Origin of the sequence: Salmonella sp. SJTUF15581 (assembly GCF_043356775.1) — a bacterium.
Lineage (GTDB): Bacteria > Pseudomonadota > Gammaproteobacteria > Enterobacterales > Enterobacteriaceae > Salmonella > Salmonella enterica.
Window position 1 is genome coordinate 1 of sequence record NZ_JBEUJY010000010.1, and the last position, 115,343, is coordinate 115,343.

Annotated in this window: 97 protein-coding genes and 1 pseudogene (1 of these 98 running past the window's edge); 37 read left to right on the plus strand and 61 right to left on the minus strand. The window is 54.2% G+C overall.

Annotated elements, in window-relative coordinates:
* The 9 genes from tuf to fkpA form a co-directional block, all read right to left on the minus strand.
* Positions 1-1,154: elongation factor Tu (tuf, locus tag ABVN36_RS16775; RefSeq protein WP_108629465.1), on the minus strand; the 1,154-nt coding region annotated here is incomplete at its 3' end.
* A gap of 71 nt (positions 1,155-1,225) precedes the next feature.
* Positions 1,226-3,340, minus strand: coding sequence for an elongation factor G (gene fusA / locus ABVN36_RS16780; RefSeq protein ID WP_000124693.1), 2,115 nt, complete (start codon positions 3,338-3,340; stop codon positions 1,226-1,228).
* A 96-nt stretch (positions 3,341-3,436) separates the two neighbouring features.
* Positions 3,437-3,907, minus strand: a complete 471-nt coding sequence (rpsG, locus tag ABVN36_RS16785) for a 30S ribosomal protein S7 (RefSeq protein WP_001138043.1) — start codon at positions 3,905-3,907, stop codon at positions 3,437-3,439.
* 95 nt (positions 3,908-4,002) lie between these two features.
* A complete protein-coding gene (rpsL, locus tag ABVN36_RS16790; protein WP_000246815.1) occupies positions 4,003-4,377 on the minus strand; it encodes a 30S ribosomal protein S12 in 375 nt (124 codons plus the stop codon).
* A 125-nt stretch (positions 4,378-4,502) separates the two neighbouring features.
* On the minus strand, positions 4,503-4,790 hold the full coding sequence (gene tusB, locus ABVN36_RS16795; protein WP_000903400.1) for a sulfurtransferase complex subunit TusB: 288 nt from the start codon (positions 4,788-4,790) through the stop codon (positions 4,503-4,505).
* Positions 4,791-4,797: 7 nt separating this feature from the next.
* Positions 4,798-5,154: a sulfurtransferase complex subunit TusC gene (tusC, locus tag ABVN36_RS16800; RefSeq protein WP_000820705.1), complete on the minus strand. Its 357-nt coding sequence runs from the start codon at positions 5,152-5,154 to the stop codon at positions 4,798-4,800.
* On the minus strand, positions 5,154-5,540 hold the full coding sequence (gene tusD / locus ABVN36_RS16805) for a sulfurtransferase complex subunit TusD (RefSeq protein WP_023138257.1): 387 nt from the start codon (positions 5,538-5,540) through the stop codon (positions 5,154-5,156). The genes tusC and tusD overlap by 1 nt, the downstream gene beginning before the upstream one ends.
* Positions 5,540-6,262 (minus strand): transcriptional regulator, encoded by a 723-nt coding sequence (locus ABVN36_RS16810; protein ID WP_000091471.1) that lies wholly within the window; start codon positions 6,260-6,262, stop codon positions 5,540-5,542. Before ABVN36_RS16810 ends, tusD begins: the two co-directional genes overlap by 1 nt.
* Before the next feature lie 275 nt (positions 6,263-6,537).
* Entirely contained in the window at positions 6,538-7,356 is an 819-nt protein-coding gene (gene fkpA / locus ABVN36_RS16815) for an FKBP-type peptidyl-prolyl cis-trans isomerase (protein ID WP_000838225.1), read from the minus strand.
* A 219-nt stretch (positions 7,357-7,575) separates the two neighbouring features.
* Here fkpA and ABVN36_RS16820 point away from each other — a divergent pair, with 219 nt between their 5' ends.
* The gene (locus tag ABVN36_RS16820) at positions 7,576-7,794 is read left to right on the plus strand and encodes a protein SlyX (protein ID WP_001152701.1); all 219 of its coding nucleotides are present in this window, start codon (positions 7,576-7,578) and stop codon (positions 7,792-7,794) included.
* 188 nt (positions 7,795-7,982) lie between these two features.
* Here the strand turns inward: ABVN36_RS16820 and slyD are convergent, their stop codons facing one another.
* From slyD to kefG, 4 genes are all read right to left on the minus strand, one after another.
* Entirely contained in the window at positions 7,983-8,573 is a 591-nt protein-coding gene (gene slyD / locus ABVN36_RS16825) for a peptidylprolyl isomerase (RefSeq protein ID WP_000861341.1), read from the minus strand.
* Positions 8,574-8,667: 94 nt separating this feature from the next.
* Entirely contained in the window at positions 8,668-8,868 is a 201-nt protein-coding gene (locus ABVN36_RS16830) for a YheV family putative zinc ribbon protein (protein ID WP_001007735.1), read from the minus strand.
* Positions 8,869-8,878: 10 nt separating this feature from the next.
* The gene (gene kefB, locus ABVN36_RS16835; RefSeq protein WP_023138256.1) at positions 8,879-10,684 is read right to left on the minus strand and encodes a glutathione-regulated potassium-efflux system protein KefB; all 1,806 of its coding nucleotides are present in this window, start codon (positions 10,682-10,684) and stop codon (positions 8,879-8,881) included.
* Positions 10,684-11,235 carry a glutathione-regulated potassium-efflux system ancillary protein KefG gene (gene kefG / locus ABVN36_RS16840; RefSeq protein WP_000081820.1) on the minus strand — a complete coding sequence of 184 codons (552 nt, stop codon included), beginning with the start codon at positions 11,233-11,235 and terminating at the stop codon, positions 10,684-10,686. The genes kefB and kefG overlap by 1 nt, the downstream gene beginning before the upstream one ends.
* 265 nt (positions 11,236-11,500) lie before the next feature.
* Between kefG and ABVN36_RS16845 the strand changes: the two genes are divergently transcribed.
* Positions 11,501-13,408, plus strand: coding sequence for an ABC transporter ATP-binding protein (locus ABVN36_RS16845; protein ID WP_000634756.1), 1,908 nt, complete (start codon positions 11,501-11,503; stop codon positions 13,406-13,408).
* Between the two features lie 162 nt (positions 13,409-13,570).
* On the plus strand, positions 13,571-13,792 hold the full coding sequence (locus ABVN36_RS16850; RefSeq protein WP_023138255.1) for a LysR family transcriptional regulator: 222 nt from the start codon (positions 13,571-13,573) through the stop codon (positions 13,790-13,792).
* 1 nt (position 13,793) lies between these two features.
* On the opposite strand, the gene ABVN36_RS16855 is transcribed toward ABVN36_RS16850, so the two are convergent.
* The gene (locus ABVN36_RS16855) at positions 13,794-14,105 is read right to left on the minus strand and encodes a monooxygenase (protein WP_000047690.1); all 312 of its coding nucleotides are present in this window, start codon (positions 14,103-14,105) and stop codon (positions 13,794-13,796) included.
* A gap of 197 nt (positions 14,106-14,302) precedes the next feature.
* Here ABVN36_RS16855 and ABVN36_RS16860 point away from each other — a divergent pair, with 197 nt between their 5' ends.
* Genes ABVN36_RS16860 through ABVN36_RS16870 form a run of 3 tightly spaced genes read left to right on the plus strand, consistent with a single transcriptional unit; the run spans position 14,303 to position 16,506 of the window.
* Entirely contained in the window at positions 14,303-15,370 is a 1,068-nt protein-coding gene (locus ABVN36_RS16860) for a hydrolase (RefSeq protein ID WP_077908605.1), read from the plus strand.
* Positions 15,367-15,585, plus strand: a complete 219-nt coding sequence (locus ABVN36_RS16865; RefSeq protein WP_000586568.1) for a YheU family protein — start codon at positions 15,367-15,369, stop codon at positions 15,583-15,585. Before ABVN36_RS16860 ends, ABVN36_RS16865 begins: the two co-directional genes overlap by 4 nt.
* Positions 15,586-15,636: 51 nt before the next feature.
* Positions 15,637-16,506 carry a phosphoribulokinase gene (locus ABVN36_RS16870; protein WP_001274690.1) on the plus strand — a complete coding sequence of 290 codons (870 nt, stop codon included), beginning with the start codon at positions 15,637-15,639 and terminating at the stop codon, positions 16,504-16,506.
* Between the two features lie 95 nt (positions 16,507-16,601).
* On the opposite strand, the gene ABVN36_RS16875 is transcribed toward ABVN36_RS16870, so the two are convergent.
* A complete protein-coding gene (locus tag ABVN36_RS16875; protein ID WP_001148919.1) occupies positions 16,602-17,006 on the minus strand; it encodes an OsmC family protein in 405 nt (134 codons plus the stop codon).
* Between the two features lie 307 nt (positions 17,007-17,313).
* Between ABVN36_RS16875 and crp the strand changes: the two genes are divergently transcribed.
* Positions 17,314-17,946, plus strand: a complete 633-nt coding sequence (gene crp / locus ABVN36_RS16880; protein ID WP_000242758.1) for a cAMP-activated global transcriptional regulator CRP — start codon at positions 17,314-17,316, stop codon at positions 17,944-17,946.
* Between the two features lie 48 nt (positions 17,947-17,994).
* Positions 17,995-20,082: a YccS/YhfK family putative transporter gene (locus ABVN36_RS16885; protein ID WP_000269312.1), complete on the plus strand. Its 2,088-nt coding sequence runs from the start codon at positions 17,995-17,997 to the stop codon at positions 20,080-20,082.
* 42 nt (positions 20,083-20,124) lie between these two features.
* Here the strand turns inward: ABVN36_RS16885 and ABVN36_RS16890 are convergent, their stop codons facing one another.
* The 5 genes from ABVN36_RS16890 to ppiA form a co-directional block, all read right to left on the minus strand.
* Positions 20,125-21,342, minus strand: coding sequence for an aspartate aminotransferase family protein (locus ABVN36_RS16890; protein WP_023138253.1), 1,218 nt, complete (start codon positions 21,340-21,342; stop codon positions 20,125-20,127).
* Positions 21,343-21,427: 85 nt separating this feature from the next.
* Positions 21,428-21,991, minus strand: a complete 564-nt coding sequence (pabA, locus tag ABVN36_RS16895) for an aminodeoxychorismate synthase component 2 (RefSeq protein ID WP_000601879.1) — start codon at positions 21,989-21,991, stop codon at positions 21,428-21,430.
* Between the two features lie 31 nt (positions 21,992-22,022).
* Positions 22,023-22,625 carry a putative adenosine monophosphate-protein transferase Fic gene (locus ABVN36_RS16900; protein WP_001280665.1) on the minus strand — a complete coding sequence of 201 codons (603 nt, stop codon included), beginning with the start codon at positions 22,623-22,625 and terminating at the stop codon, positions 22,023-22,025.
* Entirely contained in the window at positions 22,615-22,782 is a 168-nt protein-coding gene (locus ABVN36_RS16905) for a YhfG family protein (RefSeq protein WP_001519136.1), read from the minus strand. The genes ABVN36_RS16900 and ABVN36_RS16905 overlap by 11 nt, the downstream gene beginning before the upstream one ends.
* A gap of 108 nt (positions 22,783-22,890) precedes the next feature.
* Complete coding sequence (gene ppiA, locus ABVN36_RS16910; RefSeq protein ID WP_000920478.1) at positions 22,891-23,463, minus strand: peptidylprolyl isomerase A; 573 nt, start codon at positions 23,461-23,463, stop codon at positions 22,891-22,893.
* 276 nt (positions 23,464-23,739) lie between these two features.
* Between ppiA and tsgA the strand changes: the two genes are divergently transcribed.
* From tsgA to ABVN36_RS16945, 7 genes are all read left to right on the plus strand, one after another.
* On the plus strand, positions 23,740-24,921 hold the full coding sequence (gene tsgA, locus ABVN36_RS16915) for an MFS transporter TsgA (protein WP_000185267.1): 1,182 nt from the start codon (positions 23,740-23,742) through the stop codon (positions 24,919-24,921).
* Positions 24,922-25,181: 260 nt separating this feature from the next.
* The gene (gene nirB / locus ABVN36_RS16920; RefSeq protein WP_000049247.1) at positions 25,182-27,725 is read left to right on the plus strand and encodes an NADPH-nitrite reductase large subunit; all 2,544 of its coding nucleotides are present in this window, start codon (positions 25,182-25,184) and stop codon (positions 27,723-27,725) included.
* The gene (gene nirD, locus ABVN36_RS16925) at positions 27,722-28,048 is read left to right on the plus strand and encodes a nitrite reductase small subunit NirD (protein WP_000084817.1); all 327 of its coding nucleotides are present in this window, start codon (positions 27,722-27,724) and stop codon (positions 28,046-28,048) included. The genes nirB and nirD overlap by 4 nt, the downstream gene beginning before the upstream one ends.
* 182 nt (positions 28,049-28,230) lie before the next feature.
* On the plus strand, positions 28,231-29,040 hold the full coding sequence (nirC, locus tag ABVN36_RS16930; protein ID WP_000493576.1) for a nitrite transporter NirC: 810 nt from the start codon (positions 28,231-28,233) through the stop codon (positions 29,038-29,040).
* Between the two features lie 11 nt (positions 29,041-29,051).
* Complete coding sequence (cysG, locus tag ABVN36_RS16935; RefSeq protein ID WP_000349889.1) at positions 29,052-30,425, plus strand: siroheme synthase CysG; 1,374 nt, start codon at positions 29,052-29,054, stop codon at positions 30,423-30,425.
* Positions 30,426-30,753: 328 nt separating this feature from the next.
* Positions 30,754-36,633, plus strand: coding sequence for an autotransporter adhesin BigA (locus ABVN36_RS16940; RefSeq protein WP_164528039.1), 5,880 nt, complete (start codon positions 30,754-30,756; stop codon positions 36,631-36,633).
* Between the two features lie 192 nt (positions 36,634-36,825).
* A complete protein-coding gene (locus tag ABVN36_RS16945; RefSeq protein ID WP_000472323.1) occupies positions 36,826-36,996 on the plus strand; it encodes a YhfL family protein in 171 nt (56 codons plus the stop codon).
* Between the two features lie 144 nt (positions 36,997-37,140).
* Here ABVN36_RS16945 and trpS read toward each other — a convergent pair whose 3' ends face one another.
* The 12 genes from trpS to ABVN36_RS17005 all read right to left on the minus strand — a co-directional run bounded on the left by trpS (position 37,141) and on the right by ABVN36_RS17005 (position 47,426).
* Positions 37,141-38,145 (minus strand): tryptophan--tRNA ligase, encoded by a 1,005-nt coding sequence (gene trpS, locus ABVN36_RS16950; protein ID WP_000165562.1) that lies wholly within the window; start codon positions 38,143-38,145, stop codon positions 37,141-37,143.
* The gene (gene gph, locus ABVN36_RS16955) at positions 38,138-38,896 is read right to left on the minus strand and encodes a phosphoglycolate phosphatase (protein WP_001727859.1); all 759 of its coding nucleotides are present in this window, start codon (positions 38,894-38,896) and stop codon (positions 38,138-38,140) included. Before gph ends, trpS begins: the two co-directional genes overlap by 8 nt.
* Entirely contained in the window at positions 38,889-39,566 is a 678-nt protein-coding gene (gene rpe, locus ABVN36_RS16960; RefSeq protein WP_000816286.1) for a ribulose-phosphate 3-epimerase, read from the minus strand. Before rpe ends, gph begins: the two co-directional genes overlap by 8 nt.
* Before the next feature lie 17 nt (positions 39,567-39,583).
* Positions 39,584-40,420 carry an adenine-specific DNA-methyltransferase gene (gene dam / locus ABVN36_RS16965; protein WP_112324595.1) on the minus strand — a complete coding sequence of 279 codons (837 nt, stop codon included), beginning with the start codon at positions 40,418-40,420 and terminating at the stop codon, positions 39,584-39,586.
* A 180-nt stretch (positions 40,421-40,600) separates the two neighbouring features.
* A complete protein-coding gene (damX, locus tag ABVN36_RS16970) occupies positions 40,601-41,878 on the minus strand; it encodes a cell division protein DamX (RefSeq protein WP_023138119.1) in 1,278 nt (425 codons plus the stop codon).
* A 97-nt stretch (positions 41,879-41,975) separates the two neighbouring features.
* Positions 41,976-43,064, minus strand: coding sequence for a 3-dehydroquinate synthase (gene aroB / locus ABVN36_RS16975; protein ID WP_000439824.1), 1,089 nt, complete (start codon positions 43,062-43,064; stop codon positions 41,976-41,978).
* 56 nt (positions 43,065-43,120) lie between these two features.
* Entirely contained in the window at positions 43,121-43,642 is a 522-nt protein-coding gene (gene aroK / locus ABVN36_RS16980) for a shikimate kinase AroK (protein ID WP_000818621.1), read from the minus strand.
* Positions 43,643-44,106: 464 nt separating this feature from the next.
* Positions 44,107-45,345, minus strand: coding sequence for a DNA uptake porin HofQ (hofQ, locus tag ABVN36_RS16985; protein WP_023138120.1), 1,239 nt, complete (start codon positions 45,343-45,345; stop codon positions 44,107-44,109).
* Positions 45,260-45,661: a DUF2531 family protein gene (locus tag ABVN36_RS16990; protein ID WP_023138121.1), complete on the minus strand. Its 402-nt coding sequence runs from the start codon at positions 45,659-45,661 to the stop codon at positions 45,260-45,262. The genes hofQ and ABVN36_RS16990 overlap by 86 nt, the downstream gene beginning before the upstream one ends.
* The gene (locus ABVN36_RS16995; protein ID WP_023138122.1) at positions 45,651-46,124 is read right to left on the minus strand and encodes a hypothetical protein; all 474 of its coding nucleotides are present in this window, start codon (positions 46,122-46,124) and stop codon (positions 45,651-45,653) included. Before ABVN36_RS16995 ends, ABVN36_RS16990 begins: the two co-directional genes overlap by 11 nt.
* Positions 46,108-46,647 carry a PilN domain-containing protein gene (locus ABVN36_RS17000; RefSeq protein ID WP_000951386.1) on the minus strand — a complete coding sequence of 180 codons (540 nt, stop codon included), beginning with the start codon at positions 46,645-46,647 and terminating at the stop codon, positions 46,108-46,110. The genes ABVN36_RS16995 and ABVN36_RS17000 overlap by 17 nt, the downstream gene beginning before the upstream one ends.
* Positions 46,647-47,426 (minus strand): hypothetical protein, encoded by a 780-nt coding sequence (locus ABVN36_RS17005; RefSeq protein WP_000874739.1) that lies wholly within the window; start codon positions 47,424-47,426, stop codon positions 46,647-46,649. The genes ABVN36_RS17000 and ABVN36_RS17005 overlap by 1 nt, the downstream gene beginning before the upstream one ends.
* 120 nt (positions 47,427-47,546) lie before the next feature.
* Between ABVN36_RS17005 and mrcA the strand changes: the two genes are divergently transcribed.
* Positions 47,547-50,099 carry a peptidoglycan glycosyltransferase/peptidoglycan DD-transpeptidase MrcA gene (gene mrcA / locus ABVN36_RS17010; protein WP_023138609.1) on the plus strand — a complete coding sequence of 851 codons (2,553 nt, stop codon included), beginning with the start codon at positions 47,547-47,549 and terminating at the stop codon, positions 50,097-50,099.
* A gap of 95 nt (positions 50,100-50,194) precedes the next feature.
* On the opposite strand, the gene nudE is transcribed toward mrcA, so the two are convergent.
* Positions 50,195-50,758, minus strand: coding sequence for an ADP compounds hydrolase NudE (nudE, locus tag ABVN36_RS17015; protein ID WP_000045727.1), 564 nt, complete (start codon positions 50,756-50,758; stop codon positions 50,195-50,197).
* Positions 50,759-51,080: 322 nt separating this feature from the next.
* On the opposite strand from nudE, the gene igaA reads away from it, so the two are divergent.
* The 4 genes from igaA (at position 51,081) to hslO (ending at position 55,261) form a co-directional block, all read left to right on the plus strand.
* On the plus strand, positions 51,081-53,213 hold the full coding sequence (gene igaA, locus ABVN36_RS17020; protein ID WP_023138608.1) for an intracellular growth attenuator protein IgaA: 2,133 nt from the start codon (positions 51,081-51,083) through the stop codon (positions 53,211-53,213).
* Positions 53,214-53,277: 64 nt separating this feature from the next.
* Positions 53,278-53,946, plus strand: a complete 669-nt coding sequence (gene yrfG / locus ABVN36_RS17025) for a GMP/IMP nucleotidase (protein WP_001520508.1) — start codon at positions 53,278-53,280, stop codon at positions 53,944-53,946.
* A gap of 10 nt (positions 53,947-53,956) precedes the next feature.
* The gene (hslR, locus tag ABVN36_RS17030) at positions 53,957-54,358 is read left to right on the plus strand and encodes a ribosome-associated heat shock protein Hsp15 (protein ID WP_000660723.1); all 402 of its coding nucleotides are present in this window, start codon (positions 53,957-53,959) and stop codon (positions 54,356-54,358) included.
* A 24-nt stretch (positions 54,359-54,382) separates the two neighbouring features.
* Positions 54,383-55,261: an Hsp33 family molecular chaperone HslO gene (gene hslO, locus ABVN36_RS17035; RefSeq protein ID WP_001135571.1), complete on the plus strand. Its 879-nt coding sequence runs from the start codon at positions 54,383-54,385 to the stop codon at positions 55,259-55,261.
* 110 nt (positions 55,262-55,371) lie between these two features.
* On the opposite strand, the gene ABVN36_RS17040 is transcribed toward hslO, so the two are convergent.
* The gene (locus ABVN36_RS17040) at positions 55,372-57,081 is read right to left on the minus strand and encodes a DUF4153 domain-containing protein (RefSeq protein WP_023138607.1); all 1,710 of its coding nucleotides are present in this window, start codon (positions 57,079-57,081) and stop codon (positions 55,372-55,374) included.
* A gap of 379 nt (positions 57,082-57,460) precedes the next feature.
* Here ABVN36_RS17040 and pckA point away from each other — a divergent pair, with 379 nt between their 5' ends.
* Positions 57,461-59,080: a phosphoenolpyruvate carboxykinase (ATP) gene (gene pckA / locus ABVN36_RS17045; RefSeq protein ID WP_001265689.1), complete on the plus strand. Its 1,620-nt coding sequence runs from the start codon at positions 57,461-57,463 to the stop codon at positions 59,078-59,080.
* 74 nt (positions 59,081-59,154) lie between these two features.
* On the opposite strand, the gene envZ is transcribed toward pckA, so the two are convergent.
* Together envZ and ompR are read right to left on the minus strand one after the other, a co-directional pair.
* Entirely contained in the window at positions 59,155-60,507 is a 1,353-nt protein-coding gene (envZ, locus tag ABVN36_RS17050) for a two-component system sensor histidine kinase EnvZ (RefSeq protein WP_001253818.1), read from the minus strand.
* Complete coding sequence (ompR, locus tag ABVN36_RS17055) at positions 60,504-61,223, minus strand: two-component system response regulator OmpR (protein WP_001157751.1); 720 nt, start codon at positions 61,221-61,223, stop codon at positions 60,504-60,506. The genes envZ and ompR overlap by 4 nt, the downstream gene beginning before the upstream one ends.
* A 225-nt stretch (positions 61,224-61,448) precedes the next feature.
* On the opposite strand from ompR, the gene greB reads away from it, so the two are divergent.
* The 6 genes from greB (at position 61,449) to ABVN36_RS17085 (ending at position 68,762) form a co-directional block, all read left to right on the plus strand.
* A complete protein-coding gene (gene greB / locus ABVN36_RS17060; RefSeq protein WP_000856695.1) occupies positions 61,449-61,922 on the plus strand; it encodes a transcription elongation factor GreB in 474 nt (157 codons plus the stop codon).
* 98 nt (positions 61,923-62,020) lie between these two features.
* On the plus strand, positions 62,021-64,351 hold the full coding sequence (locus ABVN36_RS17065; protein ID WP_023138606.1) for a Tex family protein: 2,331 nt from the start codon (positions 62,021-62,023) through the stop codon (positions 64,349-64,351).
* A gap of 436 nt (positions 64,352-64,787) precedes the next feature.
* Positions 64,788-65,015: a ferrous iron transporter A gene (gene feoA, locus ABVN36_RS17070; RefSeq protein ID WP_001160955.1), complete on the plus strand. Its 228-nt coding sequence runs from the start codon at positions 64,788-64,790 to the stop codon at positions 65,013-65,015.
* 18 nt (positions 65,016-65,033) lie between these two features.
* A complete protein-coding gene (feoB, locus tag ABVN36_RS17075) occupies positions 65,034-67,352 on the plus strand; it encodes a Fe(2+) transporter permease subunit FeoB (protein WP_000736983.1) in 2,319 nt (772 codons plus the stop codon).
* A 12-nt stretch (positions 67,353-67,364) separates the two neighbouring features.
* Positions 67,365-67,601 (plus strand): [Fe-S]-dependent transcriptional repressor FeoC, encoded by a 237-nt coding sequence (gene feoC / locus ABVN36_RS17080; RefSeq protein WP_000157587.1) that lies wholly within the window; start codon positions 67,365-67,367, stop codon positions 67,599-67,601.
* Between the two features lie 234 nt (positions 67,602-67,835).
* Positions 67,836-68,762, plus strand: coding sequence for an Rpn family recombination-promoting nuclease/putative transposase (locus ABVN36_RS17085; RefSeq protein ID WP_000235954.1), 927 nt, complete (start codon positions 67,836-67,838; stop codon positions 68,760-68,762).
* 35 nt (positions 68,763-68,797) lie between these two features.
* Here ABVN36_RS17085 and bioH read toward each other — a convergent pair whose 3' ends face one another.
* Positions 68,798-69,568, minus strand: coding sequence for a pimeloyl-ACP methyl ester esterase BioH (gene bioH, locus ABVN36_RS17090; protein ID WP_023138605.1), 771 nt, complete (start codon positions 69,566-69,568; stop codon positions 68,798-68,800).
* A 37-nt stretch (positions 69,569-69,605) separates the two neighbouring features.
* Between bioH and gntX the strand changes: the two genes are divergently transcribed.
* The 3 genes from gntX to gntT all read left to right on the plus strand — a co-directional run bounded on the left by gntX (position 69,606) and on the right by gntT (position 72,616).
* Positions 69,606-70,289 carry a DNA utilization protein GntX gene (gene gntX, locus ABVN36_RS17095; protein WP_000958733.1) on the plus strand — a complete coding sequence of 228 codons (684 nt, stop codon included), beginning with the start codon at positions 69,606-69,608 and terminating at the stop codon, positions 70,287-70,289.
* A 58-nt stretch (positions 70,290-70,347) separates the two neighbouring features.
* A complete protein-coding gene (gene nfuA, locus ABVN36_RS17100; RefSeq protein ID WP_000619387.1) occupies positions 70,348-70,923 on the plus strand; it encodes a Fe-S biogenesis protein NfuA in 576 nt (191 codons plus the stop codon).
* A 376-nt stretch (positions 70,924-71,299) separates the two neighbouring features.
* A complete protein-coding gene (gene gntT, locus ABVN36_RS17105) occupies positions 71,300-72,616 on the plus strand; it encodes a gluconate transporter (RefSeq protein WP_001131741.1) in 1,317 nt (438 codons plus the stop codon).
* Positions 72,617-72,734: 118 nt separating this feature from the next.
* Here the strand turns inward: gntT and malQ are convergent, their stop codons facing one another.
* Together malQ and malP are read right to left on the minus strand one after the other, a co-directional pair.
* Positions 72,735-74,813: a 4-alpha-glucanotransferase gene (malQ, locus tag ABVN36_RS17110; protein ID WP_023138604.1), complete on the minus strand. Its 2,079-nt coding sequence runs from the start codon at positions 74,811-74,813 to the stop codon at positions 72,735-72,737.
* A 9-nt stretch (positions 74,814-74,822) separates the two neighbouring features.
* A complete protein-coding gene (malP, locus tag ABVN36_RS17115; RefSeq protein ID WP_023138603.1) occupies positions 74,823-77,216 on the minus strand; it encodes a maltodextrin phosphorylase in 2,394 nt (797 codons plus the stop codon).
* Positions 77,217-77,810: 594 nt separating this feature from the next.
* Here malP and malT point away from each other — a divergent pair.
* Entirely contained in the window at positions 77,811-80,516 is a 2,706-nt protein-coding gene (malT, locus tag ABVN36_RS17120) for an HTH-type transcriptional regulator MalT (RefSeq protein ID WP_000907030.1), read from the plus strand.
* Between the two features lie 133 nt (positions 80,517-80,649).
* On the opposite strand, the gene ABVN36_RS17125 is transcribed toward malT, so the two are convergent.
* The 4 genes from ABVN36_RS17125 to ABVN36_RS17140 all read right to left on the minus strand — a co-directional run bounded on the left by ABVN36_RS17125 (position 80,650) and on the right by ABVN36_RS17140 (position 85,359).
* Positions 80,650-81,210: a hypothetical protein gene (locus ABVN36_RS17125; RefSeq protein ID WP_000220922.1), complete on the minus strand. Its 561-nt coding sequence runs from the start codon at positions 81,208-81,210 to the stop codon at positions 80,650-80,652.
* Positions 81,207-82,241 carry an RNA 3'-terminal phosphate cyclase gene (gene rtcA / locus ABVN36_RS17130; RefSeq protein WP_023138602.1) on the minus strand — a complete coding sequence of 345 codons (1,035 nt, stop codon included), beginning with the start codon at positions 82,239-82,241 and terminating at the stop codon, positions 81,207-81,209. The genes ABVN36_RS17125 and rtcA overlap by 4 nt, the downstream gene beginning before the upstream one ends.
* A 3-nt stretch (positions 82,242-82,244) precedes the next feature.
* A complete protein-coding gene (rtcB, locus tag ABVN36_RS17135; protein WP_001105525.1) occupies positions 82,245-83,459 on the minus strand; it encodes an RNA-splicing ligase RtcB in 1,215 nt (404 codons plus the stop codon).
* Positions 83,460-83,805: 346 nt separating this feature from the next.
* Positions 83,806-85,359: a TROVE domain-containing protein gene (locus ABVN36_RS17140; RefSeq protein WP_023138601.1), complete on the minus strand. Its 1,554-nt coding sequence runs from the start codon at positions 85,357-85,359 to the stop codon at positions 83,806-83,808.
* A 189-nt stretch (positions 85,360-85,548) separates the two neighbouring features.
* Between ABVN36_RS17140 and rtcR the strand changes: the two genes are divergently transcribed.
* On the plus strand, positions 85,549-87,132 hold the full coding sequence (gene rtcR / locus ABVN36_RS17145; protein ID WP_001232871.1) for an RNA repair transcriptional activator RtcR: 1,584 nt from the start codon (positions 85,549-85,551) through the stop codon (positions 87,130-87,132).
* Here rtcR and ABVN36_RS17150 read toward each other — a convergent pair.
* From ABVN36_RS17150 to glpE, 3 genes are all read right to left on the minus strand, one after another.
* Positions 87,129-87,887 (minus strand): DeoR/GlpR family transcriptional regulator, encoded by a 759-nt coding sequence (locus ABVN36_RS17150; protein ID WP_000815085.1) that lies wholly within the window; start codon positions 87,885-87,887, stop codon positions 87,129-87,131. The genes rtcR and ABVN36_RS17150 overlap by 4 nt on opposite strands.
* A gap of 93 nt (positions 87,888-87,980) precedes the next feature.
* A complete protein-coding gene (gene glpG, locus ABVN36_RS17155) occupies positions 87,981-88,811 on the minus strand; it encodes a rhomboid family intramembrane serine protease GlpG (protein ID WP_000928702.1) in 831 nt (276 codons plus the stop codon).
* A 75-nt stretch (positions 88,812-88,886) separates the two neighbouring features.
* Positions 88,887-89,213, minus strand: coding sequence for a thiosulfate sulfurtransferase GlpE (gene glpE, locus ABVN36_RS17160; protein WP_000434524.1), 327 nt, complete (start codon positions 89,211-89,213; stop codon positions 88,887-88,889).
* 198 nt (positions 89,214-89,411) lie between these two features.
* Between glpE and glpD the strand changes: the two genes are divergently transcribed.
* On the plus strand, positions 89,412-90,920 hold the full coding sequence (gene glpD, locus ABVN36_RS17165) for a glycerol-3-phosphate dehydrogenase (protein ID WP_000448180.1): 1,509 nt from the start codon (positions 89,412-89,414) through the stop codon (positions 90,918-90,920).
* A gap of 46 nt (positions 90,921-90,966) precedes the next feature.
* Here the strand turns inward: glpD and ABVN36_RS17170 are convergent, their stop codons facing one another.
* The 3 genes from ABVN36_RS17170 to ABVN36_RS17180 form a co-directional block, all read right to left on the minus strand.
* A complete protein-coding gene (locus ABVN36_RS17170) occupies positions 90,967-91,512 on the minus strand; it encodes a hypothetical protein (protein WP_023138600.1) in 546 nt (181 codons plus the stop codon).
* A gap of 9 nt (positions 91,513-91,521) precedes the next feature.
* A complete protein-coding gene (locus tag ABVN36_RS17175; protein ID WP_023138599.1) occupies positions 91,522-93,018 on the minus strand; it encodes a PstS family phosphate ABC transporter substrate-binding protein in 1,497 nt (498 codons plus the stop codon).
* A 157-nt stretch (positions 93,019-93,175) separates the two neighbouring features.
* The gene (locus ABVN36_RS17180) at positions 93,176-94,285 is read right to left on the minus strand and encodes a glycerol dehydrogenase (RefSeq protein WP_000258842.1); all 1,110 of its coding nucleotides are present in this window, start codon (positions 94,283-94,285) and stop codon (positions 93,176-93,178) included.
* Between the two features lie 337 nt (positions 94,286-94,622).
* Between ABVN36_RS17180 and ABVN36_RS17185 the strand changes: the two genes are divergently transcribed.
* The 3 genes from ABVN36_RS17185 to ABVN36_RS17195 are packed head-to-tail and all read left to right on the plus strand — an operon-like array spanning position 94,623 to position 98,618.
* Positions 94,623-95,957 carry an MFS transporter gene (locus ABVN36_RS17185; protein ID WP_023138598.1) on the plus strand — a complete coding sequence of 445 codons (1,335 nt, stop codon included), beginning with the start codon at positions 94,623-94,625 and terminating at the stop codon, positions 95,955-95,957.
* Positions 95,954-97,669, plus strand: a complete 1,716-nt coding sequence (ilvD, locus tag ABVN36_RS17190) for a dihydroxy-acid dehydratase (protein WP_000078493.1) — start codon at positions 95,954-95,956, stop codon at positions 97,667-97,669. Before ABVN36_RS17185 ends, ilvD begins: the two co-directional genes overlap by 4 nt.
* 43 nt (positions 97,670-97,712) lie before the next feature.
* Positions 97,713-98,618 (plus strand): dihydrodipicolinate synthase family protein, encoded by a 906-nt coding sequence (locus ABVN36_RS17195; protein ID WP_000192193.1) that lies wholly within the window; start codon positions 97,713-97,715, stop codon positions 98,616-98,618.
* 43 nt (positions 98,619-98,661) lie between these two features.
* Here ABVN36_RS17195 and ABVN36_RS17200 read toward each other — a convergent pair whose 3' ends face one another.
* From ABVN36_RS17200 to asd, 7 genes are all read right to left on the minus strand, one after another.
* A complete protein-coding gene (locus ABVN36_RS17200) occupies positions 98,662-99,417 on the minus strand; it encodes an IclR family transcriptional regulator (protein ID WP_000724553.1) in 756 nt (251 codons plus the stop codon).
* Between the two features lie 177 nt (positions 99,418-99,594).
* Positions 99,595-102,042 (minus strand): glycogen phosphorylase, encoded by a 2,448-nt coding sequence (gene glgP / locus ABVN36_RS17205; RefSeq protein WP_020899335.1) that lies wholly within the window; start codon positions 102,040-102,042, stop codon positions 99,595-99,597.
* A gap of 19 nt (positions 102,043-102,061) precedes the next feature.
* Entirely contained in the window at positions 102,062-103,495 is a 1,434-nt protein-coding gene (glgA, locus tag ABVN36_RS17210) for a glycogen synthase GlgA (protein WP_001197669.1), read from the minus strand.
* Positions 103,495-104,790 carry a glucose-1-phosphate adenylyltransferase gene (gene glgC, locus ABVN36_RS17215; RefSeq protein WP_000253994.1) on the minus strand — a complete coding sequence of 432 codons (1,296 nt, stop codon included), beginning with the start codon at positions 104,788-104,790 and terminating at the stop codon, positions 103,495-103,497. The genes glgA and glgC overlap by 1 nt, the downstream gene beginning before the upstream one ends.
* A 14-nt stretch (positions 104,791-104,804) precedes the next feature.
* Positions 104,805-106,781, minus strand: a complete 1,977-nt coding sequence (gene glgX, locus ABVN36_RS17220; RefSeq protein WP_023138597.1) for a glycogen debranching protein GlgX — start codon at positions 106,779-106,781, stop codon at positions 104,805-104,807.
* Complete coding sequence (gene glgB, locus ABVN36_RS17225; protein WP_000098553.1) at positions 106,778-108,964, minus strand: 1,4-alpha-glucan branching enzyme; 2,187 nt, start codon at positions 108,962-108,964, stop codon at positions 106,778-106,780. The genes glgX and glgB overlap by 4 nt, the downstream gene beginning before the upstream one ends.
* 347 nt (positions 108,965-109,311) lie before the next feature.
* Positions 109,312-110,418 carry an aspartate-semialdehyde dehydrogenase gene (gene asd / locus ABVN36_RS17230; RefSeq protein WP_000799940.1) on the minus strand — a complete coding sequence of 369 codons (1,107 nt, stop codon included), beginning with the start codon at positions 110,416-110,418 and terminating at the stop codon, positions 109,312-109,314.
* A 126-nt stretch (positions 110,419-110,544) separates the two neighbouring features.
* Here asd and ABVN36_RS17235 point away from each other — a divergent pair.
* A pseudogene (locus tag ABVN36_RS17235) lies at positions 110,545-110,919 on the plus strand (MarC family protein); the annotation flags it as partial.
* On the opposite strand, the gene gntU reads toward ABVN36_RS17235, so the two are convergent.
* The 5 genes from gntU to ABVN36_RS17260 all read right to left on the minus strand — a co-directional run.
* Complete coding sequence (gntU, locus tag ABVN36_RS17240; protein ID WP_000105950.1) at positions 110,842-112,182, minus strand: gluconate transporter; 1,341 nt, start codon at positions 112,180-112,182, stop codon at positions 110,842-110,844. The pseudogene ABVN36_RS17235 and the gene gntU sit on opposite strands and share 78 nt — an antisense overlap.
* A complete protein-coding gene (gene gntK, locus ABVN36_RS17245) occupies positions 112,179-112,712 on the minus strand; it encodes a gluconokinase (RefSeq protein WP_033903628.1) in 534 nt (177 codons plus the stop codon). Before gntK ends, gntU begins: the two co-directional genes overlap by 4 nt.
* A 138-nt stretch (positions 112,713-112,850) precedes the next feature.
* Positions 112,851-113,846, minus strand: a complete 996-nt coding sequence (gene gntR, locus ABVN36_RS17250) for a gluconate operon transcriptional repressor GntR (RefSeq protein ID WP_000730239.1) — start codon at positions 113,844-113,846, stop codon at positions 112,851-112,853.
* A 129-nt stretch (positions 113,847-113,975) separates the two neighbouring features.
* On the minus strand, positions 113,976-114,671 hold the full coding sequence (locus ABVN36_RS17255; RefSeq protein WP_000639789.1) for a pirin family protein: 696 nt from the start codon (positions 114,669-114,671) through the stop codon (positions 113,976-113,978).
* 123 nt (positions 114,672-114,794) lie between these two features.
* Positions 114,795-115,343, minus strand: partial view of an oxidoreductase gene (locus ABVN36_RS17260; RefSeq protein WP_020899337.1) — the 3' portion only. The gene runs 489 nt beyond the window's last position; the window shows 549 of its 1,038 coding nt (coding positions 490-1,038); its start codon lies beyond the right edge, outside the window — the gene reads right to left on this strand; it ends in the stop codon at positions 114,795-114,797.

Genomic DNA, 115,343 nt, shown 5'->3' on the forward strand with positions numbered 1-115,343 from the left:
CCAACGGTACGGCCGCCTTCACGGATTGCGAAACGCAGACCGTCGTCCATCGCGATCGGGTGGATCAGGGTAACAACCATTTTGATGTTGTCGCCCGGCATTACCATCTCTACGCCTTCCGGCAGTTCGATGGTACCAGTCACGTCAGTAGTACGGAAGTAGAACTGCGGACGGTAGCCTTTGAAGAACGGAGTATGACGACCGCCTTCATCTTTGGACAGAATGTACACTTCAGATTCGAACTTGGTGTGCGGCTTGATGGTGCCCGGCTTAGCCAGTACCTGACCACGTTCGATTTCTTCACGTTTGATACCACGCAGCAGAACACCTACGTTCTCACCGGCACGGCCTTCGTCCAGCAGTTTGCGGAACATTTCAACGCCAGTACAGGTAGACTTCTGAGTCTCTTTGATACCAACGATTTCAACTTCTTCGCCCACTTTGATGATACCGCGTTCTACACGACCGGTAACAACGGTACCACGACCGGAGATGGAGAATACGTCTTCGATCGGCAGCAGGAACGGCTTGTCAATCGCACGCTCTGGTTCCGGGATGTAAGAATCCAGGAAGCCAGCCAGTTCGATGATTTTCGCTTCCCACTCTGCGTCGCCTTCCAGCGCTTTCAGAGCAGAACCACGAACGATCGGAGTGTCGTCGCCCGGGAAGTCGTACTGAGACAGAAGTTCACGAACTTCCATTTCAACCAGTTCCAGCAGCTCTTCGTCATCAACCATGTCGCATTTGTTCAGGAACACGATGATGTACGGAACGCCTACCTGACGACCCAGCAGGATGTGCTCACGGGTCTGCGGCATCGGGCCGTCAGTCGCAGCAACAACCAGGATCGCGCCGTCCATCTGAGCAGCACCAGTGATCATGTTTTTAACATAGTCGGCGTGCCCCGGGCAGTCTACGTGTGCGTAGTGGCGGGTCGGGGTATCGTATTCAACGTGAGAAGTGTTGATGGTGATACCACGCGCTTTTTCTTCCGGCGCGTTATCGATCTGGTCGAATGCACGAGCAGCACCGCCGTAGGTTTTAGCCAGTACGGTAGTGATTGCAGCGGTCAGGGTAGTTTTACCGTGGTCAACGTGGCCGATGGTGCCGACGTTAACGTGCGGTTTTGTACGTTCAAATTTTTCTTTAGACACGGCTATATTCCTTACTATAGCGCTCTCCCCTTCAGGAGAGAGCACGGGATTTTGGTTTTTAACCCTGCGGCTTATTTACCACGGGCTTCGATTACGGCCTGAGCAACGTTGTTCGGCGCATCATCATACTTCAGGAATTCCATAGTGTACGATGCGCGACCTTTGGTCAGAGAACGCAGCTGAGTTGCATATCCGAACATTTCAGACAGCGGTACTTCAGCGTGGATCTTAACGCCTGTAACTTCAGATTCCTGACCTTTGAGCATACCACGACGGCGGCTAAGGTCGCCGATAACGTCACCGGTATTCTCTTCAGGTGTTTCTACTTCAACCTTCATGATCGGCTCAAGCAGAACTGGTTTTGCTTTCTTAAAGCCTTCTTTAAAGGCGATAGACGCAGCCAGTTTAAACGCCAGCTCAGAGGAGTCAACGTCATGGTAAGAACCGAAGTGCAGACGCACACCGAGATCAACTACCGGATAACCCGCCAGCGGGCCAGATTTCAGCTGCTCCTGGATGCCTTTATCAACGGCCGGGATGTATTCGCCAGGAATTACACCACCTTTGATGTCGTTGATGAACTCGTAACCTTTCGGGTTAGAGCCCGGCTCCAGCGGGTACATGTCGATAACAACATGACCATACTGACCGCGACCACCAGACTGTTTCGCGTGTTTACCTTCGATGTCGGTAACTTTCGCGCGAATCGCTTCGCGGTAAGCAACCTGAGGTTTACCCACGTTAGCTTCAACGTTGAATTCACGCTTCATACGGTCAACGATGATATCCAGGTGAAGTTCACCCATACCAGCGATGATGGTCTGGTTAGATTCTTCATCAGTCCATACGCGGAATGACGGGTCTTCTTTCGCCAGACGGCCCAGAGCCAGACCCATTTTTTCCTGGTCAGCTTTGGTTTTCGGTTCTACCGCGATGGAGATTACCGGCTCAGGGAATTCCATACGTTCCAGAATGATCGGGTTTTCCGGATCACACAGGGTGTCACCGGTAGTCACGTCTTTCAGGCCGATAGCAGCCGCGATGTCGCCCGCGCGAACTTCTTTGATCTCTTCACGTTTGTTGGCGTGCATCTGAACGATACGACCGAAACGCTCACGTGCGGTTTTCACGGAGTTCAGTACGGTATCACCAGAGTTAACCACACCGGAGTACACACGGAAGAAGGTCAGGTTACCCACAAACGGGTCGGTAGCGATTTTGAACGCCAGCGCAGAGAACGGCTCGTCGTCGCTTGCGTGACGCTCAGCCGGAGTATCTTTACCGTCGTCCAGAATACCGTTGATCGCAGGTACGTCTACCGGGGATGGCAGGTAATCAATTACCGCATCCAGCATCGCCTGAACACCTTTGTTCTTGAATGCAGAACCACAGGTTACCAGGATGATTTCGTTGTTCAGAACGCGCTGACGCAGAGCTTGTTTGATCTCTTCTTCAGTCAGTTCTTCACCACCCAGGTATTTTTCCATCAGCTCTTCAGAAGCTTCTGCGGCGGACTCGATCAGGTTCTGGTGCCATTCGTTAGCCAGGTCCTGCATGTCAGCCGGGATATCTTCGTATTCGAAGGTAACGCCCTGGTCGGCATCGTTCCAGTTGATGGCTTTCATTTTCACCAGGTCAACAACGCCGGTGAAACCTTCTTCAGCACCAATTGCCAGCTGCAGCGGAACCGGGTTCGCGCCCAGACGGGTTTTGATCTGACCAACAACTTTCAGGAAGTTCGCGCCCATGCGGTCCATTTTGTTAACGAACGCAATGCGCGGAACTTTGTATTTGTTTGCCTGACGCCATACGGTTTCAGACTGCGGCTGAACACCACCAACTGCGCAGTAAACCATTACCGCACCATCGAGAACACGCATGGAACGTTCTACTTCGATAGTGAAGTCAACGTGCCCCGGGGTGTCGATGATGTTGATGCGATGCGGTTCATACTGCTTAGCCATACCAGACCAGAATGCAGTAGTCGCTGCGGAGGTGATAGTAATACCACGCTCCTGCTCCTGCTCCATCCAGTCCATGGTAGCTGCGCCGTCATGAACTTCACCGATTTTGTGGTTTACACCGGTGTAGAACAGAATACGTTCGGTAGTAGTGGTTTTACCGGCGTCGATGTGCGCACTGATACCGATATTACGGTAGCGTGCGATGGGTGTTGTACGAGCCATTTGATTCCTCGTTGATATCTTTAGGCGTTCAGTTAAGTTATCCAAAACGGGCGACTTACCTGAAGCGCCCGCCTGGTGACTATGACTCCGAAGGGATTACCAACGGTAGTGTGCGAACGCCTTGTTGGCTTCTGCCATACGGTGAACGTCTTCACGTTTCTTAACTGCAGTACCTTTGTTTTCTGCAGCGTCAGAAAGTTCGTTCGCCAGGCGCAGAGCCATGGATTTATCACCGCGTTTACGAGCAGCTTCTACGATCCAACGCATTGCCAGAGCATTACGACGGACCGGACGGACTTCAACTGGTACCTGATAAGTAGAACCACCTACACGGCGGGATTTAACTTCTACAGTCGGGCGAACGTTTTCGAGAGCGACTTCGAAAGCTTCCAGTTCAGATTTACCAGAACGCTGAGCCAGGGTCTCCAGCGCGCTGTATACGATTGATTCCGCAGTAGATTTTTTACCATCTACCATCAGGATATTGACAAATTTAGCCAGCAGTTCTGATCCGAACTTCGGATCCGGCAGAATTTTACGCTGACCAATGACGCGACGACGTGGCATGGAAATACTCCGTTGTTAATTCAGGATTGTCCAAAACTCTACGAGTTTAGTTTGACATTAATTTAAAACGTTTGGCCTTACTTAACGGAGAACCATTAAGCCTTAGGACGCTTCACGCCGTACTTAGAACGAGCTTGCTTACGGTCTTTAACGCCGGAGCAGTCAAGCGCGCCACGAACGGTGTGGTAACGAACACCCGGGAGGTCTTTAACACGACCGCCACGGATCAGGATCACGGAGTGCTCCTGCAGGTTGTGACCTTCACCACCGATGTAGGAAGTCACTTCAAAACCGTTAGTCAGACGAACACGGCAAACTTTACGCAGTGCGGAGTTCGGTTTTTTAGGAGTGGTAGTATATACACGAGTACATACGCCACGTTTTTGCGGGCATGCTTCCAGCGCAGGCACGTTGCTTTTCGCAACTTTGCGAGCACGTGGTTTGCGTACCAGCTGGTTAACTGTTGCCATTAAATAGCTCCTGGTTTTAGCTTTTGCTTCGTAAACACGTAATAAAACGCCCTCACACAATATGAGGACGCCGAATTTTAGGGCGGTGTCGAAAAGGTGTCAAGAAATATACAACGATCCCGCCATCACCAGGCCATCTGGTTGGCATACTTAACCGTGAGTCTGACAAACTCAGTATAGTCAACCCTGACGACACTGTCTGAAATTTGACCACCCAGGCCACGGGCGTCAATATCTTCTTTCAAGGCATAGACCGTTATGGGGGCATCGCGCAGACTTTCAAGGAAGCGGTTACCTTCAATCGCGACGGTAACGCCATCCTGGAGCAACAAAAGCGCATCGCCCTCTTTTAGCAGGCGCAGCAAAGCGGGAAAATCAACGCTCGAAGCGCAATGAGGTAAGGTATGCAGCATAAACGCCTCAGAATCTCAGGATGACATCATAGTTGCCAAGCTCGCGGCGTAACGCCACGGGTTCCAGCGGCGTGGCGTCTACCACAAAATTAACGTTTTCCAGACCACGCTCGCGCAGCGATGCCGCGCAGATCCAGCATTGATCAATATCGTACAAATCAAAGAGCTTGAAAGTAGCAATATAGTCACGCGCCAGCACAGCGTCTGGTTTTTGTCCCGGTAATAACTGAAAGACGCCGTCGCTGATAAAAAAGACGCCCAGCGCTTCCGTTAGCGCTGACGTCGCCAGCAGCGCATCCAGTCCTTCACGGCCTGAGGCGCTGCCGTGCGGCGCGGTGGAAAAGACAAATGCAATACGTTTCATTAAAACTGCACCACCCGATCGCAGGTGAGAGATGCCTCCGCCAGCGCGCCCAGGCCGCTTAGCGTAAAGCCCGGCTGAAGATTGGCGGACGGCAACGACAGTCTGCCGGCTTCAGTTTCATCAATAATACCGCGACGAAGCGCCGCCGCGACACAGATGTTCAGCGCTACGCCATGCTGCGTATTCAATTTCTGCCAGGCGCGTACCAGATCATATTCATCGCTCGCCGGCGAGGTCAGGAGATTGGCGTTATAGACCCCTTCCCGATAGAAAAAGACGCTGGCTAACTCATGCCCCTCATTGAGCAGCGCGTGGGCGAACTGCAATGCGCTGCTGGCCTGCTGGGTGCCATATGCCGGCCCGGTGACCATAATGGCATAACGCATTATTTATCCTGCCCCTGAAAATCGCCGCTTTTGAACTGGCGAATATAGAGGTAAACCGTGTGTTTTGAGATATTCAGACGATCGGCTACCTGGTTAATGGCGTCTTTAATATCGAAAATGCCTTTTTCGTACAAGTTAAGGACGATCTGACGATTTTTCGCATTGTTAGAGACATTACGATCGGCATTCACTTCTTCGATCGTGAACTCCAGCGTCTGGGTGACTAAATCTTCGACTGAGGAGGCAAAATTAACCGCTGAGCCGACTTCCGGCGTTTCCGGCGGAATAAAGGTATTCATAATCTGTGAAAATGGCACATCAAGATTCATGTTGATGCACAGTAGACCAATGACGCGCTGCTCGCGGTTGCGAATGGCAATCGTCAACGACTTCATCAAGACACCGCTTTTCGCGCGCGTGAAATAGCATTTCGACACGCTACTGTCCGCCCCTGTCATGTCGTGCAACATACGCAACGCCAGGTCGGTAATCGGCGAGCCAATTTTACGGCCCGTATGTTCGCCATTGGCAATACGAATGGCAGAACATTTTAGATCCTGCAAAGAGTGCAATACGATTTCACAATGGGAACCTATAAGCATCGCTAACCCGTCCACTACCGCTTCGTAGGATTTCAGAATATCGAAGTCGGTTTGCTCGAAGGGACGCTGATCCAGCAAATCAAGTTCACTGGTTTCGTTGGTTAAAAGCGACCTGGACATGAAAAAAAACACTCCTTTTCAGGAGCCTGTCGTTATGTTTTCAGGGCAGGCTCATTATTTACGCGGATGATTAAATTAATACAGTGAGGGTTCATCTTTCCAGTACTAATTTGCTCGTCTATTTCAGACTACGTGTGCGTTGGCGGTCATTCAGCCTACGGTCTCGCCCTTAACGACCAGCGCAAGCGCCGTTATCCGCAAATCAAATTATGGTGAGTAATATATCCAGCCTGAATAAAAAAACCGCCGCTATTACAAGCGGCGGCTCTCAGTTTTTATTTTTTAGCAGCATCTGCGGCTTTAGCGTCAGCCGCATCGGCAGGTTTAGCATCCGCTTTCGGCGCTGGTTTGATATCCAGCAGCTCTACGTCGAATACCAGGGTGGAGTTCGCCGGGATACCCGGAACGCCCGTTTTACCGTAGGCCAGCGCCGGTGGGATAACCAGCTTGATCTTGCCGCCTTTCTTAATATTTTTCAGGCCTTCAGTCCAGCCAGGGATAACGCCGTCCAGACGGAAGGAGAGCGGTTCGCCGCGCGTGTAAGAGTTATCAAACTCTTTACCGTCGATCAGCGTACCTTTGTAGTTCACCACAACGGTATCGCTATCTTTCGGCGCTTCGCCTGTGCCTTCTTTCTCTACTTTGTAAAGCAGACCGGTAGAGGAGGTTTTCACGCCTTTCTCTTTAGCAAAAGCGTCGCGGAACGTTTTACCTTTTGCTTCGTTATCGGCAGCGTCTTTTTCCATCTTCGCCTGAGCAGCGCTCTTCACACGTGCTTCAAACGTCTGCAGCGTTTGCTCAATTTCCTGATCGGACAGTTTGCTCTTATCGGCAAAGGCATCCTGAACGCCGGCAATCAACTGATCTTTATCCAGTTTGATGCCCAACTTTTCCTGCTCTTTAAGCGAATTTTCCATGTAACGACCCAGCGAGGCGCCCAGCGCATAAGCCGCTTTTTGATCGTCGTTTTTAAATGCTGCTTTGCTATCAGCGGTAGCTGCCGGTTTCGCCGCATCAGCAGCAAAAGTGATCGGTGCGTGCATAGCAACGGCCATCGTAGTTGCCAGCAGCGTGGCTTTAAACAGTGATTTCATCCATATCTCCAGGGCCGGGGCATCTCGCCCCATGTTAACTTACGTAAGAAGCGTACTATAAATCGTTGCAGAACAAATCAACATACGAACACGCCCTATTATCACTTCTTTTCAGACTCTTTTTGTTTAAATTAGTTTCGTAGGGCGCGTAATGGTTGCTGTGAAAGCCGGTAAAGTTAAGTAGAATCCGCCGACGGAGACAACATAAAGAGGTACATCATGCAGGATATCACGATGGAAGCTCGTCTGGCTGAACTGGAAAGCCGTCTGGCGTTCCAGGAGATTACCATAGAAGAACTAAACCTGACGGTAACCGCACATGAAATGGAGATGGCGAAGCTGCGCGATCATCTGCGTTTGCTCACGGAAAAGTTAAAAGCCAGTCAGCCGTCAAATATCGCCTCTCAGGCAGAAGAAACGCCGCCGCCGCATTATTGAGACGAAAAAAAAGCGGGGATAACCCGCTTTTTTTGTGCCCGATGATTTATCGAACCAATGATAATACCCTAAGGATTTCGAGTCACAGCAAGGCGGCAAGCTTGAAAATTCCCCGGGAGCATAGATAACTATGTGACCGGGGTTTGAAAGCGTAGCCAACACCGCGGTGGCTTGAAAGACGACGGGGATTAATGGCAACCGCAGCCGCCTTTACCACCACCGCCGCAGCAGCCTTCGCCGCCGTGCTCGTGACCATGGTCATGACCATGACCGCCACAGCAGCCATCTTCACCGTGATCGTGGTGGTGATCGTGCGCGCCGTGAACATGACCGTGAGCCAGTTCTTCTTCAGTCGCTTCACGAATCGCAACAACTTCTACGTTAAATTTCAGATTCTGGCCCGCCAGCATGTGGTTACCATCAACCACAACGTGATCGTCTTCCACTTCGGTAATCTCTACCGGTACCGGGCCCTGGTCGGTTTCCGCCAGGAAACGCATCCCTACCTGCAGTTCATCAACGCCCATAAAGACGTCTTTAGGCACACGCTGCACCAGATTTTCGTCATACTGACCGTAAGCGTCGTTCGCGCCAACAGCGACATCAAATTTGTCGCCAACTTCATGGCCTTCCAGCGCGGTTTCCAGACCAGAGATCAGGGAGCCGTGACCGTGCAGGTAATCCAGCGGCGCACTCACCGGAGACTCATCAACCAACACACCGTCTTCTGTACGTACCTGATAGGCCAGGCTGACCACCAGGTCTTTTGCTACTTTCATGATATCTCCTGAGCATGGGAAGAATAGTGGCGCAGATTGTAGCGGAATTCTGCAGCCGTGTACCCCTTAGCTTAAAAAAACCTGCGGCATATCGCTAGTCCGGATGAAAAATCCCGATCACTTGCTCTTCTTTGCGAACATGCTCGCGGACGTCTTTATCCGCTTCCCGCATTTGATGCCCGCACTTAACGCATTCAACAATATCGACATTATTTTCACGCCACATCGCCATTGTATCCTGCGCCTGACAGGCCGGACATTTCGCGCCTGCAATAAAACGTTTACGGATTGCCATTGTTTTACCCCTACTCAAATTCATCCCAGCCATCCAACTGGCGCCGTTCCTGTTGCATTTCGCGCTGAAAAATCTCCTCCAGTTCGCGTCGGGCCTCTCTGGCGCGCGAAATCTGTACCATGTCGCTATGCTCCGGGATCAGCTCCCGCAACATTCGCATATCCAGCCGGCGAAAATGCAACTGCGCGCGTTGCGCCTGATGCGGATGCATACCTAACGACACCAGAGTTTTACGTCCCAATTCCAGCGCGCTGGAAAACGTTTCACGGGAAAACTGCGTGACGCCAGCCTGTAATAACTCATGGGCCTCCACACGTCCACGCGCTCGCGCAAGAATATGCAGATGAGGAAAATGCTGCTGACACAGCGCCACCAGCTTCATCGTGTCTTCCGGTTCATTACACGTGATGACTATCGACTCCGCCGCTTCCGCGCCCGCAGAACGCAGCAGCTCGACTTGTGTAGCGTCGCCGTAATACACTTTATAACCATATTTGCGCATCAGATTAACGGCGCCGATATCGCGTTCCAGCACGGTGATACGCATCTTATTCGCCATCAATAAGCGAGCGATCACCTGACCAAAACGGCCAAAGCCGACGACAATTACCTGGGGCTTATCATCCTCAACCCACGGCTTTTCATCATTCTCTTCCGGGCCATTAAGGCGGCGCGATAACCACTTATCAATCCCTTTCATCAGTAGCGGCGTGGTCATCATTGATAACGTGACAGTCACCAATAATAACGCCATCTGATCGCCCTGAAACAGGCGCTGAGAAGAGGCGGTAGAAAAGAGCACAAAAGCGAACTCGCCCCCCTGGCTCAGCACGCTGGCAAACTGCATCCGTTCAGAACTTCTTATTCCATATAACCGCGCCAGCAGATACAGCGTCAGCATTTTTATGACGACCAGAATAACAACGCTCGCCGCCACCCACAGTAAATGGGTATAAAGTACGCCGAGATTTAGCGACATACCGACGGAGATAAAGAACAGCCCAAGCAGTAAACCTTTAAAGGGATCGATAGCGTTTTCCAGCTCATGCCGGTATTCGCTCTCTGCCAGTAAAACGCCGGCAATGAAGGTTCCCAGGGCCATCGACAGTCCCAGCGCATCCATAAATAAGGCGGCGCTCAACACCAGCAACAGCGTCGCGGCAGTGAAGACCTCCCGCACGCCGGACGCAGCAATAAAACGAAATACCGGGCGCAACAGGTAGCGGCCGCCAATCAACATTACCGCGAAGGCCAATACCTTCATTGCCACTTTAAACCAGTCGAAATGCTCGTCGGCCGATCCCGCCAGTAAAGGCACCAACGCCAGCGCGGGGATCACCGCTAAATCCTGAAACAGCAAGACGGAAAACCCTAACTGCCCGGACTCGCTACGGTTCATGCCTTTCTCGCGCATCAGTTGTAGCGCCATCGCCGTCGAAGACATCGCCAGGCCAATCCCGCCGACGACCGACGCCTGCCATAAGAAATCAGCAAGCATCAATAATCCCGCCAGCACCGCCGCGCTTAACAGCACCTGAGCAGCGCCGACGCCGAAGATAGAGCGCCGCAGTTGCCAAAGCCGGGACGGATTGAGTTCGAGACCAATGATAAACATCAGAAACACGACGCCCAGTTCGGAAAAGTGCAGGATCTCGTCAACGTCGCTGATAAATCCCAGCCCCCACGGACCAATCGCGATTCCCGCCAGCAAATACCCTAGCACCGCGCCGATGCCCAGCCTGGCGGCTAACGGCACCGCCGCCACCGCCGCGAAGAGGAACAACACTCCCGCGGTCAATAAATCAGCACCTTCCATCAATAGCCTCCCGCGCTCACAGGATTCGCCAGCCACTCGCCATAGGCTTTCGCATGACTGGCCAGCGTCTGCGGCGACTGGCGGCGCGCCCAGTACACAATAATGGGCGGCATCCAGTGCATCCGGCACATGGCCGCGGTCAGTTCAAAAGGGCGGAGTACATCGCTCATTGGATAGCGGTTTAGCGCGTCATACCGGTAAGCGCTCTCCGGCTCGCCGGTCGTAATCACGCTACGCCAGTACTTTCCCACCAGTTGGTTTCCCCCTGGTCCGCTGGCGAACCCCCGACTCAAAACGCGATCAAGCCATTCTTTCAGTAAAGCCGGACAGCTATAGGTGTAAAGGGGATGCTGAAAAACAATGACGTCGTGCTCACGTAACAGGGCTTGTTCATAGGGCGTGTCGATAAAAAAATCAGGATAGCGCGCATAAAGATCGTGCACGGTTACGTTATTGTGCTGTATGGCCGGTTTAAGCAGTACCCGGTTAGCAACCGAGTCCTGAGATTCCGGATGGGCATACAACAGCAAGACTTTCGCTGGCTGAGACATCAATCCCCCTCCCGGTTGTTTTGGGTCGATACATGCCATTCTTCAGGCCGCTTCTACGTTGATAGCGTTTGTTCAACTCAGAAACGTACTCTATGTCCGCCGCTGGGGATTAATGAGAGATATTCTTGTCCCTCACCAAAGGCGGCCTGAATGATTTTGTGTATCGTTGTTGTTTTGAGCTACCATTGCGCTCCAGCGCGGCGGTACGCCCGAATATTACATTATCATAATGATAAATTAACATAGTCTGAACATACGGCGCCTTATGATTGTTTTCTCCTCGTTACAAATTCGTCGCGGCGTGCGCGTCCTACTGGACAATGCCTCGGCTACCATTAATCCAGGCCAGAAAGTCGGCCTGGTGGGTAAAAACGGCTGCGGTAAATCTACCCTGCTGGCATTGCTAAAAAATGAAATCAGCGCCGATGCCGGGAGTTTTACCCTGCCCGGAACCTGGCAATTAGCGTGGGTGAATCAGGAAACACCTGCGTTGCCTCAGCCAGCGATTGAGTATGTCATTGACGGCGACCGTGAATACCGGCATCTGGAGGCGCAGCTTAACGACGCCAACGAACGTAACGACGGACATGCTATCGCCTCCATACATGGCAAGCTGGACGCCATCGACGCATGGACCGTTCGTTCGCGCGCCGCCAGCCTGCTACACGGTCTCGGCTTCTCTAACGATCAGCTGGAACGTCCGGTCAGCGACTTTTCCGGCGGCTGGCGGATGCGCCTTAACCTGGCCCAGGCGCTGATTTGCCGTTCCGATTTACTGCTGCTCGACGAACCGACCAACCACCTCGATCTGGATGCCGTTATCTGGCTGGAAAAATGGCTGAAGAGCTATCCAGGCACCCTGATTCTGATCTCCCACGATCGCGATTTTCTTGACCCGATAGTGGATAAAATTATCCATATCGAACAGCAGACTCTGTTCGAGTACACCGGTAACTACAGCGCGTTTGAAGTTCAGCGCGCCACGCGCCTGGCGCAGCAGCAGGCGATGTATGAGAGTCAGCAGGAGCGTGTGGCGCATCTGCAAAGCTACATCGACCGTTTCCGCGCCAAGGCCACCAAGGCCAAGCAGGCGCAAAGCCGTATCAAGATGCTGGAGCGTATGGAGCTGATTGCGCCGGCTCATGTCGACAACCCGTTCCATTTCAGCTTCCGCGCGCCGGAAAGCCTGCCGAACCCGCTGCTGAAAATGGAAAAAGTCAGCGCAGGTTATGGCGATCGCATCATTCTGGAATCCATCAAGCTGAACCTGGTGCCCGGCTCGCGTATCGGCCTGCTGGGCCGCAACGGCGCGGGGAAATCGACGCTGATCAAGCTGCTGGCGGGCGAACTGGAACCGTTGCACGGTGAAATCGGCCTCGCCAAAGGCATTAAGCTCGGCTACTTCGCCCAGCACCAGTTGGAGTTCCTGCGCGCCGATGAATCCCCGTTGCAGCATATGGCGCGTCTGGCGCCGCAGGAACTGGAGCAGAAGCTGCGCGACTATCTCGGCGGCTTCGGTTTCCAGGGCGACAAAGTAACGGAAGAGACGCAACGTTTCTCCGGCGGCGAGAAAGCGCGCCTGGTGCTGGCGCTGATTGTCTGGCAGCGTCCAAATCTGCTGTTGCTCGATGAACCGACCAACCACCTGGATCTCGACATGCGCCAGGCGCTCACCGAAGCGCTGATTGATTTCGAAGGCGCATTGGTCGTCGTGTCGCACGACCGCCACCTGATTCGCTCCACCACTGACGACCTCTATCTGGTTCACGACAAAAAGGTCGAACCGTTCGACGGAGACCTGGAAGATTATCAGCAGTGGCTGAGTGACGTGCAGAAGCAGGAAAACCAGGCCGACGACGCGCCGAAGGAAAACAACGCCAACAGCGCCCAGTCACGCAAAGATCAGAAGCGTCGCGAAGCCGAGCTACGCACTCTGACGCAGCCGCTGCGTAAAGAGATTACCCGTCTGGAAAAAGAGATGGAAAAGCTCAACGCCCAGTTAGCGCAGGCGGAAGAGAAGCTCGGCGACAGCAGCCTGTATGACCCCAGCCGTAAAGCGGAGATGACCGAGTGTCTGCAACTGCAGGCCAGCGCCAAATCCGGGCTGGAAGAATGTGAAATGGCATGGCTTGAGGCGCAGGAGCAGCTTGAGCAGATGATGCAGAACGACTAAGAGCCTATCCCATTAGGCTATTTTATTCGCCATTTTAGGGCCGGGCAGTGCTCGAAATCCTCACGTACTATGTGTACGCTCCGGTTTCTGCGCGCTGTCCTGCCCCAAACTGGCTTCAACAATTACGCCTACTGGGATAGGCTCTAACGCGCGGGGCGGGCGATGAACCTGTCAATCACCGATGACATTACCTTCCGCAAGCTCACCATCTTCATGATGTTTGTGGAGAAGGGTAACATCGCCCGCACCGCCGAGGCGCTGCACACGCTGGAAGAGAACGTTCGTGGTCCGCTGTTCGTCCATAAAGGCCTCTTCGGTACTCGCCCCGGTATAAAGATTACCGTTGCGGCCGGCAGCACCGGAACAGAAGCCTGCGTTATGTGATTTAGCGGCAAAGGTTGCCGTGATTTATTTTCGTCAGCGCGTCGTTCACGCCAAATAATGTAAACGTCACCTCATCAACGCCAAGATTTTTCAGACGCGCAGTGTGTTTTTTAATATAAGCCTGCGCCGTTTCTTCGGATTCAAACAAGTAAATGCCGCCAGCTTGCTGGTTTTTCTCGCTTTCTGTCCAGATTTTCCAGATGAAGCCCGGCTCCTCATTGATAGACTCCGCCAGCCCGACCAGTTGCTGAGTCATCTCCTCGCCAAAAGGGCCGCTAAAGTTAAAATGGATCTGTAAAAGTGTTTTCGACATGCCTTCTCCTTGAGTCGCATAACTATCGTGTTGCCACACTACCACGATTAATTCGGCTGATGCAGAGGTTCACGCGATTTCTGTGGGGTATTGCGCGCGCCTTGCATACCGCCCCCTCTGGTGAAATGAGGCGCAATTTTATTTCGCCAGACGACCAATTGAACGTAAAATCACATATTGACTAATCTGTGAACCTTATGCGCGGTATAGTATTGTTTCCAATTATCAATTGTTCTGGTGCTATGGTTGAGATCACGTCCACAGAAATGACCCCGCCTGTCAATGACTCGCATGAATTTATTCCCATGCGTGGCATTCGTAATCGCCATTTACAAACTATGCTGCCGCGCTTAATCCGCCGCAAAGTGAAGTTCAACGCCCACTGGCAGCGGCTGGAGCTACCGGACGGCGATTTTGTCGATCTGGCATGGAGCGAAGAACCGCAACAGGCAAAGCATAAACCGCGGCTGGTGGTCTTTCACGGTCTGGAAGGCAGCCTGAACAGCCCCTATGCCCACGGGCTGATTGAGGCGGCGCAAAAGCGCGGCTGGCTGGGCGTGGTGATGCACTTTCGCGGCTGTAGCGGCGAACCCAACCGTCTGAATCGTATTTACCACTCCGGTGAAACGGAGGACGGAGCCTGGTTTTTACGCTGGCTACAGCGGGAGTTCGGCGCCGTTCCGACAGCCGCCGTGGGCTATTCGCTCGGCGGTAATATGCTGGCGTGCCTGCTGGCGAAAGAAGGCCGCGATATTCCCATCGAGGCGGCGGTGATTGTTTCTGCGCCCTTTGTTCTCGAAGCCTGTAGCTACCACATGGACAAAGGGTTTTCCCGCATCTATCAGCGTTATTTGCTTAATCTGTTAAAAGCGAATGCGTCACGCAAGCTGGCGGCGTATCCCGGGTCGCTGCCGGTGAATCTGACGCAACTGAAATCAATGCGCCGAATTCGTGAGTTTGACGACCTGATCACCGCGAAAATTCACGGCTTTGCCGACGCCATCGACTACTATCGTCAGTGTAGCGCCATGCCGTTGCTTAACCAGATTGCTAAACCGACGCTGATTATTCACGCTAAAGACGATCCGTTTATGGATCATCATGTGATCCCTAAAGCGGAAGATCTGCCCCCGCAGGTGGAGTATCAGCTAACTGAGCATGGCGGACACGTAGGATTTATCGGCGGTACGCCGCTGCGCCCTGAAATGTGGCTGGAACGCCGAATTCCTGACTGGCTGACAACGTACCTGGAGGCGTCATCATGATCATTCCCTGGCAGGGGCTCGCCCCCGACACGCTGGACAACCTGATCGAAAGCTTTGTGTTGCGCGAAGGCACCGATTATGGTGAACATGAACGTTCGCTTGAACAAAAAGTCGCTGACGTAAAACGCCAACTGCAATCCGGCGAGGCTGTGCTGGTATGGTCTGAATTACATGAAACGGTCAATATTATGCCGAAAAAGCAGTTTCGCGAATAAAACGCCTTTGCCGACAATACATTATTACTAAAGCTCAATCATGGAGTTGCCATGTCAGCCAAACATCCGGTGATAGCAGTAACAGGGTCAAGCGGCGCGGGGACCACCACCACCAGCCTCGCGTTTCGTAAAATTTTCGCGCAGTTAAATCTGCACGCCGCCGAGGTGGAAGGCGACAGTTTTCATCGTTACACCCGCCCGGAAATGGACATGGCGATCCGCAAAGCGCGTGACGCCGGGCGGCATATCAGCTATTTCGGGCCTGAAGCCAATGACTTCAGCCTACTGGAACATACCTTTATTGAGTACGGGCAGACGGGTAAAGGCCAGTCGCGTAAATATCTGCATACCTATGATGAAGCCGTACCGTGGAATCAGGTTCCCGGCACGTTTACGCCCTGGCAGCCGCTTCCCGAACCGACCGATGTGCTGTTTTATGAAGGACTGCACGGCGGCGTCGTCACCCCGCAACATGATGTCGCGCGTCATGTTGATCTGTTGGTTGGCGTGGTGCCTATCGTCAACCTCGAGTGGATTCAGAAACTGATTCGCGACACCAGCGAGCGCGGACACTCCCGTGAAGCGGTGATGGATTCCGTGGTGCGTTCCATGGACGACTACATCAATTACATTACGCCGCAGTTCTCGCGTACCCATATCAACTTCCAGCGCGTACCGACCGTCGACACGTCCAATCCGTTCGCCGCAAAGGGTATTCCCTCGCTGGATGAGAGTTTTGTGGTGATCCATTTCCGCAATCTGGAAGGGATCGATTTTCCCTGGCTCCTGGCGATGCTCCAGGGCTCGTTTATTTCTCACATTAATACATTAGTGGTGCCGGGCGGCAAAATGGGGCTGGCGATGGAGCTGATTATGTTGCCGCTGGTGCAACGATTAATGGAAGGCAAAAAAATCGAATAACCGCGTTGAAATGCCCGATGGCGCTACGCTTATCGGGCCTACGAGATAAAAACGGGTAGGCCGGATAAAGCCACGCCGCCATCCGGCATCACGTGTTACGCCGCAATCACTTCATACGAATGGGTAATATTGACCGCTTTTTCCAGCATTAGCGCCACCGAGCAATATTTTTCCGCGGAGAGATCGACAGCGCGCGCGACGGCAGCCTCTTTCAGATCGCTGCCGGTAACGATAAAATGCAGATTAATGTGCGTAAACAGGCGCGGCGCGTCTTCCCGGCGCTCGGATGTCAGCTTCACTTCGCAGTTGGTGACATTCTGACGGCCCTTTTGCAGGATTGATACCACATCAATAGCGCTACATCCGCCAGCCGCCATTAATACCATCTCCATCGGACTCGGCGCTTTGTCACCGGAGTTGCCATCCATTAAAATCTGGTGGCCGGAGGAGGACTCTCCGAGGAACGTGAGCCCTTCAACCCACTTTACACGCGCTTGCATATTTCGTAACTCCAATGTTTCAATTTTCCTGAAAGATTACGCGCATACAACAAAAGTCGCAATGGAAGGCGACCTGGGTCATGCTGAAGCGAGACACCAGGAGACACACGGCGAAAGCTATGCTAAAACAGACAAGATGCTACAGTAATACATTGACGTACTGCATGTATGCAGAGGACATCACATTACAGGCTACAATCTATTTTCGTAGCCCCCTTCCCAGGTAGCGGGAAGTATATTTTTGCAACCCCAGAGACAGTGCCGTTTTCTGGCTCTGGAGACAGCTTATAACAGAGGATAACCGCGCATGGTGCTTGGCAAACCGCAAACAGACCCGACTCTTGAATGGTTCTTGTCTCATTGCCACATTCATAAGTACCCGTCAAAGAGCACGCTGATTCACCAGGGTGAAAAAGCAGAAACGCTGTACTACATCGTTAAAGGCTCCGTGGCAGTGCTGATCAAAGATGAAGAAGGGAAAGAAATGATCCTTTCTTATCTGAATCAGGGTGATTTTATTGGTGAACTGGGCCTGTTTGAAGAAGGCCAGGAACGCAGCGCCTGGGTACGTGCGAAAACCGCATGTGAGGTCGCTGAAATTTCCTACAAAAAATTTCGCCAATTAATCCAGGTCAACCCGGATATTCTGATGCGCCTCTCTTCCCAGATGGCTCGTCGCTTACAAGTCACCTCTGAAAAAGTAGGTAACCTCGCCTTCCTTGACGTCACCGGGCGTATCGCTCAGACGCTGCTGAATCTGGCGAAACAGCCCGATGCCATGACGCACCCGGATGGGATGCAGATCAAAATCACCCGTCAGGAAATCGGCCAAATCGTCGGCTGCTCCCGCGAAACCGTTGGTCGTATTTTGAAAATGCTGGAAGATCAAAACCTGATCTCCGCGCATGGCAAGACCATCGTCGTCTACGGCACCCGTTAATTCCGTCAGAATGGCGCGTTTTATCATGCGCCATTTTTGTTTGCATCGATGTGGCGAAGACTGATTTATCACCCAGAGATTAATTACGCACTACGGCAAACGCTGGTGCTGTGCCTGCCTGTGGCTGTTGGTTTATTGATAGGCCAGCTACACCTGGGCTTGCTTTTCTCTCTCGTTCCCGCCTGCTGCAACATTGCAGGTCTGGATACCCCGCACAAACGCTTTTTTAAACGCCTGATCATCGGCGCGTCGCTGTTCGCCGGATGCAGTCTGGTAACGCAACTTCTGCTGGCGGAATCCATCCCCCTGCCGTTGATCCTGACCGGGCTCACGCTGGTGCTTGGCGTGACGGCGGAAATTAGCCCGCTTCACGCGCGGTTACTGCCAGCGTCGCTGATTGCCGCCATCTTTACCCTGAGCCTTGCGGGATACATGCCCGTCTGGGAGCCGCTGCTCATTTATGCGCTGGGCACGCTATGGTACGGCGTGTTTAACTGGTTTTGGTTCTGGCTATGGCGCGAACAGCCGCTGCGCGAGTCATTGAGTTTGTTATACCGTGAACTGGCCGATTATTGCGAAGCGAAATACAGCCTGCTCACCCAACATATCGATCCGGAAAAAGCGCTGCCTCCCCTGCTGATACGCCAGCAAAAAGCGGTCGATCTCATTACCCAGTGTTACCAACAGATGCATATGCTTTCGGCGCACAACAATAATGATTACAAGCGTCTACTGCGGGCTTTTCAGGAAGCGATGGATTTGCAGGAGCACATCTCCGTCAGCTTGCATCAGCCGGAAGAGGTACAGAAACTGGTAGAACGCAGCCATGCGGAAGAGGTGATTCGCTGGAATGCGCAAACGGTCGCCGCCCGTCTGCGCGTGCTGGCGGATGACATTCTTTATCATCGTCTGCCGACGCGCTTCTCCATGGAAAAACAGATTGGCGCTCTGGAGAAGATCGCTAATCAGCATCCTGAAAATCCGGTAGGCCAGTTCTGCTATTGGCACTTCAGTCGAATCGCCCGTGTGCTGCGTACTCAGCGGCCGCTGTATGCCCGCGACCTGATGGCCGATAAACAGCGTCGTCTGCCGCTACTTCCGGCGCTGAAAAATTATATGTCTCTTAAATCACCGGCGCTACGCAACGCCGGACGCATCAGCGTGATGATGAGCATCGCCAGTCTGATGGGCAGCGCGTTGCACCTGCCTAAACCGTACTGGATACTCATGACAGTGCTGTTTGTCACCCAAAACGGCTATGGCGCGACGCGCGTACGTATTCTGCACCGTTCGGTCGGAACGCTGGTCGGCCTGGTGATTGCCGGCGTCACGCTGCACTTACATATTCCCGAAAGCATTACGCTGGCGGTCATGCTGGTACTAACGCTGGCAAGTTATCTGATTATTCGTAAAAACTACGGCTGGGCGACGGTCGGCTTTACGGTGACGGCGGTATACACCATCCAGTTACTGACGTTAAACGGAGAGCAGTTTATTGTGCCGAGGCTGATCGATACGCTGATTGGCTGTTTAATTGCCTTTGGCGGCATGGTCTGGCTGTGGCCGCAATGGCAAAGCGGGCTATTACGTAAAAACGCCCATGATGCGCTGGAAGCCGATCAAGAAGCTATCCGACTGATCCTCAGTAACGATCCGCAGGCCACCCCGCTCGCTTATCAAAGAATGCGGGTCAACCAGGCGCATAACACGTTATTCAACTCGTTAAATCAGGCAATGCAGGAACCGGGATTCAATACCCACTATCTGTCGGATATGAAACTGTGGGTCACGCACAGCCAGTTTATTGTCGAGCATATCAACGCTATGACGACGCTGGCGCGGGAACACACCATGCTGACGCCTGATCTGGCGCAGCGCTATCTGGAATCTTGCGAGATTGCGATTCAGCGCTGCCAGCAGCGCCTGGAGTACGACAGGCCAGGCGGCTCCGGCGATGTCAATATTCTGGAGTCGCCGGACATGCCGTCACATGGCTTATTGAGCACTCTGGAACAACATTTACAGCGCATCATTGGCCATCTGAACACCATGCACACCATTTCGTCGATGGCCTGGCGTCAGCGTCCGCATCACGGTATCTGGCTGAGTAAGCGGCTACGGGATACAAAAAGTTAAGACCGACTGCCGGATGCGCTACGCTTATCCGGCAATCCGCCATCAGGCCACCACCTTCCCTACCGCCTGCGCAAAGCGCTGCATTCCTTCATTGATATCCGCCTCTTCCACCACCAGCGACGGGGCAAAACGCATCACGTCGGCTCCGGCATTGAGCACCATCACGCCGGCCTCCGCGCCTGCGTACAGAAAATCGCGCGCCCGACCTTTGTACTTCGGCTTCAGTTCCGCGCCAATCAGCAGCCCCATGCCGCGAATATCGCTGAAAATGTCAAATTGCTCGTCAATCGCCTGCAAATGTTGCACAAACTGTTGCCGCTTAGTGTGAATGCCTTGTAGTACCTCTGGCGTATTAATAATATCGAATGCCGCGCCAGCCACCGCACAGGCCAGCGGATTACCGCCATAGGTTGAACCATGCGAACCGACATGGAAGGCCGAGGCGATCTCCTGCGTGGTCAGCATGGCGCTCACTGGAAAACCGCCGCCTAACGCTTTGGCGCTGGTGAGGATATCCGGCGTGACGCCGTAGTGCATATAGGCAAACAGGTCTCCGGTGCGCCCCATCCCACACTGCACTTCATCAAACACCAGCAACGCCTGATGCTCGTCACACAGGTCGCGTAACCCTTTGAGGAATTCCGGTGTAGCCGCCTGCACGCCGCCTTCACCCTGAATCGGCTCGATCACCACCGCGCAGGTGTGGTCATCCATCACCGCTTTCACCGCATGAAGATCGTTGAAGGGAACGTGAATAATATCGGCGGGTTTCGGCCCAAAGCCGTCGGAATATTTCGGCTGCCCGCCTACAGAGACGGTAAACAAGGAACGGCCATGAAAGGCGTTATGGAAGGCAATGATTTTCGTTTTGAACGGGCTATGGCGCACGCAGGCATAATGACGCGCCAGTTTAAAAGCGGTTTCGTTCGCTTCGGTGCCGGAATTCATAAACAGCACGCGCTCGGCAAACGTGGCGTCGATCAGTTTACGTCCCAGACGTAACGCCGGTTCATTGGTAAAAACGTTACTGGTATGCCACAAGGTTTCCCCCTGGGATTTCAGCGCCTCGACCAGTGCCGGATGGCAATGGCCCAGCGCAGTCACTGCAATCCCGCCGGCGAAATCGATATACTCTTTGCCCTGCTGATCCCATACGCGGCTGCCTTTACCTTTGACCGGAATAAAGTCCGCCGGTGCATAAACAGGCAGAATTACCTCATCAAAAGTTGCGCGCGTAATAGCCGTTTGTTCAGTTGCCATATCATTACCACCCGGTTAAGTAGAAATGCCATTGAAATTATAATCACAAAATATGAATAAAAAATCACTCAATAGCAACCACAAATCAACGCCGGAGGAAATTTTCCAGCAGAGCGTGTCCTTGTTCGCTGAGAATACTTTCCGGGTGGAACTGCACGCCTTCCAGATCCCACTCGCGGTGGCGAATGCCCATAATCTCCTGCGTTTCGCTCCAGGCGGTGATCTCAAAACACTCAGGCAACGTGGCAGGGTCGACAATCAGCGAGTGGTAACGTGTCACGGTTAACGGGCTGGGCAATCCCCGAAACACGCCCTGTCCATTATGCGTAACAGGTGACGTTTTACCGTGCATCACTTTCGCTGCCCGCACCACCGACGCGCCAAAGGCCTGCGCCATCGCCTGATGACCCAGGCAAACGCCCAGCATCGGAATACGTCCGGCATAATGGCGGATGACCGCCAGTGAAATGCCAGCGTCATTCGGCGTACAGGGGCCAGGAGAGATAACGATTTTTTGCGGGTTCAAAGCGTCAATGTGCGCCAGCGTCAGCGCATCATTGCGCCGGACCTGCACTTCCGCGCCCAGTTCACAAAAATACTGGTAGAGGTTCCAGGTAAAGGAATCATAGTTATCGATAAGCAGGATCATGGCGGCTCCGGGTGAGTAGAACCGCACTATTTTACTCAGTTTCGCGAGCTTCGCTTATCGCTTTCTGAAAAATCGCCTGCAAAGCGGAGAGATCGCCCATCGCGCCGCTCTGGTTCGCCTGCTTCCATGTTTCAACCGCAATACCTTGCCAACTCAGCGCATAGCCTGCATGTAACGCCAGTTGTTCAAAGAAGATGCGCTGCGCCAGCCCGCTCCCCAAACGAAACGGATGAAGCACGTTAATTTCGCAGTAGTAATGCGCCAGCCGCTCGACAAACTTCTCGTGCGCCAGACCGACCAGATAGCCCTCTTCTTCCAAATCCTGCATCAGAGCGTTGCCCTCTTTTTCGATATAGGCAAAGTGGCAGAAACGGGTATCGCCCTGGTAAATATCGACCTCCCGCAGTTGCCCTGCCCAGTCGAAAATATCCTGATAGAGCTGGCGATGAATCGCGCACAGATGAGGCAAGCCGCGTATCAGCGGCCCCAGTTCAATCGTGGCGGCACGGAGCGCGGTCATTTCATATGCCGCTTGCGCCAGTCGCTGGGCCTGATGAATCCCCAGCCGATTACGCATCACATTCAGCCCCGGATAGAGGTACGGATCGCGCCCTTCGCCAAATTTATCGCTCATAGTGCCTCCGAAGCTCGTCAAGACGTGCCAGCGCTTCATCGGCGGTCAGAGTTACTAAGGGGATCTCAATACCTTCGAGACGGCGGCTTTGCTGGAAGTTAACGTTGCGCCGCTGTTCCCAAAAGCGTGACTTTTGTTTATCGGTAAGTTTCTTCACCGGGCCTCCCTGAATATGTCTGTGCTTGACCACAAGTATAAGCAGCAATTTCAGGTTACGCTGAGACAGGGAGAAAACGCGGGCGGCTCGCGCCCGCGCAGGCATGTTTTATGGCAGGACTTTCGCGGAAAGGATAACGACTGGTTTTGTCGGCACATTCTGATAAGGCCCGACATCGTGCGTCGGTACCTGTGAGATTTTATCGGCGACATCCATACCTTTTACCACTTTACCAAATACCGCATAGCCAAAGTCGCGCTGGCCGTGGTCGAGAAAAGCGTTATCCGCGACGTTAATAAAGAACTGGCTGGTGGCGCTATCTTTATCTGCGGTGCGCGCCATCGCGATCGTGCCGCGAGTATTACGCAGGCCGTTGTCGGCTTCATTCTTAATCGGCGGATTCGGTTTCTTCTGCTGCATCTGCTCGTTAAAACCACCGCCCTGAATCATGAAGCCAGGAATAACGCGGTGAAACGTAGTGTTGTTATAGAAACCACTGTTGACGTAATCGACAAAGTTTTTCACAGAAACCGGCGCTTTCTGGCTGTTCAGCTCCAGCTCAATATTCCCGGCGGAGGTGGTTAACAGCACATGAGGATCGCCTTTTGCTGCCAACGCTGCGGGAGAAAGAGCAGAAAGAGCGAAAACAGCTGCGACAGCCGCCAGAGTCGATTTGAGCATGAGATTTCCTTAAAGAGAGCAGAAATAAAGCAAGTGGAATGATTTTAAAGAGCCTTCCTGGGCCAGGCCAGCCCTTTACCTAATTTTACGTATATGAAACAAATGTAACGTTACGACGCAACGCCGTATTCTTGCAATATGATGTGACAAACATCACATTAAAAAATGCAATGAACATTACTATCACTAATAATTATTTAAATGCATCACAAAAGCGCCTAAAATCTGCCCGCTTAACGCGCCCTCCACGCGCTTCACTTCTCTTCAAGGCCAGACATGACTAACAGCAACCGCATCAAGCTCACATGGATCAGCTTTCTTTCCTACGCCCTGACCGGGGCGCTGGTGATTGTCACCGGGATGGTGATGGGAAATATCGCAGACTATTTTCAGCTGCCCGTTTCCAGCATGAGTAACACCTTTACTTTCCTGAACGCCGGGATTTTGATCTCGATCTTCCTCAATGCGTGGTTGATGGAAATCATCCCGCTGAAAACACAGCTACGCTTTGGTTTTATCCTGATGGTGCTGGCGGTGGCCGGGCTGATGTTCAGCCACAGCCTGGCGTTGTTCTCAGCGGCGATGTTTGTGCTGGGGCTGGTCAGCGGGATCACCATGTCGATTGGCACCTTCCTGATTACGCAACTGTATGAAGGGCGTCAGCGCGGTTCCCGACTGCTGTTTACCGACTCCTTCTTCAGCATGGCGGGGATGATTTTTCCTATGGTCGCCGCCTTCCTGCTGGCGCGTAGTATTGAGTGGTACTGGGTCTACGCCTGCATCGGCCTGGTCTACCTGGCGATTTTCATCCTGACCTTCGGCTGTGAATTTCCGGCGCTGGGTAAACATGCGCAGCACTCTCAGGCGCCTGTCGTCAAAGAAAAATGGGGCATTGGCGTACTGTTTCTCGCCGTCGCCGCGCTGTGCTATATCCTCGGTCAATTAGGCTTTATCTCCTGGGTGCCGGAATACGCCAAAGGCCTCGGCATGAGCCTGAATGACGCCGGGGCGCTGGTGAGTGATTTCTGGATGTCCTATATGTTTGGCATGTGGGCGTTCAGCTTTATCCTGCGCTTTTTCGATCTGCAACGCATTCTGACCGTACTGGCGGGTATGGCGGCGGTACTGATGTATCTGTTTATTACCGGCACGCAGGCGCATATGCCGTGGTTTATTCTGACGCTGGGCTTCTTCTCCAGCGCCATTTATACCTCCATCATTACGCTGGGATCGCAGCAAACGAAAGTGGCCTCGCCTAAGCTGGTTAACTTTATTCTGACCTGCGGCACTATCGGAACGATGCTGACCTTCGTCGTCACCGGCCCGATTGTGGCGCACAGCGGTCCACAGGCGGCGCTACTCACCGCGAATGGCCTGTATGCGGTGGTCTTTGTGATGTGCTTTGCGCTCGGCTTTGTGTCCCGTCATCGCCAGCATAGCGCGCCGGCTACGCATTGATAATCCTTGCCGGATGGCGACATCGCCCTCCGGCACTCTCCCCCCTCCTGACGGGGTAGGCCTGTTGGTCTAAAAACCCCTCATTTTGTATGTTATTTGTACAAACCTGAAAAGCCTGACAATTCCGCCACTTATAAAAATCCAGACAAATCAGCCATATACCCATTAAGAGGTATATAAAGGTGAATTTGATTTACATCAATAAGCGGGGTTGCTGAATCGTTAAGGTAGGCGGTAATAGAAAAGAAATCGAGGCAAAAATGAGCAAAGTCAGACTCGCTATTATCGGTAATGGTATGGTCGGCCACCGCTTTATTGAGGATCTCCTTGATAAATCCGACGCTAGCCTGTTCGACATTACCGTGTTCTGTGAAGAACCCCGTAAAGCCTATGACCGTGTCCACCTGTCATCCTACTTCTCTCACCACACCGCGGAAGAGCTCTCTCTGGTGCGTGAAGGATTTTACGAGAAGCACGGCGTGAAGGTACTGGTTGGCGAACGCGCAATTACCATTAACCGTCAGGAGAAAGTGATTCACTCCAGCGCGGGTCGTACCGTTTATTATGACAAGCTGATCATGGCGACCGGTTCCTATCCGTGGATCCCGCCGATTAAAGGCTCCGAAACCCAGGATTGCTTCGTTTACCGTACCATTGAAGACCTCAACGCTATCGAAGCCTGCGCCCGTCGCAGCAAGCGCGGGGCGGTGGTCGGCGGCGGTCTGCTGGGGCTGGAAGCCGCTGGCGCGCTGAAAAACCTCGGCGTGGAAACGCACGTCATTGAATTTGCGCCAATGCTGATGGCGGAACAGCTCGATCAGATGGGCGGCGAGCAGCTACGTCGCAAGATCGAAAGCATGGGCGTGCGTGTACACACCAGTAAAAATACGCAAGAGATTGTTCAGCAGGGTAACGAAGCGCGTAAGACTATGCGTTTTGCCGACGGCAGCGAGCTGGAAGTCGATTTTATCGTCTTCTCTACCGGTATTCGCCCCCGCGACAAGCTGGCTACCCAGTGCGGTCTGGCCGTCGCGCAGCGCGGCGGTATCGTGATTAACGACACCTGCCAGACGTCCGACCCGGATATCTACGCTATCGGCGAGTGCGCCAGTTGGAACAACCGCGTTTACGGTCTGGTCGCACCGGGCTATAAAATGGCCCAGGTTGCCGTTGACCATATCCTCGGCAGTGAAAACGCCTTTGAAGGCGCGGATCTCAGCGCCAAGCTGAAGCTGCTGGGCGTGGACGTCGGCGGCATCGGCGACGCGCATGGCCGCACGCCGGGCGCGCGTAGCTACGTTTACCTCGATGAAAGCAAAGAAGTCTACAAACGTCTTATTGTCAGCGAAGATAACAAAACTCTGCTCGGCGCAGTACTGGTCGGCGACACCAGCGATTACGGCAATTTGCTGCAACTGGTACTGAACGCCATCGAACTGCCGGAAAACCCGGATTCGCTGATCCTGCCGTCGCACGCGGGCAGTGGTAAACCCGCTATCGGCGTGGATAAACTGCCGGACAGCGCGCAGATCTGCTCCTGCTTCGATGTGACTAAAGGCGATCTGATCGCCGCTATCAATAAAGGCTGCCATACCGTGGCGGCGCTGAAAGCGGAAACCAAAGCCGGAACCGGCTGCGGCGGCTGCATCCCGCTGGTGACGCAGGTACTGAACGCCGAACTGGCGAAACAGGGTATTGAAGTCAACAACAACCTGTGCGAGCACTTTGCTTATTCTCGTCAGGAACTGTTCCACTTAATCCGCGTGGAAGGTATCAAAACCTTTGAAGAACTGCTGGCGAAACACGGTAAAGGCTACGGCTGCGAAGTGTGTAAGCCGACCGTCGGTTCGCTGCTGGCGTCGTGCTGGAACGAATACATCCTCAAACCGCAGCACACGCCGCTACAGGATACTAACGATAACTTCCTGGCGAATATCCAGAAAGACGGTACTTACTCGGTGATCCCGCGCTCGGCGGGCGGTGAAATCACCCCGGAAGGTCTGGTGGCCGTGGGGCGTATCGCCCGCGAGTTTAACCTCTATACCAAAATCACCGGTTCTCAGCGTATCGGTCTGTTTGGCGCGCAAAAAGACGATCTGCCGGAAATCTGGCGTCAACTGATTGAAGCCGGTTTCGAAACCGGTCACGCGTACGCCAAAGCGCTGCGGATGGCGAAAACCTGCGTCGGCAGCACCTGGTGCCGCTACGGCGTGGGCGACAGCGTCGGTTTCGGCGTGGAGCTGGAAAACCGCTACAAAGGCATTCGCACCCCGCACAAAATGAAGTTCGGCGTCTCCGGCTGTACCCGTGAATGTGCGGAAGCGCAGGGTAAAGATGTCGGCATTATCGCCACTGAGAAAGGCTGGAACCTGTACGTCTGCGGTAACGGCGGCATGAAACCGCGTCATGCGGATCTGCTGGCAGCCGATCTCGATCGCGACACGCTGATCAAGTACCTCGACCGCTTTATGATGTTCTACATCCGTACTGCCGACAAACTGACCCGTACCGCGCCGTGGTTAGACAACCTGGAAGGCGGCATCGAGTATCTGAAATCGGTCATCATCGACGATAAGCTGGGCCTGAACGAACATCTGGAGGAAGAGATGGCGCGCCTGCGCGCAGCGGTGGTCTGCGAGTGGACGGAGACCGTCAACACGCCAGCGGCGCAGGTTCGTTTCAAACACTTCATCAACAGCGACAAGCGCGACCCAAATGTCCAGGTCGTCCCGGAACGTGAACAGCATCGACCGGCCACGCCGTATGAACGTATCCCGGTCACTCTGGTGGAGGAAAACGCATGAGTCAGTGGCAAAACATCTGCAAAATCGATGACATCCTGCCGGGAACCGGCGTCTGCGCGCTGTCAGGCGGCGAACAGGTGGCGATTTTCCGTCCTTACCATAGCGATCAGGTGTTTGCGATCAGCAACATCGACCCGTTCTTTGAGGCCAGTGTGCTGTCTCGTGGACTGATTGCGGAACACCAGGGCGAACTGTGGGTCGCCAGCCCGCTGAAAAAGCAGCGCTTCCGCCTGAGCGATGGTTTGTGCATGGAAGATGAGCAGTTCTCTGTGAAACAGTACGACGCGCGGGTAAAAGACGGCGTGGTGCAGTTGCGCGGTTAATTATTTTTGGGAGGCGCAACGCCTCCCCTTTTTTGACGTACTTGTAGGTCTTTTATTGGTAGGCCTGATAAGCGTAGCGCCATCAGGCAATTGCAAAAGCACATTGCCGGATGGCGGCATAAATGCCTTATCCGGCCTACGGTTACGATTTTTTTTATTTTTTGTACTTCAAGGATAATCAAATGTTTACAGACACTATTAATAAGTGTGCGGCTAACGCTGCGCGCATCGCACGCCTGTCGGCGAATAATCCGCTCGGCTTCTGGGTCAGTTCGGCAATGGCCGGGGCTTATGTCGGTCTCGGCATCATTCTTATTTTCACCCTCGGCAATCTGCTCGACCCGTCAGTGCGTCCTTTGGTGATGGGAGCGACCTTTGGTATCGCCTTAACGCTGGTCATCATCGCCGGTTCCGAACTGTTTACCGGCCACACCATGTTCCTGACGCTGGGCGTCAAAGCAGGCACTATCAGCCACGGTCAAATGTGGGCTATCCTGCCGCAAACCTGGCTCGGCAACCTGGTCGGTTCCGTCTTTGTCGCCCTGCTTTACAGCTGGGGCGGCGGCAGTTTGTTGCCGGTAGATACCAGCATCGTTCACTCAGTCGCGCTGGCGAAAACCACCGCGCCCGCCACAGTACTGTTCTTCAAAGGCGCGCTGTGTAACTGGCTGGTTTGTCTGGCAATCTGGATGGCAATCCGCACCGAAGGCACGGCAAAATTTCTTGCTATCTGGTGGTGTCTACTGGCGTTTATCGCTTCCGGCTACGAGCACTCCGTCGCGAATATGACGCTGTTCGCCCTCTCCTGGTTTGGTCATCACAGCGACGCCTATACCCTGTCCGGAATCGGACACAACCTGTTATGGGTCACTCTGGGTAATACTTTGTCCGGCGTCGTGTTCATGGGATTGGGTTATTGGTATGCTACGCCGAAATCGGAGCGTCCTGTTCCGCAAAAAACCAACCAAATTAAGGTTACAGCCAACCATTAAGGGGTAATGTCGTGGACCATTTGCCTATATTTTGTCAATTACGCGACCGCGACTGTCTGATCGTCGGCGGTGGCGATGTCGCAGAACGCAAAGCACGGTTACTGCTGGAAGCAGGCGCACGTTTAACGGTCAATGCGCTAACCTTTATTCCACAGTTCACCGTATGGGCAAATGAAGGCATGTTGACTCTGGTTGAGGGTCCGTTCGACGAAGCGCTTCTCGACTCGTGTTGGCTGGCGATCGCGGCCACCGACGACGATACCGTCAACCAGCGCGTCAGCGACGCGGCGGAGTCACGCCGTATCTTCTGCAACGTGGTGGATGCGCCGAAAGCCGCCAGCTTTATCATGCCCTCCATTATTGACCGCTCGCCGCTGATGGTCGCCATCTCCTCGGGCGGCACTTCCCCAGTGCTGGCGCGTCTGCTGCGCGAGAAACTGGAATCGCTGCTGCCGCAGCATCTGGGGCAGGTCGCGCGCTATGCCGGGCAACTCCGCGCCCGAGTGAAAAAGCAGTTTGCCACGATGGGCGAACGTCGTCGCTTCTGGGAAAAATTTTTCGTCAATGACCGGCTGGCGCAGTCGCTGGCGAATGCCGATGAGAAAGCGGTTAACGCGACAACCGAACGCCTGTTTAGCGAACCGCTGGATCACCGTGGCGAAGTCGTGCTGGTCGGCGCCGGGCCGGGCGATGCCGGACTGCTGACGCTGAAAGGGTTACAACAAATCCAACAGGCGGATATCGTGGTTTACGATCGCCTCGTCTCCGACGACATTATGAACCTGGTACGCCGCGATGCCGATCGGGTCTTTGTGGGGAAACGCGCGGGTTACCACTGCGTCCCACAGGAAGAAATCAACCAGATCCTGCTGCGTGAAGCGCAAAAAGGTAAACGCGTGGTACGCCTGAAAGGCGGCGATCCCTTTATCTTTGGTCGCGGCGGCGAAGAGCTGGAAACGCTGTGTCATGCCGGTATTCCTTTCTCGGTAGTGCCGGGGATTACCGCGGCTTCCGGTTGCTCCGCCTACTCCGGTATTCCGCTAACCCATCGCGATTACGCCCAGAGCGTACGTCTGGTCACCGGTCACCTGAAAACCGGCGGCGAGCTGGACTGGGAAAACCTGGCGGCAGAAAAACAGACGCTGGTGTTCTACATGGGGCTGAATCAGGCAGCGACTATCCAGGAAAAACTGATCGCATTCGGTATGCAGGCCGATATGCCGGTTGCGCTGGTAGAAAACGGTACCTCTGTGAAGCAACGCGTCGTCCACGGTGTACTGACGCAGCTCGGTGAATTAGCGCAACAGGTTGAAAGCCCGGCGCTGATTATCGTTGGCCGGGTCGTTGGCTTACGCGATAAATTAAATTGGTTCTCTAATTATTAATTAAAATAAAGCCCTGAATAACAGGGCTTTATTTTACAACTACTCGTAATCTCAAATTATTTTTACTTAAAAGTGAATTAAGAAATCAACTTTAAATACACCAGACAAATTTAAATAGTAATAATCCTGCCTAAAAACCCTTTTATTCGTCAAATACACTTCTCATTCATTCATACAATAAATAACACCGTTAAGCATTCAATTTGACCTGACCTGGTTATCGGGTGATAAAATAAACACTAAAGCATAATTTTTCTTCTGGCCATTTCATCATTGCCTGTACCGCTCTCTGCATATGTTTAGTACGCAAGGAAAATATTAATTAAGGATGAACCCTATGCAAAAGAAAAAACTTATTTCTATCGCTATCGCTTTAACGCTACAAAGTTATTACATTCCGGCCATCGCCGCAGAAAATAACGATGATGAAAAAGAATGTCCCAGTAATATCTCCTCCCTGCCTAAAGAAAAACGCGCAAAACTCTCACCGACCTGCCTTGCTACACCTGAAAATGATAATCACTGGGGCTGGGTTGCTGGCGGCGTTGCTGCACTGGTCGCAGGTGTGGCTATTGGCGTTGAAAATAACGGTGGCGGAGATTCTAATCATTCTTATACCCCCCCTACGCCCGATAATGGCGGCGACGTTACCCCGCCCGACGATGGCGGCAACGTCACCCCGCCCGACGATGGCGGCGATGATAATGTGATCCCACCCGATGATAGCGGCGATGACGATGTGACCCCACCCGACGATAGCGGCGATGACGATGTAACCCCGCCCGACGATAGCGGCGATGACGATGTAACCCCGCCTGATGATAGCGGCGATGACGATGTAACCCCGCCCGACGATAGCGGCGATGACGATGTAACCCCGCCTGACGATAGCGGCGATGACGATGTAACCCCGCCTGATGATAGCGGCGATGACGATGTAACCCCGCCCGACGATAGCGGCGATGACGATGTAACCCCGCCTGACGATAGCGGCGATGACGATGTGACCCCGCCCGATGATAGCGGCGATGACGATGTAACCCCGCCCGATGATAGCGGCGATGACGACGACACGCCCCCGGATGACTCTGTTATTACCTTCAGCAACGGCGTCACCATCGATAAAGGCAAAGACACCCTGACCTTCGATAGCTTCAAACTGGATAACGGCAGCGTTCTCGAGGGTGCCGTGTGGAATTATTCAGAACAGGACAACCAGTGGCAGCTCACCACCGCGGACGGCAAAACGCTGAACGTCACCGACTGGGACGTGACCGACGCCAATGCCGCCGTGATTGAAGGCACCCAGGAAAACGGTCTCTACTGGAAGTACGACAGCCGTGGCTATCTGATTATTGCCGACGATAAAACCACCGTTATCAGCGGCGATGACCAGGCGCATAACTCCGATCGCGGCATGGATATCAGCGGCCAGGATCGCACCGGCGTGATTATTTCCGGCGATAGAACCGTCAACACGCTCACCGGGGACTCCAGTGTGACCGACGGCGCCACCGGCATGGTTATCTCCGGCGACGGCACCACCAACACCATTTCTGGCCACTCAACGGTGGACAACGCCACCGGCGCGCTGATTTCCGGCAACGGCACCACCACTAATTTCGCCGGTGACATTGCCGTGAGCGGCGGCGGCACCGCCATCATCATCGACGGCGACAACGCCACGATTAAGAATACCGGTACCTCTAACATCAGCGGCGCAGGCTCCACCGGCACCGTCATTGACGGCAATAACGCCCGCGTCAACAATGACGGTGATATGACCATCACCGACGGCGGCACCGGCGCCCACATTACCGGCGACGACGTGGTTATCGATAACGCCGGGAGCACCACCGTCAGCGGCGCAGACGCCACGGCGCTGTATATCGATGGCGACAACGCACTCGTTATCAACGAAGGTAATCAGACTATCTCCGGCGGCGCCGTCGGTACGCGAATTGACGGCGACGACGCCCATACCACCAATACCGGTGATATCGCGGTGGATGGCGCGGGCTCTGCCGCCGTGATTATCAATGGCGACAACGGCAGCCTGACCCAGGCGGGCGATCTGCTGGTCACCGACGGCGCGATGGGCATCATCACCTACGGTACCGGAAATGAAGCAAAAAATACCGGCAACGCCACCGTACGTGATGCGGACTCGGTGGGTTTTGTGGTTGCAGGCGAAAAAAACACCTTCAAAAACAAAGGGGATATTGACGTCAGCCTTAACGGCACCGGCGCGCTGGTGAGCGGCGATATGTCGCAGGTTACGCTGGATGGCGATATTAACGTTGTCTCAGTCCAGGACAGCGAAGGCGTATTTAGCTCAGCGACAGGCGTGAACGTGAGCGGCGACAGCAACGCCGTTGATATCACCGGCAACGTAAATATCAGCGCCGACTACGGGCAGGATGCTCTGGCTGCCGGGGCGCCCCCGTTAACCGGCGTTGTTGTCGGCGGTAACGGCAATAACGTTACCCTTAATGGCGCGCTGAATATTGATGACAACGATCTGTCCGCCACCAGCGGACAATACCTGGACGTTGTTGGCCTGAGCGTAACAGGTGATGATAACGACGTTGAGATTGGCGGCGGTATTAATATCACCCACAGCGAGGATCCACGTGATGGAACCTCTTCAGACGTTACCGGCATCAGCGTCAGCGGTAACAGTACCGTTACGCTAAACGGTCATTCTACCATTGATACCAACACGTTAGTGGGTGGTCACGTTGTACTGGCGCGGGTCAACAACGGCGGCTCCCTGATTCTGGATGATGGCTCGGTTGTTGACGTTAATGTCAGTTATATACCCACAGGCTTTTTCACCTACAACGCGTTGCTGATGGCTGATGGCGAAGGCACATCAATTGAAAATAAAGGCGATATTACAAGCCATGGCGTATACGCAGATAACGGCGCGAAAGTCAGCAACAGCGGAGATATTCTTGTCTACGCGACCAGTAGCAACAGCAGTGAGGATCGTGCAGCCATCACAAGGGCTAGTGGCGAGGGATCGGCTGTTCATAACAAAGCCGGCGGCGATATCACCATCATTTCTGACCAGACGCCGCAGGGCAGTGGCGGTGATGGCGCATACCCACTGAAATGGTACACCCACACCTTTTACGCCATGTTGGCTACGGGTGATGGCGATGTCGTTAGTGATAAGGACGCCACTATCCATTTGCAGGGCGCGGGTGTATATGGCGTATCCGCCAGCAGAGGAACAGCGTCAAACGCAGGCGATATCTATCTGGACGGCTTTGTCCCGACGCTGGACGATGAAAATAACATCATCAGCACCAGCTACTGGCAGCCGTCATCGCTCTATCTCACCAGCTCAGGAATGGTGGCGGGTTCCACCGATGCCGATGGCGACGCCACCGCTATCAACACCGGCACCATTACCGTTAACAACGCCGGGTTCGGCATGATGGCGCTCAACGGCGGCACCGCCATTAACCAGGGCGTAATCACCCTGACTGCCGATGCAGGCGTGACCGGCCAGGCAAACGAGCTGGTCGGCATGGCGGCGCTCAACGGCGGCACCGTCATCAACGACACCAGCGGTATCATCAATATTGATGCCGATTACGGCCAGCCCTTCCTGACCGACGGCAGTAGCACCGTAGTTAACTACGGCACCGTTTGCTATGACAGCGCTTGCCAGAACAGTGACGAGTACAACCCAACCGATAGCAATGTATCCCTTTCCTTTAGAGATGGTGATGAGATTACCGCCGAGGGTGAAACGCTGACCGGTGAAACCATCCTCACCAATCCGGTTGCAACAGAAACCGTACACGTTAGCAATGCGGGAACCGTCAGCGGCGGTAAAGTCATCATTAAAAATTACGGCGATGTCACCAACGAATCCACTGGCAGTATCAGCAGTGTAAGTATTGAGACAGGGGGTATCTACACCAACGACGGCACAACGGCCGCCGTTTCCGTAGACGGCGGCGTCTTCAACAATACTGGTACCGTCACCGGGAAAACCGGCACCACGGTAGCAGGTTCCGTTATTAACAACAGCGGTTCCATGAACACGGTTGAGCAGTGGACCAGTACCATGAACAATACCGGTACGGTGACAGCCTGGACTGGCGCATCGGGCAGTGCGGTACTGAACAACAACACAGGCGGCGAGGTTGATAAACTGACCTTTACCGCCGCTGCAACCGTCAATAACGCCGGCGTGATTAAAAACGGCTCTGTCGATAAAAGCGGGACGCTTAATAACCTCGAAGATGGTGTGATGACGCTGGCGGATAACGGCCTGTGGTCCGGCACCTTCAATAACTGGGGGACGGTAAACAGCGATGCCGATATCGCGACTGGAGGAAATGGGCACACGCTGTACAACGGTTCTACCGGCGTCATTAACGGGCAAATTACTACCTCGAAAAATAATGGCGGCAGTAAAGCCATTAACGACGGCACCATCAACATTGATAAAACCAACAATGTGGCGATGTCTGCGCACGGCAGCGCGAAGATGGTCAATAACGGCACTATCAATGTGGGTACAGTCGGCACCACGCAAACCGGAATGGTCGGGATGCAGTTGGAATCAGATGCAAAATCCGATGCAGTGATCGAGAACAATGGCACCATCAATATTTACGCCAGCAACTCCTACGCCTTCAGCCAGTTGGGCAGCAACGGCCATATCGTCAACAACGGCACGGTCTACATTGATGACAGCGTGACCGGTTCCGGCTTTATCAAGCAGGACGGTAAAACCATTGAAGGCAGCGGCGAAAACGGCGACGGTACGGAAGTGCATTATGTTGACTTCACTGCCCCCACGGAACCCACCATTACCGATGGCTCGACGACCGTTACCACCAGCGACAGTGCAGATTCATCTGCCACCAACAACCTGTCGGGCTACGTGGTCGGCACCAGCGCTGATGGTAGCGCCGGTAAATTGATGGTCAGCAATGCCAGCATGAACGGTGTGGAAATTAACACCGGGTTCACCGCAGGTACCGCCGACACCACCGTCAGCTTTGACAACGTGGTTGAGGGCAGCAACCTGTCCGACGCAGGCGCGATTCAGTCCACTTCCGTCGTCTGGAACGCCCAGGGTAGCCAGGATGCCGACGGCAACGTTGACGTCACCATGACTAAAAACGCCTATGCCGATGTGGCGACCGACAGCTCGGTAAGCGACGTGGCGCAGGCGCTGGACGCCGGTTACACCAACAACGAGCTGTACACCAGCCTCAACGTGGGTACTACCGCCGAGCTGAACAGCGCACTCAAGCAGGTGAGCGGTGCTCAAGCCACCACGGTATTCCGTGAAGCGCGTGTACTCAGCAACCGCTTTACCATGCTGGCCGACGCCGCGCCGCACATCAAAGATGGCCTGGCGTTCAACGTCGTAGCGAAAGGCGACCCGCGTGCGGAGCTGGGCAACGACACCCAGTACGACATGCTGGCATTACGCCAGACGTTGGATCTCACCGCCAGCCAGAATCTGACGCTGGAGTACGGTATTGCGCGTCTGGATGGCGACGGTTCGAAAACCGCAGGCGATAACGGCCTGACCGGCGGCTACAGTCAGTTCTTTGGTCTGAAGCACAGCATGGCGTTTGATGAAGGTCTGGCGTGGAACAACAGCCTGCGCTATGACGTGCATAACCTCGACAGCAGCCGTTCTGTCGCCTATGGCGATGTCAACAAAATTGCCGATTCCGACATGCGTCAGCAGTACCTTGAGTTTCGCAGTGAAGGGGCGAAAACTTTCACCATGATGAGTGATACGCTGAAAGTCACGCCGTATGCCGGAGTGAAATTCCGTCACACCATGGAAGATGGCTACAAAGAGCACAGCGCCGGAGATTTTAACCTGTCCATGAACTCTGGCAACGAAACGGCGGTAGACTCTATTGTCGGCCTGAAGCTGGATTACGCCGCGAAAGACGGCTGGAGCGCCACCGCTACCCTGGAAGGCGGCCCGAACCTGAGCTACAGCAAGAGCCAGCGTACAGCGTCATTACAGGGTGCGGCGGGTCAATCGTTCGGCGTGGATGACGGTCAAAAAGGCGGCGGCGTTAATGGTCTGGCAACCATCGGCGTGAAATACAGCAGCAATGATACCGCGCTACATCTGGATGCCTACCAGTGGAAGGAAGACGGTATCAGCGATAAAGGCTTTATGCTTAACGTTAAGAAAACATTTCGTTAAATAAACGACATTATATAACACTAATAAAGGCCGCTTATTATTAAGCGGCCTTTTTAAATCATATCCCCTGGTAAAGATAAAGTCCTTATTTGGACTACCTGTATAGTTTAATAATTGCTATCGTACTATACGCTAAATAGATCTTATATTTATTCCACCAGTAGTGCTCGTTTTATCAACAAGGATTTTGAAATGTTTAAATTTGTAAAAATTGCCGTTGTGGCAGGGGTTCTGGCGACGCTCACTGCTTGTACTGGTCATATCGAAAACAAAAAAAATAACTGCAGCTACGATTATTTGCTGCACCCTGCAATTTCTATTTCTAAAATTATTGGCGGTTGCGGCCCGGCTGCCGATCAATAATAGAAACGACTGCGCAGATACAAAAAAACCGGGATTTTCCCGGTTTTTTTACAGGTCTGATAAACGGTACGGCGCAGATGCCTTGTCCAACTTACGCTCGTTTGTAGGCCCGATAAGCCAGCGCCATCGGGCAAGCAATAACCCTTACGGTTTCGCCACAAAGCCAATGGCTTCGTAAACGGCTTTCAGCGTTTCGGCCGCACGTGCGCTGGCTTTTTCCGCCCCGTCTTTCATCACCTTCTGCAAGAACGCTTCGTCGTTGCGGAAACGGTGATAGCGCTCCTGCAACTCAGACAACATTCCGGAAACCGCCTCCGCCACTTCGCCTTTCAAATGGCCATACATTTTACCTTCAAACTGTTTTTCCAGTTCAGGAATGCTCTGACCGGTCACGGCGGAAAGAATATCCAGCAGGTTAGAGACACCCGCTTTCTCTTTCACATCATAACGCACTACCGGCGGCTCGTCGGAGTCAGTGACCGCACGTTTGATTTTCTTCACTACCGATTTCGGATCTTCCAGCAGGCCGATCACGTTATTACGGTTATCGTCCGATTTGGACATTTTCTTTGTCGGCTCCAGCAGCGACATCACACGCGCGCCGGATTTTGGAATAAACGGTTCCGGTACTTTGAAAATATCGCCATACAGCCCGTTGAAACGCTGGGCGATATCGCGGCTCAGTTCCAGATGCTGCTTCTGATCTTCGCCTACCGGCACCAGATTGGTTTGGTACAACAGGATGTCTGCCGCCATCAGCACCGGGTAATCAAACAGGCCGGCGTTAATGTTTTCCGCATAGCGCGCAGATTTATCTTTAAACTGCGTCATACGGCTCAGCTCGCCGAAATAGGTATAGCAGTTCAGCGCCCAGCCAAGCTGCGCATGTTCCGGCACATGGGACTGAACGAAAATAGTGCTCTTTTCAGGATCAATACCACATGCCAGGTACAGCGCCAGCGTATCCAGCGTCGCTTTACGTAGCTGCTGCGCGTCCTGACGCACGGTAATAGCATGTTGGTCTACGATGCAGTAGATGCAATGATAGTCATCCTGCATGTTTACCCACTGACGCAATGCCCCCATATAGTTGCCAATGGTCAATTCACCTGAGGGCTGTGCGCCACTAAAAACGATGGGCTTAGTCATTTTTTATTTCCTGGTTATCGCTATGCGGAAGCCCAAGTGCGGGCAAAAGATCGTTAAAACTGTCATAAATGACGTCCGGCTCGCTAAGAGCGATCGCTTCGCCATAATTGTAGCCGTATGTCAGGCCAACCGAAGGGCAGCCCGCCGCTTTTGCAGCCTGAATATCATTACGCGAATCGCCGACAAAAAGCATCTGCTCCGGCATCATGCCCAGCCGGCTTGCCACCAGCAACAGCGGCTCCGGATGCGGCTTCTTATTTTGCACATCATCGCCGCCGATAACCACACTAAAGTATTTGGCGATATCAAGCGATTCCAGCAACGGCGCGACGAACGGCGTCGGCTTATTCGTCACCAGACCTAATGACAATCCGCTGGCGTGCAGCGCGCCCAGCGTATCGGCGACATGCGGAAATAAAAAGGTGCCTTCTTCCGCCACTTCGCCATAATACCTGTCGAACAGTTTACGCAGAATGCGTACCTGTTCCTCGGCAGGAATATCTTCATCAACGGGCGGTTTCCCCATCGTCTTACGCAGCGTGGCGCGCTCTTGGCGAGCCCAGGTCAGCGCGCGTTCCATCAATACGTCTGCGCCGTTACCAATCCAGGTAATCACGCGCTCCTCGCCCGCGACCGGCAGTTCCAGCGCATACAGCGCCATATCCACCGCCGCGGCAAGACCCGGCGCGCTATCCACCAGCGTACCGTCAAGATCAAAGGCGACGCCCCGAATATTCTGCAACTTATCCATGACTTACCTTTGCCAGCTCACTGCGCATTTCATCAATCACTTTTTTGTAGTCGGGTTTATCGAAAATTGCCGACCCCGCAACAAACATGTCCGCACCTGCTGCGGCGATCTCGCCGATATTGTTCACCTTCACGCCGCCGTCCACTTCCAGGCGAATGTCGTAACCGGACGCATCAATGCGGCGACGCACTTCGCGCAGTTTATCCAGCGTCTGCGGAATAAAAGACTGGCCGCCGAAGCCTGGGTTCACGGACATCAGCAGGATCACATCCAGTTTGTCCATGACGTAATCGAGATAACTGAGCGACGTTGCCGGGTTGAATACCAGCCCCGCTTTACAGCCGTGTTCTTTAATCAGCTGTAGCGTGCGGTCAACATGTTCGGAGGCTTCCGGGTGAAAGGTAATGATGCTCGCGCCAGCGGCGGCAAAGTCGGGCACGATACGGTCGACTGGCTTGACCATCAGGTGAACATCAATAGGCGCGGTAATACCGTACTGACGCAGGGATTTCAGCACCATCGGGCCGATAGTCAGATTCGGCACATAGTGATTATCCATGACGTCAAAGTGTACAACATCAGCACCGGCAGCCAGCGCTTTGGCGGTGTCTTCACCCAGGCGAGCAAAATCAGCCGACAGAATTGAGGGGGCAATCAAATACTGTTTCATCCGCTTCTCCTTGAGAATTATTTTCTTGCAGGCGTTGCGACTCCTGGTTGGTACAGAGCCAGCAGTTCGTCCACCTTTTTACGTGTGCCGCCGTTGCTGCTTATACTGCGTCTAACTTTGACGACATGCAATTTTGCGAGTTGATACCACTCGCGTGTGAGCGCCGTATCATGGTTGGAAATGAGCACCGGTATCCGGTTACTGACCAGATTCTCAGCGATTTCCGCCAGATGCGCTTGTTGCGTCAGGCTAAAACTTTTGGTGTGATACGCTGTGAAGTTAGCCGTGGCGGACAACGGCGCATAAGGCGGATCGCAATAGACCACCGACGACTTGTCCGCACGCGCCATACTGTCTGCGTATGACTCACAGTAAAAGAACGCATTCTGCGCTTTTTCTGCAAAGTGGTACAACTCCGCTTCCGGGAAGTAAGGTCTTTTATAACGACCAAACGGTACATTAAATTCCCCGCGCAAGTTATAGCGGCAGAGTCCGTTATAACCGTAGCGGTTCAGATATAAAAACAGTACCGCCCGACGAAAGGGGTCCTGGCAGGTATTGAACTCCTCACGGAGTTGGTAATAGACCTCAGCCTGGTTAGTTTCAGGCATAAACAGCTCGCGCGAAGCCTGTACATACTCGTCAGTACGTAACTTCACGATGTTATAGAGGCTAATAAGGTCGCTGTTGATATCGGCGAGGATATAACGAGAAAAGTCGGTGTTAAGAAACACCGATCCGGCACCCACAAAAGGTTCGACAAGGCACTCGCCTTTTGGCAAATGTCGTTTGATATCATCAAGCAGAGGGTATTTTCCCCCTGCCCACTTCAAAAAAGCGCGATTTTTTTTCATGCTGACTAACTAATTACACCTTCTCCGGCTGTGGAGAAAGCTCCGACAGCATCCTGCGCTTTAGGCTGTGCCGCGTTGCTTTACGGCGCATTTGACGGTAGCAAATGCGCCCCTCGCGCCTGTCCTGAACAAAAATAGCTGTCAGCGACACTCACAGGCAATTGCAGGACACAGCCTGGATTATTTCAGATCGGCCTGAACCTGATGCAACGGTTTTGCCCACGGGTTTTTCGCCTGCACATCGGCAGGTAAGGTGGACACCGCACGTTTAGCATCTTCTTTCGAAGCATACATCCCCGTTACCAGCACATACCACGGTTGTCCATTACGCGTCGTCTCGTATACCACATAATTTTTCAGGTTCTCTTTCTTCGCCCAACCGTTCAGGTTGTCGTAATTTGAAGAACTACTGAGCTGCAATGTGTAGTGGCTGGATGGCGCGCTCTTTAATGCGCCAACGTTGCCGGCGCTTTTCCCGCCGCCTGCGACAGGCGTCGTCGAGGCTTGCGCTGGCTCCGCGGTTTGTACCGGCGCAGCGCTTGCCGTCGCTGTCGGCGCAGCCGTCGTGGTGGTCGCTTTCGGCGTCGCGGCTGGCGCTGCCGGTTCCGTGCGTTTCACTGGCGCGACCGGTTTCTTCGGTTCCGCAGTGGTGGTTTTCGCCGTGGTCTGCGGTTTCTTAGGTTCAATGACGGCCTGTTTACGTTCCGGACGCGTGGTATGACGCTCGGTAGGTTCGCTAACCGCCGCCTGACGCGTCGTGCTGCCATTGCGAACTGGCGCGACGGTTGCAGGCTCTGTCGGCAACGTAGAGTTCACCGCAACATTGTTCATCTGCTCTGGATTCTGCGTCAGCGCATTATTCAGATCGCCCTGCACTTCCACGCGCTGCTGACCGTCAGCGACCACAGGCGACTGTCCCTGCGTCGGCGTTGAAGAAATCGGCGGCAACGAAATATCCTGCGACGTATTGCCCGCGGTTTGTTCTGCGGAGGTGGCGCCCGGCGCAGGCTGGGTCGCATTCGCCTGATCGGCGGCGTTACCGGAAAGATCGATACTCTTTTCGCCAGAGGCCGACGGCTCGCTGGAAGACGTTGAGGGGGCTTTCAGCGCGGAGCCGATACCGATAATCAACAGCAGCAGCACTAGCACGCCAACGCCCATCATCATGTATTGACGAGAGGCTGGCTTATGGGCCGCTTTTTTACGCTTACGTGGACGGCGTTCAACACGCTCTTCGTCCACCGTATCGTCTTCATCGGATTCGTACTCTTCTTCAACTTCAGGTTCTTCACTACGCGCTTTACGCGTACGCGTCGGACGGCGATCGTCGGCGTCCAGATCAACGTCATCAAAGTTGATCTGCGGCTCATTATCGCGTTCTGAAGATTGACGAGAACGACCAGTACGACGATCGCTGGGATCGGGTTTCAGCTCGTCTTCTGGTTTGAATTCATCCATTTAACACCCCACTCAAAGGTTAATGCTTACGACATTGCACATAACCTGAAGCTAAAAGACTGACATCTACGCAATATCAGTCTGACCTTTCTTGTTGTTACGCCTGCTGACAGTCAGCAATCGCGCTAAGAACGACTTCGTGCGACACTCCGCCGCGCACTTCACTTTTCCCTATGGCCAGCGGAAGCACTAAACGCAGCTCCCCCGCTAACACTTTTTTATCTCGCAGCATGTGCGGCAAATAGTCCTGCGCGGACATCTCGCAAGGGCCATTGACTGGCAACCCGGCCCGTTCGAGTAGAGCGATGATGCGCTGCGTATCAGCAGAACTGAACTGCCCCAAACGCTCGGATGCGCGCGCAGCCATCACTATACCTGCGGCAACGGCTTCACCATGTAACCAATTGCCATATCCCATTTCCGCTTCAATGGCGTGGCCAAAGGTATGTCCAAGATTCAGTAAAGCACGTAAGCCCGCTTCACGCTCGTCGGCGGCAACAACTTCGGCTTTCAGCTCGCAACAACGACGAATACAGTACGCCATCGCCGGGCCGTCCAGACGCAATAGCGCATCCAGATTACCCTCAAGCCAGGTGAAGAAGTCCGCGTCAAGTATAATGCCGTATTTGATCACCTCTGCCAGTCCCGATGCCAGTTCGCGTGCGGGAAGCGTTTTCAGGCAATCAAGATCGACAACCACAGAAGCGGGTTGGTAAAACGCGCCAATCATGTTTTTGCCAAGGGGATGGTTGACGGCGGTCTTCCCGCCCACGGAAGAATCAACCTGCGACAGTAAGGTAGTTGGCACCTGGATGAAACGTACGCCTCGCTGGTAGCTGGCCGCCGCAAAACCGGTAAGATCGCCAATCACGCCGCCGCCAAGCGCGACCAGCGTGGTATCACGACCATGCGGTTTTTTCAGTAACGCCGTAAACACCGTATCCAGCACCGTCAGGCTCTTATACTGCTCGCCGTCAGGAAGAATCACGCTGTCTACGTTAACGCCCGCCCGTTCGAGTACGCCGCGAACCTTGTCCAGATAAAGCGGCGCCAGGGTTTCGTTGGTCACTAACATGACCTGATCGCCTGATTTCAGCGGCAAGAATGAAGCTGGTTCGTTAAACAAACCAGCCGCGATGGTGATCGGGTAACTACGTTCCCCGAGAGTGACTGTAATCCTCTCCATGACGCGACATCCACCTTAGTTACTTGTGCCCGCTTACCCAGCGTATTCTGCTTGAATTAGTTGCTTTCCAGCATATGAATAATCTGGTTTGCCACAACCTTAGCGCTTTGATCGTCGGTGCGAATGGTGACGTCGGCAATCTCTTCGTACAGCGGATTGCGTTCGTTAGCCAGCGCTTCCAGAACTTCGCGAGGCGGTGCTTCAACCTGCAACAGCGGGCGTTTTTTATCACGCTGCGTGCGCGCCAGTTGTTTTTCGATGGTCGTTTCAAGGTAGACCACGACGCCACGCGCGGAGAGACGGTTACGCGTTTCACGCGATTTTACAGAGCCACCGCCGGTTGCCAGCACAATACCCTGTTTTTCCGTCAATTCGTTGATAACTTTTTCTTCACGATTACGGAAGCCGTCTTCACCTTCAACATCGAAGACCCAGCCCACATCAGCTCCGGTTCGTTTCTCAATCTCTTGATCAGAATCGTAAAATTCCATATTGAGTTGTTGAGCTAACTGGCGCCCAATAGTGCTTTTTCCGGCACCCATAGGCCCAACCAGAAAGATATTGCGTTTCTCTGCCATTTTTTCGGTACTACTAAGACTATTCGTTAATGGTAAACCCGCTTCACAGACACCCAGCGCAGCAGGACATGAACTGAAACCTCATAAGATATTGCGAGAGTCAGACTGAAAATTATCTCAATACTCAAGCGGGTTTGGCAACTGAATAAATCACCAAGCCTGATTGTTGCAAAACCCGAGTTAGCGTTGCCGAATGGCGGCCAGAACAACATATCCGGCCTACAAATTGCTCTACTTTCAAACAATTGTGCGCAATCCGCAGAACCAATACGTCTGCATCAGCGGACATTCAGCCGTTTATCATCGGTCTTATGCACACCTTCGGCAAGGCAAAGCGCATTAATCAATGCGTAAGCAACGAAAAGCACGACTCTCAAATCGGTACTCCTTGTATGCTAAATACATCCGCACGTCAAATCCCGCAGATGCGTTCAGTGCAAAAACAGCGCTTTTTTATGCATAAATTATTCTGTCGCCACCAGTCTGGGGGTGATAAACACCACTAATTCGCGTCGCTCGTCCTCTTTGCCGTCATGGCGGAAGAGCTGACCAAGCCAGGGAATATCCCCCAACAGCGGCACGCTATCGCTACCCGATTTATTTTTTCGCGAAAAAATACCGCCCAGCGCCAGCGTCTCGCCGCTTTTTACCTCTACCTGCGTTTCAATTTCCTGTTTATCTATCGCCAGCACTTCGCCGTCAGCCTGTTGTAGTACCTGACCGGGAACATTCTGGCTGATATGTAACTTCAGGCGGATGCGCCCTTTTTGCAAAACGGTGGGCGTCACCTCCATTCCCAGCACCGCTTCTTTAAATTCCACGGAGGTCGCGCCGCTTTCGCCGCTGGAAACCTGATAAGGAATTTCGCTGCCTTGCTTGATACTGGCTGGCTGCAGATGGGAAGCCAGCAGCCGGGGGCTGGCGATAATATCCAACTGCTGCTTTTGCTCCAGCGCTGACAGCTCCAGATCCAGCAAGCGTCCGTTAATGCGCCCGATGTTAAACCCGACGCGTGAGGTGGCGGCGGCGACGGATAAATCACTGGAAAGCGTCGTCACGTCACCCACCGCGCCCGCTTGCGTCGCGTCAGCCAGCGTCCACTTTACGCCCAGTTCCCGTAGACTCTTTTCGTTAATGGTGACGATATGCGCCGCCAGCTCCACCTGCGCCACCGGCAGATCCATTTGCGATACCCATTTTTCCAGCTCCGCCAGGGCCGCGCGGTTATCGCGCAACAGCAGGCGGTTGGTGCGCTTATCTACCATGATGGTTCCCTTCGCGCTCAGGAGTTTCTCGCCCGCTTTCGCCAGTTCGCCGGCATCGGCGTATTGCAGGCTAATGCTGCGATTTTCCAGCGGTAAATTAGCCTGAAGCCTTAACCGCTCGGCATCCTGCCGCGCACTGTATTCTTTCTGCCAGGCCTGTGAATGAACATGGAGAATATTCCCCTCCTGACGCAGCACCAGCCCCGCGCTATTGACCACCGTCTGTAGCGCCTGTTTCCACGGCACATCCGTCAGATGTAGCGATAATGTCCCGCTGACGTCCGGCGACACCACCAGATTCTGCCGCTCCTGCTCGGCTAAAGCCTGCAAAACCTGCACCACAGGGACGTCGTCAACCACCAGCGTCACTTTCGCCGCTTTTCCCGCCTGCGCGGCGGGCATCAAGGCTATCAGTATTATGGCTATCCATCGCTTCATTGTCCGCTCCCTGACGTAGCCACCGCCACTGCGGCGGCGCACAATTTTCACCGGTCGTTAACGTTAAGGCTTCCGCCGTCAGGCGGACAATCGTCCAACCGTTTTCCAGCGTCTGCCCTTCTTCCACTCGTCGCCATTTTTGCTGGCTGCCTTTAAGAATGCCTGTCCATCGCTCGCCTTTACGCACCGCGCCCTGATACCGCCACTGCGAGAGTTCCGCTATCCGGCAGCGATCTTCCGGCGGGCGGAAGGGATCGCGCATTCCTGTCAACATCAGCAAACAAAAACAGAGCAATACACCGCGGCTAGCCTTCATTCGCCAGGCGCTCCAGTTGCAGCGTCATCAATAATTCCGCCCCCTCTTTACGCAATGAAAACCGACTTACGCTCATCTCGCTTTCGGCCAACCGGACAAACAGCGACGGCACCGCATCCCAGGACGTTTTCAGCGCCATTTCTCCCCCCTGCGCCGATGGCTGCCAGTGCAGCAAACGCAGGGGAGGGGCCTGGAAATCTAACGGCGAAAAAGGACGCGGATTTTCAACGGCGCGCCCGAAAAGCGGTTCAGCCGCGACGCTCAGACGGCGCAGATGACGCCACTGTTGCCGGGCGGCCTCGCGCTGCTGGCTTAACTGCATTTGTTGCGTATCCAGCGTTTTCCAGCCGGGATAGCCCACAGATAACGCGACCGTCAGCGTCAGGCACAGCACGCCTGCACACCAACAAAAAACCCGACCACGGCGCGACATCCCGTACCAGATATCAAAGAGCGCGTTCACGGGCGGCGCTCCTCGTTAACTGATAATGGAACTGCCAGCGCCCTTGCGCATCCTGCTGCGTGGCGCCCGTGCGGTTTAGCGGAAAACTGACATAGTGACGAAGCGATGTTTCAAGCGTGAGCAGGGCGTCAAACGTTCTCGCCAGCCCTTCCAGCTCTAGCGTCTCTTGCTGATAATTGAGGCTTGTCAGCCATGCCTGATCTGGCAACAGGTTGGCAAGGTCAGTCAAGATAGATTGCCAGGCTTGCGTCAGTTCACGCTGCGCCTGACGTTGTAATCGCGCCTGTTGCTGCCGCTGACGCTGCTGCAACTGCGGTATGTTCGCCGCAAGCGCCGTCGTGCGTCCGTTTTCCGCCGTCAGTAGCAGTTCATTAATCCTCCCCTCCTGCCAAAAAACCAACCGGGCGATCGTCGCGAGGCTTGCTATCAGCAGCAGAGACGCGCCCCATACCACGCACCACAGCCGCAGACGCGCTACGTAATGTTGGCGCCGCCAGGGGAGCAAATTGACAGAATGCGCCATCAGCGTATCTCCCCTATGGCTAAACCCAGCGCAATCGCAAAGCGATAACCGTCCGGCGGAACCGGCGGTTGGCGGACGGTAACGGCGCGCCAGGGGTCGAATTCGCCTTCGGCGCATAACGAAATATGTTCCGGCACGACGGATAATGTTGCGGCAAGGTCATGCAGCGTCGTCGCCTCTCGCGCCGATTTACGCCCCCACGCATAGCGCGTCGCCCACAGCCACTGGCTCTCATCGCGCCAGACCAGACATTGCCGCCCCGAAGGTATAAACGGCAGCAAGCGCTGTAACGCGCAGGCATCGGGCGTTACAGCAGCGATGCGCACATTGAGCGTTTGCGCCAGCGTTAACAGCGCTGAAATTTCTTTGCTTTGCACGGCGGTAACGTTGAACGCGGGGCTCAGCGCATCGTCCTGAAAGTCGAAACGCAATAAGTCCGGATCCATATCCAGCTCACGCGCCATCGTTTGTGAAAGCCATGCGACTTGCTCACGTTCCCGCAGACGCATCGGCGGATGTGGAAAAGCGCGTTGCAATGTCCGATTTGCGGGAAAAGAGAGATAAATACGGTGACGTAGCGGCAGCTCACGGCTCCAGGGTCGCAGTACGTGAGCCAGCGATTGCGGGTCAGGAATCGTACCCTCTGCCGTGGAGGCGTTCATCAGCGGCAGTCGCCACCAACGTTGCAGGGACCAGCCCGATGCGCCGCGAATAACGGCGATGGCCAGCGCTTCATGCTGCTGAATATGCAATCCTATTTGCCAGGTTTTAAAAGCCATAACGGTCGATCTCCTTATCACCCGTCGCGTTAACGGGTATATCAATGCGTCTGGCTTGCCTTTATACTACCGCGCGTTTGTTTATAAACTGCCCAAATGACACTAAATGGGAAATCTCCAGTGAAGTTCGTAAAGTATTTATTGATCCTTGCAGTATGTTGCATCCTGCTGGGAGCAGGCTCGATTTATGGCCTTTATCGCTATATTGAGCCGCAGCTACCTGACGTCGCGACATTGAAAGATGTGCGTTTGCAAATTCCGATGCAGGTTTACAGCGCGGATGGCGAACTTATCGCGCAATATGGCGAAAAACGCCGTATTCCCGTTACGCTCGATCAAATTCCGCCGGAAATGATCAACGCCTTTATCGCCACCGAAGATAGCCGCTTTTATGAGCATCACGGCATTGACCCGGTAGGTATTTTCCGTGCGGCCAGCGTCGCGCTCTTCTCCGGTCACGCATCGCAGGGAGCAAGTACCATTACCCAGCAACTGGCGCGAAACTTCTTCCTTAGCCCCGAACGCACGCTGATGCGCAAGATCAAGGAAGCGTTTCTGGCGATTCGTATTGAGCAGTTGCTGAATAAAAATGAGATCCTCGAACTCTATCTGAACAAGATCTATCTCGGCTACCGCGCCTATGGCGTTGGCGCGGCGGCACAGGTCTACTTTGGTAAGACGGTCGACCAGCTTAGTCTAAGCGAAATGGCGGTTATCGCCGGGCTACCTAAAGCGCCTTCTACCTTTAACCCGCTCTACTCGATGGATCGGGCGGTGGCGCGCCGTAACGTAGTGCTTTCGCGAATGTTAAGCGAGGGATATATCACTCAGGCGCAGTACGATCAGGCACGTAGCGAACCTATCGACGCAAATTATCACGCGCCGGAAATCGCCTTCTCCGCGCCTTATCTGTCGGAAATGGTGCGCCAGGAAATGTATAACCATTATGGCGAAAGCGCCTACGAAGATGGTTATCGTATTTACACGACCATCACCCGCAAAGTGCAGCAGGCCGCGCAACAGGCGGTGCGTAATAACGTGCTGGACTATGACATGCGCCACGGCTATCGCGGCCCGGCGAATGTGCTATGGAAAGTGGGCGAAACGGCGTGGGACAGTAAAAAAATTACCGATACGTTGAAAGCGTTGCCGACCTACGGACCGCTGCTTCCCGCCGTGGTCACCAGCGCTAATCCGCAAGAGGCGACCGCTGCGCTTGCCGACGGTACGTCCGTTTCGCTACATATGGAAGGAATGCGTTGGGCGCGGCCTTACCGCTCGGATACACAGCAGGGGCCGACGCCGCGTAAAGTTACCGATGTCGTCCAGACAGGTCAGCAAATCTGGGTTCGTCAGGTGGATAACGACTGGTGGCTGGCGCAGGTACCGGAAGTGAACTCCGCGCTGGTTTCGCTTAACCCGCAAACAGGCGCGGTACTGGCGCTGGTCGGCGGTTTCGATTTTAATCAGAGTAAATTTAACCGCGCGACGCAAGCTTTGCGTCAGGTGGGGTCGAACATCAAACCGTTCCTCTACACCGCCGCAATGGATAAAGGGCTGACGCTCGCCAGTATGCTCAACGATGTGCCGATTTCCCGCTGGGACGCCGGGGCAGGTTCAGACTGGCGTCCGAAAAACTCCCCGCCGCAGTACGCCGGACCGATTCGTTTACGCCAGGGGCTGGGGCAGTCGAAAAACGTGGTGATGGTACGCGCCATGCGCGCCATGGGCGTCGACTATGCGGCGGAGTATCTGCAACGCTTCGGCTTCCCGGCGCAGAATATCGTGCATACCGAATCGCTGGCGCTGGGCTCCGCCTCCTTCACGCCGATGCAGGTTGCGCGCGGTTATGCGGTGATGGCGAACGGCGGTTTCCTGATCGACCCGTATTTCATCAGCAAGATTGAGAACGATCAGGGCGGCGTGATCTTCGAAGCGAAACCGAAAATCGCCTGCCCGGAGTGCGATATCCCGGTCATTTACGGCAATACGCAGAAATCCGACGTGCTGGAAAACACCAATGTGGAAGAGGTCGCGGTTTCGCAAGAGCAGCAAAACAGCGCCGTACCGATGCCTGAGCTGGAACAGGCAAACCAGGCGCTGGTTGCGCAAAACGGCACGCAGGAGTACGCGCCGCATGTGATCAATACGCCGCTGGCGTTTCTGATCAAAAGCGCGCTGAACACCAATATCTTCGGCGAACCCGGCTGGATGGGTACCGGATGGCGTGCGGCGCGCGACCTTAAACGTCGCGATATCGGCGGCAAAACCGGTACGACCAACAGCTCGAAAGACGCATGGTTCTCCGGCTATGGTCCTGGCGTCGTCACTTCCGTATGGATCGGCTTTGACGATCACCGCCGTGATTTAGGCCGCACCACCGCTTCCGGCGCGATCAAAGATCAAATCTCCGGCTATGAGGGCGGCGCGAAGAGCGCGCAACCTGCATGGGACGCCTATATGAAAGCCGTGCTGGAAGGCGTGCCGGAACAGCCGCTAACGCCGCCGCCGGGCATCGTCACGGTGAATATCGACCGCAGTACCGGACAACTGGCGAGCGGCGGTAACAGCCGTGAAGAGTATTTCATCGAAGGCACGCAGCCGACACAACAGGCAGTACACGAGGTGGGAACCACCATTATTGATAATGGTGAAACACACGAACTGTTCTGATCAAAAAAGGCGCTCCGGCGCCTTTTTTATTGTGTTTAGCGGATGACGGCGAACGGGGAGACGAACTTTCCGTTGGCTTGATCAACGCCGCGCCATCAGGCAATTCGGCCCTGCGCTTTCAACCACTCGCGTACCAGAAACAGCGCGCTGACGTTGCGGGCCTCGTTAAAATCGGAGTCTTCCAGCAGATCCATTAAATGCGCCAGCGGCCAGCGTACCTGCGGCAATGGCTCAGGCTCGTCGCCTTCCAGCGACTCCGGATAGAGATCTTCCGCCACCACGATATTCATTTTGCTGGAAAAATAAGAGGGCGCCATGCTGAGTTTTTTTAAGAAGGTCAGGTTATGCGCGCCAAACCCGACCTCTTCTTTGAGCTCCCGGTTCGCCGCTTCAAAAACGGTCTCGCCCGGGTCGATCAATCCTTTCGAGAAACCCAGCTCATAGGATTCGGTTCCCACCGCATACTCACGAATAAGAATCAGATGCTCATCAACGATCGGCACAATCATTACCGCCTCACGGGTTGATGGTCGCATACGTTCATACACGCGACGCACGCCGTTGCTGAACTCCAGATCCACGCTTTCTACGTTAAACAGTCGGGATTGTGCGACGGTTTCCACTTTCAGAATGGTGGGTTTTTGTAATGATTTGCTCATTGTGAGAATCTTTGCAGTGTAATCTGTGGTCATTGTGCGACATACCGCACGGTTTCGGCAATGCGAATTGCCGTTTATTTACATTTATGTAACGTAATAAAAATTAATTCTTATTTCAAATTAAAAGTCAATAGGTTGAAATAACTCCAGGAATTTGCTGATATTCCGTTTTTGGTGGTATTGCTATGATTTGCCTTCACTGGGATGCGCTTTACAATGCTCAAGTTCAACTCCACGCTTGCCGATAGCCAACCACAGAAAAATGTTTATTGGACAGGGTGCGACTGACCACGCCTGACAGACTTAGTAAGATGGGGAAAGCATGAGCACCATTCTGATTTTTATAGCTGCTTTGCTGGCCTGCTCTCTACTGGCAATATGGCGGTTCCGGGTAAAGTCCAGACGAGGGAGTTTACCGTGGATCAGCGCCTTTCAGGACGCGCAAACGCGTAAACTGTTGCCCGAAGAGCGCAGCGCGGTAGAAAACTATCTCGATAACCTTAGCCAGATCCAGCAAGTTCCGGGGCCGACAGGCGCCAGTGCTGCGCCCATCTCGCTGACGCTGAACGCGGAAAGCAACAGTGTCGTGATACTGACCCACTCCATCACCCGCTACGGCATTACCACTGACGATCCTAATAAATGGCGCTACTACCTCGACTCCGTCGAAGTCCATCTGCCGCCTTTCTGGGAACAGTACATCAATGATGAAAACAACGTTGAGCTGATCCTCACGGATACGCTGCCGCTGGTGATCTCTTTAAACGGCCATACGCTGCAAGAGTATATGCAAGAGTCGCGCGGCTACGCGCTACAGAATACCGCCTCTACGCAGGCGTCGATTCGCGGCGAAGAGAGCGAGCAGATTGAGCTGTTGAATATCCGTCAGGAGACCCACGAAGAATATGCGCTCAGCCGCCCGGCTGGCTTGCGCGAAGCGTTGTTAATCGTCGCCTCCTTTTTGTTATTCTTTTTCTGCCTGATAACGCCAGACGTTTTTGTACCGTGGATGATAGGCGGCGCGATCCTGCTGCTGGCAGCCGGACTTTGGGGGCTTTTTGCGCCGCCGTCGAAAAGCGCGCTGCGGGAAATTCACTGTCTGCGGGGAACGCCCCGCCGCTGGGGACTGTTTGGGGAGAATAATCAGGAGCAGATTAACAATATTTCGCTGGGCATCATCGACCTTATTTACCCTGCCCACTGGCAACCCTACATTACGCAGGATCTTGGGCAACAAACGGATATTGATATTTACCTTGATCGCCATGTCGCGCGCCAGGGCCGGTTTTTATCCCTGCATGATGAAGTGAAAAACTTCCCGTTGCAGCACTGGTTACGCAGCACTGTTATTGCTATCGGTTCGCTGCTGGTGTTGTTTATGCTGCTGTTCTGGATCCCGCTGGATATGCCAATCAAGTTCACGCTATCGTGGATGAAAGGCGCGCAACCCATTGAAGCGACAACGGTAAAACAGCTTGAAAAAGCTGGCGTGCGGGTGGGCGATACGCTGCACCTGAGCGGTAAAGGAATGTGTAATATTCATTCCGGCGCGACCTGGAGCGGCCAGTCTAACTCACCGTTTATGCCGTTCGATTGCTCGCAAATCATCTGGAATGACGCGCCTGCGCTACCGCTGCCGGAATCAGACCTGGTGAATAAAGCGATGGCGCTAAGCCAGGCGGTAAATCGTCAGCTCCATCCAAAGCCCGAAGACGACTCGCGCGTCAGCGCATCTTTACGCTCCGCGATCCAAAAATCGGGCATGGTATTATTAGATGACTTTGGCGATATTGTTCTGAAAACTGCTGATTTGTGCGCGGCGGAAGACGAGTGCGTGCGTCTGAAAAATGCGCTGGTTAATCTCGGTAACAGTAAGGACTGGAACGCGCTGGTGAAACGCGCGAACGCTGGCAAACTGGACGGTGTCAACGTGCTGCTACGCCCCGTAAGCGCAGAGTCGCTGGAAAATCTGGTCACGACCTCAACGGCGCCGTTTATTTCTCGCGAGACCGCGCGTGCCGCCCAGTCGCTGAATAGTCCCGCTCCCGGCGGATTCCTGATCGCCAGCGATGAAGGCAGCGAACTGGTTGATCAGGCCTGGCCGTCAACGCCGCTGTATGACTATCCCGCGCAGGAACAGTGGAGCGCCTTCCAGCGTCTGGCGCAAACGCTCATGCAGACGCCATTTAGCGCCGAGGGCATTGTCACCAGCGTGTATACCGATGCCAACGGTACGCAGCATATCAGCCTGCATCGTATCCCCGATAAATCCGGCTGGTGGCGTTACCTCGGCACCACGCTGCTGATGCTGGCAATGATAGTGAGCGCGGTCTACAACGGCATTCAGGCGTTCAGGCGTTATCAACGCCACCGTACCCGTATGGCGGACATCCAGGAATACTATGAAAGCTGCCTCAATCCCAGGTTAACCGTCTCTCCGGAAAATCTCATCTGATAGCGCCGCCGTGCGACAGGGTATGCTACCCTGTCGCGCAAATTGCGTTACCCTGGAGTTCCCCATGCATATTGATATTGACTGGCAAAACGTGGATACCGTTTTGCTGGATATGGACGGCACGCTGCTCGATCTCGCGTTCGATAACTATTTCTGGCAAAAGCTGGTACCGGAAACCTACGGCGCGCAGCAGGGTATTTCGCCGCAGGACGCGCAGGAATATATTCGTCAGCAGTATCATGCCGTACAGCATACGCTAAACTGGTACTGTCTGGATTACTGGAGCGAGCGTCTGGGTCTGGATATTTGCGCCATGACGACGGCGCAAGGACCGCGCGCCGTTTTGCGCGACGATACCGTACCGTTTCTGAATGCGTTAAAAGCCAGCGGAAAACGTCGGATTCTGCTCACCAATGCGCATCCACATAACCTGGCGGTGAAGCTGGAGCATACCGGTCTGGCCTCACACCTTGATTTATTACTTTCCACCCACACATTTGGTTATCCCAAAGAGGATCAGCGGTTATGGCGCGCTGTCACTGAGGAAACGGGAATAAGCGCAGAGAAAACGCTGTTTATCGATGACAGCGAACCGATTCTCGACGCCGCCGCCCGGTTTGGTATTCGCTACTGTCTTGGCGTGACGAATCCCGATTCCGGCCTGGCGGAAAAGCACTATACGCGCCATCCGTCCCTGAACGACTACCGCCGTCTGATCCCCTCGCTGATGTGAAGGAGACGCCATGAAAGAAAAGTCCTCCGTTGAGGTCAGACTGGATAAATGGCTGTGGGCCGCGCGTTTTTATAAAACCCGCGCGATGGCCCGCGAGATGATTGAAGGCGGTAAGGTGCATTACAACGGCCAGCGCAGTAAGCCGAGCAAAATCGTCGAGCTGAACGCAACCCTTACCCTGCGTCAGGGAAATGACGAACGGACGGTGATCGTTAAAGCCATAACCGAACAGCGCCGTCCGGCCAGCGAAGCCGTCGCTCTGTATGAAGAGACGGCGGAAAGCGTGGAAAAACGCGAAAAAATGGCGCAGGCGCGCAAGCTTAACGCCCTGACCATGCCGCATCCGGACAGGCGACCGGACAAGAAAGAGCGCCGCGACCTGTTACGATTTAAACACGGCGACAGCGAATAACTGTCACCCGCAAGAGAGATGATTATGCCGCAACATGACCAATTACATCGTTATCTGTTTGAAAACTTTGCCGTTCGCGGCGAGCTGGTGACCGTTTCGGAAACCTTGCAACAGATCCTCGACAATCATACCTACCCGCAGCCGGTGAAAACCGTACTGGCCGAACTGCTGGTCGCCACTAGCCTGCTGACCGCGACGCTGAAGTTTGCCGGCGACATTACGGTACAGCTCCAGGGCGACGGGCCATTAAGCCTGGCGGTGATCAATGGCAATAATCAGCAGCAGATGCGCGGCGTGGCTCGCGTTCAGGGCGACATCCCTGACAATGCGGATCTCAAAACGCTGGTTGGCAACGGCTATCTGGTGATCACCATTACGCCGGAAGAGGGTGAACGCTATCAGGGCGTGGTGGGTCTGGAAGGCGATACTCTGGCGGCGTGCCTGGAAGATTACTTCCTGCGCTCCGAGCAGTTGCCGACGCGCCTGTTTATTCGTACCGGCGATGTCGACGGTAAACCGGCGGCAGGTGGAATGTTGCTCCAGGTGATGCCGGCACAGAACGCGCAGGCGGAGGATTTCGACCATCTGGCCATGTTGACGGAAACCATTAAAAGCGAAGAGCTGCTGACGTTACCGGCAAATGACGTGCTGTGGCGTTTGTATCACGAAGAAGAAGTCACGCTCTACGATCCGCAAGATGTTGAATTCAAATGCACCTGTTCACGCGAACGTTGCGCGGGCGCGCTGAAAACATTGCCGGATGAAGAAGTGGACAGCATTCTGGCGGAAGAAGGTGAAATCGATATGCACTGCGATTACTGCGGCAATCATTACCTGTTCAATGCGATGGATATCGCGGAGATCCGTAACAACGCCTCTCCTGCCGATCCACAGGTTCATTAATCGCCTTTCAGTCGACAACATCATTGCCTGATGGCGCTGCGCTTATCTGGCCTACAGCATCCCGCTCCGTAGGCCGGATAAGGCATTTATGCCGCCATCCGGCAAAAAGCTTACTCGTTGTAGTAATCCACATCCAACCGCTGACCATCAACAATGATATCGCGCCAGGCTTTGGGGGCTGAGTCTAACCGATGCCCGGCAATCGCGTGCAACAGTTGCGTCTTAGAAAACCCGTCCGGCAATCGGGCGAACGCTTTCTGCGTCCATTTCCCCTCTTTTAAGCCGTAGACCTGGCTCTCGGCAACAATAAAGTTATACAGCACCTGCTCAGGCTGACCGTCGCCGTTAAGATCCTGACTCACCAGAACGCAGGCATCCGGTTCAAGGCAGGAATCGTCCGAATAACTCTGCTCTTTGACAAACGCCCAAAATGCGGCATCCGGCTTCTGGCTACCGGGCGCAATCATCACCACCCGCGCTAAATCGTCCGCCGTCGGAGAGACCTTATTTCTCTGCAAAAACGTCATCAGTTTACGATTGCGCTTTCTGTTCTGCGTAAACGCCTCGTCATCCCGCAACGATTTCAGCGCTTCCTGGCCAGGTTTGCCGCTGTGATCCAGCATATACAGGCTGATCTGATCCGCAGTAATTTTACCGCTATGGTAACGCGCCATATGGCTGTTGACGCTAATACGCCAGACATCAAGTACAGGCGAGGCCAGCAACAGCAATATCACCAGCGTCAACAAAGAGACGCTCAGTATCACCTTGCCTTGCCACTCACCAGGGTCGCGTCCGCGGCGTAACAGACCGATCAGATAACCGAAGGACCATACCAGCAAGACAGACACCGTCAGCGCGCCATACAGACGATCCGGCGTCCAGCCGTATTGCTGAATGCGTACCCATAACGCCCAGCCCGCCAGCAGCATATATATCGGGGCAACGCACAGCGAGGCGCTAATCATGCCGCGTAGTACGCGCGGATAGGGTAATACGCGCTTTTGCGGTTCGTTGACAATCGCCACGAGGAGCAGCAGCATCAGCGTCAGCGTGGATAGCAGCCCCGCAGCGGAAACACGCGCAGAAATCGCCTCCAGTCCGGTAAAGGGTAACGTCACAATAAACAGCAATGCCAGCAGCGACACCACCGGCAGTAAACCTGTCGCGATCAGCGTCAACAGCTTTTGCACCGCCGCCACAAGGCGCGACTGCGTGCGGGCGAGAATGACCGCCAGCGCCGTAATCAAGCCGATGGTCACATAAATAAAGGCTTCATTTTCAAAGAAAAGGGTGCTGAAAAAGCGGATGCCCACCAGCCTGAATAGCGCGCTCCAGAGCAGAAGCACCAGCCAGAACAGTCCGTTGGCGACCAGGACGATAAACAATGTCAGTACGTTATGCCATAACCGCAGATAAAACTGGGGATAACGCGCCGAACCGGTTTGCGAATGTAACTGATATTGCATCCAGGGTAAGACCAGCATCGCCATCAACACAAGCCGGAGACCATACAGCCAGAGGAGCTCGGCCAGGCGCCATTTCTCCACCGCCTCAACCTGCCATTTCAGCCAGCCGCTCATTGCCAGCACGACCACAAAGGTCAGCCCCAGCCAGCCCCACAGCGCGCGCTGTTTAAAAGAGACCACGGTAAGCAATAGCATTGACGACAACGCTATCGTCGCAGGCATACCATAGAACAGCCAGTCGCTATTTTGTGGTACCAGCCAGGCCATCAGCAGGTAGCACAAGACGCCCTGCAGCAAACCGGTGAGCAACATACCCCAGCGAGTAGTACGTGAAAGCGCTACACTTTCCATGTCGTTATCCAGAATGATGAGAAAGTCGCATTATTGCATCATCTGTTCACCGCCAGGCGTCGTCATGCATAATTCAGAAAAAAACGCAGAGAGGTGAATCGATATTGTTCATGTTGGTGTTACGTAACTTTCTTACATGAATGCGATTACAGTCACATTATGTCGGTCAAAAACACTTCCTTTTAACGTTTTCAGAACATTTTCCACAACAAAAGTAGGTTTCCTGCCATAATAACCGCCGCTGCGTGACAGGAGTCACAGTGTTTTTCGTCAATCGTGATTTTGTCCAGATACGTAAATCTATGAGCCTTGTCGCGGTTAACCAACCTCAAAAAACCTTACTATTTTCGGTAATATATATTGGCTAAGGAGCAGTGATATGCGCGTTAACAATTTAACCCCGCAAGATCTCAAGGCTTATGGTATCAATGACGTCCAGGATATCGTTTACAATCCCAGCTACGACACCCTTTACCAGGAAGAACTTAATCCTGGTCTGGAAGGCTATGAGCGTGGCGTGTTAACTAACCTGGGCGCTGTTGCCGTTGATACCGGTATTTTTACCGGTCGTTCGCCTAAGGATAAGTATATTGTTCGCGACGACACCACGCGTGATACGCTGTGGTGGTCCGATAAGGGTAAAGGTAAAAACGATAATAAGCCGCTTTCTCAGGAAACCTGGCAACACCTGAAAGGTCTGGTGACGCATCAGCTTTCCGGTAAACGCTTATTCATTGTTGATGCGTTCTGCGGCGCAAATGCCGATACGCGTCTTTCCGTGCGCTTTATTACGGAAGTCGCCTGGCAGGCCCACTTCGTTAAAAATATGTTCATTCGCCCAACGGACGAAGAGCTGGTAGGCTTCAAACCTGACTTTATTGTCATGAACGGCGCGAAGTGCACCAACCCGCAGTGGAAAGAGCAAGGGCTGAACTCGGAAAACTTCGTGGCGTTCAACCTGACTGAACGTATTCAGCTTATTGGCGGCACCTGGTACGGCGGCGAAATGAAAAAAGGGATGTTCTCGGTAATGAACTACCTGCTGCCGCTCAAAGGTATCGCCTCAATGCACTGTTCCGCCAACGTGGGTGAAAAAGGCGATGTCGCGGTCTTCTTCGGCCTTTCCGGTACCGGAAAAACCACTCTGTCCACCGACCCGAAACGTCGTCTGATTGGCGATGATGAGCACGGTTGGGATGACGACGGCGTGTTCAACTTTGAAGGCGGCTGCTACGCCAAAACCATCAAACTGTCGAAAGAAGCGGAGCCAGAAATTTATCATGCGATTCGCCGTGATGCGCTGCTGGAAAACGTCACCGTGCGCGAAGACGGCACCGTTGATTTCGACGATGGTTCCAAAACCGAAAACACCCGCGTCTCTTACCCGATCTATCATATCGATAACATCGTTAAGCCCGTGTCCAAAGCAGGTCACGCCACCAAGGTTATCTTCCTGACGGCGGACGCCTTCGGCGTGTTGCCGCCGGTTTCCCGTTTAACCGCTAACCAGACGCAGTACCACTTCCTGTCGGGTTTCACCGCTAAACTGGCCGGCACCGAACGCGGCGTCACCGAACCGACCCCCACCTTCTCCGCCTGCTTCGGCGCCGCGTTCCTGACGCTGCACCCGACGCAGTATGCTGAGGTGCTGGTGAAACGTATGCAGGCAGCAGGCGCGCAGGCTTATCTGGTTAACACCGGCTGGAATGGCACCGGCAAACGTATCTCCATCAAAGATACGCGCGCGATTATCGACGCCATTCTGAACGGTTCTCTTGATAACGCGGAAACCTTCCGTCTGCCGCTGTTCGATCTGGCGATCCCGACTGAACTGCCAGGCGTGGATACCCACATTCTCGACCCGCGTAACACCTACGCGTCGCCGGAACAATGGCAGGAAAAAGCCACCGCGCTGGCGAAACTGTTCATTGAGAACTTCGAGAAGTATACGGATACCCCGGCAGGCGAAGCGCTGGTTAGCGCCGGACCGAAGCTGTAAGGGACAGGCCGGATGGCGGCTTTGAACAGCGTCATCCAGCGTTAAGAAGAAAGGGAGGGTAATACCTCCCTTTCTTATGCCTCTTTTGTCGTCCCCTGGACGCGAGCCACAGGAACCGGTAGCCAGGCGCGAATTGACAAGCCGCCACGCTCGCTGGTGCCAATCTCCAGCATTCCGTTATGGTTATCGATAATGCGCTGTACAATCGCCAACCCCAGCCCTGTGCCGCTGGTGCTACGGGCGCTGTCGCCACGCACGAAAGGCTGGAACAGATGTTTACGCTGCTCCGGCTTAATGCCCGGCCCGTCATCTTCTACCTGGAACCAGGCGCGATGCGACTCGGTGCCGCTGCTGACCTTAATCCAGCCGTTGCCATAACGGGCAGCATTGACCACCATATTCGCCACCGCGCGCTTAATCGAGAGCGGGTGCATTTTCACCTGGATGCTGCCTGCCTGAAGCGCAGTGTTAATCTCACGCTCATAGCCGCTTTCCGCCGCAATCACTTCGCCCAGTACGGAATTGAGATCCGCCATCTCCATTGGCATTTCCTGACCGGTACGCAGATAGTCAATAAACTGTTCGATAATGGCGTTACACTCTTCGATGTCTTTATTGATCGACTCCGCGAGATAACCGTCTTCCTCGCCCATCATCTCCGTCGCCAGACGAATACGGGTCAGCGGCGTGCGCAAGTCGTGGCTGACGCCCGCCATCAATAGCGTACGGTCATCGGCCAATTGTTTCACGCCGGCGGCCATATGGTTAAACGCCCGGGTCACAGAGCGCACCTCAGAGGCGCCATATTCACGCAGCGGCGGCGGAATAATTCCCTTCCCTACCTGCAGGGCGGCATGTTCAAGATCCACTAACGGTCGATTCTGTATACGAATAAACAGCCACGCGCCGCCTATCGCCAGGAGCATGATCGCCAGCGTGTAACGGAAAAGCGGAGAAAAATCGCCCTGATGAATCTCGGTCAGCGGCACGCGCACCCAGATATTGGGCGACAGCCAGGTTTTGAGCCACACGACGGGCGAGCTTTTGTTGACCTCAACGCGCACTTCCGTCGGGCCGCCTAATTGCTGCGCCATCTGGTGGCTTAAGAATTCGTAGTGTTGCGCCCAACGCAGCCCGGCCTCTTCAGCGGCTTCGTTGGTGTAGAGAGAGATCCCCAGCTCGCGATAGATTTCCCGGCGAAACGCAGGCGGCACGACTAACTGCGTGCCGTCCTCCAGTTGCAGCTTATCGGTCATCAGCATACGGACTTCGTAAGCCAGAACCTTATTAAACTGCTGGAGGCTCGGCAAAATCGCGAAGTTCAGCACCACCAGGTAGGTCGTCACCAGGCTGACGAACAGCAAGGTGACGATGAGCAACAGCGTGCGGGCAAATGAACTTCGCGGCGAGAAGCGCATTCGCCTCATGCTTTAGAACCGTCCGGTACAAAGACGTAGCCCAGGCCCCATACGGTTTGAATATAACGCGGATGCGCCGGATCTTCCTCCACCATACGGCGCAGGCGGGAGATCTGGACGTCGATGGAGCGTTCCATCGCGGAATACTCGCGGCCACGGGCCAGATTCATCAGCTTATCGCGAGAGAGCGGCTCGCGCGGATGGCTGACTAACGCTTTCAGTACCGCAAACTCCCCGCTGGTCAGCGGCATCGGTTCATCTTCACGGAACATCTCGCGCGTACCGAGGTTCAATTTAAACTTACCGAACGCGATAACGGCCTCTTCCTGCGACGGCGCGCCGGGCAGTTCGTTTGCCTGACGACGTAGCACGGCGCGAATACGCGCCAACAGCTCGCGCGGGTTAAACGGTTTAGGAATGTAGTCATCGGCGCCGATTTCCAGCCCGACGATACGGTCAACCTCTTCACCCTTCGCCGTGACCATAATGATCGGCATTGGATTACTTTGACTACGCAGGCGACGACAAATCGACAGACCATCTTCACCTGGCAGCATTAAATCCAGTACCATGAGATGGAAAGATTCACGGGTCAGCAGACGATCCATCTGCTCGGCGTTAGCGACGCTTCGAACCTGGAAGCCCTGCTCGGTCAGATAACGTTCCAGTAGCGCCCGCAGACGCATATCGTCATCAACCACCAGAATCTTATAATTCTCTTGCATTGTCTGTACTCCCAAAGGTTCGCAACAAATGTAAGTGTGTATTCTTAAAAAAGCTCACGTGAGTCACCAGCAAATTCTGGTATGAATTTCAGGCTAAATTGTTACAAAGCATATTTAACAGCAGCTTAAATATACAATTAATCGGCAACCCCATTATTTATTCTGTCGGGACGATCACGTTATACCCCGTGTGCGCAATATCGACAGCAAAGGTAAATCAACGAGATGAAAACGCCCCTGATCACCCGCGAAGGGTACGAAACACTCAAACAAGAGCTCAATTATCTCTGGCGTGAAGAGCGCCCGGAGGTCACCAAAAAAGTGACCTGGGCTGCGAGTCTGGGCGACCGCAGCGAGAATGCCGACTATCAGTATAATAAAAAGCGCCTGCGTGAGATCGACAGACGCGTCAGATATCTGACCAAATGCATGGAAAATCTCAAAATCGTGGATTATTCCCCGCAGCAGGAGGGCAAAGTCTTCTTCGGCGCCTGGGTGGAAATTGAAAATGATGACGGCGATACGCTGAAGTTCCGCATTGTCGGCTACGATGAAATTTTCGGACGTAAGGATTACATCTCTATCGACTCGCCGATGGCGCGGGCGCTACTGAAAAAAGAAGTGGGCGATCTGGCGGTGGTCAACACCCCTGTCGGCGAAGCAAACTGGTACGTCAATGCGATCGAATACGTCAAATAAGACAAGAAGAATCCTAAGCCCCCGCTGATGGCTGGCATTTTTGCCAGCCAATCCGTATAACTATCCCCTGATTTTTATCCTGAAGACGAAGCTAACCCATGATGAATGATTCTTTCTGCCGCATTATTGCGGGTGAAATCCAGGCAAATGCCGGGCAGGTTGAAGCTGCCGTTCGCCTGCTTGACGAAGGGAACACCGTGCCGTTTATCGCACGTTATCGTAAAGAAATCACCGGCGGTCTGGATGACACGCAGTTGCGTAACCTGGAAACGCGTCTGGGCTATCTGCGTGAGCTGGAAGACAGGCGTCAGGCCATCCTCAAGTCCATTTCCGAACAAGGCAAACTGACCGATGAGCTGGCTGGCGCCATCAACGCTACGTTAAGTAAGACCGAGCTCGAAGACCTCTACCTGCCCTATAAACCTAAACGCCGCACCCGTGGACAAATCGCCATTGAAGCCGGCCTTGAGCCGCTGGCCGATCTGCTCTGGAACGAGCCGTCCCACGATCCTGACGTGGAAGCGGCAAAGTACATTGATGGCGACAAAGGCGTGGCGGACACGAAAGCCGCGCTCGACGGCGCACGCTACATTCTGATGGAGCGCTTTGCCGAAGACGCCGCATTGCTGGCGAAAGTGCGTGATTACCTGTGGAAGAACGCCCATCTGGTCGCCACAGTCGTGAACGGCAAAGAGGAAGAAGGGGCAAAATTCCGCGACTATTTCGACCATCATGAGCCCATTGCTAACGTCCCGTCTCACCGTGCGCTGGCCATGTTCCGTGGTCGTAACGAAGGCATTCTGCAACTTTCGCTCAATGCCGACCCACAGTTTGATGAGCCGCCGAAAGAGAGCTACTGCGAGCAGATCATCATGGACCATCTCGGCCTGCGGCTAAATAACGCCCCGGCGGATAGCTGGCGCAAAGGCGTAGTGAGCTGGACGTGGCGTATCAAAGTCTTAATGCACCTCGAAACCGAACTGATGGGCACCGTGCGCGAACGTGCGGAAGATGAAGCGATTAACGTGTTTGCCCGTAACCTGCACGATCTGCTGATGGCAGCCCCCGCTGGCCTGCGCGCCACAATGGGCCTTGATCCTGGCCTGCGTACCGGCGTAAAAGTCGCTGTCGTTGACGGCACCGGCAAGCTGGTGGCGACGGATACCATTTATCCGCATACCGGTCAGGCGGCCAAAGCGGCGACCGTGATCGCCGCGCTGTGCGAAAAATACCACGTCGAACTGGTCGCGATTGGCAACGGTACGGCCTCGCGTGAAACCGAACGCTTCTATCTCGACGTACAGAAACAGTTCCCGAACGTGACGGCGCAGAAAGTGATCGTCAGCGAAGCGGGGGCGTCCGTGTATTCCGCTTCTGAGCTGGCGGCGCAGGAGTTTCCGGATCTCGACGTCTCCCTGCGCGGCGCGGTCTCTATCGCGCGTCGTCTGCAGGATCCGCTGGCGGAACTGGTGAAAATCGATCCGAAATCCATCGGCGTCGGCCAATATCAACACGATGTCAGCCAGACCCAGTTGGCCCGTAAACTGGATGCGGTGGTCGAAGACTGCGTAAACGCCGTCGGCGTCGATTTGAATACCGCCTCCGTACCGCTGCTGACCCGCGTCGCGGGCTTAACGCGCATGATGGCGCAAAACATCGTCGCCTGGCGCGATGAGAACGGTCAGTTCCAGAATCGCCAGCAACTGTTGAAGGTGAGCCGTCTGGGGCCGAAAGCGTTTGAACAGTGCGCGGGCTTCCTGCGTATTAACCACGGCGATAACCCGCTGGATGCGTCCACCGTCCACCCGGAAGCCTATCCGGTTGTCGAACGCATTCTGGCGGCGACGCAGCAAGCGCTAAAAGATCTGATGGGCAACAGCAACGAATTGCGTCACCTCAAGGCCGCTGATTTTACCGACGATAAATTCGGCGTGCCGACCGTGAGCGATATCATCAAAGAGCTGGAAAAACCGGGCCGCGACCCGCGTCCTGAATTTAAAACCGCGCAATTCGCCGATGGCGTCGAAACCATGAACGACCTGCTGCCGGGGATGATTCTGGAAGGGGCGGTCACTAACGTCACTAACTTCGGCGCGTTTGTCGATATCGGCGTTCATCAGGATGGCCTGGTGCATATCTCCTCGCTCTCGAATAAGTTCGTTGAAGATCCACACACCGTGGTGAAAGCGGGCGACATCGTGAAGGTGAAAGTGCTGGAAGTGGATCTGCAACGTAAGCGTATCGCGCTGACGATGCGTCTGGACGAACAGCCCGGCGAAACCGCCGCTCGCCGCGGCGGCGGCGCCGATCGCGCTCAGGGCAACCGCCCGGCATCAAAAGCGGCGAAACCGCGCGGTCGTGACGCCCAGCCAGCCGGTAACAGCGCCATGATGGACGCGCTGGCAGCGGCAATGGGAAAAAAACGCTAATCGGGTAATACGCAGGCCGGGTTACTTCTTATCCGGCCTGCGATTTTGCAATACGTCCAACCCTTTCTTTTTTAATTAACAATTAAATCTTACCCATTAGAATCTGTTAATTAATTTCCTTCTGCTATCCGCACTATTAATTATCACTTTATTAACAGATGAAACCTTAATTAAACATTAAAAACGGTGAATATTTGCACATTAGGGGTATTTGCAAAAAGACAAATAAATGTTGAGCCATATCAACATCGGCGCAAATTATCGCTTATTTGTACATTCCGTCACATTTTAATCGTTGAAGATAGAAACCATTCTCATTATCATTGTGTTGTTGATTATTTACTCTTTCCTTCGTTGGCTAAACATCGGGTCTCCTGCCGCCCCCCTGAGCGCCGCATGAGGTATACATCCAGTTAGTAAGAAACAAGTAGGTCGTATGCAATTCACTCCTGACACTGCGTGGAAAATCACCGGCTTTGCGCGTGAAATCAGCCCGGCGTATCGTCAAAAACTGCTTTCGCTCGGCATGTTGCCCGGCTCTTCATTTAATGTCGTCCGCGTCGCGCCCTTAGGCGATCCGATCCATATCGAAACACGACGCGTGAGTCTGGTTTTGCGTAAAAAGGATTTGGCGTTAATAGAAGTGGAAGCGGTTTCCTGTTAATACAGTGAGTCTATAAAAATGAAAAAATTAACCATTGGTTTAATTGGTAATCCTAATTCCGGCAAGACCACCTTATTTAACCAACTCACCGGCGCGCGTCAGCGCGTGGGGAACTGGGCGGGCGTCACCGTCGAGCGTAAAGAGGGCCAGTTCGCGACAACTGACCACCAGGTCACGCTGGTAGATTTACCCGGCACCTATTCTCTGACGACCATCTCGTCACAAACCTCTCTCGACGAACAGATCGCCTGCCACTACATCCTGAGCGGCGACGCCGACCTGTTGATAAACGTTGTGGACGCCTCCAATCTGGAGCGCAACCTCTATTTGACGCTGCAACTGCTGGAGCTGGGTATTCCCTGTATTGTCGCGCTCAACATGCTGGATATCGCCGAAAAACAGCAGGTTCGTATTGATGTCGACGCTCTGTCCACGCGTCTGGGTTGCCCTGTCGTACCGCTGGTATCGACTCGCGGTCGCGGTATCGAGGCGCTGAAACTGGCCATTGACCGTCACAACGCTAACGACAACGTCGAACTGGTGCATTATGCCCAGCCGCTGCTGCGCGAAGCAGGTTTCCTGGCCGACGCGATGGCCCAGGAGATGCCTTTACAACAGCGCCGCTGGCTGGGTCTGCAAATGCTGGAGGGCGATATCTACAGCCGGGCTTACGCAGGCGAGGCGGCGCAAAACCTGGACACCTCCCTGGCCCGTCTGAAGGACGAAATGGACGACCCGGCGCTGCATATCGCCGACGCCCGTTACCAGTGTATCGCCGCTATTTGCGACGTGGTCAGCAATACCCTGACAGCCGAACCCAGTCGCTTCACCAGGGCGGTCGATAAAATTATCCTGAACCGCTTCCTCGGCTTACCGATTTTTTTGTTCGTGATGTACCTGATGTTCCTGCTCGCCATTAACATCGGCGGCGCGTTGCAACCCCTGTTTGATGCCGGTTCCGTCGCCATCTTTATTCATGGCATTCAATGGATTGGCTACACGTTGCACTTCCCGGATTGGTTAACCATCTTCCTGGCGCAAGGTCTTGGCGGCGGGATCAATACCGTCCTGCCGCTGGTGCCGCAAATCGGGATGATGTACCTGTTCCTCTCCTTCCTTGAAGACTCCGGTTATATGGCGCGCGCGGCCTTCGTCATGGATCGCCTGATGCAGGCGCTGGGACTACCGGGTAAATCCTTCGTGCCGCTGATTGTCGGCTTCGGCTGTAACGTACCTTCCGTGATGGGCGCCCGCACGCTTGACGCTCCGCGCGAACGCCTGATGACCATCATGATGGCGCCGTTTATGTCCTGTGGCGCGCGTCTGGCGATTTTCGCCGTCTTTGCCGCCGCCTTCTTCGGGCAAAACGGCGCGCTGGCGGTCTTCTCGCTGTACGTGCTGGGTATTGTCATGGCGGTATTAACCGGCCTGATGCTGAAGCATACCATTATGCGCGGCGAAGCCTCTCCGTTTGTGATGGAGCTGCCGGTTTACCACGTCCCGCATATCAAGAGCCTGATCATCCAGACCTGGCAACGCCTGAAAGGTTTTGTACTACGCGCCGGTAAAGTCATTATCATCGTGAGTATTTTCCTGAGCGCGTTTAACAGTTTCTCGCTGAGCGGCAAAATCGTCGATAACATTAATGACTCCGCCCTCGCCTCTGTAAGCCGGGTCATCACGCCAGTCTTTAAACCGATCGGCGTCCATGAGGATAACTGGCAAGCGACCGTGGGTCTGTTTACGGGCGCCATGGCGAAAGAGGTTGTCGTCGGTACGCTGAACACGCTCTACACCGCCGAAAATATTCAGGACGAAGCGTTTAATCCTGCCGACTTTCACCTCGGCGATGAACTGCTGGGCGCGGTTGACGATACCTGGCAAAGCCTGAAAGACACCTTTAGCCTGAGCGTACTGGCTAACCCGATCGAAGCGAGTAAAGGCGACGGCGAAATGGCGACCGGCGCGATGGGCGTGATGGATCAAAAATTCGGCAGCGCCGCGGCGGCGTACAGTTACCTGATTTTCGTCCTGCTTTACGTACCGTGTATCTCGGTAATGGGCGCTATCGCCCGCGAGTCCAGCCGCGGCTGGATGGGCTTCTCCATCCTGTGGGGGCTGAATATCGCCTATTCGCTCGCCACGCTGTTCTACCAGGTTACCAGCTTCAGTCAGCACCCGACGTACAGCCTGATCTGTATTCTGGCAGTGATCGTCTTTAACGTTGTGGTGTTAAGCCTGTTACGCCGCGCCCGCAGCCGTGTAGACATTGAACTGCTGGCAACCCGCAAAAACGTCAGTTCCTGTTGTTCGGGCACTGCGGGCAATTGTCACTAAGGGATGTAAAAAATGGCTTCATTGATACAGGTTCGCGATCTACTGGCGCTACGGGGGCGTATGGAGGCAACGCAGATCAGCCATACGCTGCACGCTCCGCAGCCCATGATCGACGCCATGCTGAATCAACTGGAGATCATGGGTAAAGCGGTACGTATCCCGGAAGAAGCGGACGGCTGCCTTTCAGGCAGCTGTAAAAGTTGTCCGGAAGGTAAAGCCTGCCTGCGCGAATGGTGGGCCTTGCGTTAACCTTCGCCGGGTAGCGACATAACGCGTCTTATCCGGCCTTTATCCCGCGTTATGTTGCCCGGTACGCGTCACGCTGCCGGGCAATTTTGCGTCATGCCTTCCACAAAGATGAAAGCGTTACCGCCGTGCGCATTTATCTCCCCACGCGCCTCGCAAGCGCACTAATCCTCTACTGCAATCAGCCCGGTCTGCGCGTAGTGTCACGCCATTGAACTTCACCGATGACGGATCGATATGGCGACCTCAACAACATCCACGCCGCATGACGCGGTATTCAAACAGTTTCTATGCCACCCCGATACTGCACGGGATTTTTTGGAAATTCATCTCCCGACGACATTACGTCAAATCTGTAATCTGAATACGTTACGGCTGGAGTCCGGTAGCTTTATTGAAGAGGATTTACGCCCCCATTATTCCGATATTCTGTGGTCGCTGGAAACGAGTGAAGGTGAAGGTTACATTTACGTGGTTATTGAACATCAGAGTACGCCGGACGCGCATATGGCATTTCGGCTGATGCGTTACGCAATGGCTGCAATGCAACGGCACCTGGAGGCCGGGCATAAGACGTTGCCGTTAGTGGTGCCAATGCTGTTTTATCACGGAAACCGCAGCCCGTATCCGTTCTCATTATGCTGGCTGGATGAATTTGCCGACCCGGTGATGGCGCGTAAGCTATACGCCACCGCCTTTCCTCTGGTCGATATTACGGTCGTGCCGGACGACGAGATTATGCGACACCGACGGGTCGCGCTGCTGGAACTCATACAAAAACACATCCGCCAGCGCGATCTGATGGGGCTTGTCGAACAGCTGGTCGCCCTGCTGGTTAAGGGATACGCTAATGACACCCAGCTTCAAAGTTTGTTTAATTACATGATGCACACTGGCGACGCCGCGCGCTTCAATACGTTTATCCGCCAGGTGGCTATGCGTATCCCACAGCATAAGGAGAAGATCATGACTATCGCAGACAGATTACGTCAGGAAGGACATCGTAACGGGTTACAGAAAGGGCTACAGCAAGGCAAACAGGAAGGCCAACGGCTCGCCGCATTGCGCATTGCCCGCTCCATGCTAAACGATGGTTTCGATCGCGATACCGTGCTTAGGGTTACCGGGCTGGCGCCTGCCGATCTGGCGTCTGAAAGCCATTAACCTTGCAGAATGGTCCGGGCCCGGCAACGCCCTGGTTACAGCGATGATTTTAGCGTCATCAGCGCCTGACAAAACGCCGCCGGATGCGAGATAAACGGCGCATGGGCCGCCTTCGCCATTATCTGTGATGTACTGTGCGGCCATAACGTATCGAGCAAAGGCACCATTTTACGCGGCACCAGACCGTCCAGATAACCATACAAACGCAAAAATGGCATGTTCACATTTTTAAGCGCTTCTCGTAGATCGACCGTTTTTAAGATTTCCAGTCCGCCATTGAGCACCTCTACATCCGGCATAGGCTGCGCCAGCACCACGCTTTTTAAGGTGCGGGCATCCTGACGCGCCGTCTCCGTCCCTAACGTTTGCAGCGCCAAAAAACGCTCCACCGTGCGCTGAAAATCGTCGCTAAGCTGCTGCTGGAATCCGCCGAGGATTTCTGGTTTTATTCCCGGCCACCCTTCACGCGCGCTAAAGCATGGCGAAGAGGCGACAGTCACCAGCGCCTGGACGCGTTCAGGGTGGGTGAGCGCCATCTGACTCGCCACCAGGCCACCCAGGCTCCAGCCAAGCCAGATAGCCTGGTCCGGCGCGTTTTTCGCTACCTGCGCCGTCATATCTTCAAGCGTCATGGCGCCAAACCCCGAGCTGCGACCATAGCCCGGCAAGTCGACCAGATGCAGCGTAAAATGCGAGCCGAGTTCCTCGCGAATGCAATGCCATACCTCCGCGTTCAATCCCCATCCGTGCAGCAGCACAAGATGACAATATCCCTCGCCGTAGGTCTGCCACCAGATGTCATTCATCAGTTACTGTTCTCTTTTGTCTAACAAGGATGCACCTATGCTAACAGTACCGGGATTATGCTGGCTATGCCGAATGCCGCTGGCGTTAAGCCACTGGGGGATTTGTTCCGTATGCGCGCGCGCCGTTCGTCAGCGCGTCAGCCTGTGTCCGCAATGTGGATTACCCGCCGCGCATCCTTCGCTCCCCTGCGGTCGCTGCCTGCAAAAACCTCCGCCCTGGCAGCGTCTGGTGAGCGTCAGTGACTATACGCCGCCCTTGAGTTTACTGGTGCATCAGCTTAAATTTACCCGCCGCAGCGAAATTGCCGCCGCACTGGCGCGTCTACTGTTGCAGGAAGTACTCATGGCGCGCCGCAGCACTGGCTTGCAGCTTCCCGACAGAATCGTCAGCGTTCCGCTCTGGTCGCGCCGACACTGGCGGCGGGGATTTAACCAAAGCGATCTGTTATGTCAACCGTTAGCGCGCTGGCTTGGCTGCGCGTGGGACAGCCAGACCATCACGCGGGTACGGGCGACCGCAACACAACATCATCTCAGCGCCAGGTTACGTAAGCGCAATTTGAAAAACGCGTTTCGCCTTGAATTGCCGGTACAGGGTCTCCATATGGTTATTGTGGATGATGTCGTCACTACCGGAAGTACCGTCGCGGAAATCGCGCAACTGCTTTTGCGCAACGGCGCAGCGACTGTCCAGGTATGGTGCCTGTGTCGAACCTTGTAGAGCCTCGATGATGGGCGTATTATAACCAACTAAAATAGTCAACTATTAGGCCATTACTATGATCCGTATTTCCGATGCTGCACAAGCGCACTTTGCCAAACTGCTGGCAAATCAGGAAGAAGGGACGCAAATCCGCGTATTTGTCATTAATCCCGGCACTCCTAACGCAGAGTGCGGCGTTTCTTATTGTCCGCCCGACGCCGTAGAAGCCACCGATACTGCACTGAAATTTGACCTGTTGACCGCTTATGTCGACGAGCTGAGCGCGCCCTATCTGGAAGACGCGGAAATTGATTTCGTGACCGACCAGCTAGGTTCTCAACTCACATTGAAAGCGCCAAACGCGAAGATGCGCAAAGTGGCCGATGACGCGCCGCTGATGGAGCGCGTGGAATATGCTCTGCAATCGCAGATTAACCCGCAGTTGGCGGGCCACGGCGGTCGCGTCTCGCTGATGGAAATTACCGATGAAGGCTATGCAATTCTGCAGTTTGGCGGCGGTTGTAACGGTTGCTCGATGGTTGACGTCACGCTGAAAGAAGGGATCGAGAAACAGTTACTGAATGAATTCCCGGAACTGAAAGGTGTTCGCGATCTGACCGAACACCAGCGCGGCGAGCACTCATACTACTAAGATTTTCCCCGCATCCATGCCCGATGGCGCTTGCGCCTGTCGGGCCTTATCTGCCCCACCGTAGGCCGAATAAGGCGTCTACGCCGCCATCCGGCGCTATCAGCCACATCTCAGAACGATGGTCCTTCTTCTTTCGCCGATAACATGACCTGTGTCTCATAATTTAAATTTTGCCTGCCAGGGTCATTTTCAACACCCATATGTTACCCGTATCATTCTTATGGGCACCTAACATCCATATAACATCTGACTACGCTCATTCGTTTCAACGGTAATCAGTATTGGTGCTATTGCGACTCTGTTCCCGTCGGGAACAACAGGAATTTGTCGTCGAAACAATGACGTTACCCATAACAAAGTAAAGGCCAGGTAAATCATGCCATTAGTCATCGTTGCTATCGGTGTTATCTTGTTACTTCTTCTGATGATCCGCTTCAAAATGAACGGATTTATCGCCCTTGTCCTGGTAGCGCTCGCTGTCGGGTTGATGCAGGGAATGCCGCTGGATAAAGTCATCGGCTCCATCAAAGCCGGTGTCGGCGGTACGCTTGGCAGTCTGGCCCTGATTATGGGGTTCGGTGCCATGCTGGGCAAAATGCTTGCCGACTGCGGCGGCGCTCAACGTATCGCCACTACCCTGATCGCGAAATTTGGTAAAAAGCATATTCAGTGGGCCGTAGTGTTAACCGGCTTTACCGTCGGCTTCGCTCTGTTCTATGAAGTGGGCTTCGTTCTGATGCTGCCGCTGGTATTCACCATTGCCGCAGCGGCGAATATCCCGTTACTGTACGTCGGCGTGCCGATGGCCGCGGCGCTCTCCGTCACACACGGCTTCCTGCCGCCGCACCCGGGCCCAACCGCGATCGCCACGATTTTTCATGCCGATATGGGTAAGACGCTGCTGTTTGGTACGATTCTGGCAATCCCGACCGTGATCCTTGCCGGACCGGTTTACGCCCGTTTTCTGAAAGGTATCGATAAGCCGATCCCGGAAGGCCTGTACAGCGCGAAAACCTTTACGGAAGAAGAGATGCCGGGCTTTGGCGTCAGCGTCTGGACGTCGCTGGTTCCGGTGATTCTGATGGCGATGCGTGCGGTTGCCGAGATGATTCTGCCAAAAGGCCACGCTTTCCTGCCCGTTGCCGAGTTCCTGGGCGACCCGGTAATGGCTACGTTAATTGCCGTACTGATTGCGATGTTCACCTTTGGCCTGAACCGCGGGCGTTCCATGGATCAGATTAACGATACGCTGGTCTCTTCCATCAAAATTATCGCCATGATGCTGCTGATCATCGGCGGCGGCGGCGCGTTCAAGCAGGTGCTGGTCGATAGCGGCGTGGATAAATACATCGCTTCAATGATGCATGAAACCAATGTCTCTCCGCTGTTGATGGCGTGGTCTATCGCGGCGGTGCTGCGTATCGCGCTGGGCTCTGCGACTGTCGCGGCGATTACCGCAGGCGGCATTGCGGCGCCGCTGATCGCCACTACCGGCGTTAGCCCTGAACTGATGGTTATCGCAGTCGGTTCCGGGAGCGTGATTTTCTCTCACGTCAACGACCCGGGCTTCTGGCTATTCAAAGAGTATTTCAATTTGACTATCGGCGAGACCATTAAATCCTGGTCGATGCTGGAAACGATCATCTCCGTCTGCGGCCTGATCGGCTGTCTGCTGCTGGGTATGGTGGTTTAAGCGAGGCGGCTTGTAGGCCGGATAAGGCAGCAATGTGCGCCAGGATTGCCTGATGGCGCTGCGCTTATCAGGCCTACGTGTTCTCACCATAATAAAGCCGGGGAAATCCCCGGCTTTATTACTTCTTCTTCGCGGCCGCTTTTCGGCGCTTATCCAAATCCTTAATCAGCTTGTTTACGCCCTCATCGGCAAACATGGCCTCAAGAGATGCAGACAATTTCCGCCGCCAGTTTTTATACTGATCGCTGGTGCCCGGTACGTTAACCGGATCGGCCATATCCAGCCAGTCCTCCGGCTGAAGCCCCAACAGACCGCTGTTACTGTCGGCGATGTAGCGCTGAAGCCCGCGATTTAGCGTTGGCGTCATCGACATTAACGATGCCTTATGCCCGGCGCGTTTTGGCAGACAGCCATATTTATGCAGCGCGTCCAATAGCCCCTGTTTCGCCCGCTCGCGATCCTCATACAGCCCGCGCAGAATCACTTCATCCGGATAAAGCCCCAGAGCTTTACCCAACGTCAGGTCACCGCATTCCCAATAGCCGCGCAGCGTGGGGAGATCGTGCGTCGAGGCGACAGCCATCGATTGTTGCGGATATGCGCCTGGCGCGCGGAAGTTTTTCTCAAGGTCATTTTCAAACCACAGCACTTTATAAGAATAGACCCCGCTATCGCGCAGCTTGCCGACAATCTCAACTGGCACCGTCCCCAGATCTTCGCCTATCACCATACAGCGGTGACGTTGGCTCTCCAGCGCCAGAATAGAAAGCAAATCATCTACCGGATAATGGACGTAAGCCCCCTGATCCGCTGTTTCGCCATACGGTATCCACCACAGACGCAGCAACGACATAACATGGTCAATGCGCAACGCGCCGCAGTTTTGCATATTGGCGCGCAGCAGGTCGATAAAGGGCTCATAGGCCCGGGCGACAATAATATGCGGGTCCATTGGCGGCAGCCCCCAGTTCTGACCGAGCGGGCCGAGGATATCCGGCGGCGCGCCGACAGATGCTTTCAGGCAGTACAGCTCCCGGTCGCACCAGGTTTCCGCGCCGCCTTCCGCTACGCCAACCGCCAGATCGCGGTACAGACCAATCGGTAGTTTAAAACTCTGGCAGGTATCCCAGCAGGCGGCGAATTGGCGCCAGGCCAGCCACTGAAGCCAGAGGTAAAACTCCACCTCTTCGCGGTGCGCTTCACAGAATTGTTTTACAGCGGAAGACTCTACCGACTGGTACGCCTCCGGCCAGGCTGGCCAGCCCCAGCGCTGCTCATCCTCTTTTACCTGATACGCATGCAGCGCGTCGAATGCCGCCTGCCAGTAAAGGCTCTCGCCTTCGCGGGCGATAAAGTGACGAAACTCCGCCATTTGCGCATCGTCGCGAGCGGCAAACCGCGTCCACGCCATCCGCAGCGCCGTGATTTTCAGCGCGGTAACGGTAGCGTAATCCACCCATTGCGCATCGCGCGCCTGTCGCAGCTTTTGCTGTGTGGCGGGCATTTGCCACCATGCCTGTGCCTCTTCGCTCAGGCGGAAATCTTCGACGGCGTTGACGTCGATATATATCACGTTCAGCCAGCGACGAGACGAGGGGCTGTAGGGACTGGCGCTCTCCGGATTCGCCGGATAAAGCGCGTGGATCGGGTTCAGGCCGATAAACGCGCCGCCGCGTGTCGCCACGTCGACCAGCATCGACTTCAAATCGCCGAAATCGCCAATACCCCAGTTTTTTTCTGAACGCAGAGTATAAAGCTGGACGCAGGCCCCCCACAGTTTTTTCCCTTCCAGCAGCGCCTGCGGCTCATAGCATCGCGGCGGGGCGACGATAATCCGGCAGTGCGTACGCTGTTCATCCTGGGTCAACGTCAGGGTGTGGTAGCCCTCCGGCAATGTAGCCGGAAGGTTAAGTTTTTTACCGCCCGTCACGCGCCCTTTGTAATGCACGCCCTCTTCCGTAGTCAGCAGCCAGGCAAACTCACCGCGCCCCTCTACCGGCAACGCCATTTTTTTACCCGCGGTATAAACCTTCACATTCGGCACGACCGCCTGTGGTCCTGTTGTCGTGCCGTGCATCGCCGCCAGCAAACGTCTCTTGGTTTCAGCGCCAATAGACTGCGGTTTGCCATGAGCATTGATGTAACTGGGGCTGATCCCCGCCGCCAGCGCGGCACTATCGAGACGTTTATTTTCCATCGCGCTCCCTTAGCGTTTTGCCTGCCAGATACGGGCCTGATAATCGCGAATAGAGCGATCGGAACTGAACATACCGCAGCGCGCGGTATTGAGGATCGCGGCGCGCGTCCACGCTTCCTGGTCGCGATACAGCGCATCCACCTGCTTTTGCGCCTCGACATAAGCGGCGAAGTCCGCCATGACCAGGTACGGATCGCCCCCCTGTTTGCCGAGGCTATGCAGCATCTGGTCAAAGGCATGTTTATCGCCATCGCTGTATTGACCGCTTTCCAGCTCTTTTAGCACCACATCCAGCACTTTGTCTTTTTTACGCCATTTCACCGGATCGTAGCCTTTGGCTTTGAGCGCCTTGACCTCTTCCACAGTATGGCCAAAGATAAAGATATTCTCTTCACCCACTTTCTCAGCGATTTCAACGTTAGCGCCGTCCAGCGTTCCCACTGTCAACGCCCCGTTCAGCGCCAGTTTCATGTTACCGGTGCCGGACGCCTCTTTCCCGGCGGTAGAAATTTGCTCGGAAATATCCGCCGCCGGAATGAGCATTTCCGCCGCCGAGACGCAGTAATCCGGCAGGAAAACCACCTTCAGCTTATCACCCACCGCCGGGTCGTTATTAATGGCTTCCGCAACCTTATTGATAGCAAAAATGATGTTCTTCGCCAGGTAATAGCCCGGCGCCGCCTTCGCGCCAAACAGGAATACGCGCGGTACGCGGTCAGCCTGCGGGTTTTCGCGGATCTCTTTGTACAGCGCCAGAATATGCAACAGATTCAGATGCTGACGCTTGTACTCGTGCAGGCGTTTGATCTGAATATCAAAAATCGCGTTGCTTGAAATCTCAATCCCGGTACGGGCCTTGATGAATTTCACCAGCCGTTCTTTGTTCGCCCGTTTGATGTCGCGATACTGCTGACGGAATGTGGCGTCGTCAGCGTATTTTTCGAGGTTGATCAACTGGTCGAGATCGTTAGCCCACTCTTTTTTCAGCGTTTTATCCAGCAACGCCGCAAGCTGCGGATTGCACTGTTTAATCCAGCGACGCGGTGTAATGCCGTTGGTGACATTGTGGAATTTGTTCGGCCAAAGCTGGTGATATTCCGGGAACAGATCTTTCACCACCAGATCGGAGTGCAGCGCCGCCACACCGTTGACCGCAAAGCCGCTGACCACGCACATATTGGCCATGCGTACCTGACGGTCGTGCACCACCGCCAGTTTTGCCCATACCTGCTTATCGCCAGGCCAGGTCTTATCGACCAGCGTCTTAAAGCGATCGTTAATCTGCTTGATAATCTGCATATGACGCGGCAACAGCGCTTTGATTAACCTCTCGTCCCAGCACTCCAACGCTTCTGGCATCAGGGTGTGGTTGGTGTAGGCGAAGGTTTTGCTGGTGATAGCCCAGGCGTCATCCCAGCTCAGTTGGTGCTCGTCAATCAGCACGCGCAGCAGTTCCGGAATGGCGATGGTCGGGTGAGTATCGTTCAACTGAATGACCTCGTAATCCGCCAGCTCATGCAGTTTGCGTCCGGCCAGATGGTGGCGACGCAGAATATCCGCTACCGAGCAGGCGCACTGGAAGTATTGCTGCATCAGGCGCAGTTTTTTGCCCGCCGTGTGGTTATCGTTGGGATAAAGCACCTTCGTCAGTTTTTCCGCATCGATACCCTGCTGTTCCGCCCGCAGGAAAGCGCCGTCGTTGAATTTGGTCAGATCAAACGGATGCGCGTGGGTCGCCTGCCACAAACGCAGCGGTTGCGCGACGCCGTTACGATAGCCTAACACCGGCAGATCCCAGGCCTGGCCTGTAATCACAAAACCTGGCTCCCAGCGCCCTTCTTTGGTAACTTTACCGCCGATCCCAACCTGGACGTCCAGCACCTCGTTGTGGCGGAACCACGGATAGCTGCCGCGATGCCAGTCATCCGGCGCTTCCATCTGCTTGCCTTCAACAAATGACTGACGGAACAGCCCATACTGGTAGTTCAGACCATAGCCCGTAGCGGACTGCCCGACGGTGGCCATCGAATCGAGGAAGCAGGCGGCCAGACGTCCCAGACCACCGTTGCCGAGCGCCGGATCGACTTCCTCTTCCAGCAGATCGGTCAGATTAATATCGTGCGCTTTCAGCACATCGCTAACGTCCTGGTACCATCCCAGATTTAACAGGTTATTTCCCGTCAGGCGGCCAATCAAAAATTCCATCGAAATGTAGTTCACATGACGCTGGCCTTTCGTCGGCTGCGCTACCGGTTGCGCGCTCAGTAATTCCGCCAGCGCGCCGCTAACGGCCTGCCACCACTGACGAGGCGTCATGTCGGACGCCGACAGTAAACCGAAACGCTGCCACTGACGCGTCAGGGCGGCCTGGAATTGATCTTTATTGAAGGTTGGCTGTGACATAGGAAATCCGTCCTCGGGTAATAAAACAACGTTATCGCTAGTTTGCCAGGCTCGATGTTGACCTTCCTCCTCCCGGCAATGATTAGGGAGGGAGGAGGAGCGGGGATGAGCATAAAAGTGTGATCGCCGCCACTTACCCCTGTATAAACGCGCCGATTCCTGTCAACGACACCCAGTGTTACGCATAATCAAATGAATAAACAGAAATAACAGTAAATCGCGAAGGGGTATTTTCGAAAGATTATATGAACGCCGAAATAGTTTCTTACCTGAAATATTCAGCGGCGGGAGATTCACTCACTAAACATAATTAATTAAACGCCTGGTATCGCCATTGTGTTAAATCCGGATGATGTCCAGGACATTATTTACAATAACGGAAATATGACCTCAGCCCAGCTCTGACGCTCGTTTCAACCGCGCCGAATACTTTTTTAATACCGTTATTTAGAATTGTGACAGAGTGCAAATTCAGACACATAAAAAGTCTGCTTAGCTTGCATTAAAATGCTTTCTGGCCGACCTTATATCTATTAATTACGAAGCGCAAAAAAAATCGCAGTTCCCCCCATTTCCCACAGTGAAGTGATTGCTATGTTGATTCCGTCTAAATTAAGTCGTCCGGTTCGTCTCGACCATACCGTGGTTCGTGAGCGGCTGTTGGCTAAACTTTCCGGCGCGAACAATTTCAGGCTCGCCCTGGTAACCAGTCCTGCTGGCTATGGGAAAACCACGCTTGTCTCACAGTGGGCGGCGGGCAAAAATGAATTAGGCTGGTACTCTCTCGACGAAGGCGATAACCAGCAAGAGCGATTCGCCAGTTACTTAATTGCCGCTATCCAACAGGCCACCGGCGGACACTGCTCTACCAGCGAAGCGATGGCGCAAAAACGTCAGTATGCCAGCCTGACGTCCCTCTTCGCGCAGCTCTTTATTGAACTGGCGCAGTGGCATCGCCCGCTTTATCTGGTGATTGACGACTACCATTTGATTACCAATCCGGTGATTCACGACGCGATGCGCTTTTTCTTACGGCATCAGCCGGAAAATTTCACCCTGGTGGTGTTATCGCGTAATTTGCCGCAACTGGGCATCGCTAACCTGCGCGTGCGCGATCAGCTGTTGGAAATCGGCAGCCAGCAGTTGGCTTTTAACCATCAGGAAGCAAAGCAATTTTTTGACCGTCGTCTTTCGTCGCCCATTGAAGCCGCTGAGAGCAGCCGCATGTGCGATGATGTGGCCGGTTGGGCCACTGCGCTACAGTTGATCGCCCTCTCCGCGCGCCAGAACCATACCTCTGCGCATCACTCCGCCCGCCGTCTTGCCGGGATTAATGCCAGCCACCTTTCTGATTATCTGGTGGACGAAGTACTGGATAACGTGGATGTCAGCACCCGACATTTTTTACTTAAAAGCGCGATCTTACGCTCAATGAATGACGCGTTGATTGTGCGCGTGACCGGCGAAGAAAACGGCCAGATGCGGCTGGAGGAGATTGAGCGCCAGGGGTTATTCTTGCAACGCATGGACGACACGGGCGAGTGGTTTAGCTATCACCCGTTGTTTGGTAGCTTTCTGCGCCAGCGTTGCCAGTGGGAACTGGCGGCGGAACTGCCGGAGATCCACCGTGCGGCCGCGGAAAGCTGGATGGAACAAGGTTTTCCCAGCGAAGCTATTCATCATGCGCTGGCGGCGGGTGACGCGCAAATGCTGCGCGATATCCTGCTTAACCATGCGTGGGGGCTGTTTAATCACAGTGAACTGGCGCTGCTGGAAGAGTCATTAAAAGCGCTGCCGTGGGAAAGCCTGCTGGAAAATCCGCGGCTGGTGTTGTTACAGGCCTGGCTGATGCAAAGCCAACACCGCTACAGCGAAGTGAATACGTTGCTGGCGCGCGCCGAGCAAGAGATCAAAGGGGTTATGGACGGCACGCTGCATGCTGAATTTAACGCGCTGCGCGCCCAGGTCGCCATCAACGACGGCAATCCGGAAGAGGCTGAGCGGCTGGCGAAACTGGCGCTGGATGAGCTTCCTCTCGCCTGGTTTTATAGCCGCATTGTCGCGACCTCCGTTCACGGCGAAGTGCTGCACTGTAAAGGCGATCTCAGCCAGTCTTTATCGCTGATGCAGCAAACCGAACAAATGGCGCGCCATCATGACGTCTGGCATTACGCGCTGTGGAGCTTAATTCAACAAAGCGAAATTCAGTTCGCCCAGGGATTCCTGCAGGCCGCATGGGAAACGCAGGAGAGAGCCTTCCAGTTGATCAAAGAGCAACATCTGGAACAACTGCCGATGCATGAGTTTCTGGTACGTATCCGCGCGCAATTGCTGTGGGCGTGGGCGCGCCTTGACGAAGCGGAGGCCTCGGCGCGCAGCGGTATCGCTGTGCTGTCCACCTTCCAGCCGCAACAACAGTTGCAGTGCCTGACGTTACTGGTGCAGTGCTCGCTGGCGCGCGGCGATCTGGATAATGCCCGTAGTCAGCTTAACCGACTGGAAAATTTATTAGGCAATGGTCGTTATCACTGCGACTGGATCTCTAACGCCGATAAGGTGCGTGTCATTTACTGGCAGTTAACCGGCGACAAAAAATCCGCCGCCAACTGGTTACGTCATACGCCCAAACCGGCGTTTGCCAATAACCATTTTCTGCAAGGGCAATGGCGGAATATCGCCCGCGCGCAGATCCTGCTGGGCGAATTCGAGCCTGCGGAAATCGTGCTGGAAGAGTTAAATGAGAATGCCCGTAGCCTGCGCTTAATGAGCGATTTAAACCGCAATCTGCTGTTACTCAATCAGCTTTACTGGCAATCCGGGCGGAAAAACGACGCCCAGCGCGTATTGCTTGATGCCTTACAGCTCGCCAACCGCACCGGATTTATCAGCCATTTTGTGATTGAAGGCGAAGCCATGGCGCAACAATTGCGTCAGCTTATCCAGCTCAATACGCTGCCGGAGATGGAGCAGCATCGCGCGCAGCGCATCCTGCGAGAGATTAACCAACATCACCGGCATAAATTCGCCCATTTTGACGAAGGCTTCGTCGAGCGCCTGCTTAACCATCCGGATGTCCCGGAGCTTATTCGCACCAGCCCGCTCACCCAGCGTGAATGGCAGGTGTTAGGGCTTATCTATTCCGGTTACAGCAACGAACAGATTGCCGGCGAACTGGCGGTAGCCGCAACCACCATTAAGACGCATATCCGCAACCTCTACCAGAAACTCGGCGTCGCGCACCGTCAGGACGCGGTACAGCACGCGCAGCAGTTGCTGAAGATGATGGGGTACGGGGTTTAACGTGTGCCTGATGGCGCTTCGCTTATCAGGCCTGCAGAGTCATTTTAAAACATATTAATATTGCTGGTTTTGTAGGCCGGGTAAGGCGTAGCCGCCATCCGGCATAAACGTAAATCCAGACGTTGAGTTGGCTTCAGGCCCGATGGCCGTCGCTCAGCCGCAGGTTAAATGGCGCCCATCCATCCGGCGGGTCCCATTCGCCACTGCCATAAATAATACCCTCCCGGATATCATGAATAATGACGCCATCAATACCACACGGTTCCGATCGCCAGATAATGCCGGAACTCACGTTGATAAGAAACGTATACTGAAAGGTTGTGACCAGGAAATTCTCGCTCAGCGAGGTCTTATGATCCCAAACATCGGGTATTGAATAAATATGGCCAACATAATCATCAAGAAACAGGCTTTTAACCTGATGTGAATCCGTATCAAATAAGTGAACGTGCTGACCGTATAATATCGCAATAGTCTTATCATTATTCATGATGCCGCTGAAGCACTGCTCAACGATCCAGCGCCCCTCTTCCAGCGCGACAAAAAGACACAGCACGATAACCGGCTCGCCGTCCTGACTCACCAGCACTCTTCGCCGCATCGTTGAAGGGCCGGAAAAGGGATTAACATCCCTCTCCGGGATAGCGTCAGCAACGCGTTGTTCAGCATCAAGGAAATCAGCGTGGTATGTCATGATCCGCTATCCTTTTTACTTACCATAACCTGCACCATCTCCCTCGCCTCCTCCAGGTTGAACGTTACCGGCAAAAACCGTTCCACCACCGCAATATTGGTAAGCAAGTGAGCGGAAGCCCGCGCCACGGTAAACGCGCCTTCGCCCGCCAGCGCCAGCGGTAAAATCAGCTGGTCGGCCAGATGCTCTCCCACTGCCGCCGGGCTTGCGAGATAGCGCCGCGCTTCATGCGCAACCTGATTAGCTACCGCTTCCGCGCTGGTGCCTTTTACGCCGAACGCGGCGAACAGTTCGGTCAGTTGTTCGCTTTGAATCATCAGCGACAGCGCGTTGCCCGGCCCGCAGCCGCCTTCCAGCGCAACGACGTTTTTCTCCGCCTGCGGGAAGTGGGCTTCCAGCGTTGCGACTTCACGTTCGCCAACGTGGTAAGGAACCGCCGCCAGCAAAGCTTCAGCGGTGGTGCGCCGCGTCTCGCCGCGCGATATCAGCGTCAGACCGCGTAAAGACGCCGCCGGTTCGACGACCGTCGCCGCCGCGCCGCCGCCTGCCGGATAAAAGCCGTGTTTTATCAGCGTGGTACGCTGGCTGATGCCCATCCTCGCCAACAGCGGCTCCCAGACGCGGCAGATAAAATCGGCGCTGGGCGCGGCCTGATTATGCGTCCCACCGTGAACCTCCACGCGGGATGAACCATCGGCAAACCACAGCGCGGGCAGGACGGTTTGCAGCACCAGCATACAACTGCCCGCGCTGCCAATCGCGAAACGGTACTCGCCGCCGCGAATCGGCCCCGGCGTAAAACGCAACTGTTGCGAGCCCAGCTCGTCGCCGTTCACCTGCGCGCCGCAGATTTCCGTTGCCGCCCGCACCGCCGTTAAATGCTGGCGTAGCAGCCCCGGTTTGGCGCGCCCGGCGCGGATGCCGCTCATTTCAAACGGCTGGCCGGTTATCATTGATAAACTCAGCGCCGAGCGCAAAATCTGCCCGCCGCCCTCTCCCTGTGCGCCATCCAGCGCGATGATCCTTGCCATTTTCTATCCTTTAACGCACACCACCTGCCGCAGGGCGTACATGATTTCCACCAGGTCAGACTGCGCCGCCATCACCGCATCAATATCTTTATACGCCATTGGGATCTCGTCGATCACGTCCGCATCTTTACGGCATTCGACATGCGCGGTGGCGCGAATCTGATCGTCAACGCTAAACAGTTTCTTCGCTTTCGTTCGGCTCATCACACGTCCGGCGCCGTGGCTGCACGAACAGAACGACTCTTCGTTACCCAGCCCGCGCACGATAAAGCTTTTCGCCCCCATCGAACCGGGAATGATACCGAACTCACCGCGCCGCGCCGAAACAGCCCCTTTACGCGTCACATAGATCTCTTCGCCAAAGTGCTGCTCTTTTTGCACATAGTTATGGTGGCAGTTGATCTCGTCCATATCGAGGGCGATCGGTTTTTCCACGCAGCGCTGGAGCGCCGCCAGCGCGTTTTCCATCATCGCCTCGCGGTTCAGGCTGGCAAATTGTTGCGCCCAGTGTACCGCTTTCAGGTAATCGTCAAAATATTCGCTTCCTTCATTAAAATACGCCAGATCGCGGGACGGCAGCGTTTCTAACTGCTCCTGCATTTCTTGCTGCGCCAGGCCGATAAAATAGGTGCCGATGGCGTTACCGATCCCGCGCGAACCGGAGTGCAGCATGATCCATACCCGATCGGTTTCATCCAGACAGATCTCAATAAAGTGGTTACCGGTTCCCAACGTTCCCAGGTGCTTATAGCTATTGGTATTCAAAAAGCGCGGATATTTTTGCGTTAACCACTGATATCCCGCTTCCAGCTGCGCCCATTTTTCATCAACGTTGGCGGGCGGGTTTCCCCATGCGCCCACATCGCGACGCCCGCGTCCGGTGGTACGCCCGTGAGGCACAGCGGCCTCTATGGCGTTACGCAGTTCCGCCAGATTTTCCGGCAGATCGGCCGCCGTTAAGCTGGTACGCAGCGCGTTCATTCCACAACCGATATCCACGCCCACCGCCGCCGGAATAATCGCCCCTTTCGTCGGGATCACGCTACCGATGGTCGATCCTTTCCCCAAATGCACATCCGGCATAACGGCAATGTGTTTGAAAATAAACGGCATTTTCGCCGTATTGATCAGCTGCTGACGGGCATCGTCTTCTACCGGTACGCCTTTGGTCCACATTTTTACCGGTGCGTTCTGGGTGGTCATCAATTCGTAATTCATCATTTTTTCTCATTTTAATCATTAGGGTGGCGACAAGTTTATGTGAATACACCGCTCTACCATTGAGCTACAGAGCCGGGCTCTGACGGGTCTCGAACCCGCAACAAATGTAGATCCACAGGCATTCGCCAAAATAGGGTGGCACGACAAGTTAAGGTGAATCACCCGCTCTACCGTTGAGCTACAGGGCTAAGCCCCGGCAGGGTTCGAACCTGCGTCTGGCCATACAAGGTGTAGATCCACCGGCATTCGTGCCTTCAGCGTTGCGCGACAAATTCATAGCCGGGATGATACGCATCGGGAAAGATGTAATCCCGGCCAGCATTCGCGCCGCGCTGAATACTCTTTACAGCGTCACGGCTTCAATCGCTTCCAGCCAGTGCGCGCTGCCATAGCGACCGTTAACAAAGTTATCTATCACCGTAAACACCTCGTCGCTGAAGCCGCCGACGTTCAAAATATCGCTTCGTTCCGCCGCCTGCGTGGTGCCGTAAGGCAGCAGATCGATACACACCAGGCGCGCCTGCGGGTTGCGCTTTTTCAGTTCGATCCAGCATTCCATGGTGGCCGTTGAGCCATGGCGCGATTTATCAACCCACGATTCGTTATCCGACACCATAATCACCAGATCCACCCGCGCCCGCTCGTTCAACAACCTACGCAGCGGCGCGGAGCAGTTGGTGCCGCCGCCGCCAACCGCCGCCAGCTTTTGCGCGTTGTGCATAACCGACTGGCGCGCATCAAGCCGCACGTCGACCACATCGCATTCAAACGGCAGCACGCGGGCCTGCGGATGATTACGCAGCACGGCGGCGGCGATCAGCCCGGCAACGTCCACGCAGCGGATCTTACTGGTCGCCCCCTTGCGATAGCCGGTTATCGACGACTTCATGGACCCCGACACGTCCGGGCAGACCACCACGTTGCCGCGAAACGACGGAATGTTCTCCAGCGCGTACTCCATCGCCTGCGCTAAAGCCTCGCGAATAACCTGCGGCACGCTGCTTTGCAGATTGCTCCATGCCGACAGCAGCTGATAAGGATAGACCCAGGACTGGCGCACCTGCGCCCTGTCCGCCAGCCGCTGCGCCACGCTGGCGGCAAGCGTTGCATTCTCAAACACGCCATGACGCGCCAGCGTATTCAAATTCATTCGCAACGTTTGCCAACTCATCCGCTGCGCCAGCTGTGCCCACTGTTCGCGACTCAGCGGCGCGTTGGTCAGCAGTAAAAACGGCACATCGGGTAAGGCCGCGCCCATGTCACCTTCACGAAACGCCAGCAGCGCGCGCGTTTTTTCCGGCAGTTGCGCCTTATCGCACGGCTTACCAATCAGCCAGGCGAAGAAGGCTTCCTGCCACGCCGCCTGCGGCCGTGGGTGCACCATTTTGACGATATCCGCCAGCGACGGCGCATTGCCCACCGATGCCTGCAATAAACGCTCTTCGCTGGCGTTCTGCAACCAACGCTGCACCAGCTTCTTTGGCCGCGTCCCCAGCGAGCGCCGCCCGGTCACGCCGCTGCGCAAAATTTGCACAAAGTTACGCAGCATCCGGCCATTATTGATCACCCGCGTAAATACTACCGGCAGCAGCGCCGAACCACGCGCCGCCAGAATGGCGGTCAACAGCGCGGGCATATCCTTCATCATCCCGCGTTCGCGACCATAAATCGCCAGTTGCGCTAAAAACAGATCGTCGAGATCTTTCGCCGTCGCCAGAACATCATTTAGCTGCGCCTGGCCGCTGGCATAAAAAGTCTCGTTCATGCAGCCGGTCATCACCATTTGCGCCAGTTTATGGCGCGGGGTGAAGGCAAAGGCCGCTGCGCCTTGCTGATTGCTGGCGTTGGCCAGCGGCGCGTCCCTTAACAGCGAACGGAACAAAAGTGGATTAGCCATTTGTTTTTCCCATTTCCGTTATTCTCCATGCCAGAGTTATTGCAACCAGCGTGCCAGAAAATAAATTATTTTTTAATCTATTGATTTTTAATTGATTTATTTCTTTAGCGTTCAAGTGAAAGAAAAATGCCTGCACGGCAGTCATTAAAAAGCGATAAAATTATCTCGTCTTTTAGAAGGAAATCTAAGATGCGAAAAACGGTGGCCTTTGGTTTTGTCGGTACGGTGCTCGACTATGCAGGACGCGGCAGTCAGCGTTGGGAAAAATGGCGCCCTACTTTGTGTCTGTGCCAGCAGGAGACGCTGGTCGTTCACCGCCTGGAACTGCTGTACGATGCCCGCTCTCGCTCGCTGTTTGAAGGATTAAAGAAGGATATCGCCAGCGTCTCGCCGGAAACGGAAGTCGTCGGCGTAGAAATCGCGATCCGCAACCCGTGGGACTTCGAAGAGGTTTACGCCTGCCTGCACGATTTCGCCCGCAGCCATACCTTTCATCCCGAAGATGAAGACTATCTGATTCATATCACCACCGGCACTCACGTCGCGCAGATCTGCTGGTTCCTGCTGGCGGAGGCGCGCTATCTACCGGCGCGATTAGCGCAGACCTCGCCGCCGCGCAAAAAAGATAAACCGCATAGCACGGGCGACGTGACGATTATTGACCTCGACCTCAGCCGCTACAATGACATCGCCACCCGCTTCGCCCAGGAGCGGGAGGAGACGCTCAACTTCCTGAAGTCCGGCATTGCAACCCGCAACCCGTGTTTCAACCGGATGATTGAGCAAATTGAGCGCGTCGCGATACGCTCCCGTTCGCCAATCCTGCTCAACGGCCCGACCGGCGCGGGCAAGTCGTTTCTCGCCCGTCGCATCTATGAACTAAAACTGGCCCGCCACCAGTTCAGCGGCCCGTTTGTCGAAGTGAACTGCGCCACCCTGCGCGGCGACACGGCGATGTCGGCGCTGTTCGGCCACGTTAAGGGGGCGTTTACCGGCGCGAGAGAGGAGCGTGCAGGGCTGCTGCGCAGCGCCGACGGCGGCATGTTGTTTCTTGACGAAGTGGGAGAGCTGGGCGCGGATGAACAGGCCATGTTGCTGAAAGCCATTGAAGAGAAACGCTTTTACCCTTTCGGCAGCGACCAGCAGGTCAGCAGCGATTTCCAGTTGATTGCCGGCACGGTGCGCGACCTGCGCCAGCGGGTGGCGGAGGGGACATTCCGCGAAGACCTGTACGCGCGCATTAATCTCTGGACCTTCGAACTACCGGGCCTGCGTCAGCGCCAGGAAGATATTGAGCCAAACCTTGACTACGAACTGGAACGCCACGCGGCGCTAACCGGCGACAGCGTGCGTTTTAATACCGAAGCGCGCCGCGCCTGGCTGAGCTTCGCCACCTCGCCGCAGGCCGCCTGGCGCGGTAACTTCCGCGAACTCTCCGCCAGCGTCACCCGCATGGCGACGCTGGCGGACAACGGGCGAATCACGGTCGAAACGGTAGACGATGAAATCGCGCGTTTGCGCTATAGCTGGAATGACCATCGCCCCTCCGCGCTCGACGGACTGCCGGGCATTGACGCAACGGCGCTGGATCTGTTTGACCGTATGCAACTGGAAAACGTCGTTGCCGTCTGCCGCCAGGCGAAAACCCTTTCCGACGCCGGGCGGCAGCTATTCAACGTTTCCCGTCAGGGGAAAGCCACGGTGAATGACGCTGACCGGCTGCGTAAATACCTGGCGCGTTTTGGTCTGACGTGGGACGTTTTACAGAATTAACACAGCTCCAGTTGGATATGGTTCTCCGTCAACACCTGCATCACGCCCGGCGGCGGCAGGGTATCGGTGTAGACCGCATCGACCATACTAATGCTGCCCATGTTTACCATCGCGTTACGGCCAAATTTAGAGTGATCCACCACCAGCATCACATGGCGCGAATTTTCGATAATCGCACGCTTGGTGCGTACCTCATGGTAGTCAAATTCCAGCAACGAGCCGTCGCTATCAATACCGCTAATCCCCAGAATACCGAAATCGAGACGGAACTGGGCGATAAAGTCCTGCGTCGCTTCGCCAATAATGCCGCCGTCGCGGCTACGGAGTTCACCGCCGGCGAGGATAATACGAAAATCCTCTTTCGCCATTAGCGTGTTCGCTACATTCAAATTGTTGGTCACGATCCGCAAATTACTGTGCCCTAACAGGGCGTGCGCTACGGCTTCCGGCGTCGTGCCGATATCAATAAACAGCGTTGAACCATTGGGGATCTGGGCCGCGACTTTGCGAGCGATGCGCTCTTTTTCTTCCGTTTGCGTTGCCTTACGATCGTGCCACGGCGTGTTCACCGAGCTGGAGGGCAACGCCGCGCCGCCGTGGTGGCGCAAAATCATATTCTGTTCCGCCAGATCGTTAAGATCCCGACGAATGGTTTGCGGGCTGACAGAAAAATGCTCCACCAGCTCTTCCGTACTGACGTACCCCTGTTTTTTCACCAGTTCAATGATCGCGTCATGCCGTTGTGTTTGTTTCATGAATAATCTCTGAAAGTAACCAACCTTGCGCCGGATAGCGGCATTCGCCCTACCCGGCCTGGAAAAATATCTCGACCACAGGCCGGATACGCCTCACGTTCGTTTTCGCGCATTCAGCGTATCAACAAAGGCCATCGCTAAACCGACGATAAGCCCGGCGATGTGCGCGCCGTTCGCCATAGACATGCCAAACCAGTCAAACCAACCAGCGACTATCCACAATAATGCAAAAATAATTAAGCCGCGCTGGAGGTAAATTCCGCTTTGCGGATCGCGCTCTCCGCGCAGCCACACGTACCCCATCAGCGCATAGACGACGCCAGACAGTCCGCCAAACCACGGGCCGCTAAATTTCTGCTGTACATAGCCGCTTAGCAGCGCGCTTATCACCGTAATGACGATTAATTTACCGCTGCCCAGGCGCTTCTCTACCGCCCCGCCGAGATACCACCACCACAGCAGGTTAAAAAGAATATGCATCAGTGAGAAGTGCATAAAGATATGGGTGAAGTAGCGCCAGACTTCAAATTTTAAAACCGGATCGAACGGCCACGCCAGCCACACCATCACCGTCTGATCGCCGATGAGACTCATCGCGATATAGACCAGCACGCAGGCGAGCATCACGATCCAGGTAACAGGGCCGGCTCGTTCACGCAGCGTGGCGAGAAAGGGAAAACGGCGGTAGCGCAGTCCGCTGTTAGTCTGCCCGGACTGCCAGCTAGCCGCCAGATAACGCGGATCGCCGGGATTTTCTATAAACCGCGCCAGCTCGACCCGCACACGTTCGGCCTGCGATTCATCTGCCAACCAGATATCGCTTTGATTATGTTGCTGAATAGTAAGAATGACGCCCTGGGTGGCCATATAATCAACAAATGCCTGCGCCACGCGAGGATTCGCAAAGGAAGTAATCATCAACATTATTGCTGTCGCTTAGTCCATACAAAAGAAGACAGTATATATACCCTTCTCGTCGGAGGCTGCATCTTTATGGGATTACGCGCCATTCGCGACATTGGCAGGGAAACGGCGATGCCAGGCCTCAAACCCGCCATCAATGCTGTAAACCGCATCATAGCCTTGCTGGAGCAGATACTGCGCGGCGCCTTTACTACTGTTGCCGTGATAGCACATTACCATCACCGCGGTATCGAAACCATGCTCACGCATAAACGCGCCCAGCGTATCGTTAGTCAAGTGAAACGCCTGCGGCGCATGACCCATGGCATAACTTTGCGGATCGCGAATATCGACCAGCACCGCCGCGCCCTGGTGCAGTTTCTGATACGCCTCTTCTACAGTGATACATTCAAATTGTTCCATGAATCGCTCTTTCATTATTGCCGGTGCAGCCAATTAAGGCATTTTATCGCCCAGTGTACGTTGACGGAGTAGCTTAACGCCATAATGTTATACATATCACTCTAAAATGTTTTTTCGATGTTACCAATAGCGCGTTTCTTTGCTATTATGTTCGATAACGAACATTTTTGAACTTTAACGAAAGTGCAAGAGGGCAGCATGGAAACCAAAGATCTGATCGTGATAGGCGGGGGCATTAACGGTGCAGGCATCGCGGCTGATGCCGCCGGACGCGGTTTGTCCGTACTCATGCTGGAAGCGCAGGATTTGGCCTGCGCAACCTCTTCCGCCAGTTCGAAACTTATCCACGGCGGCTTACGCTACCTTGAGCACTACGAGTTCCGCCTGGTCAGCGAAGCGCTGGCAGAACGTGAGGTGTTGTTGAAAATGGCGCCGCACATCGCCTTCCCGATGCGTTTTCGTCTGCCGCACCGCCCGCATTTACGTCCAGCCTGGATGATCCGCATCGGTCTGTTTATGTACGATCACCTCGGCAAACGTACCAGCTTACCCGGTTCCACCGGTGTGCGGTTTGGCGCAGATTCGGTGCTCAAACCGGAAATCGTGCGCGGATTCGAATATTCCGACTGCTGGGTAGACGATGCGCGTCTGGTGCTGGCTAACGCACAGATGGTGGTGCGTAAAGGCGGCGAAGTCCTTACCCGTACTCGCGCAACTGCCGCTCGTCGGGAAAATGGCCTGTGGATTGTCGAAGCGGAAGATATCGACACCGGTAAAAAATATGTCTGGCAGGCGCGCGGACTGGTTAACGCCACCGGACCGTGGGTCAAACAGTTCTTCGACGAAGGGATGCACCTGCCGTCGCCGTATGGCATCCGCCTGATCAAAGGCAGCCATATCGTCGTGCCGCGCGTCCATAATCAGAAGCAGGCGTATATTCTGCAAAACGAAGATAAGCGTATCGTCTTTGTCATTCCGTGGATGGAAGAGTTTTCGATCATTGGCACAACCGATGTCGAATATAAAGGCGATCCGAAAGCGGTAAAAATTGAAGAGAGCGAAATTAATTACCTGTTGAAGGTCTATAACGCGCACTTCCAGAAACAACTGGGGCGCGATGACATCGTCTGGACGTACTCCGGCGTCCGTCCGCTGTGCGATGATGAGTCCGACTCACCGCAGGCGATCACTCGCGATTATACCCTTGATATTCATGATGAAAACGGCAAAGCGCCGCTGCTTTCCGTGTTTGGCGGTAAGCTCACGACCTACCGTAAGCTGGCCGAACATGCGATGGAAAAACTGGCGTCTTATTATCCAGGCATCGGCCCGGCATGGACCAAAACGTGCGTACTGCCCGGCGGCGACATCGACGGCAGCCGCGAAGATTACGCGGCGAAGCTGCGTCGTCGTTATCCGTTCCTGACGGAATCGCTGGCGCGCCACTATTCGCGCACTTACGGCAGCAACACGGAGTGGATTCTCGGCGAAGCCACGTCGCTGCTTGATTTAGGCGAAGATTTCGGTCATGAGTTTTACGAAGCGGAACTCAAGTACCTGGTGGATCACGAATGGGTGCGCCGTACTGAAGACGCTATCTGGCGTCGCACCAAAGAAGGCATGTGGCTGACCGCCGAGCAGCAATCCCGCATCACCCAGTGGCTGGCGACGTATGTTGAGAAACACCAACTTTCACTGGCGTCGTAATAAAATCCGGGGCGGTTTATACCGCCCTTTTCGCCACATACCGCATTCACTCGCCGGGTTTTGTACAGCCGGGCATATGATTAGTGATACGGTAGCGATCGACACTTATTTGGGTAATAAAGAAGGGTTTTGCCCGCGCTTCGCTATTCCAGAGAGTTTTCCCCGTTTTACACCAGCTTTTATGAGTAAAGTTGGCATAATGAACCACGCTCTCCTCCCCCAGCACGCTTTCAAAATGCGCGCGTTTATCACCGTCGGCCACGCTAAAGTCAGCATAAAAAAGATTGCTGTCCAGGTTAAACGTCATCTCTATTTCACTGGCGGACGATGGAAAGAACACAGGCAGCCAGGTCCAGATACCGGATTGCTCGGGTATGGCGGCATAATCAGGAAAATAGCTTACCTGGCGATCATCGCAGGCGGTCAGCACAGCGATGATGATTAATGCTGCACCACACCGGAGGACCTGATTAATCAGCTCAGCAACAATATCTTTATGCCACGAAGTGGATTCACGCCGTGCAATACGAATATCAGCGCCGCTGGCCGGGTCTACGCCTACCCGTTCCACATATAATTTAACATCTTCCATTTAGTCCCTTTATTTCGCGGCCGGATACAGCGGCACATATCCCACATCCTGCACCAACTGTTGTCCCTGCGGGCTTAGAAACCAGTCCACCAGCTTTTGTGTTTCCGCTGTGGGGTGTTCACGGGTGACCATATAAACATCAACCGTGTACGGGTAACCGCCGTTACGAATATTTTCAACCGTCGGGGCAACATCGTTTATCGCCAGTAATTTAATCTCTTTATTGCTGTGCATCTGCGTAGCGTAATAACGAAAGGTATAGCCAATGGCGTTGTGCGTACTGCGATACTCAGCCACGATATCCACCATTTCCCCCATCGCGGTTGCCACTGATGTTGTTTGCGCTGGCATCAGCTTTGTTTCTTTCATTACCTTCGCCAGCATCGCCGTTTGGCTGCCAGAGTTTTCCGGTCGCTGCCAGGGCTTAATGTCGATTGCCTCTCCGCCTACCTCATTCCAGTGGGTGATTCTTCCGCTAAAAATGCCGCGAATTTGTACATCACTCAACGATGACACGGGATTGTTTTGGTTGACGATAAACACAAACGCTTCACGTGCAAAGGGGGTGTAAACCAGTTTTACGCCACTGGCCTCGGCCAATTGCTTTTGAGCAGTGGAAGGCTGGGCGACAAAAATAAGATCGGCATTACCGTTAAGGATATTTTGATAGGCTTCAATGGTTCCCTGGTTTTCAAGGTAGTCTTCAGGGCAGATATCATCCGGAAAGCGCGTAAGCGCATAAAAAGCCGAGGCGTATAACGGCAAGCCAGCCGTTGCGCCATCGAGCCGCGGCCAATTTTGGGTGAGCAAAAGTGTCGGTTCATCGCGCAGCCCGGTTAGTTTGTTGCCCCATGTGTGCGCCTGATAATCGCGGAAATAAAGATATTCACTGCTCTCGGGAGCGGGATACTTCACGGCATAAAGATGTGACTGATATACGGCACAGCTCCCGAAAAACAGCAGGCAAATCACCAGCAGATTACGACAAGAGTAGCCCGCACCGCCGCGTAGCACTCCCCAACGCGCACCGCCATACCCCAATGCAAAACAGAGCTGCGAGCCAACCGGGATGAGCAACACTGCCCATACCCAGCCGTTGAAAAAGGATATTACGCTGGGTACTAACCAAAGCGTTTGCACCACCTGGGCGATGGGTTTACGCCCTATCGCGTGAATATTAAGATCGGTGAGAAACATCAGGATGACCCACCCCATCAGCACCACCAGAGCGGGCATAAGCAGGCAGCAATCACGCCATTCTGGATTTACCTCTGATGCATTTCCCTTTCCCCATATCCGGCCACAAAGAAAAATTAACCCTGCGCCCAGAAGCGCTACCGGGATAATGGTCGCCTTCTCAATAGATTGCGCGACGGGGATACTATTTTCAAGAACGCTAATGCACGCCCACATTCCCCCCACGATAATCGTAATAATGTTCACCAGCAGCGGCACGCCGATAAACGCCATTATGATTGACAAAAAAAGCCACTTAGCATTTTTCATTTTTCTATCCGCTAATCCCTGCGATAGCGGAAGTATAAACCCGGTAGTCCTGAGCACCCCCCATGCATTTTTCTGAAATCGCGACGTTAAAACATTCACGATAGCGGCAGACAGAAGTTGAAAGTTCCGGCTGCCGTTTTTTATTTACAGGCTCACATTAACCTGCAAGATCGATCTTTTTCCGCGCCTGCCCAACAGCATCGGCGGCCCGCAATGCCGCCTGAACGGCCTCCGGCGTAATGGTAAACGGCTCGTTGTGCATCGTTTCCCCAGTTTGACAAGACGCCCTGGCAACGGCCAGCAGTTCATCATCGCTAACGCCAGCCAGACCAATATCCGCCAGCGTGGTGGGCAAGCCTATATCTTCACAAAATTGATAAACCTCCTCGATAAGCTCAGGCGCTCTATCGGTGAGCATAAGCATTGCCAGCGTGCCAAACGCAACCTTTTCCCCATGCCAGTATTTGTGCGTGGCGGGCAGTACCGTCAGACCGTTATGAATGGCGTGCGCCGCCGCCAGCCCACCGCTTTCAAAACCGAGCCCGGATAATAGTGTATTCGCTTCGATAACATGTTCGAGCGCCGGAGTAACCTGATGTTGTTCACAGGCAAGCTTCGCCAGGCGCCCATAGCGCATTAAGGTGGTGTAGCAAAAGCGCGCCAGCTCAAATGCGGTCATCGGTCCTGGCCTGGTGGTCATATTGCCGGCCCCTTTGATGCGGCAATCTTCCGCTTCAAACCAGGTTGCCAGCGCATCGCCTATCCCGGAAACCAAAAAGCGTACCGGCGCGGCAGCAATAATACTGCTGTCCACCAGCACAAGCGTCGGGTTACGTGGAATCATCAGGTAGCGTTTGAATTGCCCTTCTGGCGTATAGATAACAACCAGTGAACTGCACGGCGCATCCGTTGAGGCCAGAGTAGGAACCACGGCAATAGGCAACCGCAGGCTGGCGCCGGTTGCTTTTGCCGTATCCAGGGTTTTCCCACCCCCCATACCGACAATCACATCGGCGCCAATTTCCTGCGCGCGTGCGGAGATGCGAGCAATTTCCTCATCACTGCACTCGCTACTGAACACTTCGATATCAAATTCAATCACCCCGTGCAGTGCCGTTGCAACTGTATCCCGGTAGGTGTTGTGAACAACAGGATCCTGCAAAATCAGCGCCTTATGACCGAGTGCGGCCAATTCCTGCGGGAGATGCGTTGTCAACGCTCCTTTACCCTGAACATATCGTGACGGAAAGATCGCGGTAGTAACCATTGTTTCTCCTTAAAAAGCATTAAAGTTCAATATACAGAACACAAATTCCACATAAAGAATTTAATGCTGTTTACTCTGAACGCACAATGACCAGGTGAGAGCATAATCTTATCCTGTGAGGCAGCGCACAATTTTGGCGATGTATTAGACCGATGAGCAGTTTCCAGTGGGTTATCCGCTCTTTCTCACTTTATCTCCGTTCATTTTTGAAGCAAATCACAAAATATAACCTTCCTTAGAGTATGGAATTGACGCTGTATGAATACGTCGGCATAGTATCAATATACAGAACAGTAGTTCCATATACAGAACACATTTTTGATACTAAAGGGATGCAATGATGAGCATTGAAATAGAGAAACCGACCACACGAGGGCGCTGGCTGCATATTATTCCAGCCACGATCCTCGTTTATATCGTGGCCTATATGGACAGGACCAATATCGCCATTGGGATCGCAGGCGGCATGGATGAAGATTTAGGCATGACGGCTTCTTTTGCCGGTCTGGTCGCCGGGATCTTCTTTATTGGTTATATCTTCCTGCAAATTCCCGGCGGTCAGATAGCCGAGCGGCTAAGCGCCAAAAAGTTAATTGCCTGGACAATCGTCGCCTGGGGTGGCTTTGCCCTGCTGACCGGTTTTGTTCAGACACCGACGCAGTTGTTGATTATCCGCTTTGTGCTCGGCGTGGCGGAAGGTGCTGTGTATCCCGCCATTCTGGCGCTGATTGGCCACTGGTTCCCAAATGAGGAGCGCGCCAGGGCTATCGCCTATTTCCAGATGAACCTGGCCGTCGCCTCTATTATTACCGGGCCGCTTTCCGGCTGGCTTATTGAAACCTACGGCTGGCGGGAGATGTTTATCATCGAAGGCTTGCTCTCTCTGGGACTGCTCTTTGTCTGGCTACCTTTGGTTTCCGATCACCCGCATCAGGCAAAGTGGCTGGATCCGAAAGAGCGCGCCTGGATCGAACAAAAATTGCTGGCCGATCGCGCGTTGAGTATTGGCGGAGAGCAAAGCAGCATTCGCGGCGTATTAAAAAGCATCAACCTGTGGAAGCTTGTCGGTATCTATTTCTTCGTACAGGTCGGCTTCTATGGCTTCGCGCTATGGATGCCAAATCTGATTAAACACCTGACCGGCAGCGGCATGACCATCGTTGGGGTACTCACTGCGGCGCCTTACGTTCTGTGCATTATCGGTCAGTATTACATCGCCAAATGGTGTGATAAGACGATGAATCGCCGCCTTTACACGGCTATTCCTCTGCTGGGTTTCGCGGTCTGCCTCGCCCTCTCCTTATTACTGAAAGATAACGTCTGGCTCGCCTACGGCATGATGGTTATTTGCGGGTTCTTCCTGCAAGCCTATGCCGGTCCATTCTGGACGCTGCCGCCATTACTCTTCGCCCCCAACGTTCTGGGCGGCGTGCGCGGCACGATCAACGCCCTGGGCAACATCGGCGGGTTTATCGGTCCGTACCTCGTCGGGCTGTTAACGGTGACGTTCTCGCAAACAGCAGGAATGACCGTACTGGTTGCCGCCCTGCTTATCGCCGTTGGACTGCTTTTCAGCTTGCCTTCTGTTATCGCTCGTCCTGCAGGTAGCAGCAACACACCTAACACCTCGACGCCGGGTGCGTCACTTAAACAGGAAGGAATCGCCAAATGAGCCAAAAATGTCAACATGCTCGCGATCTGTGGTCGCAGCTCGACGCCCTGCGTCTTGGAATGAATTACAGCAAAGAAGATGTCAATAAACTGCAGGTCCTGGTGGATGATTGCTATGGCGAAAGTCATCCGGGCAGTTTCCATCTTAACCAACTGGGCGATGAAGCCGTGCTGGGTGTTCATGAAAGCGGCGGTCGCGCGGTCCGTCACCATGTGACGGATATCTGCGACGGCTGGGGTCAGGGCCACGATGGGATGAACTACATCCTGGCATCTCGAGAAGCTATTGCCAACATGGTCGAAATTCATGCCTCAGTGGTGCCTTATGATGCCGGTATTCTGATCTCAAGCTGCGATAAATCTATCCCGGCGCATCTGATTGCCGCCGCACGCCTGAACCTGCCGCTGCTGCATATTCCCGGCGGTTCTATGCGTCCGGCACCGAATATGAGTACTTCTGACCTCGGTGGGATCACTGCTAAGTTGAAGAAAGGCGAAATCGGCATTCAGCAAGTGGAAGCCATGCAGCAATGCGGTTGCCCCACCGCCGGAGCCTGCCAGTTTATGGGAACGGCCAGTACCATGCAGTGCATGTCGGAGGCCTTGGGGCTGGCCCTGCCAGGCAGCGCTTTGCTGCCATCGACCCTGGCGGAAATTCGCCGCGTTGCCAGAACCGCAGGCCACCAGGCGCTATATCTGGCGGAGAAAAATATCACCACCCATAAGATCCTGACTCCTGCGGCGTTTGAAAATGCTATCAAAGTCCATGCTGCTATTGGTGGCAGCACCAATGCGATGATCCACCTTCCGGCCATCGCTCATGAACTTGGATGGGAGCTGAAGCCCGAACTGTTTGATCGGATCAATAACGAAATCCCTTATCTGACCAATATTCAGCCCAGCGGTGAATACGTTACCGAAATGATGTGGTTCGCTGGCGGCGTGCCAATGGTGCAATGGTATCTGCGCGATTATCTGGATCTTGATGTTCTTACCGTGACTGGCCGTACGCTCGGCGACAACCTGGAAATGCTCCATCAATCCGGCTTCTTTACCCGCAACCACGGTTACCTCAACAATTACAAAGTCAGTCCGGAGGCGGTAATCCGTAAACCAGAAAATGCCACCAAAAAAGGGTCGATTGCGGTACTGAAAGGCAACATCGCGCCTGAAGGAGCGGTCATTAAATACGCGGCCTGTGCGCCGGATATGCACCACCATACCGGTCCGGCTCGGGTCTTTAACTCCGAAGAAGACGCTCAGCAGGCCATCATCCATAACCATATCGAACCCGGAGACGTCATTTTCATTCGCTACGAAGGCGCAAAAGGCTCTGGCGCACCGGAAATGCTGATGACCACCGATGCCATCGTGTATGACAAACGCCTCGACGGAAAAGTCGCATTGATTACCGACGGTCGTTTCTCTGGAGCGACCAGCGGGCCATGTGTCGGACACGTCTCGCCAGAAGCCGCTGATGGCGGGCCGATTGCCCTGGTGGAAGATGGTGATTTAATCGAAATGGATGTGAAAGGCCGCAAGCTCAATATTGTAGGGATCGACGGGATGCCTAAAACAGAAGAGGAAATACGCCGCTGTCTTGAAGAGCGTCGAGCAAGCTGGAAGAAACCTGATTATTCAAACCGTCGCGGCGTCTTTAAACAGTTCACCGCTAATGCAACATCATTAATGGCCGGAGCCTGGCTTAAATAATATCCCTGGCGGGCTACGGCTCGCCTGTTTTAAGGATCAATACATGACTCAGATTACGAAATTTCACGGCGTATTTCCGCCAGTTCCGACCATTGTTAATGCGCAGGGAGAGTTAGATAAAGTCGGCATGGCAACCTTGCTGGATCATCTTATTGCAAGCAAGGTCAATGGCGTATTACTGCTGGGCAGCGGGGGGGAATTTTGCCATATGACCAATGCGCTGCGTCTGGAAACCGCAGAGTTTTGCGTCCGTCATATTAACCGCCGTATTCCAGTACTATTAGGTATTAGCAGCACCAGCACGCAGGAAGTGATTGAGTATGGTCAGCATGCCGACCGACTCGAAGTCGATGCCGTGCTGGTACTCAATCCCTACTATGCCAGATTGACCGATGAGTATATTTATCATCATTTCAAAACCGTGGCTAATAACATAAAAAGCCCGGTGATTCTCTACAACTTCCCAGCATTGACGGGACAGGACCTTAGCGTTGATTTAATTACCCGGCTGGCGCAGGATCACCCCAATATTATCGGCATTAAGGATACCGTTGATAATATCAGCCATATTCGTGAAATCATCAATAATGTCAGGCCAGTGCGTCCGGACTTCGTTATTTTCTCCGGCTATGATGAATATATGATGGATACGCTTATCTTAGGCGGCAACGGCGGGATCCCAGCGACAGCGAACTTTGCGCCGCAGCTAACCTGCGGGATCTACCGCGCGTGGTGTGAAAAAGAGTATGAGACAATGTTCGGATTACAGCGCAGGCTGTCCGCGCTTTCCACTATTTACAGCCTGGATTCACCTTTCTTCGGGATAATCAAAAAGGCAATTCAGCTTAGCGGAGTCGATATTTCAACTCATGTAATGCCCCCCGTTTTGCCGGCAAATGAAGAACATATTTCGAATTTGAAGCAGATCTTACAGCGTGCGGGACTTTAAGCGATGACGAAAGCGGGCTTCTTGCCCGCTATGTCTTTTTATTTCAGCACATCAGACGCGTCAGGCTACGGCTGGCATCCATCATCAACGTAGCAAGCGACTCGCGTTTATCATCGGGGATCTGGAACGTAACGCCGGATACGCTCAGGGCGGCGATCACTTTCCCCTGCGTATTGAATACCGGCACCGCAATGCAGCGCACGCCAAGGGAGTCTTCTTCGTTATCATAACCCCAGCCGCGACGGCGAATTCCTGCTAACTCCTGCTTAAGGATATTCACATCCGTGATCGTCGTATCCGTAAAACGCGTTAATATCTGATCTGGAGGCAGCAACTCCTCCAGCTCTTCCCCGCTAAGCCATGCAATCAGCACCTTTCCCAGCCCTGAGCTATGTAATGAGAGACGCTTGCCCTCCCAGCTTCGAATCACAATAGCCTGTGGGCTTTCGACTTTCAGAAGGTAAATAGGGGCATCGCCCTCCAGAACGCCAAGATGGCAGGTCAGGCCGGTGTTATCGCGAATCTCTTCAAGAATCGGTAACGCGATTTTTTTAATATCGTACTGTTCCGCCGCTTTATTACCTAATTCATACAGGCGTAGCCCCAGATAATACTTGTCTTTTTCCTGGCGTAATAACCCATGCTCCACCATGCCGTTGAGCAAAGATGAGGTACTGCTTTTCGCAATCCCTGAATTTTGATGGATCTGGGTAAACGTTGCGCCATCGCACTCCAGAAGGTAAGCAAATACGCGCATAATTTTATCGAGAGCCGGAATAGATGTCGTAATCTTTTTCATATTATTATCAATTAATTATGGATTTTTCTGCTAATACTATACACCAGTACTCAACCCTTTTTCCATGACAGAGACCAAGTGCCGCTAACAGATTCAGCAGACGAATATCGGCATACCCCCCGAATATACCACGATAAAAAACGGGGCCGTTTGGCCCCGTTCTCAAGCGTTAAACCGCTACAACCGCACCGGATCAATATGCCAGATATTTTCGGCATACTCTTTGATGGTTCTGTCCGATGAGAAGTAGCCCATATTGGCAATGTTGAGCATCGCTTTCGTCGTCCATTCTTCCGGGCGACGATACAACTCATCCACCTTATCCTGGCAGTCCACGTAGCTGCGGTAGTCCGCCAGCACCTGATAGTGATCGCCAAAGTTAATCAGCGAATCAACCAGATCGCGGTAACGGCCTGGCTCTTCCGGATTAAAGACGCCGCTACCAATCTGCGTCAGTACCTGATGTAGCTCTTCATCTTTTTCATAATAGTCGCGAGGCTTATAACCCTGCCTGCGCAACGCTTCCACCTCTTCTGCAGTATTACCGAAGATAAAGATATTCTCCTCGCCGACATGCTCCTGCATCTCTACGTTCGCGCCATCCAGCGTACCAATGGTGAGCGCGCCGTTCAGGGCAAATTTCATATTACTGGTGCCGGAAGCTTCTGTCCCTGCCAGCGAAATCTGCTCAGACAGGTCGGCAGCGGGAATGATCACCTGCGCCAGGCTGACGCTGTAGTTCGGGATAAACACCACTTTCAGCTTGTCGCCAATCTGCGGATCGTTGTTAATCACTTTCGCCACGTCGTTGATCAGATGAATAATGTGTTTTGCCATGTAATAGGCGGAAGCCGCCTTACCGGCAAAAATATTCACCCGCGGCACCCAGTCGGCCTCCGGATTTTCTTTAATGCGGTTATAGCGGGTAATGACATGCAGTACATTCATCAACTGCCGCTTGTATTCGTGAATACGCTTAATCTGCACGTCAAATAACGCTTTAGGGTTCACCACCACATTCAGTTGTTGCGCTATCACTACCGCCAGCCGCTTTTTATTTTCCAGCTTCGCCTGACGCACCGCATGATTGACCAGCGGATAATCACAATGCTGCTTCAGCTCGCTGAGCTGACTAAGATCGGTACGCCAGGTACGACCAATATTCTCATCCAGCACGTCAGAAAGCGGCGGGTTTGCCAGCGCCAGCCAGCGGCGCGGCGTAACGCCGTTAGTGACGTTACAAAAACGGGTCGGAAAAATCTTCGCAAAATCCGCGAACAGCGACTGCACCATCAGGTTGGAATGGAGTTCAGAAACGCCGTTGACTTTATGGCTGACCACCACCGCCAGCCAGGCCATCCGTACCCGGCGACCGTTCGACTCATCAATAATCGACGCGCGTCCAAGCAGGCTGGTATCGTTGGGATATTGCTCCTGCACCGTTTTCAGGAAATAGTCGTTAATCTCGAAGATAATCTGCAGGTGACGGGGCAGAATTTTCCCCAGCATATCGACGGGCCAGGTCTCCAGCGCCTCGCTCATCAACGTATGGTTGGTATAAGAGAAGACCTGACAGCACACCTCAAACGCGTCGTCCCAGCTAAATTTATGTTCATCAATCAGCAGGCGCATCAGCTCCGGAATTGACAGCACCGGATGCGTATCATTGAGGTGAATGGCGATTTTATCCGCCAGATTCTCATAGGTTTTATGCAGTTGATAATGACGGTGCAGGATATCCTGCACCGTCGCCGAGACCAGAAAATACTCCTGGCGCAGGCGTAGCTCTCGTCCGGAATAGGTGGAATCGTCCGGGTAGAGCACCCGCGACACGTTCTCAGAGTGGTTTTTATCTTCCACCGCCGCGAAGTAGTCGCCCTGGTTGAATTTACCGAGGTTGATTTCACTACTGGCCTGCGCATTCCACAGCCGCAGTGTGTTAGTGGCGTCGGTGTCGTAACCGGGGATGATCTGATCATACGCGACGGCCAGAATCTCTTCCGTCTCAATCCAGCGCGCTTTTTTACCTTCCTGCTGAATGCGCCCGCCAAAAAGCACCTTATAGCGCGTATTGTGGCGCTTGAACTCCCACGGGTTGCCATATTCCAGCCAGTAATCCGGAGATTCTTTTTGCCGCCCGTCGACAATATTCTGCTTAAACATGCCGTAATCGTAGCGAATGCCATACCCGCGACCCGGTAATCCTAGCGTCGCCAGCGAGTCCAGGAAGCAAGCCGCCAGCCGTCCTAAGCCGCCGTTACCAAGCCCTGGGTCATTCTCTTCATCGATCAGCTCTTCGAGATCTAAGCCCATGGCCTCCAGCGCGCCTTTAACGTCATCATAAATGCCCAGCGAGAGCAGCGCGTTAGAGAGGGTACGACCAATCAAAAACTCCATCGACAGGTAATAAACCTGCCGGGTTTCCTGCGATAATTGGGCTCGATTAGAACGCAGCCAGCGCTCCACCAGACGATCGCGCACCGCGAACAACGTGGCGTTTAGCCATTCATGTTTATTGGCAATGACCGGGTCTTTACCAATCGTAAACATCAGCTTATAGGCAATAGAATGCTTAAGCGCCTCAACGCTGAGTGTGGGCGATGCATAAGTAAACGGAGCATTCATATAAATGATTCCTGGATGACTATTTCAAGCGATAGTACAGCTCGCGGTATGATTTCGCGGCAACTTGCCAGCTAAAATCCATCGCCATCGCCTGCCGTTGTACAAACCGCCAAAGCGAAGGCCGTGACCACAACACAAAAGCACGCCGAATCGCGCGTAGCAACGACCAGGCGTTACTGTCTTCGAAGACAAAACCGCTGGCGATACCGTCCGCCAGATTTTCCAGCGAACTGTCGGAGACCGTATCGGCCAACCCCCCGGTACGCCGCACCAGAGGCAGCGTGCCATACTTTAAGCCATATAACTGCGTTAAGCCGCACGGTTCGAAACGACTGGGCACCAGAATAACGTCCGCGCCGCCCATAATGCGATGCGAGAAAGCTTCGTGATAGCCGATCTGTACGCCAACCTGCCCTGGGTGTTCCGCCGCCGCTGCGAGGAACCCCTCCTGAAGCACCGGATCGCCCGCGCCGAGTAGCGCCAACTGCCCGCCCTGCTCCAGCAGCCCCGGTAACGCCTCCAGCACCAGATCCAGACCCTTCTGGTTGGTCAGACGGCTTACCACGGCGAACAGCGGCACTTTGTCGTTAACCTTCAACCCCATCGCAATTTGTAGCTGACGTTTGTTTTCCGCCTTCTCTTCCAGGGTATCGCGCGTGTAGCGCGACGCCAGCAGCAGATCGGATTCCGGGTTCCAGATCTTCTCATCCACGCCGTTCAGTATGCCGGACAAGCGCCCTTCCAGATGACGCTGACGCAGCAGGCCTTCCATACCATAAGCAAACTGCGGTTCGGTAATTTCACGCGCATAGGTCGGGCTCACCGCCGTAATATGGTCGGCATAGTACAAACCGGCCTTCAAAAAGGAGAGTTGTCCGTTGAACTCCAGCCCATGCATATTAAAGAATGACCACGGCAGTTCGATGTCATCCATATGCTTTGCATAAAACATGCCTTGATAGGCCAGGTTGTGTACGGTAAAGACCGATTTCGCCGGCCGCCCGCGCGCCGCCAGATAGGCGGGCGCCAGCCCAGCGTGCCAGTCATGGGCGTGCACCACGTCGGGGCGCCAGAATGGATCAAGTCCGCAGGCCATTTCACAGCCGACCCACCCTAACAGGGCAAAGCGCAGCACGTTATCGGTATAGGCATATAAATTCGTATCGTGATAGGGACTGCCTGGACGCTCGTACAGATGCGGCGCGTCGATCAGATAAATGCCCACGCCGTTATAATGCCCGAACAGCAGCGATATCTTACCTGCGAAAGTATCGCGGCGGCTCACCACATGCGCATCGGGTATCCCCCGACGGATATCGGGAAACCCTGGAAGCAGAACGCGAACATCAACACCATCCGCAATTTGTGCCGCAGGCAACGCGCCTATCACATCCGCCAGCCCCCCAGTCTTCAGCAGGGGGAACATCTCTGAACATACATGTAAAACCTGCATTATCGCTCCTGTTTGACCTGCAGTTTGCGCAGCATTTCACGCGTGACCAGTACAATACCTTCTTCTGAACGGTAGAAACGACGAGCGTCCTCTTCCGCATTTTCACCAATCACCATGCCTTCCGGGATAATACAGGCACGGTCAATAACACAGCGACGTAAACGGCAGGAGCGCCCTACCCAAACCTCAGGTAACAACACTGCCGAATCAATATTACAAAAAGAATTTATTCTCACCCGTGGGAAGAGCACAGATTGCACCACCACCGAACCGGAGATAATGCAGCCGCCGGAGACCAGCGAGTTCAGCGTCATGCCGTGGCTACCGGAGCGGTCCTGCACGAATTTCGCAGGCGGTAGCGATTCCATATGCGTACGGATAGGCCAGTTCTGGTCATACATATCCAGCTCCGGCGTCACCGAGGCTAAATCCAGGTTCGCCTTCCAGTAAGCTTCCAGCGTACCTACATCGCGCCAGTACGGTTCGGCTTGTGGATCGGACTGCACGCAGGAGAGCGGGAAAGGATGCGCGTAAGCCATACCTTCGCGGGTGATTTTGGGGATAATGTCTTTACCGAAATCGTGGCTGGATGCGTCATCTTTATCGTCTGCCGCCAGCAATTCATACAGGTAATCGGCGTCAAAAACGTAAATGCCCATACTGGCCAGCGCTTTGCTGGCGTCACCAGGCATTGCGGGGGGATTCGCCGGTTTTTCGACAAAATCAATAATCTTGTCGCTTTCATCGACCGCCATCACGCCGAACGCCGTCGCTTCTTTGATCGGCACCGGCATACAGGCCACCGTGCAACGCGCGCCCTTTTCAACGTGATCGATCAACATACGCGAGTAGTCCTGCTTGTAGATATGATCGCCTGCCAGGATGACGACATATTCCGCTTTATAGCGACGAATAATATCCAGGTTCTGAGTCACCGCGTCTGCCGTGCCGCGATACCAGTTTTCGCCCTTCATACGCTGTTGGGCTGGCAGCAGATCGACAAATTCGTTCATCTCTTCGCTAAACAGTGACCAGCCGCGCTGAATATGTTGCACCAGCGTATGGGACTGATACTGAGTGATCACGCCGATACGGCGAATCCCGGAGTTCAGACAATTAGATAAGGCGAAATCGATGATGCGGAACTTCCCACCAAAGTGGACGGCTGGTTTGGCGCGTTTGTTCGTTAAATCTTTTAGACGCGTGCCGCGGCCGCCGGCCAGGATTAGGGCAACAGATTTCAATGGCAGCTGGCGCGCCAACATTACACGATCGTTCTTCTCTAAACTCACCATGATTAACTCCTTTTTTATCCTCTCTGGAACACACACAGTCCATGCGCAGGTCCCTGCCAGACCGCCGTTATCACCGGATTATCCTCTCCAGCGAATGGGGGAACGGCGCGCCATTCCCCTTCGGGTAAAACTATATCTGTCACCTCAAGCGTGGCATTTATCGCAATCAGAAAACGGTCCGACAACAGAATTTGCATCAGCTTAGGCCCGTTTTGCCACTCATCCGCACTCAAGGGTTGCGCGTTTTTATTCAGCCAACGCACGTTGCCATCGCCTTCTTCCCACCAGCTATTGTCGGTTAAAGCCGGTATCTGCTGACGCAAACGAATCAGCGCGGCGGTAAACGTGGTTAACCCACGATTTGCCTGCTGCCAGTCCAGCCAGGTTAAGGCATTATCCTGACAGTAGGCGTTATTGTTGCCGTGCTGGCTATGGCCGTGTTCATCGCCTGCCAGCAGCATCGGCGTTCCCTGAGAGAGCAGTAGCGTCGCCAGCAGGGCATGAATGCTGTCGCGCCGCCGCTCCATTAAATCAAGCGGACCGCCTAATCCTTCTTTACCATGATTGTCGCTGTAATTGCTGTTGGTGCCGTCGCGATTTTCCTCACCGTTCGCCTCATTGTGTTTCTGATTGAAACAGACGCAGTCCCGGAGCGTAAAACCGTCATGCGCCGTGAGCAGATTGACAGAGGCGCCGGGCGCGCGGCCATTGCGTTTAAACACATCGCTGGAAGCGGCGAAACGACAGGCAAACTCCCCGGTCGTCAGGTTACGCAGCAACCAGAATCGGCGGGCCGCATCGCGAAAATGGTCGTTCCACTCGGCAAACGGTGGCGGAAAATTCCCGACCTGATAGCCGCCCTCGCCAATATCCCACGGTTCAGCAATCAGCTTGACCGTTGATAACACAGGACACGCTTTAATCGCGGCGAACAGCGGCGCATCCTGGCGAAACGTCGGCGTGCGCCCCATGACGGACGCCAAATCAAAACGAAAACCATCGACATGACAGGTTTCCACCCAATAGCGCAAACACTCGCACGCGTATTCCACCACGCCGGGATGGCTTAAATTGAGCGTGTTGCCGCACCCCGTCCAGTTGTGATAATCGCCATCGTCCCTTATCCAATAATAGCTACGGTTATCAATTCCGCGCAGGGAGAAGGTTGGACCGTCCAGATCCAGCTCGGCGCTATGGTTTAATACGATGTCCAGAATGACCTCAATCCCCGCGCGATGCAGCGCTTTCACCGCATCGCGAAACTCGTCCAGCGCCGTCTCGGGCGAACTGGCCCAGGCGGGATGCAGCGCGAACATCGCCATCGGGTTGTAACCCCAATAATTGGTCAGCCCCATACGTTGCAGGCGCGGCTCGCTGGCAAACTGCGCCACCGGCAACAGTTCCAGCGCCGTAATGCCAAGCTGTTTGAAGTACGCCACCATGACCGGATGACCGAGCGCTTTATAGGTGCCGCGTATCTCCTGGGGGAGTTCCGGATGCAGGTAGGTAAGCCCTTTGACATGAGCTTCATAGATGACCGTTTTTCCCCACGGCGTGCGCGGCGCGGCGTCATCTTCCCAGTCATAATGGTCGCTGATTACCACGCTTTTCGGCGCCACCGCCGCGTTATCGCGGTAGTCCGGTTCATCGTGTCCGCCGTGCAACAGCGGATGATCTTTTAGTTCGCCCTCGACCCGGCGCGCATAAGGGTCAAGCAGTAACTTCGCCGGATTAAACCGATGCCCCTGCGCTGGCTGCCACGGGCCATGTACGCGATAGCCATAGCGCAAACCTGGCCTGGCGCCTGCCAGATAACCATGCCAGACATCGCCGCGACGTCCTGGCAGGTCATAGCGACGCTCATTCCCTCGGGAATCAAAAACGCACAGCTCTACGCGCTCCGCATGGGCGGAAAAGAGCGTGAAATTCACGCCATGACCGTCATACGTTGCGCCATGCGGCGTTGCTTCGCCGATCGCAAGCTGCGTCATTCCCCCTCCCGCATCAGCCAGATCGTCGCCAACGGCGGTAACGTCAGGCTAAGAGAGTGCTGACGGCCATGGCTTTCGATCTCATCGCTGTGCACCACGCCACCGTTGCCGGTGTTGCTACCGTGATAATGCATCGAATCAGTATTGAGAATTTCACGCCAGCGTCCCGGCTGGTTGATGCCAAAGCGGTAGTCGTGGCGAGGCACGGGCGTAAAGTTGCTGGCGACGATGATCTCGTTACCGGCTTTATCACGGCGTACAAAAATCAGTACCGAGCGTTCATTGTCATCGACCACCAGCCACTCAAAGCCGTAAGCATCAAAATCCAGCTCATGCAACGCTTTATGGTGGCGATAGGTGTGGTTGAGATCGCGTACCAGACGCTGAACCCCGTGGTGCCAGTTATCGCCCCCCTCCAGCAGGTGCCAGTCGAGGCTGGCGTCATGGTTCCACTCGCGTCCCTGGGCAAACTCATTCCCCATAAACAGCAGTTTCTTGCCGGGGAAGGCCCACATCCAGCCATAGTAGGCGCGCAGGTTGGCAAATTTTTGCCACGCATCGCCCGGCATACGATCGAGAATGGATTTCTTGCCATGAACCACCTCATCGTGCGACAGCGGCAGAACAAAGTTTTCGGTATGGTTGTACAACATACCAAAGGTCAGCTTGTCGTGATGATACTGGCGGTACACCGGGTCCAGCTTCATGTAGTCCAGCGTGTCGTGCATCCAGCCCAGGTTCCACTTGTACCAGAACCCCAGGCCGCCCGTTTCCGGTGGACGCGTCACGCCAGAGAAGTCTGTCGACTCTTCCGCCATGCTGACCGCGCCGGGCACCTGCTCGCCAATAATGCGGTTGGTATTGCGCAGAAACTCAATGGCTTCCAGGTTTTCACGACCGCCGAACTCGTTCGGTATCCACTCGCCCTCTTTGCGGCTGTAGTCGCGGTAGATCATAGAGGCCACCGCATCGACACGCAGCGCATCAATCCCAAAACGCTCCATCCAGTACAGGGCGTTGCCCACCAGATAATTACTGACTTCACGACGACCATAGTTGTAGATCAGCGTATTCCAGTCCTGGTGATAGCCCTCGCGCGGGTCGCTGTGCTCATAGAGGTGGGTGCCGTCAAACTCCGCGAGGCTAAATTCATCGGACGGGAAATGGCCCGGCACCCAGTCGAGAATGACGTTAAGGCCCGCTGCATGGGCCGCATTGATGAAATAGCGGAAGTCGTCCCGCGTACCAAAGCGGCGGGTCGGCGCGTAGAGGCCGGTCGGCTGGTAGCCCCAACTGCCGTCAAACGGATGTTCGTTGACCGGCAAGAGTTCAAGGTGCGTAAAGCCCATCCATTTGGCGTAAGGCACAAGCTGATCCGCCAGCTCACGATAGCTCAGCCAGAAATTGTTATCCGTATGGCGGCGCCATGAACCTAAATGCACCTCATAAATCGAGATCGGCGCATCAAACTGATTGGCTTTTTGTCGTTCTTCGCTTGGCGTCACTTTCTCCGGCAGTCCGCAAATCATCGACGCCGTTTCCGGACGCATCTGCGCCTCAAAAGCATAGGGATCGGCTTTAATGCGCAGATTACCGTTCGCATCAAGCAGCTCGAATTTATACAGTTGTCCATTATGCGCGCCGGGGATAAACAGCTCCCAAATACCGCTCTCTTTGCGCAGACGCATCGGGTGGCGACGCCCATCCCAATAGTTGAATTGCCCGACAACCGAAACGCGACGAGCATTAGGCGCCCAGACGGAGAAACGGGTGCCGGTGACGCCATCCATCGTATCGGCGTGCGCGCCCAGCGTTTCATAAGGACGCAGGTGGGTGCCTTCCGATAATAACCAGGCATCCATTTCCTGTATTAATGGACCAAAACGGTAAGGATCGTCGATGAGGTTCTGCTGTCCGTGCCAGGTCACGGCGAGCTGATAGCGAAAGAAATTTTTACGTCGGGGTAAAACGCCGCAGAAAAAACCGCGAGCGTCGAGACATTCCAGTTTGCCGACTTTACGTCCGGTTTTGGGTTCAATCACCCATACGTCGGTGGCGTCAGGTAATAGGGCGCGGACTTCTAGTCCGGCTTGGGTCTGGTGCATTCCGAGTACGGAAAAAGGGTCCGCAAAATGTCCTGCAATTAGCGCATTAATCACGTCTCTATCGATACGACTGGACATGGTTTGTCATCCTGTTTTGTGGCGTCACTCCATCTCACTGAATTCAACATCAGGTAGTGACACTTCTTTGACCTGAACGGCGCAGCACACTGTGCATCCTATCTGCGTCGTCCTACCTTCAGGTTAGGCTTAATACCCGTGGGATTAAGCTACCCTTAAAGAATAGCCAATGCTCTGCTTAACTCCTGATAAAAATGAAACATCTGCGTTTACTCCTGTATTACGCAAAAAAAAGGGTGACGATGCACCCCTGGTTTAACACAAATTCCCCCGCCGGATGGCGGCGCTGACGCGCCTTATCCGGCCTACAGAACCACACGCAGGCCCGATAAGCGCTGCAATAGCTACTACGCCAACTGGCGCAGCATTCGACGCAGCGGCTCGGCGGCGCCCCATAACAACTGGTCGCCTACGGTAAACGCCGACAAGAACTCTGGCCCCATGTTCAGCTTACGCAGACGACCAACCGGCGTAGTCAACGTGCCGGTCACCGCCGCCGGGGTTAATTCGCGCATAGTGATATCACGATCGTTCGGCACCACTTTCGCCCACGGATTATGTGCCGCCAGCAGTTCTTCCACCGTCGGAATGGATACCTCTTTTTTCAGCTTGATGGTGAACGCCTGGCTGTGACAGCGCAGCGCGCCGACGCGCACACACAAACCATCAACCGGAATCACAGAGGCGGTATTGAGAATCTTGTTGGTTTCCGCCTGGCCTTTCCACTCTTCGCGGCTCTGGCCGTTATCGAGCTGTTTGTCGATCCAGGGGATCAGGCTTCCCGCCAGCGGTACGCCAAAGTTATCAACCGGCAGCTCGCCGCTGCGGGTCAATGCCGTAACTTTGCGTTCAATATCAAGAATTGCGGAAGACGGCGTCGCCAGTTCATCGGCGACATGGCCATACAACTGACCCATTTGGGTTAACAGCTCGCGCATATGGCGCGCGCCGCCGCCGGAGGCGGCCTGATAGGTCGCGACGGATACCCAGTCAACGAGATTATGGGCAAAGAGACCGCCCAGCGACATCAACATCAGGCTAACGGTACAGTTACCGCCCACAAAGGTCTTCACGCCATTGTTCAGGCCGTCGGTAATCACGTCCTGGTTGACCGGGTCGAGAATAATAATGGCATCATCTTTCATGCGCAGCGTAGAAGCCGCGTCAATCCAGTAACCCTGCCATCCGCTTTCGCGCAGCTTTGGATAAATTTCGTTGGTATAATCGCCGCCCTGGCAGGTCACGATGATATCGAGCGCTTTTAGCGCATCCAGATCAAAAGCGTCCTGTAGCGTGCCGGTGGAGGTGTCGCCGAAGGTGGGCGCCGCCTGTCCAAACTGGGAGGTAGAAAAGAAAACAGGGCGAATAGCGTCGAAATCGCGCTCCTCTACCATGCGTTGCATGAGAACAGAGCCGACCATTCCGCGCCAGCCGATAAAACCAACATTTTTCATAGCGTTTTTTTCCTGCAAAGAGATGTGCTGTGTATGCGCGCCAGTATCCTGTGGCGCATCCTTCACCATACAAAAAGCAGCCAAAGTCGCAAGTGAAATTAATCAATGATAGCGAAGCCATCAGTAATGCGACTTATCCTGCCTTACCGCGCAAGCAGAAAGTCCAGTGGCGATTATCAGGGAATTTGCGTTAGGAAGGGAATCATTTCCGTCGCTGTTTTATTGATCCTAATTATGGATCAGCGTAGAAATTTGCCTGCTTTTATGCGCGTACTGAAACATGGCGAGGCAAAATGTCGTTGGGCGATTGCCATGCACACCTCAATAAAAAAACCGGGTAGCGATTACGCCTTACCCGGCTTACGGTATCGATATGTGCCCGTTTCCAGGCCCGGTAAGCACAGCGCCACCGGGCAACAAGACTCAGCTCAGCAGTTGGAAAGCAATCATCCCGACAATCGCGCCGACCGTGCCGAGGATAGTTTCCATCATCGTCCAGGTCTTCAGCGTCTGCGCTTCGGTCGCGCCGGTAAATTTACCGAACAGCCAGAAGCCAGCGTCGTTAACATGAGAAACCACAATTGAACCGCCGGCGATACAGATAGAGAGCGCCGCCATCTGCGCGCCGGAGAAATTCAGTTGCTCAATGACCGGCATCACCAGACCGACCGCGGTTAAACACGCCACGGTCGCGGAACCCTGAATGATGCGCACCGCCGCCGCCAGCACAAAGCAGGTAATGGCAATCGGCAGTCCCATACCGGTTAACGCTTCGCCCAGCGCCGGGCCGACGCCGGAGTCAACCAGTACCTGTTTGAACACCCCGCCTGCGCCAATCACCAGCAGAATAATGCCCGCCGGTTGTAGCGCGTGGCCGCAGATTTCCATCACTTTGTCTTTCGGCATCCCCTGGCGCATCGCCAGGCCGTAAATCGCTACCAGACAAGCGACCAGAATCGCAGTGAAGGGGTGACCGATAAACTCAAACCATTCGTAAGCGGTGGAACCTTCCGGCACAAAACGCGCGGCGATCGTTTTCAGCCCTACCAGCACCAACGGCAGCAGGATCAGCGACAGGCTGAAGCCGAAAGAAGGCATTTTGCCTTCGCCCAGATGCGGCTCGGTAATGTCGTCAGGAATACGCAGCTCAACGTAGCGGCTGATAAAATTCCCCCACAGCGGCCCGGCGATAATCATGCCTGGAATGGCGGCGCACAGCCCAATCAGGATCATCCAGCCGAAATCAGCATGCATCTGGGAAGCCAGCAGCATCGGCGCAGGCCCAGGCAACAAAAACGCCGCGGCTGCCGCCACGCCCGCAAACAGAGGAATGACCAGCTTCACCAGGTTTGTGCCGGTATGACGCGCCATAGAGAATGCCACGCTTATCAGCAGCACAATCGCCACTTCAAAGAACAGCGGAAGCGCGCAAATCAGCCCGGCCAGGCCAATCGCATAGTGCGCGCGGTTATGGCCAAAGGACTTAAGCATTTTCACGGCTATCTGATCGACCGCGCCGGTTTCATGCAGAATCTTGCCAAACATCGCCCCCAGCGCGACCACAATCGCCAGGAAGCCCAGCGTGCCGCCCATCCCTTTTTCCATGGTCGCGGCGATTTTATCAAGCGGCATCCCTGAAAAAAGCCCCGCGCCCATTGAGACGACCATTAACGCGACGAAGGCGTGCATACGCGCCTTCATCACGAGAAACAGCAGCAGTAAGACGGAACCGACGGCGGTTAAAACCAGTGTTAATGTACTCACAGCGTACTGCCTTTATTGATGACCTCAATGGTGCTCGCCACGACGCCTTCCAGCGGCTGGTCGATATCCACCACCAGAACATCGCGTTCGTCGGCACCCGGCTCTTGCAGCGTTTCAAACTGCGTCACCAGCATCTGGGTTTTGAAGAAATGACCTTTGCGCGCTTTCAGACGGCTTTCAATGACGTTGAAATCACCTTTCAGATAGATAAAGGAGAGGTTCGGGTTTCCCTCGCGCAGCAGGTCGCGATAGTGTTTTTTCAGTGCGGAACAGACGATCAGCGAGATTTTATTGGTACGCTGCATCGCGAAAGCGGCGTCGTTCAGCGCCTGCAACCACGGTTTGCGGTCATCATCATTCAACGGCTCGCCGGAAGCCATTTTTTCAATATTGCAGCGCGGATGCAGAAAATCGCCGTCCAGAAACGCGGCATGAAGCTGATGCGCCACGGCGCTTGCGACAGCGGATTTACCGCTGCCTGATACGCCCATCAGAACGTAAACGTGGTGATCATGATTAGTCGTGCTCAAAGCGGGCCCCCACTCTACAAGTTGCAAAATTTGTTACGGGTAACTGTTATCGGTAACATTGTCCAACCGCACCATTCACGACGCAATGACCATTCGTGCCAAAAGTGAATAAGTGTGAGCTACTTCAAAGTTGTCAGACTAAATAGATCCGCCCGGTGACAAGGTGAAACCTAAGTCTAACATTTTTGGCGTGACCGTTTCGCCGCGAATGCGGGCCAACAGACGTTCCGCGCCAATGCTGCCCATTCGCTCGCGCGGCGTCAGGACGCTTGCCAGACGCGGTTCCATCACCTGACCGATATCATGACCGTGGAACCCGGCGATCGCCATATCGTCCGGGATTTTTAGCCCCAGGCGCTGGCATTCGAAGGCCGCCCCCACCGCCAGGTCATCGTTGGTGCAAAAAATACCGTCAAGCTGTGGGTATTCGCGTCGCGCCTGGCGCATGAGTTCGATACCGGAAGAGTAGGATGAAGATTGCTCCATCATCACACTGTAAGGAACCAGGCCTGCGTCCCGCATCGCCTGTTCATAGCCCTTCTGCTTGATGATAGTACGTTCGTCGAGGCGCGCCCCCAGATAGGCGATATGACGATGACCACGCGCGATAATCGCGGCGGTCATCTGACGGGCGGCCTCGAAGTTGTCAAAACCGACGGCAATATCGAGACACGGCGACTGGCTGTCCATCAGTTCCACCACCGGAATCCCGGCGACTTCGATCATTTTTAAGGTGCGCGGCGTATGGGTACGCTCAGTGAGGATCAGGCCGTCGATATTCCAGGAGAGCATCGATTCCAGGCGCTCCTGCTCCATCTCCGGTTTATAGCCGTAGTGCGCCAGCATGGTCTGATACCCATGCGCGTCGGTGACAGCCTCAATGCCGCGTAACACTTCCGCAAAGACCTGGTTGGTTAAAGACGGCAGCAGAACGCCAATGGCGCGGCTGGTGGCGTTGGAAAGAATGTCAGGCGCGCGATTAGGAATGTACCCGAGCTCATCAAGCGCAGCCGCAATTTTACCCCGCAGCGCGACGGAGACCTGCTCCGGATTACGCAAAAAACGGCTGACCGTCATTTTGGTCACGCCCACACGGTCGGCCACATCCTGAAGTACGGGTCTTTTCTTTTTCATCGTCCTGAAAGGTATAAAAGGGATAGATTTGCCCAGTTTACCACGGACGTGCGGAATTAATGACAAACGATGAAAAGCCGGATGGCAACGCTTTCGCGTCTTATCCGGCCTACAAAAGGTTACAGCACGTTAGACTGGCGGCAAGTCAAACAACAACACTTCACTGTCGCTGTCGGCATGAATCGAGATTGCCTGCTCATCCCAAATCGCCAGGCCGTCGCTGGTCGTCGCTTTGGTACCGTTAATGGTCACGTTACCTTTTACCACCTGGATCCAGACGCGGCGCTCAGCGGCAATCTGATGCACCGACTGCTCATCTTTGAGCAGCGCCCAGCGGTACAGCTCCATATCCTGGTGGACCTTCAGCGAACCATCGCGAGCATCTGGCGAAAGCACCAGTTGCTTGCCCTGCGCGGCGTCGAAGCGGCGCTGTTCGTAGCGCGGCGTGATGCCGGTTTCTTGCGGAATGATCCAGATCTGGTACAGCCGCAGACGATCCGTTTTGCTCGGGTTGTACTCGGAGTGGCGAACGCCGGTCCCGGCGCTCATAATCTGGAATTCACCTGCCGGAACCTGTTCTTTATTGCCCATACTGTCCTGGTGTTCTACGGCGCCTTCCAGCACATAGGTCAAAATTTCCATGTCTTTATGCGGATGCGTGCCGAACCCCTGGCCTGCGTCGATCACATCGTCGTTAATCACACGCAGCGCCGAGAACCCCATAAAGTTCGGATCGTAATAATCGGCAAAAGAAAAGGTATGCCAGGAGTCAAGCCAGCCATGATTCGCATGACCGCGGTCGTTTGCTTTGCGTAAGTAGATCATTGTGTTCACCCCCAGATGTTTTCGATGGAATAAGTGTGGACTCATTCCGTCCGGGATCATAGAGGGTGAAAATTGACTCCTCTGTTCAAAAAATATGAATAAGCGCAGAGGAGTCTGTAATGGCTATTTAGCGAGGGTTATCGTCGCAGGCGTTGCCTGTTCGAAGGCACGTTCGAGGATTTCCAGATTGGTAAGAACTTCAGATTCCTTGACGTAATTAGGCGTACCGATGGTCAACGTCTGGTACAGCGCATCATAGACGCGACCATAGTCACCCGTTTCCGGTTTCACCTCTTCCTTCACGGTCACGCCGTCATCGTTAACATATTCCAGCACACCGACGGATTCGTCAGCGGCGAAACCGGGTTCACCGGGCATAATGTTCGCTTTCAGGCTGGTTTCTTGTTGATCGATACCGTATTTCACAAACGAACCTTTGGTGCCGTGAACAATAAACTTCGGATAGTCGATTTTCACCAGATGGCTGGTTTTCACAATGGCTTTCAGGGCACCGTAGAACAATTGCGCTTCAAAGGTGTCATCCGGATTCGCTTTATTACGCAGGCTACGAATGTCATACGCGACATGATCCGGGCGGCCAAATAGCGAAATAATTTGATCCATAGTGTGGACGCCAAGTCCATAGAATGCGCCATCCTGCGGCAGGCCCGG

Bases quoted from the DNA above. Each gene is read 5' to 3' on its own strand.
- fusA (WP_000124693.1), bottom strand. From the start codon at position 3,340: ATGGCTCGTACAACACCCATCGCACGCTACCGTAATATCGGTATCAGT.
- rpsG (WP_001138043.1), bottom strand. From the start codon at position 3,907: ATGCCACGTCGTCGCGTCATTGGTCAGCGTAAAATTCTGCCGGATCCG.
- rpsL (WP_000246815.1), bottom strand. From the start codon at position 4,377: ATGGCAACAGTTAACCAGCTGGTACGCAAACCACGTGCTCGCAAAGTT.
- tusB (WP_000903400.1), bottom strand. From the start codon at position 4,790: ATGCTGCATACCTTACCTCATTGCGCTTCGAGCGTTGATTTTCCCGCT.
- tusC (WP_000820705.1), bottom strand. From the start codon at position 5,154: ATGAAACGTATTGCATTTGTCTTTTCCACCGCGCCGCACGGCAGCGCC.
- tusD (WP_023138257.1), bottom strand. From the start codon at position 5,540: ATGCGTTATGCCATTATGGTCACCGGGCCGGCATATGGCACCCAGCAG.
- ABVN36_RS16810 (WP_000091471.1), bottom strand. From the start codon at position 6,262: ATGTCCAGGTCGCTTTTAACCAACGAAACCAGTGAACTTGATTTGCTG.
- fkpA (WP_000838225.1), bottom strand. From the start codon at position 7,356: ATGAAATCACTGTTTAAAGCCACGCTGCTGGCAACTACGATGGCCGTT.
- ABVN36_RS16820 (WP_001152701.1), top strand. From the start codon at position 7,576: ATGCAGGATATCACGATGGAAGCTCGTCTGGCTGAACTGGAAAGCCGT.
- slyD (WP_000861341.1), bottom strand. From the start codon at position 8,573: ATGAAAGTAGCAAAAGACCTGGTGGTCAGCCTGGCCTATCAGGTACGT.
- ABVN36_RS16830 (WP_001007735.1), bottom strand. From the start codon at position 8,868: ATGGCAATCCGTAAACGTTTTATTGCAGGCGCGAAATGTCCGGCCTGT.
- kefB (WP_023138256.1), bottom strand. From the start codon at position 10,684: ATGGAAGGTGCTGATTTATTGACCGCGGGAGTGTTGTTCCTCTTCGCG.
- kefG (WP_000081820.1), bottom strand. From the start codon at position 11,235: ATGTCTCAGCCAGCGAAAGTCTTGCTGTTGTATGCCCATCCGGAATCT.
- ABVN36_RS16845 (WP_000634756.1), top strand. From the start codon at position 11,501: ATGATTGTTTTCTCCTCGTTACAAATTCGTCGCGGCGTGCGCGTCCTA.
- ABVN36_RS16850 (WP_023138255.1), top strand. From the start codon at position 13,571: ATGAACCTGTCAATCACCGATGACATTACCTTCCGCAAGCTCACCATC.
- ABVN36_RS16855 (WP_000047690.1), bottom strand. From the start codon at position 14,105: ATGTCGAAAACACTTTTACAGATCCATTTTAACTTTAGCGGCCCTTTT.
- ABVN36_RS16860 (WP_077908605.1), top strand. From the start codon at position 14,303: ATGCGCGGTATAGTATTGTTTCCAATTATCAATTGTTCTGGTGCTATG.
- ABVN36_RS16865 (WP_000586568.1), top strand. From the start codon at position 15,367: ATGATCATTCCCTGGCAGGGGCTCGCCCCCGACACGCTGGACAACCTG.
- ABVN36_RS16870 (WP_001274690.1), top strand. From the start codon at position 15,637: ATGTCAGCCAAACATCCGGTGATAGCAGTAACAGGGTCAAGCGGCGCG.
- ABVN36_RS16875 (WP_001148919.1), bottom strand. From the start codon at position 17,006: ATGCAAGCGCGTGTAAAGTGGGTTGAAGGGCTCACGTTCCTCGGAGAG.
- crp (WP_000242758.1), top strand. From the start codon at position 17,314: ATGGTGCTTGGCAAACCGCAAACAGACCCGACTCTTGAATGGTTCTTG.
- ABVN36_RS16885 (WP_000269312.1), top strand. From the start codon at position 17,995: ATGTGGCGAAGACTGATTTATCACCCAGAGATTAATTACGCACTACGG.
- ABVN36_RS16890 (WP_023138253.1), bottom strand. From the start codon at position 21,342: ATGGCAACTGAACAAACGGCTATTACGCGCGCAACTTTTGATGAGGTA.
- pabA (WP_000601879.1), bottom strand. From the start codon at position 21,991: ATGATCCTGCTTATCGATAACTATGATTCCTTTACCTGGAACCTCTAC.
- ABVN36_RS16900 (WP_001280665.1), bottom strand. From the start codon at position 22,625: ATGAGCGATAAATTTGGCGAAGGGCGCGATCCGTACCTCTATCCGGGG.
- ppiA (WP_000920478.1), bottom strand. From the start codon at position 23,463: ATGCTCAAATCGACTCTGGCGGCTGTCGCAGCTGTTTTCGCTCTTTCT.
- tsgA (WP_000185267.1), top strand. From the start codon at position 23,740: ATGACTAACAGCAACCGCATCAAGCTCACATGGATCAGCTTTCTTTCC.
- nirB (WP_000049247.1), top strand. From the start codon at position 25,182: ATGAGCAAAGTCAGACTCGCTATTATCGGTAATGGTATGGTCGGCCAC.
- nirD (WP_000084817.1), top strand. From the start codon at position 27,722: ATGAGTCAGTGGCAAAACATCTGCAAAATCGATGACATCCTGCCGGGA.
- nirC (WP_000493576.1), top strand. From the start codon at position 28,231: ATGTTTACAGACACTATTAATAAGTGTGCGGCTAACGCTGCGCGCATC.
- ABVN36_RS16940 (WP_164528039.1), top strand. From the start codon at position 30,754: ATGAACCCTATGCAAAAGAAAAAACTTATTTCTATCGCTATCGCTTTA.
- ABVN36_RS16945 (WP_000472323.1), top strand. From the start codon at position 36,826: ATGTTTAAATTTGTAAAAATTGCCGTTGTGGCAGGGGTTCTGGCGACG.
- trpS (WP_000165562.1), bottom strand. From the start codon at position 38,145: ATGACTAAGCCCATCGTTTTTAGTGGCGCACAGCCCTCAGGTGAATTG.
- gph (WP_001727859.1), bottom strand. From the start codon at position 38,896: ATGGATAAGTTGCAGAATATTCGGGGCGTCGCCTTTGATCTTGACGGT.
- rpe (WP_000816286.1), bottom strand. From the start codon at position 39,566: ATGAAACAGTATTTGATTGCCCCCTCAATTCTGTCGGCTGATTTTGCT.
- dam (WP_112324595.1), bottom strand. From the start codon at position 40,420: ATGAAAAAAAATCGCGCTTTTTTGAAGTGGGCAGGGGGAAAATACCCT.
- damX (WP_023138119.1), bottom strand. From the start codon at position 41,878: ATGGATGAATTCAAACCAGAAGACGAGCTGAAACCCGATCCCAGCGAT.
- aroB (WP_000439824.1), bottom strand. From the start codon at position 43,064: ATGGAGAGGATTACAGTCACTCTCGGGGAACGTAGTTACCCGATCACC.
- aroK (WP_000818621.1), bottom strand. From the start codon at position 43,642: ATGGCAGAGAAACGCAATATCTTTCTGGTTGGGCCTATGGGTGCCGGA.
- hofQ (WP_023138120.1), bottom strand. From the start codon at position 45,345: ATGAAGCGATGGATAGCCATAATACTGATAGCCTTGATGCCCGCCGCG.
- ABVN36_RS16990 (WP_023138121.1), bottom strand. From the start codon at position 45,661: ATGAAGGCTAGCCGCGGTGTATTGCTCTGTTTTTGTTTGCTGATGTTG.
- ABVN36_RS17000 (WP_000951386.1), bottom strand. From the start codon at position 46,647: ATGGCGCATTCTGTCAATTTGCTCCCCTGGCGGCGCCAACATTACGTA.
- ABVN36_RS17005 (WP_000874739.1), bottom strand. From the start codon at position 47,426: ATGGCTTTTAAAACCTGGCAAATAGGATTGCATATTCAGCAGCATGAA.
- nudE (WP_000045727.1), bottom strand. From the start codon at position 50,758: ATGAGCAAATCATTACAAAAACCCACCATTCTGAAAGTGGAAACCGTC.
- igaA (WP_023138608.1), top strand. From the start codon at position 51,081: ATGAGCACCATTCTGATTTTTATAGCTGCTTTGCTGGCCTGCTCTCTA.
- yrfG (WP_001520508.1), top strand. From the start codon at position 53,278: ATGCATATTGATATTGACTGGCAAAACGTGGATACCGTTTTGCTGGAT.
- hslR (WP_000660723.1), top strand. From the start codon at position 53,957: ATGAAAGAAAAGTCCTCCGTTGAGGTCAGACTGGATAAATGGCTGTGG.
- hslO (WP_001135571.1), top strand. From the start codon at position 54,383: ATGCCGCAACATGACCAATTACATCGTTATCTGTTTGAAAACTTTGCC.
- ABVN36_RS17040 (WP_023138607.1), bottom strand. From the start codon at position 57,081: ATGGAAAGTGTAGCGCTTTCACGTACTACTCGCTGGGGTATGTTGCTC.
- pckA (WP_001265689.1), top strand. From the start codon at position 57,461: ATGCGCGTTAACAATTTAACCCCGCAAGATCTCAAGGCTTATGGTATC.
- envZ (WP_001253818.1), bottom strand. From the start codon at position 60,507: ATGAGGCGAATGCGCTTCTCGCCGCGAAGTTCATTTGCCCGCACGCTG.
- ompR (WP_001157751.1), bottom strand. From the start codon at position 61,223: ATGCAAGAGAATTATAAGATTCTGGTGGTTGATGACGATATGCGTCTG.
- greB (WP_000856695.1), top strand. From the start codon at position 61,449: ATGAAAACGCCCCTGATCACCCGCGAAGGGTACGAAACACTCAAACAA.
- ABVN36_RS17065 (WP_023138606.1), top strand. From the start codon at position 62,021: ATGATGAATGATTCTTTCTGCCGCATTATTGCGGGTGAAATCCAGGCA.
- feoA (WP_001160955.1), top strand. From the start codon at position 64,788: ATGCAATTCACTCCTGACACTGCGTGGAAAATCACCGGCTTTGCGCGT.
- feoB (WP_000736983.1), top strand. From the start codon at position 65,034: ATGAAAAAATTAACCATTGGTTTAATTGGTAATCCTAATTCCGGCAAG.
- feoC (WP_000157587.1), top strand. From the start codon at position 67,365: ATGGCTTCATTGATACAGGTTCGCGATCTACTGGCGCTACGGGGGCGT.
- ABVN36_RS17085 (WP_000235954.1), top strand. From the start codon at position 67,836: ATGGCGACCTCAACAACATCCACGCCGCATGACGCGGTATTCAAACAG.
- bioH (WP_023138605.1), bottom strand. From the start codon at position 69,568: ATGAATGACATCTGGTGGCAGACCTACGGCGAGGGATATTGTCATCTT.
- gntX (WP_000958733.1), top strand. From the start codon at position 69,606: ATGCTAACAGTACCGGGATTATGCTGGCTATGCCGAATGCCGCTGGCG.
- nfuA (WP_000619387.1), top strand. From the start codon at position 70,348: ATGATCCGTATTTCCGATGCTGCACAAGCGCACTTTGCCAAACTGCTG.
- gntT (WP_001131741.1), top strand. From the start codon at position 71,300: ATGCCATTAGTCATCGTTGCTATCGGTGTTATCTTGTTACTTCTTCTG.
- malQ (WP_023138604.1), bottom strand. From the start codon at position 74,813: ATGGAAAATAAACGTCTCGATAGTGCCGCGCTGGCGGCGGGGATCAGC.
- malP (WP_023138603.1), bottom strand. From the start codon at position 77,216: ATGTCACAGCCAACCTTCAATAAAGATCAATTCCAGGCCGCCCTGACG.
- malT (WP_000907030.1), top strand. From the start codon at position 77,811: ATGTTGATTCCGTCTAAATTAAGTCGTCCGGTTCGTCTCGACCATACC.
- ABVN36_RS17125 (WP_000220922.1), bottom strand. From the start codon at position 81,210: ATGACATACCACGCTGATTTCCTTGATGCTGAACAACGCGTTGCTGAC.
- rtcA (WP_023138602.1), bottom strand. From the start codon at position 82,241: ATGGCAAGGATCATCGCGCTGGATGGCGCACAGGGAGAGGGCGGCGGG.
- rtcB (WP_001105525.1), bottom strand. From the start codon at position 83,459: ATGAATTACGAATTGATGACCACCCAGAACGCACCGGTAAAAATGTGG.
- ABVN36_RS17140 (WP_023138601.1), bottom strand. From the start codon at position 85,359: ATGGCTAATCCACTTTTGTTCCGTTCGCTGTTAAGGGACGCGCCGCTG.
- rtcR (WP_001232871.1), top strand. From the start codon at position 85,549: ATGCGAAAAACGGTGGCCTTTGGTTTTGTCGGTACGGTGCTCGACTAT.
- ABVN36_RS17150 (WP_000815085.1), bottom strand. From the start codon at position 87,887: ATGAAACAAACACAACGGCATGACGCGATCATTGAACTGGTGAAAAAA.
- glpG (WP_000928702.1), bottom strand. From the start codon at position 88,811: ATGTTGATGATTACTTCCTTTGCGAATCCTCGCGTGGCGCAGGCATTT.
- glpE (WP_000434524.1), bottom strand. From the start codon at position 89,213: ATGGAACAATTTGAATGTATCACTGTAGAAGAGGCGTATCAGAAACTG.
- glpD (WP_000448180.1), top strand. From the start codon at position 89,412: ATGGAAACCAAAGATCTGATCGTGATAGGCGGGGGCATTAACGGTGCA.
- ABVN36_RS17170 (WP_023138600.1), bottom strand. From the start codon at position 91,512: ATGGAAGATGTTAAATTATATGTGGAACGGGTAGGCGTAGACCCGGCC.
- ABVN36_RS17175 (WP_023138599.1), bottom strand. From the start codon at position 93,018: ATGAAAAATGCTAAGTGGCTTTTTTTGTCAATCATAATGGCGTTTATC.
- ABVN36_RS17180 (WP_000258842.1), bottom strand. From the start codon at position 94,285: ATGGTTACTACCGCGATCTTTCCGTCACGATATGTTCAGGGTAAAGGA.
- ABVN36_RS17185 (WP_023138598.1), top strand. From the start codon at position 94,623: ATGATGAGCATTGAAATAGAGAAACCGACCACACGAGGGCGCTGGCTG.
- ilvD (WP_000078493.1), top strand. From the start codon at position 95,954: ATGAGCCAAAAATGTCAACATGCTCGCGATCTGTGGTCGCAGCTCGAC.
- ABVN36_RS17195 (WP_000192193.1), top strand. From the start codon at position 97,713: ATGACTCAGATTACGAAATTTCACGGCGTATTTCCGCCAGTTCCGACC.
- ABVN36_RS17200 (WP_000724553.1), bottom strand. From the start codon at position 99,417: ATGAAAAAGATTACGACATCTATTCCGGCTCTCGATAAAATTATGCGC.
- glgP (WP_020899335.1), bottom strand. From the start codon at position 102,042: ATGAATGCTCCGTTTACTTATGCATCGCCCACACTCAGCGTTGAGGCG.
- glgA (WP_001197669.1), bottom strand. From the start codon at position 103,495: ATGCAGGTTTTACATGTATGTTCAGAGATGTTCCCCCTGCTGAAGACT.
- glgC (WP_000253994.1), bottom strand. From the start codon at position 104,790: ATGGTGAGTTTAGAGAAGAACGATCGTGTAATGTTGGCGCGCCAGCTG.
- glgX (WP_023138597.1), bottom strand. From the start codon at position 106,781: ATGACGCAGCTTGCGATCGGCGAAGCAACGCCGCATGGCGCAACGTAT.
- glgB (WP_000098553.1), bottom strand. From the start codon at position 108,964: ATGTCCAGTCGTATCGATAGAGACGTGATTAATGCGCTAATTGCAGGA.
- asd (WP_000799940.1), bottom strand. From the start codon at position 110,418: ATGAAAAATGTTGGTTTTATCGGCTGGCGCGGAATGGTCGGCTCTGTT.
- gntR (WP_000730239.1), bottom strand. From the start codon at position 113,846: ATGAAAAAGAAAAGACCCGTACTTCAGGATGTGGCCGACCGTGTGGGC.
- ABVN36_RS17255 (WP_000639789.1), bottom strand. From the start codon at position 114,671: ATGATCTACTTACGCAAAGCAAACGACCGCGGTCATGCGAATCATGGC.